Annotated in this window: 116 protein-coding genes, 6 tRNA genes, 1 pseudogene and 1 riboswitch (2 of these 124 cut by a window edge); of the genes and pseudogenes, 40 read left to right on the top strand and 83 right to left on the bottom strand. The window is 41.2% G+C overall.

The features are described 5' to 3' along the window. On the top strand, positions 1-569 hold the 3' portion of the coding sequence (locus BW961_RS06860; RefSeq protein ID WP_068582592.1) for a M24 family metallopeptidase. The gene continues 520 nt to the left of window position 1, outside the view; the window shows 569 of its 1089 coding nt (coding positions 521-1089); the start codon falls outside the window, past its left edge; it ends in the stop codon at positions 567-569. Between the two features lie 99 nt (positions 570-668). On the opposite strand, the gene BW961_RS06855 is transcribed toward BW961_RS06860, so the two are convergent. The 14 genes from BW961_RS06855 to BW961_RS06795 all read right to left on the bottom strand — a co-directional run bounded on the left by BW961_RS06855 (position 669) and on the right by BW961_RS06795 (position 13927). After that, on the bottom strand, positions 669-1355 hold the full coding sequence (locus tag BW961_RS06855) for a queuosine precursor transporter (protein ID WP_068582588.1): 687 nt from the start codon (positions 1353-1355) through the stop codon (positions 669-671). A gap of 181 nt (positions 1356-1536) precedes the next feature. Then, the gene (locus BW961_RS06850; protein WP_068582586.1) at positions 1537-2931 is read right to left on the bottom strand and encodes an L-cystine transporter; all 1395 of its coding nucleotides are present in this window, start codon (positions 2929-2931) and stop codon (positions 1537-1539) included. 114 nt (positions 2932-3045) lie between these two features. Continuing rightward, a complete protein-coding gene (locus tag BW961_RS06845; protein ID WP_068582582.1) occupies positions 3046-4623 on the bottom strand; it encodes a cobyric acid synthase in 1578 nt (525 codons plus the stop codon). Between the two features lie 16 nt (positions 4624-4639). Beyond that, positions 4640-5452: an adenosylcobinamide-GDP ribazoletransferase gene (cobS, locus tag BW961_RS06840; protein ID WP_068582578.1), complete on the bottom strand. Its 813-nt coding sequence runs from the start codon at positions 5450-5452 to the stop codon at positions 4640-4642. Then, complete coding sequence (cobU, locus tag BW961_RS06835) at positions 5449-6021, bottom strand: bifunctional adenosylcobinamide kinase/adenosylcobinamide-phosphate guanylyltransferase (RefSeq protein WP_068582574.1); 573 nt, start codon at positions 6019-6021, stop codon at positions 5449-5451. The genes cobS and cobU overlap by 4 nt, the downstream gene beginning before the upstream one ends. Further along, a complete protein-coding gene (cobT, locus tag BW961_RS06830) occupies positions 6018-7088 on the bottom strand; it encodes a nicotinate-nucleotide--dimethylbenzimidazole phosphoribosyltransferase (protein WP_068582571.1) in 1071 nt (356 codons plus the stop codon). Before cobT ends, cobU begins: the two co-directional genes overlap by 4 nt. 41 nt (positions 7089-7129) lie before the next feature. Further along, positions 7130-7906, bottom strand: coding sequence for an ABC transporter ATP-binding protein (locus tag BW961_RS06825; protein WP_068582568.1), 777 nt, complete (start codon positions 7904-7906; stop codon positions 7130-7132). Continuing rightward, positions 7903-8949, bottom strand: coding sequence for a FecCD family ABC transporter permease (locus BW961_RS06820; protein WP_068582565.1), 1047 nt, complete (start codon positions 8947-8949; stop codon positions 7903-7905). Before BW961_RS06820 ends, BW961_RS06825 begins: the two co-directional genes overlap by 4 nt. Beyond that, positions 8946-9950, bottom strand: coding sequence for an ABC transporter substrate-binding protein (locus BW961_RS06815; RefSeq protein WP_068582562.1), 1005 nt, complete (start codon positions 9948-9950; stop codon positions 8946-8948). The genes BW961_RS06820 and BW961_RS06815 overlap by 4 nt, the downstream gene beginning before the upstream one ends. An 11-nt stretch (positions 9951-9961) precedes the next feature. Next, positions 9962-10216: a hypothetical protein gene (locus BW961_RS30345; protein ID WP_156510105.1), complete on the bottom strand. Its 255-nt coding sequence runs from the start codon at positions 10214-10216 to the stop codon at positions 9962-9964. Further along, positions 10202-10414, bottom strand: a riboswitch (cobalamin riboswitch). It overlaps the preceding gene by 15 nt. A 92-nt stretch (positions 10415-10506) precedes the next feature. Beyond that, positions 10507-11106: a histidine phosphatase family protein gene (locus BW961_RS06810; RefSeq protein WP_068582559.1), complete on the bottom strand. Its 600-nt coding sequence runs from the start codon at positions 11104-11106 to the stop codon at positions 10507-10509. Further along, positions 11097-12071: an adenosylcobinamide-phosphate synthase CbiB gene (gene cbiB / locus BW961_RS06805; RefSeq protein ID WP_394327605.1), complete on the bottom strand. Its 975-nt coding sequence runs from the start codon at positions 12069-12071 to the stop codon at positions 11097-11099. Before cbiB ends, BW961_RS06810 begins: the two co-directional genes overlap by 10 nt. Beyond that, complete coding sequence (locus BW961_RS06800; RefSeq protein ID WP_326112141.1) at positions 12068-12793, bottom strand: adenosylcobinamide amidohydrolase; 726 nt, start codon at positions 12791-12793, stop codon at positions 12068-12070. Before BW961_RS06800 ends, cbiB begins: the two co-directional genes overlap by 4 nt. A 42-nt stretch (positions 12794-12835) precedes the next feature. Further along, entirely contained in the window at positions 12836-13927 is a 1092-nt protein-coding gene (locus BW961_RS06795) for a threonine-phosphate decarboxylase (protein WP_068582553.1), read from the bottom strand. 168 nt (positions 13928-14095) lie between these two features. Here BW961_RS06795 and lplA point away from each other — a divergent pair, with 168 nt between their 5' ends. After that, complete coding sequence (lplA, locus tag BW961_RS06790; protein ID WP_068582550.1) at positions 14096-15097, top strand: lipoate--protein ligase; 1002 nt, start codon at positions 14096-14098, stop codon at positions 15095-15097. 74 nt (positions 15098-15171) lie between these two features. On the opposite strand, the gene BW961_RS06785 is transcribed toward lplA, so the two are convergent. The 4 genes from BW961_RS06785 to BW961_RS06770 form a co-directional block, all read right to left on the bottom strand. Then, positions 15172-15915 (bottom strand): hypothetical protein, encoded by a 744-nt coding sequence (locus BW961_RS06785; RefSeq protein ID WP_068582547.1) that lies wholly within the window; start codon positions 15913-15915, stop codon positions 15172-15174. Continuing rightward, positions 15905-16633, bottom strand: a complete 729-nt coding sequence (locus tag BW961_RS06780) for a hypothetical protein (RefSeq protein WP_068582544.1) — start codon at positions 16631-16633, stop codon at positions 15905-15907. The genes BW961_RS06785 and BW961_RS06780 overlap by 11 nt, the downstream gene beginning before the upstream one ends. A 37-nt stretch (positions 16634-16670) precedes the next feature. After that, on the bottom strand, positions 16671-17879 hold the full coding sequence (locus tag BW961_RS06775) for a hypothetical protein (protein ID WP_068582541.1): 1209 nt from the start codon (positions 17877-17879) through the stop codon (positions 16671-16673). Positions 17880-18061: 182 nt separating this feature from the next. Further along, positions 18062-18325 (bottom strand): YqkE family protein, encoded by a 264-nt coding sequence (locus tag BW961_RS06770; RefSeq protein WP_068582539.1) that lies wholly within the window; start codon positions 18323-18325, stop codon positions 18062-18064. A gap of 157 nt (positions 18326-18482) precedes the next feature. Here BW961_RS06770 and BW961_RS06765 point away from each other — a divergent pair, with 157 nt between their 5' ends. From BW961_RS06765 to BW961_RS06740, 6 genes are all read left to right on the top strand, one after another. Continuing rightward, the gene (locus BW961_RS06765) at positions 18483-20093 is read left to right on the top strand and encodes a spore germination protein (RefSeq protein ID WP_068582535.1); all 1611 of its coding nucleotides are present in this window, start codon (positions 18483-18485) and stop codon (positions 20091-20093) included. A 3-nt stretch (positions 20094-20096) separates the two neighbouring features. Next, positions 20097-21305, top strand: coding sequence for a Ger(x)C family spore germination protein (locus BW961_RS06760; RefSeq protein WP_068582532.1), 1209 nt, complete (start codon positions 20097-20099; stop codon positions 21303-21305). 9 nt (positions 21306-21314) lie between these two features. After that, positions 21315-22421 (top strand): GerAB/ArcD/ProY family transporter, encoded by a 1107-nt coding sequence (locus BW961_RS06755; RefSeq protein WP_068582527.1) that lies wholly within the window; start codon positions 21315-21317, stop codon positions 22419-22421. Positions 22422-22440: 19 nt separating this feature from the next. Next, a complete protein-coding gene (locus tag BW961_RS06750) occupies positions 22441-22674 on the top strand; it encodes a hypothetical protein (RefSeq protein ID WP_068582524.1) in 234 nt (77 codons plus the stop codon). 120 nt (positions 22675-22794) lie between these two features. Continuing rightward, a complete protein-coding gene (locus BW961_RS06745) occupies positions 22795-23703 on the top strand; it encodes a DMT family transporter (protein WP_068582521.1) in 909 nt (302 codons plus the stop codon). Between the two features lie 93 nt (positions 23704-23796). Then, positions 23797-24597, top strand: coding sequence for a Cof-type HAD-IIB family hydrolase (locus BW961_RS06740; protein ID WP_068582518.1), 801 nt, complete (start codon positions 23797-23799; stop codon positions 24595-24597). A 100-nt stretch (positions 24598-24697) separates the two neighbouring features. Here the strand turns inward: BW961_RS06740 and BW961_RS06735 are convergent, their stop codons facing one another. After that, positions 24698-25771 carry a site-2 protease family protein gene (locus BW961_RS06735; RefSeq protein WP_394327604.1) on the bottom strand — a complete coding sequence of 358 codons (1074 nt, stop codon included), beginning with the start codon at positions 25769-25771 and terminating at the stop codon, positions 24698-24700. A gap of 281 nt (positions 25772-26052) precedes the next feature. Here BW961_RS06735 and BW961_RS06730 point away from each other — a divergent pair, with 281 nt between their 5' ends. Continuing rightward, positions 26053-27147, top strand: coding sequence for a peptidylprolyl isomerase (locus BW961_RS06730; RefSeq protein ID WP_068582515.1), 1095 nt, complete (start codon positions 26053-26055; stop codon positions 27145-27147). Between the two features lie 121 nt (positions 27148-27268). On the opposite strand, the gene BW961_RS06725 is transcribed toward BW961_RS06730, so the two are convergent. The 8 genes from BW961_RS06725 to BW961_RS06690 all read right to left on the bottom strand — a co-directional run bounded on the left by BW961_RS06725 (position 27269) and on the right by BW961_RS06690 (position 35003). Beyond that, a complete protein-coding gene (locus BW961_RS06725) occupies positions 27269-28039 on the bottom strand; it encodes an MBL fold metallo-hydrolase (protein WP_068582512.1) in 771 nt (256 codons plus the stop codon). Between the two features lie 122 nt (positions 28040-28161). After that, positions 28162-29223 (bottom strand): sulfate ABC transporter substrate-binding protein, encoded by a 1062-nt coding sequence (locus BW961_RS06720; RefSeq protein WP_082867391.1) that lies wholly within the window; start codon positions 29221-29223, stop codon positions 28162-28164. Between the two features lie 38 nt (positions 29224-29261). Continuing rightward, positions 29262-30326 (bottom strand): sulfate/molybdate ABC transporter ATP-binding protein, encoded by a 1065-nt coding sequence (locus tag BW961_RS06715; protein WP_068582508.1) that lies wholly within the window; start codon positions 30324-30326, stop codon positions 29262-29264. A gap of 1 nt (position 30327) precedes the next feature. Next, positions 30328-31125, bottom strand: coding sequence for a sulfate ABC transporter permease subunit (locus BW961_RS06710; RefSeq protein WP_068582504.1), 798 nt, complete (start codon positions 31123-31125; stop codon positions 30328-30330). Continuing rightward, positions 31122-31937, bottom strand: coding sequence for a sulfate ABC transporter permease subunit CysT (gene cysT / locus BW961_RS06705; protein ID WP_068582501.1), 816 nt, complete (start codon positions 31935-31937; stop codon positions 31122-31124). The genes BW961_RS06710 and cysT overlap by 4 nt, the downstream gene beginning before the upstream one ends. 352 nt (positions 31938-32289) lie before the next feature. Beyond that, entirely contained in the window at positions 32290-32874 is a 585-nt protein-coding gene (locus BW961_RS06700; protein ID WP_068582498.1) for a TetR/AcrR family transcriptional regulator, read from the bottom strand. Positions 32875-32879: 5 nt separating this feature from the next. Continuing rightward, positions 32880-33512 carry a YigZ family protein gene (locus tag BW961_RS06695; RefSeq protein ID WP_068582495.1) on the bottom strand — a complete coding sequence of 211 codons (633 nt, stop codon included), beginning with the start codon at positions 33510-33512 and terminating at the stop codon, positions 32880-32882. Between the two features lie 135 nt (positions 33513-33647). Next, on the bottom strand, positions 33648-35003 hold the full coding sequence (locus BW961_RS06690; protein WP_068582492.1) for a glucose-6-phosphate isomerase: 1356 nt from the start codon (positions 35001-35003) through the stop codon (positions 33648-33650). Positions 35004-35202: 199 nt separating this feature from the next. Between BW961_RS06690 and BW961_RS06685 the strand changes: the two genes are divergently transcribed. Continuing rightward, positions 35203-36102 carry an NAD(P)-dependent oxidoreductase gene (locus BW961_RS06685; RefSeq protein ID WP_068582490.1) on the top strand — a complete coding sequence of 300 codons (900 nt, stop codon included), beginning with the start codon at positions 35203-35205 and terminating at the stop codon, positions 36100-36102. Between the two features lie 126 nt (positions 36103-36228). On the opposite strand, the gene ppnP is transcribed toward BW961_RS06685, so the two are convergent. Both ppnP and tkt read right to left on the bottom strand, forming a co-directional pair. Continuing rightward, a complete protein-coding gene (gene ppnP / locus BW961_RS06680) occupies positions 36229-36540 on the bottom strand; it encodes a pyrimidine/purine nucleoside phosphorylase (RefSeq protein WP_068582487.1) in 312 nt (103 codons plus the stop codon). Positions 36541-36588: 48 nt separating this feature from the next. After that, entirely contained in the window at positions 36589-38631 is a 2043-nt protein-coding gene (gene tkt, locus BW961_RS06675) for a transketolase (protein ID WP_068582484.1), read from the bottom strand. A gap of 424 nt (positions 38632-39055) precedes the next feature. Here tkt and BW961_RS06670 point away from each other — a divergent pair, with 424 nt between their 5' ends. Then, a complete protein-coding gene (locus tag BW961_RS06670; protein ID WP_068582480.1) occupies positions 39056-39619 on the top strand; it encodes a C40 family peptidase in 564 nt (187 codons plus the stop codon). A 287-nt stretch (positions 39620-39906) separates the two neighbouring features. Beyond that, a complete protein-coding gene (locus tag BW961_RS06665) occupies positions 39907-41238 on the top strand; it encodes a radical SAM/SPASM domain-containing protein (RefSeq protein ID WP_068582477.1) in 1332 nt (443 codons plus the stop codon). Between the two features lie 232 nt (positions 41239-41470). Here the strand turns inward: BW961_RS06665 and BW961_RS06660 are convergent, their stop codons facing one another. From BW961_RS06660 to BW961_RS06645, 4 genes are all read right to left on the bottom strand, one after another. Next, the gene (locus BW961_RS06660) at positions 41471-42118 is read right to left on the bottom strand and encodes an HAD family hydrolase (protein ID WP_068582476.1); all 648 of its coding nucleotides are present in this window, start codon (positions 42116-42118) and stop codon (positions 41471-41473) included. Positions 42119-42267: 149 nt separating this feature from the next. After that, complete coding sequence (locus BW961_RS06655; RefSeq protein WP_068582473.1) at positions 42268-42591, bottom strand: 2Fe-2S iron-sulfur cluster-binding protein; 324 nt, start codon at positions 42589-42591, stop codon at positions 42268-42270. A 119-nt stretch (positions 42592-42710) separates the two neighbouring features. Then, on the bottom strand, positions 42711-43607 hold the full coding sequence (purU, locus tag BW961_RS06650) for a formyltetrahydrofolate deformylase (RefSeq protein WP_068582469.1): 897 nt from the start codon (positions 43605-43607) through the stop codon (positions 42711-42713). A 42-nt stretch (positions 43608-43649) separates the two neighbouring features. Then, a complete protein-coding gene (locus BW961_RS06645; protein WP_068582467.1) occupies positions 43650-44777 on the bottom strand; it encodes a deoxyribonuclease IV in 1128 nt (375 codons plus the stop codon). A gap of 271 nt (positions 44778-45048) precedes the next feature. On the opposite strand from BW961_RS06645, the gene BW961_RS06640 reads away from it, so the two are divergent. Together BW961_RS06640 and BW961_RS06635 are read left to right on the top strand one after the other, a co-directional pair. Continuing rightward, positions 45049-45519: a DUF2621 domain-containing protein gene (locus BW961_RS06640; protein ID WP_068582464.1), complete on the top strand. Its 471-nt coding sequence runs from the start codon at positions 45049-45051 to the stop codon at positions 45517-45519. Positions 45520-45674: 155 nt separating this feature from the next. Further along, positions 45675-46568 carry a TIGR01777 family oxidoreductase gene (locus BW961_RS06635; protein WP_068582462.1) on the top strand — a complete coding sequence of 298 codons (894 nt, stop codon included), beginning with the start codon at positions 45675-45677 and terminating at the stop codon, positions 46566-46568. Here BW961_RS06635 and BW961_RS06630 read toward each other — a convergent pair. From BW961_RS06630 to BW961_RS06570, 13 genes are all read right to left on the bottom strand, one after another. Further along, on the bottom strand, positions 46553-48376 hold the full coding sequence (locus BW961_RS06630; RefSeq protein WP_068582460.1) for a DUF6382 domain-containing protein: 1824 nt from the start codon (positions 48374-48376) through the stop codon (positions 46553-46555). The genes BW961_RS06635 and BW961_RS06630 overlap by 16 nt on opposite strands. A gap of 15 nt (positions 48377-48391) precedes the next feature. Further along, entirely contained in the window at positions 48392-48907 is a 516-nt protein-coding gene (locus tag BW961_RS06625; protein WP_068582457.1) for an A24 family peptidase, read from the bottom strand. A gap of 27 nt (positions 48908-48934) precedes the next feature. Next, positions 48935-49903 (bottom strand): pilus assembly protein, encoded by a 969-nt coding sequence (locus tag BW961_RS06620; RefSeq protein WP_068582454.1) that lies wholly within the window; start codon positions 49901-49903, stop codon positions 48935-48937. After that, complete coding sequence (locus BW961_RS06615; RefSeq protein ID WP_068582451.1) at positions 49872-52169, bottom strand: hypothetical protein; 2298 nt, start codon at positions 52167-52169, stop codon at positions 49872-49874. The genes BW961_RS06620 and BW961_RS06615 overlap by 32 nt, the downstream gene beginning before the upstream one ends. A 57-nt stretch (positions 52170-52226) precedes the next feature. Next, a complete protein-coding gene (locus BW961_RS06610; protein WP_068582449.1) occupies positions 52227-52892 on the bottom strand; it encodes a TadE/TadG family type IV pilus assembly protein in 666 nt (221 codons plus the stop codon). Then, positions 52885-53076, bottom strand: coding sequence for a Flp1 family type IVb pilin (locus BW961_RS06605; protein WP_068582447.1), 192 nt, complete (start codon positions 53074-53076; stop codon positions 52885-52887). Before BW961_RS06605 ends, BW961_RS06610 begins: the two co-directional genes overlap by 8 nt. 13 nt (positions 53077-53089) lie before the next feature. Next, complete coding sequence (locus BW961_RS06600; protein WP_394327603.1) at positions 53090-53962, bottom strand: type II secretion system F family protein; 873 nt, start codon at positions 53960-53962, stop codon at positions 53090-53092. 13 nt (positions 53963-53975) lie between these two features. Continuing rightward, positions 53976-54818 (bottom strand): type II secretion system F family protein, encoded by an 843-nt coding sequence (locus BW961_RS06595; protein ID WP_068583416.1) that lies wholly within the window; start codon positions 54816-54818, stop codon positions 53976-53978. A 5-nt stretch (positions 54819-54823) separates the two neighbouring features. Beyond that, positions 54824-56077, bottom strand: a complete 1254-nt coding sequence (locus BW961_RS06590; RefSeq protein ID WP_068582442.1) for a TadA family conjugal transfer-associated ATPase — start codon at positions 56075-56077, stop codon at positions 54824-54826. After that, on the bottom strand, positions 56070-57221 hold the full coding sequence (locus BW961_RS06585) for a nucleotide-binding protein (RefSeq protein ID WP_068582440.1): 1152 nt from the start codon (positions 57219-57221) through the stop codon (positions 56070-56072). Before BW961_RS06585 ends, BW961_RS06590 begins: the two co-directional genes overlap by 8 nt. A gap of 224 nt (positions 57222-57445) precedes the next feature. Further along, the gene (locus tag BW961_RS06580) at positions 57446-57709 is read right to left on the bottom strand and encodes a hypothetical protein (protein WP_068582436.1); all 264 of its coding nucleotides are present in this window, start codon (positions 57707-57709) and stop codon (positions 57446-57448) included. 19 nt (positions 57710-57728) lie between these two features. Next, positions 57729-58175, bottom strand: coding sequence for a thiol-disulfide oxidoreductase DCC family protein (locus BW961_RS06575; protein WP_068583413.1), 447 nt, complete (start codon positions 58173-58175; stop codon positions 57729-57731). A gap of 126 nt (positions 58176-58301) precedes the next feature. Continuing rightward, positions 58302-58580, bottom strand: coding sequence for a hypothetical protein (locus tag BW961_RS06570; protein WP_068582432.1), 279 nt, complete (start codon positions 58578-58580; stop codon positions 58302-58304). Positions 58581-58874: 294 nt separating this feature from the next. Between BW961_RS06570 and BW961_RS06565 the strand changes: the two genes are divergently transcribed. After that, the gene (locus tag BW961_RS06565; RefSeq protein ID WP_068582430.1) at positions 58875-59354 is read left to right on the top strand and encodes a glutathione peroxidase; all 480 of its coding nucleotides are present in this window, start codon (positions 58875-58877) and stop codon (positions 59352-59354) included. Positions 59355-59455: 101 nt separating this feature from the next. Here the strand turns inward: BW961_RS06565 and BW961_RS06560 are convergent. Both BW961_RS06560 and BW961_RS06555 read right to left on the bottom strand, forming a co-directional pair. Beyond that, positions 59456-59537: transfer RNA gene (locus BW961_RS06560), tRNA-Leu, on the bottom strand. Positions 59538-59665: 128 nt separating this feature from the next. Beyond that, positions 59666-60007, bottom strand: coding sequence for a helix-turn-helix domain-containing protein (locus BW961_RS06555; RefSeq protein WP_068582426.1), 342 nt, complete (start codon positions 60005-60007; stop codon positions 59666-59668). A 177-nt stretch (positions 60008-60184) separates the two neighbouring features. On the opposite strand from BW961_RS06555, the gene BW961_RS06550 reads away from it, so the two are divergent. From BW961_RS06550 to BW961_RS06540, 3 genes are all read left to right on the top strand, one after another. Next, positions 60185-60817, top strand: coding sequence for a nitrogen regulation protein NR(II) (locus BW961_RS06550; protein WP_068582423.1), 633 nt, complete (start codon positions 60185-60187; stop codon positions 60815-60817). 89 nt (positions 60818-60906) lie between these two features. Then, complete coding sequence (locus BW961_RS06545) at positions 60907-61392, top strand: MarR family winged helix-turn-helix transcriptional regulator (RefSeq protein WP_068582420.1); 486 nt, start codon at positions 60907-60909, stop codon at positions 61390-61392. Then, positions 61389-62588 carry an MFS transporter gene (locus BW961_RS06540; RefSeq protein WP_068582418.1) on the top strand — a complete coding sequence of 400 codons (1200 nt, stop codon included), beginning with the start codon at positions 61389-61391 and terminating at the stop codon, positions 62586-62588. Before BW961_RS06545 ends, BW961_RS06540 begins: the two co-directional genes overlap by 4 nt. A 68-nt stretch (positions 62589-62656) precedes the next feature. Here the strand turns inward: BW961_RS06540 and BW961_RS06535 are convergent, their stop codons facing one another. The 7 genes from BW961_RS06535 to BW961_RS06505 form a co-directional block, all read right to left on the bottom strand. Continuing rightward, positions 62657-63535: an SDR family oxidoreductase gene (locus BW961_RS06535; RefSeq protein WP_068582415.1), complete on the bottom strand. Its 879-nt coding sequence runs from the start codon at positions 63533-63535 to the stop codon at positions 62657-62659. Between the two features lie 132 nt (positions 63536-63667). Continuing rightward, positions 63668-63750: transfer RNA gene (locus BW961_RS06530), tRNA-Leu, on the bottom strand. A 7-nt stretch (positions 63751-63757) separates the two neighbouring features. Further along, positions 63758-63833: transfer RNA gene (locus BW961_RS06525), tRNA-Lys, on the bottom strand. 54 nt (positions 63834-63887) lie between these two features. Further along, positions 63888-63962, bottom strand: a tRNA-Glu gene (locus BW961_RS06520). A gap of 132 nt (positions 63963-64094) precedes the next feature. After that, positions 64095-64186, bottom strand: a tRNA-Ser gene (locus BW961_RS06515). 9 nt (positions 64187-64195) lie between these two features. Further along, positions 64196-64271, bottom strand: a tRNA-Asn gene (locus BW961_RS06510). A gap of 30 nt (positions 64272-64301) precedes the next feature. Beyond that, complete coding sequence (locus BW961_RS06505; protein WP_139331564.1) at positions 64302-64781, bottom strand: SprT family protein; 480 nt, start codon at positions 64779-64781, stop codon at positions 64302-64304. 195 nt (positions 64782-64976) lie between these two features. On the opposite strand from BW961_RS06505, the gene BW961_RS06500 reads away from it, so the two are divergent. Then, a complete protein-coding gene (locus BW961_RS06500; protein ID WP_068582409.1) occupies positions 64977-65327 on the top strand; it encodes a hydrolase/acyltransferase in 351 nt (116 codons plus the stop codon). A gap of 80 nt (positions 65328-65407) precedes the next feature. Next, positions 65408-65539 carry a cortex morphogenetic protein CmpA gene (cmpA, locus tag BW961_RS29800; protein ID WP_139331551.1) on the top strand — a complete coding sequence of 44 codons (132 nt, stop codon included), beginning with the start codon at positions 65408-65410 and terminating at the stop codon, positions 65537-65539. 87 nt (positions 65540-65626) lie between these two features. Here cmpA and BW961_RS06495 read toward each other — a convergent pair whose 3' ends face one another. From BW961_RS06495 to BW961_RS06470, 6 genes are all read right to left on the bottom strand, one after another. Beyond that, positions 65627-67801 carry a Tex family protein gene (locus BW961_RS06495; protein ID WP_139331563.1) on the bottom strand — a complete coding sequence of 725 codons (2175 nt, stop codon included), beginning with the start codon at positions 67799-67801 and terminating at the stop codon, positions 65627-65629. A 250-nt stretch (positions 67802-68051) separates the two neighbouring features. Further along, on the bottom strand, positions 68052-68402 hold the full coding sequence (locus tag BW961_RS06490) for a type II toxin-antitoxin system PemK/MazF family toxin (protein ID WP_068527880.1): 351 nt from the start codon (positions 68400-68402) through the stop codon (positions 68052-68054). Between the two features lie 3 nt (positions 68403-68405). Further along, positions 68406-68687 (bottom strand): CopG family ribbon-helix-helix protein, encoded by a 282-nt coding sequence (locus tag BW961_RS06485; protein WP_068528371.1) that lies wholly within the window; start codon positions 68685-68687, stop codon positions 68406-68408. 228 nt (positions 68688-68915) lie between these two features. Further along, the gene (alr, locus tag BW961_RS06480) at positions 68916-70100 is read right to left on the bottom strand and encodes an alanine racemase (RefSeq protein ID WP_068582399.1); all 1185 of its coding nucleotides are present in this window, start codon (positions 70098-70100) and stop codon (positions 68916-68918) included. Between the two features lie 208 nt (positions 70101-70308). Then, positions 70309-71397 carry a LolA family protein gene (locus BW961_RS06475; protein ID WP_068582396.1) on the bottom strand — a complete coding sequence of 363 codons (1089 nt, stop codon included), beginning with the start codon at positions 71395-71397 and terminating at the stop codon, positions 70309-70311. A 242-nt stretch (positions 71398-71639) separates the two neighbouring features. Further along, complete coding sequence (locus BW961_RS06470; protein WP_068582393.1) at positions 71640-73043, bottom strand: NAD-dependent malic enzyme; 1404 nt, start codon at positions 73041-73043, stop codon at positions 71640-71642. Between the two features lie 233 nt (positions 73044-73276). Between BW961_RS06470 and BW961_RS06465 the strand changes: the two genes are divergently transcribed. Then, complete coding sequence (locus BW961_RS06465; RefSeq protein WP_068582389.1) at positions 73277-75514, top strand: alpha/beta hydrolase family protein; 2238 nt, start codon at positions 73277-73279, stop codon at positions 75512-75514. A gap of 34 nt (positions 75515-75548) precedes the next feature. Continuing rightward, a complete protein-coding gene (locus tag BW961_RS06460) occupies positions 75549-75779 on the top strand; it encodes a hypothetical protein (RefSeq protein WP_082867390.1) in 231 nt (76 codons plus the stop codon). A 195-nt stretch (positions 75780-75974) separates the two neighbouring features. Here the strand turns inward: BW961_RS06460 and BW961_RS06455 are convergent, their stop codons facing one another. From BW961_RS06455 to BW961_RS06440, 4 genes are all read right to left on the bottom strand, one after another. Beyond that, a complete protein-coding gene (locus BW961_RS06455; RefSeq protein ID WP_068582387.1) occupies positions 75975-76667 on the bottom strand; it encodes an ABC transporter permease in 693 nt (230 codons plus the stop codon). Further along, on the bottom strand, positions 76660-77583 hold the full coding sequence (locus BW961_RS06450) for an ABC transporter ATP-binding protein (RefSeq protein ID WP_068582383.1): 924 nt from the start codon (positions 77581-77583) through the stop codon (positions 76660-76662). Before BW961_RS06450 ends, BW961_RS06455 begins: the two co-directional genes overlap by 8 nt. A 100-nt stretch (positions 77584-77683) precedes the next feature. Next, positions 77684-78619, bottom strand: coding sequence for a sensor histidine kinase (locus tag BW961_RS06445; RefSeq protein ID WP_068582380.1), 936 nt, complete (start codon positions 78617-78619; stop codon positions 77684-77686). Position 78620: 1 nt separating this feature from the next. Then, positions 78621-79319 (bottom strand): response regulator transcription factor, encoded by a 699-nt coding sequence (locus BW961_RS06440; RefSeq protein ID WP_068582377.1) that lies wholly within the window; start codon positions 79317-79319, stop codon positions 78621-78623. Between the two features lie 286 nt (positions 79320-79605). Between BW961_RS06440 and BW961_RS06435 the strand changes: the two genes are divergently transcribed. Next, positions 79606-81024 (top strand): DNA-binding protein, encoded by a 1419-nt coding sequence (locus tag BW961_RS06435; protein WP_068582374.1) that lies wholly within the window; start codon positions 79606-79608, stop codon positions 81022-81024. A 146-nt stretch (positions 81025-81170) separates the two neighbouring features. Here the strand turns inward: BW961_RS06435 and BW961_RS06430 are convergent, their stop codons facing one another. The 5 genes from BW961_RS06430 to BW961_RS06415 all read right to left on the bottom strand — a co-directional run bounded on the left by BW961_RS06430 (position 81171) and on the right by BW961_RS06415 (position 84582). After that, the gene (locus BW961_RS06430; RefSeq protein ID WP_068582369.1) at positions 81171-81935 is read right to left on the bottom strand and encodes a DUF6081 family protein; all 765 of its coding nucleotides are present in this window, start codon (positions 81933-81935) and stop codon (positions 81171-81173) included. Positions 81936-81978: 43 nt separating this feature from the next. Continuing rightward, positions 81979-82896, bottom strand: a complete 918-nt coding sequence (locus BW961_RS06425) for a prenyltransferase (RefSeq protein WP_068582366.1) — start codon at positions 82894-82896, stop codon at positions 81979-81981. 165 nt (positions 82897-83061) lie between these two features. Further along, positions 83062-83595 (bottom strand): GNAT family N-acetyltransferase, encoded by a 534-nt coding sequence (locus BW961_RS06420; protein WP_068582362.1) that lies wholly within the window; start codon positions 83593-83595, stop codon positions 83062-83064. A gap of 112 nt (positions 83596-83707) precedes the next feature. Continuing rightward, entirely contained in the window at positions 83708-83815 is a 108-nt protein-coding gene (locus BW961_RS29480; RefSeq protein WP_082867389.1) for a sporulation protein YjcZ, read from the bottom strand. 92 nt (positions 83816-83907) lie between these two features. Next, on the bottom strand, positions 83908-84582 hold the full coding sequence (locus BW961_RS06415) for a hypothetical protein (RefSeq protein WP_068582358.1): 675 nt from the start codon (positions 84580-84582) through the stop codon (positions 83908-83910). Between the two features lie 245 nt (positions 84583-84827). On the opposite strand from BW961_RS06415, the gene BW961_RS06410 reads away from it, so the two are divergent. The 7 genes from BW961_RS06410 to BW961_RS06380 all read left to right on the top strand — a co-directional run bounded on the left by BW961_RS06410 (position 84828) and on the right by BW961_RS06380 (position 92156). Next, the gene (locus BW961_RS06410) at positions 84828-86429 is read left to right on the top strand and encodes an ABC transporter substrate-binding protein (RefSeq protein WP_068582355.1); all 1602 of its coding nucleotides are present in this window, start codon (positions 84828-84830) and stop codon (positions 86427-86429) included. 63 nt (positions 86430-86492) lie between these two features. After that, the gene (locus BW961_RS06405) at positions 86493-87443 is read left to right on the top strand and encodes an ABC transporter permease (protein ID WP_068582351.1); all 951 of its coding nucleotides are present in this window, start codon (positions 86493-86495) and stop codon (positions 87441-87443) included. 8 nt (positions 87444-87451) lie between these two features. Further along, on the top strand, positions 87452-88297 hold the full coding sequence (locus tag BW961_RS06400) for an ABC transporter permease (protein ID WP_068582348.1): 846 nt from the start codon (positions 87452-87454) through the stop codon (positions 88295-88297). Positions 88298-88338: 41 nt separating this feature from the next. Continuing rightward, complete coding sequence (locus BW961_RS06395) at positions 88339-89346, top strand: ABC transporter ATP-binding protein (RefSeq protein ID WP_068582345.1); 1008 nt, start codon at positions 88339-88341, stop codon at positions 89344-89346. Continuing rightward, the gene (locus BW961_RS06390; protein ID WP_068582342.1) at positions 89343-90329 is read left to right on the top strand and encodes an ABC transporter ATP-binding protein; all 987 of its coding nucleotides are present in this window, start codon (positions 89343-89345) and stop codon (positions 90327-90329) included. Before BW961_RS06395 ends, BW961_RS06390 begins: the two co-directional genes overlap by 4 nt. A 220-nt stretch (positions 90330-90549) precedes the next feature. After that, complete coding sequence (locus BW961_RS06385; RefSeq protein WP_068582337.1) at positions 90550-90996, top strand: hypothetical protein; 447 nt, start codon at positions 90550-90552, stop codon at positions 90994-90996. A gap of 128 nt (positions 90997-91124) precedes the next feature. Further along, complete coding sequence (locus BW961_RS06380; protein ID WP_068582335.1) at positions 91125-92156, top strand: PHP domain-containing protein; 1032 nt, start codon at positions 91125-91127, stop codon at positions 92154-92156. Positions 92157-92273: 117 nt separating this feature from the next. On the opposite strand, the pseudogene BW961_RS06375 reads toward BW961_RS06380, so the two are convergent. Further along, positions 92274-92878 (bottom strand): annotated as a pseudogene (locus BW961_RS06375) (NAD(P)H-dependent oxidoreductase). Between the two features lie 229 nt (positions 92879-93107). Between BW961_RS06375 and blaI the strand changes: the two are divergent. The 6 genes from blaI (at position 93108) to BW961_RS06345 (ending at position 98711) form a co-directional block, all read left to right on the top strand. Further along, positions 93108-93482 carry a penicillinase repressor BlaI gene (gene blaI / locus BW961_RS06370; protein WP_068582332.1) on the top strand — a complete coding sequence of 125 codons (375 nt, stop codon included), beginning with the start codon at positions 93108-93110 and terminating at the stop codon, positions 93480-93482. Between the two features lie 32 nt (positions 93483-93514). Further along, entirely contained in the window at positions 93515-95029 is a 1515-nt protein-coding gene (locus BW961_RS06365) for a M56 family metallopeptidase (RefSeq protein WP_076576709.1), read from the top strand. Positions 95030-95259: 230 nt separating this feature from the next. Further along, positions 95260-95952, top strand: coding sequence for a hypothetical protein (locus tag BW961_RS06360; protein ID WP_068582279.1), 693 nt, complete (start codon positions 95260-95262; stop codon positions 95950-95952). A 392-nt stretch (positions 95953-96344) separates the two neighbouring features. Further along, complete coding sequence (locus tag BW961_RS06355; RefSeq protein ID WP_068582276.1) at positions 96345-96599, top strand: FeoA family protein; 255 nt, start codon at positions 96345-96347, stop codon at positions 96597-96599. Beyond that, complete coding sequence (locus BW961_RS06350; RefSeq protein ID WP_068582272.1) at positions 96596-97321, top strand: FeoB small GTPase domain-containing protein; 726 nt, start codon at positions 96596-96598, stop codon at positions 97319-97321. The genes BW961_RS06355 and BW961_RS06350 overlap by 4 nt, the downstream gene beginning before the upstream one ends. Beyond that, on the top strand, positions 97305-98711 hold the full coding sequence (locus BW961_RS06345) for a nucleoside recognition domain-containing protein (RefSeq protein WP_068582271.1): 1407 nt from the start codon (positions 97305-97307) through the stop codon (positions 98709-98711). The genes BW961_RS06350 and BW961_RS06345 overlap by 17 nt, the downstream gene beginning before the upstream one ends. A 76-nt stretch (positions 98712-98787) precedes the next feature. Here the strand turns inward: BW961_RS06345 and BW961_RS06340 are convergent, their stop codons facing one another. Continuing rightward, positions 98788-99621 carry an alpha/beta fold hydrolase gene (locus tag BW961_RS06340; protein WP_068582268.1) on the bottom strand — a complete coding sequence of 278 codons (834 nt, stop codon included), beginning with the start codon at positions 99619-99621 and terminating at the stop codon, positions 98788-98790. Between the two features lie 79 nt (positions 99622-99700). Continuing rightward, complete coding sequence (locus tag BW961_RS06335) at positions 99701-101113, bottom strand: aminotransferase-like domain-containing protein (RefSeq protein WP_068582265.1); 1413 nt, start codon at positions 101111-101113, stop codon at positions 99701-99703. A 152-nt stretch (positions 101114-101265) separates the two neighbouring features. Here BW961_RS06335 and BW961_RS06330 point away from each other — a divergent pair, with 152 nt between their 5' ends. Then, a complete protein-coding gene (locus BW961_RS06330; protein ID WP_068582262.1) occupies positions 101266-102177 on the top strand; it encodes a DMT family transporter in 912 nt (303 codons plus the stop codon). 125 nt (positions 102178-102302) lie between these two features. On the opposite strand, the gene BW961_RS06325 is transcribed toward BW961_RS06330, so the two are convergent. Together BW961_RS06325 and BW961_RS06320 are read right to left on the bottom strand one after the other, a co-directional pair. After that, complete coding sequence (locus BW961_RS06325; RefSeq protein WP_068582259.1) at positions 102303-102671, bottom strand: hypothetical protein; 369 nt, start codon at positions 102669-102671, stop codon at positions 102303-102305. Positions 102672-102854: 183 nt separating this feature from the next. Next, positions 102855-103901 carry a 2,3-butanediol dehydrogenase gene (locus tag BW961_RS06320; protein WP_068582256.1) on the bottom strand — a complete coding sequence of 349 codons (1047 nt, stop codon included), beginning with the start codon at positions 103899-103901 and terminating at the stop codon, positions 102855-102857. A gap of 237 nt (positions 103902-104138) precedes the next feature. On the opposite strand from BW961_RS06320, the gene BW961_RS06315 reads away from it, so the two are divergent. Then, complete coding sequence (locus BW961_RS06315) at positions 104139-105167, top strand: LacI family DNA-binding transcriptional regulator (RefSeq protein ID WP_068582253.1); 1029 nt, start codon at positions 104139-104141, stop codon at positions 105165-105167. 102 nt (positions 105168-105269) lie between these two features. Here the strand turns inward: BW961_RS06315 and BW961_RS06310 are convergent, their stop codons facing one another. From BW961_RS06310 to BW961_RS06290, 5 genes are all read right to left on the bottom strand, one after another. Further along, on the bottom strand, positions 105270-105527 hold the full coding sequence (locus BW961_RS06310; protein WP_068582250.1) for a hypothetical protein: 258 nt from the start codon (positions 105525-105527) through the stop codon (positions 105270-105272). Between the two features lie 367 nt (positions 105528-105894). After that, positions 105895-108090: an alpha-galactosidase gene (locus BW961_RS06305; protein WP_068582247.1), complete on the bottom strand. Its 2196-nt coding sequence runs from the start codon at positions 108088-108090 to the stop codon at positions 105895-105897. Between the two features lie 9 nt (positions 108091-108099). Continuing rightward, the gene (locus BW961_RS06300) at positions 108100-108906 is read right to left on the bottom strand and encodes a carbohydrate ABC transporter permease (protein WP_068582245.1); all 807 of its coding nucleotides are present in this window, start codon (positions 108904-108906) and stop codon (positions 108100-108102) included. A gap of 1 nt (position 108907) precedes the next feature. Next, positions 108908-109777, bottom strand: coding sequence for a carbohydrate ABC transporter permease (locus BW961_RS06295; protein ID WP_068582328.1), 870 nt, complete (start codon positions 109775-109777; stop codon positions 108908-108910). A 104-nt stretch (positions 109778-109881) separates the two neighbouring features. Then, a complete protein-coding gene (locus BW961_RS06290; protein WP_068582243.1) occupies positions 109882-111168 on the bottom strand; it encodes an ABC transporter substrate-binding protein in 1287 nt (428 codons plus the stop codon). 193 nt (positions 111169-111361) lie between these two features. On the opposite strand from BW961_RS06290, the gene BW961_RS06285 reads away from it, so the two are divergent. Beyond that, positions 111362-111886, top strand: coding sequence for a cache domain-containing protein (locus BW961_RS06285; RefSeq protein ID WP_076576707.1), 525 nt, complete (start codon positions 111362-111364; stop codon positions 111884-111886). A gap of 23 nt (positions 111887-111909) precedes the next feature. Then, positions 111910-112299 (top strand): sensor histidine kinase, encoded by a 390-nt coding sequence (locus BW961_RS29790; protein ID WP_139331550.1) that lies wholly within the window; start codon positions 111910-111912, stop codon positions 112297-112299. On the opposite strand, the gene BW961_RS06280 is transcribed toward BW961_RS29790, so the two are convergent. The 3 genes from BW961_RS06280 to BW961_RS06265 all read right to left on the bottom strand — a co-directional run. Then, positions 112223-113740 (bottom strand): response regulator transcription factor, encoded by a 1518-nt coding sequence (locus BW961_RS06280; protein WP_068582235.1) that lies wholly within the window; start codon positions 113738-113740, stop codon positions 112223-112225. The two genes, BW961_RS29790 and BW961_RS06280, sit on opposite strands and share 77 nt — an antisense overlap. Positions 113741-114321: 581 nt before the next feature. Continuing rightward, complete coding sequence (locus BW961_RS06270; RefSeq protein ID WP_068582230.1) at positions 114322-115143, bottom strand: carbohydrate ABC transporter permease; 822 nt, start codon at positions 115141-115143, stop codon at positions 114322-114324. Beyond that, a protein-coding gene (locus BW961_RS06265; RefSeq protein ID WP_068582228.1) for a carbohydrate ABC transporter permease crosses the window boundary here: on the bottom strand, positions 115143-115343 show its end. It continues 666 nt past the right edge of the window; 201 of the gene's 867 nt are visible here — the last part of the coding sequence; its start codon lies off the right edge, out of view; it ends in the stop codon at positions 115143-115145. The genes BW961_RS06270 and BW961_RS06265 overlap by 1 nt, the downstream gene beginning before the upstream one ends.

Here is a 115343-nt window from a genome sequence, read left to right as displayed (position 1 = left end):
AACTGGAGTATCTTATGAAGAAACTCGGTGCGGACGGTCCTTCTTTTGAAACGATGGTGCTCTCTGGGCCTAATACTGCCCTCCCTCATGGTGTTGCCGGACAACGGAAAATTCAAAACGGTGATTTATTGATGTTCGATATGGGTGTATTTGCAAATGGCTACGCCTCTGACATTACACGTACCTTTGCTGTAGGAGAACTAAACAGGGAACTCTCTACCCTTTACAATACGGTTCTTGAGGCTAATCTGCAAGGTATCCAATCCATCAGACCAGGCGTAACATTGGCTTCTGTTGATCAAGCTGCTCGTAGCGTTATTGAACGTGCAGGTTATGGTCCTCAATTCATGCATCGTCTAGGACACGGATTGGGTATGGATGTTCATGAGTATCCATCGATACATGGTAATAACACAGACCTTGTTCAAGCCGGTATGGTATTTACAGTGGAGCCAGGAATCTACGTTCCTGGATTAGGTGGCGTTCGAATAGAGGATGATATTGTCGTAACTCACGATGGTGTTGAAGTATTAACCTCTTTCCCTAAAGAGCTGACTATTCTGGGATAAACGAATAATAACTGAAGCAATAGAAAAAAGGATGTCCCTCTGCCATATTCTTGGCATATAGGACATCCTTTTTTTGTTACATCTAACTGATTCACTTCATTAATCTTCATCCGTAAATTTAAAAGTTCTAGCCTTATATAGAAATGGTGTCCCTACAGCTGTTAATACAAACTTAATTAAATAAGTAGTAAGTAATATTTCCAACCAGACATCCCATCCATAAACAGGTATCGAAAAGGCAATTAAACAAAAGATTAAGGTATCTACAAAAGAGCTAATCATCGTACTTCCGTTATTACGAATCCAGAAATGCTCCGGTTTCGGATAGAATTTACGAATCCAGCTGTATAACCTCACATCGAGGAACTGACTTACAAAGTATGCAGTAAGACTACCTAAAGCTAACCTTGGCATAAGTCCAAAGATCGTCTCCAGTGGTTCTTGAGCAAAATCACCCTCTGCGGGCGTAAAGAAAAGTGCCATCTGCATAATGACTGTTGTCATCAACAAGGTAAAGAAGCCAAACCATACCGCTTTACGAGCTTCTTCCTTACCATACCTCTCATTAAGCAGGTCGCTAGTCATATATAGACTCACATACATCGTGTTGCCTAAAGTCATAACGATGCCAAACATATCAATCGTTTTGGTAACCTGAATATTAGCAATTACCGTCGCCACCCCAATCCATGCGTAGAGACCCTTTTTACCAAAGAGACGATAGCATAGAAGAAACAGCGAAAAATTCACGAGCACATACACAATGCCCCATCCAAAATTAAACATGATTAATCCTCCTAGTTTTGATACGCGGGATGGTTACGAACCGCGGTTCTAAACGTCTATGACGTTCAAAACATGTTCAACTGTAACACAAAAGATGATTATTGCCTAGACTCAACAGAAAAACCAAAGCAACATTCTGCTTTGGTTTTTCATTTATTGGATATTTTGAAATTCTACGTGCTTAAGCTTGTGCTGCATCTAAATCTATTTTGTCGTTATTATATACTTTTGGATCGTTCTCTTTTAATATCTTGCTAGAAATAAGACCTGAAGTCATGGAATCATTTACATTTAATGCTGTACGTCCCATATCGATTAGAGGTTCAACAGAGATTAGTAGACCTGCTAATGCAACAGGTAGACCCATCGTAGAAAGTACGATCAAAGATGCAAAGGTAGCTCCACCGCCGACGCCTGCTACACCAAAGGAACTAATGACAACAACTAGAATCAATTTCAGAATAAAACTCCAGCTTGTTGGGTCAATACCTACTGTTGGAGCAATCATTACTGCGAGCATAGCCGGATAAATTCCGGCACAACCGTTCTGACCAATGGTAGCTCCAAACGTAGCTGACAGATTCGCAATCCCTTGCGATACGCCAAGTTTTCTCGTCTGAGTCTCTACGTTAAGTGGAATGGTAGCTGCGCTTGAGCGTGATGTGAATGCAAATGTTAACGTAGGCAGTACCTTTTTCAAATATACGAGTGGGTTGAACCCGAACAATGTTATCAATATTAGATGAATAATAAACATAACAATCAAAGCTACATAAGAAGCAATTACGAAGTTAATCAACTTTAATATTTCATCTACGTGGGTCGTAGCAATTGTCTTGGTGATCAACGCCAATATACCGTACGGCGTCAGCCTCAATACCAATGTAACCATGCGCATCACAACGGCATACACTGCATCGATCAAATCACGAAAGACTTGAGCTTGTTTGGGTTTCTTACGATCTATCCCAAGAACAGCTACACCAATAAAGGCTGCGAAGATAACGACAGCAAGTGTGGAGGAACTACGTGCACCTGTCATATCTTCAAATGGATTTTTTGGAATAAACTCAAGCATTTGCTGCGGAATCGATTTATCTTCCACCGTGCCAAGTCTCTCTTCTAATTTCACGCCTTGTGCCTGTTCTCTGTCACCGCTCTGAATATCAATAGCCTTTAAATCAAAGCTTAGCGTAGTGACAATACTAACAGATGCCGCAATTGCAGTGGTAAGAAGGAGAACTGCAATAATTGAAAAACTCATCTTCCCAAGATTCTTAACACCGTTCAAATTCATGATGGCAGAAATAATCGACACCATGATTAGAGGAATTACGATCATTTGAAGAAGTCCTACGTAACCATAACCTACCAAGTTAAACCATTCAACGGACTTACCGATAACTTCGGAATCAGGTTTGAAGATGAATTGTAGAATCACTCCAAATACGATCCCCAATCCTAATCCTGTAAATACACGCTTCGTGAAAGAAATATTTTTCTTTTGCATCCAAACCAGTAATCCAATCAGTCCTAGCATAACCACGATGTTAATGATAATCCATAAAGTTTCCATTATGTAGCCCCCCAAAAAAAGTGATATATATTGCTAAATAATATGATTATATTGTCGACGTTTCATATCATAGCACATACCCTAGTATTTGGGTAGGTTTAATTTTAGAATCACTTATTTGATGCCCATAATAGCGTAAATCTGTTCCATATCAACATGATTTCGAACCACTTCAGCAATCCGATCAAATTCCTGTTCCTTTAGCATGTTAGAACTATATGTCTGACGAAATGGTTTTAATCCTTTTTTTACACGAATGCCATCAAGCCAAGACCTGCGCAAGGTATCATTATGAAATACACCATGAAGATACGTCCCCCACGTGGCCCCATCTAACGTTCCCCAACCTTCGTGTACATGTTCCCCTGTTATTCGCTCTATTTGAAATAGTGGTGTCACATTGTTCTTATTCGAGCAATCGGTTTCCCCCATATGAATCTCATAACCTTCAATCGAGGTAACTTCCTGTTTCGCTTCAAGCCTAAGCGAATGCCCTAACGCAAGAGTTCCATGCACACGCACCGTTGTTTTTTCTTTCAAAAAGGTCGTAGTCACTGGAAGATAAGCAAGTCCTTCAGCACTACGAGATTCACTAGCCTCCACAGAAAAAGGATCAATCAACATCTCGCCTAACATTTGGTACCCTCCACATATGCCAACGAGCTGCTGTGTCTCCGACTCTATAGCTCCTGCTATGCCATCATCTAATCCCTGCATACGAAGATATTCTAAATCCCCGATCGTATCCTTTGTTCCCGGCAGAATAATCACATCAGGCGATCCCAACTCTGAAGCAGATTTCACGTATCTGACGGATACGTCCTTCTCCTCACGTAAGGGATCAAAATCCGTAAAGTTAGATATTCTCGGATATTGAATGACCGCGATATCAATGTCACGATGATTCGCAACCTTGTGACGTAATGTATCTAACACAACGGAATCCTCAGCTTCAATCTTGAGTTCTTCAATAAAAGGCAACACACCGAGTACTGGAATTCCTGTACGTTCGGTAAGCCAGGTAAGCCCTGGCTCAAGTAGCTTAATATCCCCACGGAATTTGTTAATGATGAATCCCTTCACTCTTTGCCGCTCATGAGATTCTAATAGTTCTAACGTTCCGACGATAAAGGCAAATACACCGCCCCGATCAATATCGGCGATTAACAATACTGGCGCATCCGCCCAACCTGCTAAATTCATATTGACGATGTCGTTGTTCTTTAGATTAATCTCTGCTGGGCTCCCTGCACCTTCCATTACGACGATATCGTACTGATCTCGTAATCGATTCAAAGCATCCATCACGGTATCTTTCGCTCTTGGTAAGAAGTGTTCACGATAATCGGACGCACTCATCTGTTGATAAGGTTCACCGTGAACAACGATCTGGGAGAACATGTCTTTCACTGGCTTAATGAGTATTGGATTCATATCTGTCGTAGCCTTGATTCCGCAAGCTTCGGCCTGTACGCCTTGTGCACGGCCAATCTCTTTTCCATCCTCTGTTACATATGAATTTAGAGCCATATTTTGCGATTTATAAGGAGCTGTACCATATCCATCTTGCGTAAAAATACGGCATAATGCCGTGGTCACGATACTCTTGCCTACATCTGAGGCAGTCCCTTGCAACATTAATACGGCTCCAATGAAATCTTTCTTACTAACGTGTGATTTGGATTTCTCCATATGATGTGATCCCCTTTTACATATGATTGAGTAGCAGAACTAGCGTAAGTAATGCTACAACTTCAACAAATTCGTTGAGAGCGCCATAGGTATCCCCTGTTAACCCACCTAATGTAGTGTTTAGCTTCCGTGCCATCCAGGTTCCAGCAGCCCATGATGCCAGAGGAAGCGTAATGAAGCCAAGAAGTGCGGTAGTCCATACCACGCTGTCCGTGCGCAATAAAGGTAATATGGCTACTGCAACTCCTGATAACAAGGTCGCTAATAGAAAAGTTCCCCATACTTGTCCTCTACTTAACCCATGAAAGTTCCCACCAGCCAACCCATCTTTTCCACGTGCCATAGGCCATGAAGACATCGCATGAACCATGAACCAACGACTCCAAATCAATGGAAGGAGTAGAAGTCCTGAGTAGTTAAAACCGTCTATTAACAACGAATAGATTAAAGAGAGCTTCAGTATGAGGAGCAACACACACGCAAGCACACCCATAGCTCCAACACGGCTATCTTTCATAATGTCTAGCATCTGCTCACGAGAACGATAACTTAAGACGCCATCCGCTGTGTCCATCCAGCCATCTAAATGAAGTCCACCTGTGAGCCCAACCCAGAGAATAAGGGTTAGCACCGCTGCAGGTAGAGCTGGTAGTAAATAAGCAAATCCAGCAGCTCCTGCCCACACCACGAGGCCAATAGCTGCACCAACGAGCGGATAGAATTTCACACTTTGCCGAAAAAGCGTAGGTGAATAATCAAGACTTACATTCACAGGAAAACGTGATAGAAATTGAAAAGCGGCCGCAGCCGCTTGTCCCCACTTCATCATAATCTATACTCCCTACTCTTCAATTCAATAGGAATGCCCACCGTTACTAGGAAAACTTCAGCACTACTTCTCGCTATAGCCTGATTCATGAACCCTGCTAAGTCGCGAAATATTCTTCCTAGCGCATATTCTGGTACAATGCCATCTCCAACTTCATTCGTTACCATGATCAAATGCCCTGGGTACTGTTGCACCTGTTCTACAAAACGAAGAATCTCAGCCTTGACTTTCTCCTGCATATCATTCTGTCCCTCATACGATAGAAGGATATTTGATAACCATAACGTAAGGCAGTCCACCAGAATCGTAGGAGCATTATCTCCCTCGATTACACTGGTCTCACGCCACTCGTTCAGAAGTTTCACGAGTTGGAAAGGTTCTTCCACATTACGCCATGGATAGTTGGCTTGAATTCTTTGAAGCTGATGAAGAGCAATACGCTCCCTCATCTCATCATCGAAAGCTTGAGCCGTAGCAACATATACAGCTTCTTGTGACTTCGACATACATAGCTTCTCAGCAAAGCTACTCTTCCCGCTTCGTGCTCCACCTGTGACAAGTGTGATCATTTCGTCTGTTCCTTTGTTTCACCTGACACGCCTGCACTCTCGAAGGTTGCCATTTCGTTGACAATACGGCAAGCTGCATCCACAAGATGTAAACACAATACGCCGCCTGTACCTTCACCTATACGCAGGTCTAATTCCAATACAGGACGAAGACCCAACTCTTGTAACAACAGTCGATGTCCTTGTTCATGCGAAGCATGTGACACAATCATGTAATCAGCGGCTGTTGGACAGATCGCTTTGGCAATTAATGCGGCTGCACTTGAAATAAATCCATCTATAATAACGGGGCAACCGTTTATTGCGGATCCAAGAATGACACCAACTAACCCACCAATCTCAAGACCACCTACCTTAGCTAGCACATCCATTGGATTAAGCGGATCAGGAGCATTAACTTTTAATGCCTGTTCAACAACACTGATCTTATGCAGTAAGCGTGAATCATCTATTCCGGTCCCTCTTCCAACTGCATCCCGAACACTTATCGATGAAAGTGCACAAATCACAGCAGAACTTGCCGTTGTATTCCCGATACCCATTTCGCCCGTTATAAATAATTGTACGCCACGTTGTACAGCATCTTCGACTACCTTGACACCAACAAGAATGGACTCCATTGCTTCCTCATAAGTCATGGCAGGTCCTTGCGCCATATTCGCCGTACCATACCGGATTTTCCGCGATATAAGATCAGGATGGGACAACTCACTATTCACGCCGATATCCACACATACAACTTCCGCACCTGCCTGTCGGGAAAGAACGTTAACCGCTGCACCGCCAGCAAGGAAATTATGAATCATTTGAGGCGTAACTTCTTGTGGAAATGCACTAATGCCCTCTTCACACACACCATGATCTCCTGCCATAATAATGACTTCTCTGCGGTCAAAAGAAGGCTTTACGACTCCTGTAATACCAGCAAGCTGTATCGCCATAGCCTCCAATTTACCGAGACTGCCCGGAGGAACAGTAAGATTACTTATATGTAATTTCGCTGCCTGAATCGCAGCTTGATCAAGACCACGAATCTCCCCAATACGTTCCATAATTTCATGATTCATATATCATTGCTCCTTTTATAACGTTCTTTTCTATATACATTTTAATTTCGGGATAAAAGTACTTGTGGAACCCCGCTAACTGGATGTTGTACAACGGCAGGATCGACTTTGTATACTCGTCGGATATTGTCCTCCGTTAAGATCTCATCTGGTGTCCCTATTCCAACAACTTCCCCTTCTTGCAGTACTAAGAGTTTATCACAGAATTGAGCTGCCAAATTCAAATCATGAAGGACCGCAATAACCGTGATTCCAGTCTCTTTGCGCCAGCTAGCAACCAATTCCATGAACTGAAGTTGATAATAGATATCTAGAAACGTCGTTGGTTCATCCAACAATAAAATTTGAGGTTCTTGTGCCATCACTTTGCCCAATGCAACGCGTTGCCGTTGTCCACCACTAAGTTCATCTAAAGGACGGTCTCCCAGTTCCTGTAACTGTAACTTATCCATGATGTCCTCAATAATGGTATCCGCATTCTCACCACGGTCTCTTCCGATCCAGTCTTGAAATGGGAATCTCCCCATTTCTATAATATCTCTCACGGGATAATTAATCGCAGGAAGGCCATCCTGCTGAAGGACAGCTAACATCTGAGATAGTTCTCGACGGCTGTACTTCGAGACATGATGGCCTCGAATCTGAAGTTCACCTGTTGTTATCTTGTCCACACCAGAGATTAATTGGAGAAGCGTTGATTTACCACTGCCATTAGGACCAATAATGCCCCACCATTCACCTTCTTGGATGGAACAGGACACATCACGAAGTGCGGAAAGTTCTCCGTACCTTTTAGATACCTTGTTCACCTCGATCATACCTTACCACCAATCCTTTGTTTCTTATTACGATACAACAAATACGCAAAGAAAGGTGCACCTAGAAATGCTGTAACCACGCCAAGAGGAATCTCAATAGGAGCTAGGAGGGAACGGGCAATCGTGTCACACCACAAGGTAAAGATTGCTCCTCCAATTGCCGATAATGGAACGATGAGTCGATAGTCAGGTCCAGCAATCAATCGAACAATATGTGGCGTAACGAGGCCTACAAATCCAATTACACCCGAGACAGATACGGCTGCTGCGGTTAGCAAGGTAGACACGATTAATGTGATTAGCTTAAGTCTCTCCACATTAAGCCCCATATGTGCTGCCTGACGTTCTCCGAGAGCTAATAAATTCAAGGAACGTGCGCAACTCCATATCACCATGAACCCAATCAGGACATAAGGCAATAACATTAACGTATATGACCAACCGCGGAAGCTGAGTCCTCCCATCGTCCAGAACAAAATCTCATTAATGGTCTGCTTCGACATCGCCGTTAAGAAGGATACAATTGCACCTAGGAATGATTGCATAACCACACCCGACAAGATCAGACTGTTGGTTGGGATCTTCCCTCCGTCACGTGCCAAAGACAATACGCCCCAGAGCGTCAATATCCCTGTAAAAAAAGCAACCAACGGAAGTGTCCACGCACCCACCAATGAATACTGAATTCCAAAGAATATAAGAACCGCAGCTCCAACGGATGCACCTGAAGATACGCCTAAAGTATATGGATCAGCTAAAGGATTACGAAGCACCCCTTGAAATCCAGAACCAGCAACCGCAAGAGCTGCTCCGACCAGCATACCTAGTACAATTCGAGGCAACCTTACTTTCATCAATATTTGTTCAAATGCAGGATTCCATGTTGGCGTAATAGCATCCCCAGCCCATGGTATCTGATGCAATAGAATCCTTACGATATCCATCACCGGGAGCTCCACGGCACCTATTCCCAGACAGAGTAGGAAGCTTGCGATAAGCAAGATTATCCCAAGTCCTCCATACCCAGCTAGCTTCTTACTCATGGCTTCACAAGTTCAGGATAGATCGCACTTGCAATTTCTTTAAGACCTTCTGTCACACGTGGTCCCGGGCGACTAACTAGGTTATCCTCTAATCCATAAATAGCATTATTCTTAACAGCATTTATTTGATCCCATCCACTACGTGCTTTAATAAGCTCGTCTAACTTCTTCTTTGACTTGTCATCAATTACATTCTTTGAGAACAGAATCACATCAGGATTATCATTTATGATTTTTTCTTCGCTGATTTCATACCACCCTGCCGTACCTGCCGCTACGTTAACGCCACCAGCGAGATTAATTAACTCATCCATAAACTCACCACTACCTACCGTCCAGCCCAGAGAAAATTCAATATATACTTTCTTTTTCTGTTCAGGTGTAAGTGATTTAACGGCTTCTGTCACTTCATCTCGTTCTTGTTTCATTTTGTCCACAACCGTCTTCGCTTCGGCTTGATGATCTGTAATCTGACCGAATACTTCAATATTTGAAATGACCTCATCCACCGATTTCGGATCTGTCTTGTAGATCGTAATTCCTAGATCACGCAGATGTTTCGCAGCCTCTACACTCATTGAGATACCTGTTAGTACGAGATCAGGTTGTGCCGCAATAATGGCTTCCTCGTTAGGGTTATACAAACCACCCATTTTCGGTTTGGTTGTCGCTGCTACTGGATAATCATCGTAATCAGATACGCCAACAACCTGTTCATCCAATCCTAATGCAAACAAGCTTTCTGTCTCTGCTGGAGAGATAGATACGATCTTCTTCGGTGCTTCTTTAAAAGTAATTGATTCACCTGTCGCATCCTTCACAGTTAGAGGATACACCGTTGCTACACTTGCCTCTTCAACAGGTGGCGTCACCTGTTCCGTTGGTGCTGGCTCTGCTCCTTGCTTCGGTTCATTATTAACGCCACAAGCTGCGAGCGAAAGTACTAACATGATCGCTAATGCACCCGTAGTCCAATTCTTCCATATTTGTTTCATTGTCATTTCTCTCTCCTCTATCTTCTAATTTCTTCATTACATGCGAGATGCTTCCCTTGTTCATCCATTGAATTGTCTATACGAAGTCTATGCTTACACAACAAAAAAAGCCTGATCCTCTTGTTCAGACAAGAATCAGGGATTACGTCAATGCAGAATTCATGGTAATTACCCAGAAGTGTCTGCAGGCTATGTACCACAATGAATTGAATCACAGGCACTTCCACAAGCCAAACGTAATCCTTTCCTCGAAGGACCGTCGTACTTCTCATAAGGCAGGTCTCCTGACTGACAGGTTAGCTAACATTCTCACCTTCCCATCCTGCTTGACGCAGAACAGTGGTACATTGAGAATATCCCTGTTTCACAGTGGCGGGACCGTACCGGAATTACACCGGATTCCCTTTTAACTAGGCATAGAAGTAACGATTTGCACTTCTAATTTCTAGACCTCACAAGTTTATGATATTCATTTAAGGACAAGTTTTGCTTCTCTATTCAAAATTATAGGTTAAAAGGAGTCAGCTTACAATCCAATTAATAGCATTCCGCATATGGTCGTTCACAAACATCCTTTCCATTTCCCGTCATGAAATGTAAGCTTCAAAGTTAATATACTTCCTGGATCAACAGCGTAATCCCAGAACTTCGAGCTTCGAATCATCATCGATGCAAGTTGTCTAATGACCCCACCATGCGTAACAAGCAGCACGGAAGACACAACATTATCATGATTATCTTCCTCATTGACACGAACTAGACTGTCCATAAAGTAATTAAGTCTCTGCTGAAAATCCCCCCATGACTCTCCTCTTGGTGGCACCACGGATTCGGGGTTGTCCAACCAATCTCGATAAATGCTAATATCCTTTAGCTGATCGTAAGTCTGCCCCTCCCAGTCACCGAAATCCATTTCTCGCAAACGCCGGTCAAAGACCACCCTATCTGGCGAAATAGGATAGATGTACGCTAACGTCTCCTTACATCTTTTCAAATCACTACAGAACACCTGATGAAACTTTCTTCCTTCAAGTTCTTCTTTCACGGGCATGAGCTCTGTTAAGGACTCTGGAAGGATACCCATGTCTGTATGTCCTAGATAACGTTTATCCTTATTCCACTGTGTTCTGCCATGACGAATACACACGAGTTCTAACTCCATAAAGTTCCGCCCATCATCCAAAGGGCAAGCGTACACACCATTAAGAATAATAACGATGCCATTAGCATTAATCTTACGGTTGACTGAATATCTCCCTTTGTCATTGGACGAGAGAACTCTCCCATATAAGCACGAAAGGATACCACACCATGGTACACATTCTCCCCCCCGAGGCGAATGCCTAAAGCGCCAGCTACTGCCGACTCAGGAAATCCGCTATTTGGACTCGGATGAAGCCGAGCATCATGTCTTATGGTACGATAAGATTTCTTGTAATCCAGACGCATAATCCAACTACTAACGACCAGTAAAAGGGCTGTTATTCGAGCTGGAATAAAGTTAGCTATGTCATCAAGTCGAGCGGAAGCCCATCCTAGGTTTATGTACTTGTCATTCTTATAACCAACCATGGAATCTAGCGTATTTACAGCACGGTAAGCCATAGCGAGTGGAGCTCCTCCAATAAGTGCAAAGAACAAGGGAGATACAATGGCATCTACAATATTTTCTGCGACGGTCTCAACCGTTCCACGAACAATTTCAGGCTCGTCTAAGTGTGCTGTATCTCTACCAACAATCATACCAAGAGATAGTCTGGCAGCAGGTAAATCGCCACGGTTAAGATGACTATACACTTCCATGCCTGCATCCTTAAGCCCTTTCGTAGCAATGGTCGTAGCAATCAGGAAGATCTCCACTCCCGTTGCAAGCCACGGATGAATCAGATACAACCCTCGCAACACTGCCCATGTTATAAGGTACGCCCCTCCAACGATAAGAACTGGGAATAGAATTCCGGCTTGTTTCAATTTTGCAGGACGAGAGACATACTTACGAATTATCTTCTCTAACCGCTTAATACCATTACCCATGCCTATCACAGGGTGGGGAAGCCAACGTGGATCGCCAATGATAAGATCTAATAAGTAGGCAGCCCATAGGATGAATATTGCCCATCCCATCATAACTTACTCACTCCTGCCGCCCCCAAGCTCTCTATCACCGTTCCATATACTACGCGTCCGATAGCAGCTCCAAGATCCGTCGCCGTACCACAATATCGATGTTGAATAGGATACGTTGCGGATTGACTGACACCTAACACAATAGCATCCGTCGTAGTTCCTGTAGCCACCAACCCATTCTCTGCATCACGAATGCCCAGATCAGCTAACGCAGCCGTCTTTGCTTCCACCGCAGTAATAACAGCATTCACCATAGCCGCTTGCGTCATTCTAGCGTCAATCATGAGCATGATATTAATCGTGCCGGGTTGATAGACTGGGAACGTGGTTCGCTCAGATCCAGCACGTGCACCATTCGAGACCCCTGCCGTTGTACAACAGAACACAGAAGCATCCTCCCCGTCCTCTTCAGACACGGAAGTATACGCCAACCGAACCGCCGTCAACAATCCAGCAGTCGATTCCAGAGGATAACCCCACTCCTGGAATAACTTTTCCACATCCTTTTCCGGATGACTGCATTCATAGAACCGATCCACATAAATATTCGCAATTCGATCTATCTTGCTCATACCTCCACCATGTATAGAACTGCTGAGGCTATCTATTGGTGAAGGGGATTGAAGTAGTAAATGGCGTTCTTGTCGGGTTAGTGTCAGACCCGGCCACACTAAAGAGTTATATGGGTTATTATCCCCATTCAAAAATGGTGTTGTCATCATTGATCTCCTATTCTTATAGAGGTTCAAAAACTCATTCTTATACTAAAGTCTCTTCTCTAATACTTGCTGTATCTCTTTCAGAAACACCTGATTCGCGTCCGTTCCTTTGACCGCAATTCGAATATGGCCCTCCCCCAAACCAGGGTACATTGCACAACTACGAATTAATATCCCCCGCAGTCCAAGTTCTCGCTGCATATCAATCGATCGCCATGAAGCCGGTAACTCTACGAGCAAGAAATTAGCTTCTCCAGGACTTACTTTACATCCTAAGTTGGTAAGCACTTGAACGAGCACTACTCGCTCATTAGATATCAACTCTAATGTACTGCGCTCGAATTCTTCACCACTATGAAGTGCTGCCTCGCCCGCCAACAAAGCCAGTCCATTCACACTCCACGTCACTTGCTTACCTGTCATCGATCTAATGACATCTGGATGTGCCAATGTGTACCCTAATCGCAGACCTGGTATCGCATAGAACTTGGTCATAGACCTCACCAGTATAGTACGAGGATATTTATCAAGTTCTGACAACAAAGAAGCTTGCTGTTGTTGCGGAATGAAGTCAATAAAAGCTTCATCTACAACCAGATACGTTTGCCATTGCTCAGCCATCTCAGCTAGTATATCTAGCTCTCGAAGCGAGTACTGAACCCCATTCGGATTGTTAGGCTGTCCAATAAATAACAGATCCACCTGTTGTAGCAATTCTCCTATTTCCTCAACTGCTGCTTTCCAATCCCTATCCTCTCTACCACGTATCGAGCGTACTTCCACATTGAATTGTTCCGACAACTGCCGATATTCAGAGAAACAAGGTTCAATAATACCCACCTTCTGTAGATCAAGTCCAAGTAAAATAAGCGACATACACTCTGCTGCACCATTTCCTACACAAATGTTGTCTTCGTCGATACCCAACTTTTGTCCAAGGATATATTTAAATTGTCGATGGCCTGGATCAGGATAACGGATAATAGACGATAGGGCACCCTCTAATTGCTTTAGCACATGTTCAGGTGGACCCAGTGGATTGATGTTGGCACTGAAATCAAGGAATGATCTCTCTTCTCTTCCATATGCCTTGGCCGCACTTTCCAAATCTCCTCCGTGTCCGTAACGTTCTAACATTCTAATGACCCCTCTGTCTTAAAGTTCTCCATTACAATACTTTCATTATTACGTGGGTTCTTCCTTTGGGTCAATTCAAAAGTCTTTTTGTTTCTAAGCAATAATTAGTTTACAATTACGTGTAGATGTCATGTCACCATAAGTATTATAGTAACGGAGGAGTATACCATGCTTTTCATTGATAACCAAGGGATCCATGATCCTGCTATAAACCTCGCAATAGAGGAATTTGCGCTAAAGCACCTTCCTATGGACGATAGTTATTTGCTTTTCTATATTAATCATCCATCCATTATCATTGGTAAACATCAGAATACCATTGAAGAGATCAACCAAGAGTATTGTAAAGAAAATGATGTACAAATCGTACGCCGTTTGTCTGGTGGAGGTGCCGTCTATCATGATCTAGGTAACCTTAATTTCAGCTTTATTACCAAAGATGATGGACAATCATTCCATAATTTCTTGAAATTTACCCAACCTGTCATAGATGCTCTTCAAAAAATGGGCGTAAACGCTGAACTCAGTGGTCGCAATGACTTACAAGTTGGAGAGAAGAAAATTTCTGGTAATGCCCAATTCTCAACTCGTGGACGGATGTTTAGCCATGGTACACTCATGTTCAACCTCAACTTAGATAATGTCCAATCGTCTCTTAACGTCAATCCAGAGAAGTTCAAGTCAAAGAGCACCAAGTCCGTTCGGAGTCGCGTCGCTAACATCAGCGAACTTATGGAAGGCTCGATGACAATTGAAGAGTTCCGTGCTGAGCTCCTTCGTTCTATATTTGGAATGGATGTGCAAGATGTTCCACAATACCGCTTAACAGAAGCGGACTGGGAACAAATCAATCAGATATCCAAGGAACACTATCAGAACTGGGATTGGAATTATGGGATTTCTCCTGAATCTAATGTTAAACATTCCAAGAAGTTCCCAGTCGGCATTATTGATCTTCGTATGAACATTAACGAAGGTAGAATCCATGACATAAAGATTTATGGTGATTTCTTCGGCGTTGGTGATGTTATAGATATCGAAAATGCACTACATGATAAGCGTTATGAAGAAGCTGAAGTGCGTGAGGCCTTGTCTAATCTCGATATGAAACACTACTTCGGTAATCTTACTTTGGATGAATTTGTGGGACTAGTATTTCTAGAAGATTAAGATATTTATCACTATGACAACAATGGATAGCACCCTCAGAGAATATCTGAGGATGCTATCCATTTATTTATTTATCATTTAGGGAGTTCCAGTTCGGACTCATTTAGAATTCGCACAAAATCTAAGTTGATACCACCACTGTCGAAGCTACTTCCATTTACGGTGTTATCGGGGAAGCTTACCTTTCCTTGATGATCATAAGGTATCCAGCCAATATACAACGATGAAGATGGCCGATTCATTTGAAAGAGCGACGCTGGTTGATTAGCTTCACTTAAGCGAAGATTGCTATTAATGAGCTCTACCCAATCCTTAGGGAAAGGAAGTACGCCATATTTCTTATCCTGTGTGGTTATCGTCAAATCCATTTGAATGCGCGAGCTATACGTCTCGACATCTTCACTACTATGAAAATCTCTCTCTCCAATAAGATAATACTTAATTTCACTTACTTCATCTTGTGGGTCCATATTCCATACGATGTAATGCGTAGAAGCATCCCGCTCGTTTATTTTCCAGATATATGACTCTCCCCTTGTATCGATCCTTCCCGGCTTCCATTGAAATCGATCCCATACCCAGAAGCTCATCCCATAATGATTATCTTCAGAAATAAAAGGAACAAATACATGTCTGCTATCTAGAGGAATAACATCTGTGATTATTCTGACATTCGCCTCTGCGTATAACCTATTCATAGCTTTAATCGCCTGAGTGTTGTCTGGGAAAGGTTGTGGCTTCCCGTAAAAGAACAAATAAATAAGGAAAGCTATTATAACGAGCAGAATTGGGACCATCACCAGTTTCTTATTCATCATTACGGACCCCCATATTTATAAGCGGTTCCTTAGAACGATAGTAATAGCTCTGAGTAGATGTTGTAATTAACAACCCTCTACCATCATCTTGAATATAAATAGTAGAATCTAGACCGCTTCCCCATCTTGGGAGTGTCCCTAATAAAGCATATGGGAAATGCTCCTTCTGATAATACGACTCAGATTCCATAATGGACTCCCGGGACCACTCCATCCCCATAACATCAGCAGATTGAACATTCCTTAGCTGGTCTTGGAATCGCTCCTTATTGAGAGCCACTTGAAGCGCAGACGGATGAATAGCTACAATATAGGCATTCTCAAGGTCTGCAATATACGTCGATGCATCCTCCTTGGGATAAACCCAGTTATCCATGAACCCAGACATTAACGCTGTACCTAAGAAAATAAAGTTAGCCCAAAACCCTATCCAAGCAAATGTTCGATACGTTTGCCATGACTTTTTAGACAAAACCCCTACTAATATCCACACACCAAGAGGAAGTATGGATAATTTCGTAGGAACATCCATTAGGTTCAGATTTATTGTGAATGAGAACATTCCGACCAAGACAACGAGAATGACTCTCCAATATGCAGGTTTCTCCTGCTGCTTCAAGTACTGTCGTGATACGAGAATAAGAACAATTAGCCAGCCTAATACCCCACCCACAATGAAGACGATGTTATTTGGTAACTCCACCAGTTGAAATGACATAATCCTCCTCCATCCAAATAAATCGACTCACCCATCCCTACTTGATCACTGGTGGAATAAGTGGTTTAACTGTAACCTCTTGTAATCCCACTTTCTCTAGCACTTCAGGTGTCACAAATAAGCGGAATTGAAACACACGACTGTTGTTATGGTCTAGTGTTATAACCTGGCCTGTTGGACCTGTTAATTTATATCTATAGTCGTACATATCTCCTTCTCGTTGACCTACACTTAATTTGAATTTAGATAGAATAGAGAAGAGTGGGATAAATGTCTTCCCTTCTTTTTCAAAAGCGTAAGGAACTAACTCTGAACCTTGTGTAGTCATTACTTCATGTTCATACAAGTTACGGATCGGAAGATCAATAACAGGCAATGTCTTGATATCTAAATTGTTCGGTGCTTTTGTTGTCGGGCGAGTATCGTCCCATTCATATATCTTTTCTTCCTCTATCTTAGTGAGTAGTCTTGATTTCCCTGTCAGCAAATCATATTTCCACGGAAGTCTTTTAGGCTCATTTTTAACAAATACAAAGTTCTGATCTTTCTCTGAATAACGATATAATTTACCTAGTACAAGTTCTTTCTTCTTCCCCGTTGCCGGATCATATGTTGAAATCGCCTTTTGTTTCGCAACTGGACTATATTGATTTACAAGCAATGTACTGTCAGCAAGCCAATTTAGACCCACATATTGCGAGCTTGAAATCCATTCTTGAAGTTCACCTGTTGTCATGTTTTTGAGGAAATAGCTGTGTAATTGATTGTATTGAGCCGTTTTCCCATCTGATGACTTCCCAGCACCGAAATCAGTAGTCTCGTATTTTCCCCATTTACCATCGGGTGAAATATCATAGAGATTGCCTTTCACCGCTACCTTTTGTGTTGTATCCAAATATAGAGGTAAAAAGTAAAATAAATCTCCCTCCGAAATATTTGCAAGTCGATTACTGAGTGTTGGATTAGTAGTCTCTTTCGAGTAACCATTAATACTCGTGAATTTATCGTCTAACTGAGCCCATTTGCCATCATTCGTTGACACGATCACTTTACTTAAATATTGATCATTTTCTACGGAACTCCAGTTGTAATATGTACTACCTGAATTTGTGTCTGTCCATTCAGCTCTAATCGTTGTCGTATTATCTTCCGCTTGCGCTACAGGTGCAACATACGCTCCCAACACAGAGACCATAAGCAGCGTCGCCAAACCAACTTGTAATCTTGTTTTTTTCAATAAATGCATGATCATATTCCTCCTTGTTATTCTTCTTTCACTTTACTTAAGACGATTTATATGTAATAAAGTTACAATTTTTCATAAATTACATCACACTACATTTCATTTCATTTCTCAACAGCATCAGCATATAAAAAAACACCGGTATGGCTAGACTCGCTGCCTAATCCCGGTGTTCTCACTTAAGCTTATTTATATTTTTTCCAATCCATATTACTATTCTCAAGCAGATGTTCAAAATTGTTATCCAATTTCTTTTGCTCTTGCTTACGAGCTTCTGCCTTCATCAATTCTTGTTCTTCCTTCTTCTTCTTTTCCTCCGCCTTCATCTCATCTGCCTGAGACTTTAACTTTTCTAGAATATCGCTGCTTAATAAATCTTTCAGTGTAGCTGGCTTATATTCAGAATCAGCCTTTTTGGGAGCCGGAATAGATCGGTTTTTCTTAGCCATAAAATCATCTCCATTTCAGAATCACATTATATCAGTTTTTGATGAGACGTTCTATGTCTTTACTTGATAGCGAGTAATGAACCTTCTTAGCACGGTATATGTGCTCGTTATTATGGTAATAACGTTAATAGCAGCCACAGAGAGGGATAAAACAACCATGGACTTTATAAACAGAGTAATAACTAAAATATTTAGTAATCCTTCCGTTGGGAACACCGACTCAAGTAAAGAACCCGAAGAAGCAAAAGCCCTTTTAACAACAAACCTTCAAGAAAATATACAACATATAAACAATTCGCTTGGTAATAGTTCCGATATCGTTATCAGAGAAATTCAGATTGGATCACAACGACAGATCAAAGCAGCCATTATCTTTACCGACGGATTGGCGGATTCCAAATCCATTCAGAACTTCATTATGGAATCGCTTATGTTAAATGTTGCAAATACGGATCCCGATAAATTGGTAACGTCTCAAGAAGACATCTTTCAGGTATTAAAAGATCATTTTCTTACCGCTGGAAGTGTTAAAGATGTTTCGGAATGGGGGCCTATATTAACTTCCCTGTTGTCAGGAGATGCCATCCTCTTATTGGAGGGATACGCAAAGGGTTTCAGCATCGGTATGCGAGGATGGAAAGACCGTGCTGTATCGGAGACGACTACTGAAACCGTTATTCGGGGACCTAAAGAAGGGTTCACAGAGAACTTACGTACGAATACTGCATTAATACGCCGGAAGATCAAGGACCCGAATCTTTGGTTAGAAACTAAGGAAATCGGAAGAGTGACCAAAACTGATGTAGCGATTATGTATATCAAAGGGATTGTGAGCGACGACATTTTGGAAGAGGTGCATAAACGCTTAGACAGGATCGATATCGATGGGATTCTGGAAAGTGGTTATATTGAAGAATTGATCGAAGATGAAACATACACTCCTTTTCCGACAATCTATCATTCCGAACGACCTGATGTGATTGCCGCCGATCTATTAGAAGGGAAAGTTGCCATATTAGTAGATGGAACTCCGATTGTTCTAGTCGTCCCTACCATGTTGGCCTCTTTCGTACAGGCTGCGGAAGACTATTATCAACGTGCGGATATTAGTACTCTCATTCGTGTGCTCCGATACGTCTGTATTTTCATTTCTCTGTTAGGCCCCTCTCTATACATAGCCATCACCACTTTTCATCAGGAGATGTTGCCAACTCAATTGTTGATCAGTTTAGCTTCTCAACGAGAAGGAGTTCCCTTTCCTGCGTTTATTGAGGCACTCATGATGGAATTATCGTTTGAGATTCTGAGAGAAGCCAGTTTAAGGTTACCTAAGGCGATTGCACAATCGATATCCATCGTAGGAACATTAGTCATTGGATCAGCCGCAGTAGCCGCAGGAATCATATCTGCTGCCATGGTCATCGTCGTTGCGATCACAGCCATTTCTAGCTTTGTTCTGCCTGCTTATGACATGGCAATGACCATCCGAATGTTACGATTTCTCATGATGGGGCTTGCTGCTTCCTTCGGTTTATTTGGAATTATCATAGGGATTATTGCGATTGTCCTTCACTTGTGTAGCTTGCGTTCTTTCGGGATTCCCTATATGAGTCCGTTTGCTCCGTATCTCCGTGACGATATGAAGGATACGATATTCCGAATGCCCCGTTGGGCCATGTTTACCCGTCCTCGTTTGAGCAATCAGAAGAATATCATTAGAGAACAAAGTACGCCTCCAGAAAAACCACGAAACAATACAGGAGGTTGACCTATGAAGAGGATGGGACTCTTACTTTGTATTTGTATTCTTTTGGCTGTATCTGTCACCGGTTGTTGGAGCCGTCGAGAATTGAATGATTTAGCTATTGCTGTTGGACTCGGGATCGATAAAGTCGGAGATAAATACAAAGTTTCTGTTCAAGTAGTCGAGCCAAGTGAAGTAGCCGGAAATAAAAGTAGCGGGGTGGCACCCGTAACCATGTATCAAGCCACTGCAAATTCCCTATTAGAAGCTCTTCGTAAAATGACAACCATAAGTCCACGAAAAATTTATATAGCACATCTAAGAATTGTCGTCATCAGCGAAGCACTGGCCAGAGAAGGAATAGGGGACGCTCTAGACTTCATGTCGAGAGATCCTGAAGCACGCAATGACTTTTACGTTGTAATTGCCAAAGATGCTAAAGCTATCGATACACTAAAAATATTAACCAATCTAGAAAGAGTGCCTGCTGTTCGATTATTTTCTTCTTTGGACACGTCCGAGAAACAGTGGGCACCTACAATGGCTGTTAAATTGGATAAATTAATAGCTGATTTGGTGAGTGAAGGAAGACATCCTGTATTAACAGGACTTAAAGTCATCGGGGATCCTAAAATAGGAGAAACCAAAAAAAATGTAGAAACTATCCTTTCTCCCGCTGATTTACAGTACTCAGGATTAGCTGTATTTAGAAAAGATAAGCTGATTGGTTGGTTGAGCGACGAAGAGGGAAAAGCATACAACTTTATTAACAATAATATTACAAGTACTGCTAGATCTGTTAATTGCCCCAAAGGAGGAAAGGTCACATTTAGAGTCATTCGATCAGATTCGAAGGTTAAAGGTAGCATCAGGGATGAGCGTCCACGAATCGATATCGAAGTAACTACCGAAGCACATGTGGCCGAGGTTCAGTGCTCGCTAGACCTGACAAAACCAGAAACGATTAAAGAATTAGAGAAATTGGCGGAACGAAAATTGATAGACCTGATTGATACCACAGTCGCTAGAGTACAACAAGATTACAAAGTCGATATTTTTGGATTTGGTGAAGCCATTCGACGTTCTAATCCAAAAGCCTGGAAAACGTTGAAGAAAAATTGGGATCATACTTTTGCAAATATCCCAGTGAATGTGAAGGTCCATTATAAAATTCAACAATTAGGGAAGGTATCCAATTCTTTTCTAGAAGAAATGAAAGAACAAAAAACGGAGTGAGATGAAGTCATGCCTGAGAACGGTAAAATAAGTATTCGTCAATTCACCATCCTCGTGATGCTCGTCACCATTGGGGATTCAATTCTGATATTACCTAGTATATCTAGTTCGTTTGCCAAACAAGATACATGGATATCAGGAATCATCGGATTATTAGTAGGTTTGATAGCCGTTTATATATTCAGCGCACTCGGAAATCTCTACCCCAAATTAACCTTGATTCAAGCGATTCAAAAGATTCTAGGAAAATGGTTCGGAACACTCGTAGCCGCTTTATTTCTACTGTTTCCTTTGATTACCATTGTGACATTTACAAGGGAGATGGGTGATTTCATCACCACAGAGATGATGGCTGAAACCCCAACTCTAGCGATTCAAATCTTATTTACATGTATTGTTATCTTCGCAGTCCGTTTAGGACTTGAGGTTTTTGCACGTACAGGGGAGATATTCTTACCCTGCATTATCCTTCTGTTTCTCCTGCTGGTCATTTTTCTTATTCCACAAGCTGAATTCGAGAAATTACTACCTATTCTAGAAAACGGAATAAAACCCGTAATACACGGTTCTTTCTCTTTCATAGCTTACCCCTTTTTGGAACTCGTTGTTTTTCTAATGATCTTTCCTTATATCAATCAAGTTAGACTTATAAGGAAAGGTTTCTTACAAGGTGCACTATTAGGTGGCCTCGTACTCATCATCCTTGTCGTAATCTCAATTCTAGTGCTAGGTGCCGACGAGACTGCGAGAACCATTTATCCGAGTTATTCCTTGGCCAGAAGGATAAGTATCGGTCTATTTTTTGAGAGAGTGGAAGCCATGGTTGCTCTTCTATGGATGTTAACGATCTTTATGAAAAGTACTTTTTATTTCTATGTTTTTAACTTAGGGTTAGCACAATTATTGAAATTAAAAGGATATCGGATGTTAACCTTACCTACAGGGTTTCTCATTATTGTACTGTCGCCTATCATTTCCCCTAATATCACTTATTACAATAACCTGCTTGCTGAGTACTTGCCATATTATGACGTGACTTGCTACTTACTATTTCCTGTGTTTTTGTTAGTGATCCATTTCATTAAAAATAGGTTTAAGAGCTCACCTGATACTTGAAGAGAAAGGGGCCATTGACATGTTATCTATCATGGGGATCCTCGTCATTGTCACTGTAATCATTGCCATTGACGTCCCCCCTCTTTGGAGAAAGAAATTAAAAAAGGAGCTTTGGGCATTCTCCATTCTCTTATTGTTCGGGACTGTATTAGGTCTTGCTCAAGCGCTAAAATTGAAGATTCCTAATCCATTGGATTGGGTCATAGCTGTATACAAACCCCTTTCTGATATGGTGGATATATGGTTAAAGTGAACTTGAGCCTCTGTCCCTACAAGGGATGGAAGCTCTTTTTTTTCTTGCTATTTCCTTGTCCAACCTTTATTTTTAAGATACAATTTGTTCACTTGCTTATGAAAGGATGTCTTGTCTCAAGTGAACCGTTCTCACCTCGCTAATTTCAGTCTACTTGTTGTTGCCATCATGTGGGGGTCTACCTTTCTCATCGTTCAAAAAGCCGTTCGCGTGCTTCCACCCCTCGCTTTTAACGGATTACGATTTCTTGGTGCAGCCGCACTATTAGCTCTTATTATTTCGATATTTTATCGAAAAGAGTGGAAGGAATTATCTTGGAAAATGCTTAAGCATGCAAGTCTATTAGGAATTTTTCTATTCATGGGCTATGGATTCCAGACCGTAGGACTCCTTTATACAACAACCTCAAATACAGGCTTTATCACCGGACTTTCTGTTATTATTGTTCCTTTCCTGTCTTTGATTCTGTTGAAACACCCGATCTCTCGCTACACCTGGTTGAGTGCTCTGTTAGCTGCAATTGGACTATATTTACTCACATTCACAGGCTCATCCTTCAGTTTGAATAAAGGCGACCTACTTATCTTCTTATGTGCTATTGCCTTTGCCTTACATATAGCCTACACAGCCATGTTCTCACCAAGATACCCAGCATTACTACTTTGCACACTTCAAATGTTCATTGTGGGGTTACTTAGCACGTTCTCTTCCCTATTGTTTGAGGATCTTGGTCCGATCCATCAGGTCGTAGATCAATTAGTGCAACCAGAGGTGCTTCTTGCATTACTCATATCCATTGGACCTACGAGTGCATTAGCCTTTTGGATTCAGACAGTATGCCAGAAATTCACTTCTCCCTCTCGTGTAGCTATTATCTTTGCCACAGAGCCAGTCTTTGCAGCAATAACGGGAGTCTTATTCGGTGGAGAAGTGCTTGGAACACTTGCTGGAATCGGATGTATTTGTATTCTCTCCGGTATGATTATTGCTGAATTGAAATCTACACCGAGCACATTAGTCCCGAAATAGATTACAATAAGGACAGACATGAATCAATTTCATAAAGGATCAAATATATGAAATTGATTCACATATAAATAGATTAATTAAGGAGAGAAATCCATGTACAAACTGATTGCTATCGATATCGATGACACATTGATTAATGACAATAAGGAAGTATTGCCTTCCACACAAAAAGCACTCGAACAAGCTGTAGCTAAAGATGTAGTTGTTACCCTTGCTACGGGTCGTGCTTACGCATCTGCGCAACACCTTGCACGCCAGACAGGACTAAACGTGCCTATCATTACGTATCAAGGTGCTTTAATTAAGAATCTATTGGATGAACAAGTTCTCTACGAACGTTTCGTACCCAAAGATGCTGCACATAAACTATTTGATTTCTGTATCGAGCATAATCTGCATGTGCAGTTCTATATTGATGATAAGCTATATGCAAGAGAAGAGAACCAAAAGCTGATCGATTATTGTGAATTGAACGGAACGCCCTACTTTATCGAGCCAGATTTCATCAAAATAGTAGACCAACCTACACCCAAAATACTGATAGTGGATGATCCAGCTTATTTGGATGAAATAGCACCGATCCTTCGCGGATTGCTGGGAGATCAAGTTCATATCACCAAATCTAAACCACAATTCTTAGAAATCATGCACCATGAAGGTACGAAAGGACATGCTCTTACTTTCTTGGCTGATCACTTCAACGTTGAACTCTCCGAAACAATCGCTATTGGCGACTCTTGGAATGATCACGAAATGTTAGAAGTTGCCGGTCTAGGCGTTGCTATGGGGAACGCTATTGACGCCCTTAAGGAAATCGCCGACTATGTAACACTAAGCAACAACGAAGATGGCATCAAGCAAGTCATTGAGAAGTTTGTTTTGAACCCGGAGTAAATGAAGTAATGATAGAAAGAGGCTATCCACAGTCATACAAATGACCAGGGATAGCCTCTTTTTTAATATTTCAAAACACACTTAGGGACAAGCTTAGTCATTACACATTAATATTACCTACGCTATGAACCAAGTACATCATACCGATTAGCACTGCTGCAAGTAGTCCATAACTTATTCCGAATTTCCAACGAGATGACAAAGGTACATCATAATACTTATCGTTCTCGTAACGCGTATACTCCACTTGGCAGTTAATCTTAATATGATAATCCTCAGGTGTTCGCTGATGTTCTAGTCCATTCACAAGTACTCTCTTAATGATTCCTTGCTGTGGCATGGAAATGATTCCGTTGAAATCCATACTCACCCACTGTACCTTAACATATTGTCGCTGTTCCTCGAGCTTACAATAAGTACTGAAAGGAAGTTCTCGCTTATGCTCAGGTCCAGGAAGGATAGCGCCTTGTGCATATAGATGCTCCACGGGTACTATAAAGCTTGCCATTACAGACTCCACTACATTCCTATTACGATCTCTGATAAACTTCTTATACAAATCGTAAGCAAACAATGCCCATATGATAAAAAATAACCACGAACGCAAGTAAATAATGACTCCTAATCCTCCTACCAATCCTACGAGCCACAACCAACGTGAAACCGCGGTAGCAATCCGGCCCCCATCTAGTGGATGAATCGGCAATAGATTGATCAAGTTTAGGAAAAATCCTACATACGCCAGTGAGTAGAGTACGGGGCTATCCAGCCAATAAGCAGCAAGGAACACTCCCGCTGCACCTATGGAGCCTAACACGGGACCACCGAATGCTATGTAGGCTTCCGTCTTGGCATCTAGTGGAGTCTTTTTCATGGTAATCATTGCACCAAGAAAAGGAATGAACAATGGTGCCGAGACCGGAAGTCCCTTCTGTTTCGCTGCGAACACATGTCCCATCTCATGAATTAATAATAACAAGACAATGCCCAATGCGAATTGCCATGGATAGATCAGAGCATATGCACCTATCGAAATCGCCATAGAGAATATCACTCCACCAAGCTTACCGAATTTCAGGAGAGCAAGTAGAGACTTACCTTTTAACAATAAAAGCACAATTGTACTTCCTATATACATCAACCGAGAATCCTTTTTCTTTTCCTTATTCTGCAATATATCCTCCCCCACGATTCTCTCGGATAATAATATGATCCTATTATAGTAATATCCAGATAATATCATATGCACTAAGATGAGTAAACAAAGCTAAATCACGAAGTTGCTTCAAGTTTGTGCTATCTACAAATATACACTTATTACTAAATTATGGTAGTATTATGTTGCTCCGCTAGATTACTGTCTATTGCTATAGCTATCTATACATACAAATAGACAACTTTAATTAAACGTAATCCTGCGTGAAACAATTATACTAATGAGGAGTCTTGTAAACAATGAAATTCAATAAAAAAAGAAGTATGGTCATTCTAGCTTCCGCTCTAATTCTATCTACAACAGTGATGGTCAACAGTACTTATGCCCAACAAGCTACGAAGACATTGAAGGCCATCTATAACAACATCAAAATAGTGTACAACGGTACAACAATTACCGCTAACACCAATGCTGAAGCTTTTACTATTGACGGAACTACATACGTCCCCCTACGTATGGCTGGAGAAGCACTTGGCAAGACCGTCCAATGGGATTCAGCCAATACACAAATTACGTTCACGGATAAAGAAGTTGCCACTGAGAACACAGCTGTAGCTACCGTAAATGGTGTCGTTATCACAAAGGACAAGCTGTACAACGAATTGGTTACCGTTGGTGGTGCACAAACTTTAGATAAACTCATTACAGAAGTACTTGTTGATCAAGCGGCTACAAAGGGAAATATCACTGTTACAGATGGGGATCTAACTAAGGAAATCAATAAGCTCAAGAAGAACTTCTCAACTGAGGCTGAATTTAATGCAGCTCTTACCCAATCAGGTATGACATTGCAGAACCTAAAAAATGAAATGAACATGCAGGTGAAAATCAGTAAATTAGTAGAACCAAAAGTAAAGGTAACCACTGCTGACATCAAGAAATATTTCGTTGAACATCCGGGTGAATATGACACAGAAGAAGAAGTACGTGCTTCGCATATTCTCGTGGCAACGAAAGAAGAAGCGAAAAGTATTCTGAAGGAACTCCAAGGTGGAGCTGACTTCGCTACCCTTGCTACAACGAAGTCCTTGGATCCTGGTTCTAAAATCAAAGGTGGCGACTTGGATTTCTTCGCTCGTGGTACTATGGTGGATACATTCGAAACAGCTGCATTCGCTCTAGATAAGGGTAAATTAAGTGGCATTGTTGAATCAAGTTTCGGATTCCACATCATTAAAGTTACCGATCACAAAGCTGCACATAAAGCTACACTAGAAGAGACATCAGCAGCAATTAAAGAAGCATTAATAAGTCAACAGATTGCAACTTTATCTTCAACTTGGTTGGCTGAGCTTAAAGAAAAGTCCAATATCACGAATACACTGATTAGATAACATACAGATTCAACAGAAATTTCTCAGCAGCAATCGACATCAAACAGGTATCTTGTACGCAATTATTGGTGCGAAAGATACCTGTTTTTGTATTTTGCATCCATTTATTCATGATCATCTTTCAAATTAGATCAACACGAAGACCTGTACGCGCTAAAGTCACCTCCATTGGTAGTGGGTATTGTTGATTTAGATCAACATCATGAGACATATGGGTATAGATCACCTTGTTCGGTGTAATCTCTTTCAGTAACAATTCCGCCTCCTTCATATCGTAGACAGATCGTGTTGAGAATTCAGCAGTTTCGTGATAGAAACTTGTACCCAATACCAACAGGTTCAATCCAAACATGGGTTGTTTCTCCGTATGATTAAGGTTAATCGCATCTGAGCAATATACCCAGCTATAGTCATCCTTTTCAAGTCGATATGCGTAAGAATAGCCATTTTTTCCGTGGCACACCTTCCATCCTGAAATACGCCACCCAGCTAACTCTATTCCATAATCTATCGCTATCAATTCAAGATTGTTCTTCAACCAAGGGAACTGGGCTACGATATTAGTTATGACTTCGATGGGTGCGTAAAGCTGACCCTTTCTTCCCGTCCAACGACAAGCATCGGCCCACTCTGGCAATCCACCAATATGATCAAAATGAGCATGCGTAACCAAAACCTTGTCCGTCATTCGTATAGCAAGTGTCTCCATCTGGCTACGCCAATCAGGGCCGCAATCAATAAGGAAAGAGCCACTGGCTCCTTCAATCATAACGGATGATCTCAATCTACGATTTACACCGATCTGCCTTGCTTCCATACATACGCTACAATCACAATAAACCCGTGGAACACCCATAGCGTCACCTGTTCCCAGAAACAATATTCTATCCATGTTAATTAATTTCCCCTTATATTCCTATGTATACCTCCATTATAATCCATAAACATCCTAACGGAATAGGAGGACACACCCTACAATAAGGGGCATCCTCCATTATTATCTTTCAGTAAACTTTAAAGCCCTGCTAATACCTGATACCATACACCACGCTTAGCGTATATAGTATCTCGTACTTGTCCCCATCCTCCGAGGTACTCAATATCAAACAATCCCATTGGAGTCGGATATTTGCTGCGATTCTCATTATATACCTCATCATTCACCGAACGAAATCCATGCTTCGCGAATATCCTTTGCGCTTCTTCACTCCACAAATATTGTACAAAAGCTTCCGCTAATTCACGAGTACCATGTTTATCCGCATATGCACTAACGACCGCAGCTGGATTCTCAATCAGTATCGTGTTGCGTGGTACGACAATATCGTATTTCTTCCCCTTTTGAATACGAGCAAATAGTTCGTTCTCATAGGTTACAATGACATCACCAACACCGTATTCGAATGCTGCCATGGATGATCTACCACTTTTATCTAGTGACTCCACGTTCTCATGTACCTGTTCAAGAAACTGTTTGGCAACCTCAGGATCTCTCGATCCCTGTTCCTCAGACATTTTCAGTCCAGCTCCATAAATCGCGTTGATATCCCACTGCGCTCCACCTGATGTTTTAGGGTTCGGATACAATACCTTCACACCCGGCTTCGTTAGATCCTTGAAGTCTTGTATTCCGAGAGGATTCCCCTCACGAGTACCCAACACAACAATCGACCGAGTTACCATTCCCTTCTCAGGCTTGTTCTTCCAATCGGTGTCCACTAGCTTAGCCTTAATCAGTTTATCGATATCCCCTTCCATCGCAAGAAGGGTCACATCTGCTTCGAAACCTCCAACAATGGCACGTGCTTGAGTACCTGAAGCTTCATAAGATTCTTGGAATTTGACGGTCTGTCCTGTCTTCAATTTCCATTCCTGCTGAAACAAGGGTAAAATATCGGCTAAAGCATCCTTAGCTACACTATATGCACCGATCACAAGGGTCTGCTGTGTATCTTGTACAGGTTCCTTACTATAAGCGGGTAGATCGTCATTGCTACAGCCTATGACCCATAGACTCACTACTATTATCATGATGCTGAAGCATACGTAACGACTAGAGATTCTTCTTCTCATCATCTTCTCCCCCTCCCATTCCCATCTATGCAAAAGCTCTATTAAATCATCATTGAGACTGGGACATCTTTCAGTCTGTTTTCCATAATCCAGCTTCGTTCCTCATTGAACAAATAAGCACGATGAACCAATACACGAACTTCCTGACCTATGCTCAATGTCTCTTTCTCTAATGAACGATACGTGATCAGCTTATGACCTGCGACCTCAACTTCAACTAGCCATTCGCTTCCCCGAAAATGTAAATGTCGTATAATGCCCGCTTCCGTTGCTGAAGCAAGAATGAACTCATGTTCATGGCCCACTTCGATATATTCTGGTCGTATCAAAGCTCGAGTCCCCGAATCTTTCTTTATCTCTTCAAACCCCTTCAAATCAGATACATGATCAATCAACGTAGACTCACCAATAAATGTCGCCACAAATGGTGTCTTCGGTTCTTTATAGATATCCCAAGGTGTTCCCTTCTGCTCGACACGCCCTTGGTTAATAATCATAATTTCATCTGCTACTTCAATGGCCTCATCTTGATCATGAGTTACAAAAATGGAGGTGATCCCTACACGTTCAATCAAGTCTTTAAGCCATGTTCGAAGCTCCTGACGAATCTTGGCATCAATCGCAGCAAATGGCTCATCTAAGAGTAACAGTTGCGGTTCAGGGGCTAGCGCGCGTGCAAAAGCAACACGTTGTCGTTGCCCACCTGATAACTGGTGCGGATAACGTTTCTCAAATCCTTTGAGCCCAGTCAATTCTACCAGTTCCATAACACGAGACTTCACCTTAGCACTAGGTATCTTCTTCACTTTCAAACCAAAAGCGATATTATCAAATACCGTCATATGCTTAAATAACGCATAATTCTGAAATACGAACCCAATGCCTCGTTCCTGCGGTGGTAACGCATTGACCAGTTTCCCATGAAAACGAATCTCACCTGAATCGAGTCCTTCTAGTCCTGCTAACATCCGCAATATAGATGTTTTACCACCACCACTTGGTCCCAACAATCCGATCAGATGACCTTTTTCGATATCAAAACTAACGTCTTTTACGGCATGAAAATCTCCAAAATGTTTGTTCAGATTGCGGACTTCTATATGCATATCAGGACACACCCTTTCTTCTTTTCGTCCATTCCATCATCAGTAACAATCCAATAGAAATAGCTGCAAGGACTAGCGCTACACTGTTGGCGGCTATCACATTGAAATTCTCTACATCCTGATACACGAGTGTAGTCGCCGTCTGAGTCTTGTTCATAATGTTACCTGATACGACAAGAACTGCTCCGAATTCTCCCAGTGACCGAGCTACCGTTAATACGACGCCATATAGAACTGCCCATTGGATCGAAGGCCATGTAACCTTCCAGAATGTTGTCCATCCATAGGCACCCAGCGTTGATGCTGCTTCCTCTTGTTGCGCTCCTATCTCTTGAAGTACAGGCATAACCTCACGCACCATCAAAGGAAACGTAACGAATAATGTGGCAATGACCATACCAGGAAATGCGTACACTACCCGAAATCCAATGTTTTCAAAAAAACCACCCATAATACTTTCTGGTCCTAACAACAATACGATCATTAATCCACCGATAACTGGCGATACCGCATACGGAAGATCCACGAGACTATTCAAAAAGCTCTTTATCTTACGACTGAGCCAATGACTTCTAACCAAATAGATCGCCATCATGACTCCAAAGAGCGTATTTATACATGTAACGACAACTACAACGAGCCCAGTTACTAACAGGGCATGAATCGCTTCAGGTCTGATTAAGGAATCCTTCCAACCGCTAAACCCCTCACTGAAAGCACCTGATCCTATTTTTAATAAAGGAATAATAATCAATACGATAAAAACAATATACGTCAGTGTAATCCAGTACTTCTTCATGATCTTCTCCCTCTCATCTGCACCAAGTTAATGCACCAAAGGATAGAGAAAGATAACGTTAGAAGAATGATAGACACCGCCGCTGCTCCTGCAGCATTATCGCTTTCAACTTCACCATATATAAAAACAGAAGCAATTAATGTCCGACCTGGAATATTTCCAGCTACAAGAACAACAGCCCCGAATTCCGCTAATGCTCTAGAGAAGGCAAGCATCCCTCCGCTGATCATACCTGGTGCCATCGAGGGTAGAAATACTTTACGAAACACACGCGATCCTGATGCACCCATCGTATATGCAGCTTCTTCTTCTGATGGATCTATTTCTTCTAGTAACGGTTGTACCGCTCGAATCACAAAGGGAAAAGTAACAAATACCATGGCGATTACAATCGCGGGCTGATGAAATACAATTTCAAACCCTAATGATTCCGCTATAGATCCAATAAAACTTCCCGGACCTAACAACAATAGAATCATAAGACCTCCAACCGCAGTTGGTAGCGCAAACGGCAAATCCACCAAGCTATTCAGAATCGATCTTCCAAAGAAAGAATAACGGTTTAGTACCCATGCAATCATCGTCCCTATAACCACATTGATTAGGGTTGCAATAACAGCTAATTTCAGTGTTAAAAGAACCGATTTCCATGCGATAGGATCACTCACACTCTCTACGAACATGGACCATCCTAGGGAAAATGAATTGAAATATACGCCTAGTAAAGGTAATACGATGAGCATAATAAAATACAATAAAACAGTACTTCGAAATCCCCAGATCCATCCCTTATGCCGTAATATCGTGTTCATAACTCATGCCCCCTGCCTCCAAAGTTCAATTTGGACGGCTCATCCATTAAGAATATTTTAATAATACCCATTAATCCACTTGGTTTTGTACATATCAGTACTTTACCAAAATTTAACTCATAACGTCAATAGTTTTATTGAATATCTCTCCAGTTAATGTTTCACGTCTTTAGTCATACAGGAATAAACAAATTTAGACATGCAAAACAGGCGAAAAATGGGCAGGTCCTTGCCTGCTCTTCTTCGCCTTACTATTCTAACGTTATTTCACTATCTACATTGATCATAATAATACTATGATCTTGCAACGCGGTATCAATTTAAAGCATGAAGGTCAATAGACATAAGATAACTACCCTAAATTGCGACAAATCAATGATACATGCGTAAGGGCTAATGGCTTAATCTCTTCAAAGGGAATACGGTCTTGAATATAATATGATATGAATCCATGTAGCGACAAAAACAATGTCCGCGATAACTGATCGGGATCCCCTCCAACATGTCCACCATCTTGTAAATAGCCGAAAACAATGGAAGTGAACAATTCAAAGCAACGGCCTTGTTCAAAACGACAGTAGGCAAGTAGTTCCTCATCACGAATCATGAACATAATCTCATATTGATGTGGGTTGTTCATACCATATGATACAAATTCCATCATAAAGTACTCTAGCTTAGACAACCCTTCTGTTTCTTCCACATCGGATGCTTGAACCAATCGATGCGCGAGATGGGCGAAGTCCTCTACTACAATTGCATAGAATAACTCTGCTTTCTCTTTAAAATGATAATATAAAGAGCCGTGACTATAACCAAGGTGCTGACCTATACTACGCATTGAAATGGCGCGATATCCTTTTGTAATAAATAGATTTCTAGCTGCTTCCAAAATCCGTTCCCTCGATAATTCCTGTTCCACCGCTCTTCTTGCCATAGACGTTATTCCCCTTCAATATAATAAAGCTGTACTCCCTCCGAGATCAGGGATTGACCTTGCGTTAAGTCAATCATCCATGCCTTAAATACTTCCGCCTCACTATTTCTTGGAAGACATGTTAGCATCACCTTATCAGTAAAGAAAGTTTCTCCCATTCTAACCTCTTTGTTTCGCAGTTCATTCTCTACCTTACCCAACCAAGTATAATCTACTTCCACAAAAATTTGTTGATGTAGATTACGAGTAATGACCTCTCCTGATTCAATCGCAACAACAGCTCCGTCCGTATATGCCCGAATCAAACCTCCCGCACCTAACATAATCCCACCGAAATAACGAGTGACTACAATCGCAACATTATGTAAGCCTTGATTACGGATCACTTCTAGAATAGGTTTACCTGCTGTACCGCTGGGTTCACCATCGTCTGATTGTTTCTGAATCTCATTCCTTTCACCCAGCATGTACGCTGAACAGTTATGAGTTGCATTCCAGTGTTGTTTCTTGATGTCTTCGATGAATGCAACAGCCTCAGCTTCAGTCTCTACAGGCATAATATGCCCGATGAATTTTGACTTCTTGATGACTATTTCGTTAGATCCCGATCCTCTTACAGTCTTATAACTTTCAATCATATATAACCCTTCCCTATAAACACGCCATACTTGACTTTATTTTAAGAAAAGCAGTTCTCCGAATATGGTGCGACCGGTGAACTGCCTTTTTATCTGTGTAAGTATTATTCTATATTCCAATCTAACAAGAAAAGCCTATTCTGTAAGTCTAGCTTCCAGTTCAGCTTTTTCTTTCTCGTAACCAGGTTTGCCAAGTAGTGCGAACATATTTCTCTTGTACGCTTCAACACCTGGTTGGTCAAATGGGTTAACACCTTGTAGATATCCACTGATTCCGACTGCCTTTTCAAAGAAATATACGAGATATCCGAAGGAATAAGGTGTCATATTCGGAACAGTTACGATCAGGTTAGGAACTTGTCCGTCCGTATGAGCAAGCATCGTACCTTGGAATGCCTTTTTGTTCACGAAATCCATCGTTTTACCTGCCAAGAAGTTCAATCCATCCAAATCGTCAGGATCGCTCTCGATCGTAATATGTTCAGCTACTTCTTCTACCTGAATAATGGTCTCAAAAATATTACGGCTACCTTCTTGGATAAATTGTCCCATCGAATGCAAGTCCGTTGAGAAATCAACAGCTGCAGGGAAGATTCCTTTATAATCCTTACCTTCACTTTCACCGAACAATTGCTTCCACCATTCGGATACATAGTGTAGAGCTGGCTCGTAGTTCACAAGGATTTCAATGGCTTTACCTTTACGGTATAAAGCGTTACGAACTGCTGCATATTGGTAACTCATGTTCTCAGCCACATTCGGGTTGCTGAATTCCACGGAAGCATCAGCAGCACCTTGCATCATTTCTTCAATGTTAATGCCAGCTGTAGCAATTGGTAAAAGACCTACAGGTGTTAGAACAGAAAAACGTCCACCCACATCATCTGGAATAATGAACGATTCATATCCTTCTTCGTTAGCCAGTTTCTTCAGAGCGCCTTTTTCTTTATCTGTTGTAGCATAAATCCGTTTGCGAGCTTCCTCTTTACCGTATTTCTTCTCTAGATCAGCACGGAATACACGGAATGCTACTGCTGGTTCCGTTGTTGTACCCGATTTGGAGATCACATTAACGGAATAATCCTTACCCTCAACAAGATCCAATAGATGAGTGATGTACGTTGAACTAATATTGTTACCTGCGAAATAAATCTCAGGAGTTTTACGTTTGTCTTTAGGTAGCATGTTGTAGAAAGAGTGAGAAAGTGCTTCGATAGCTGCTCTAGCGCCTAGATATGAACCGCCAATCCCGATAACGATCAGTACCTCAGAGTCGCTTTGAATTTTCTTAGCAGCTTTCTGAATACGAGCAAATTCTTCTTTATCATATTGTGTTGGTAGGTCAATCCACCCAAGTGCGTCTGATCCAACTCCTGTTCCATTGTGCAACTGCTCATGAGCAAGTTTGATCGGTTCAGCTAAATAGTCAATTTCATGTTGGTTAATGAAAGATAACGCTTTGCTGTAATCAAAATTAATTTTTTTAGACATAAGTAATGGTAACCTCCTGAATTTTTATATATCAATCTCATTAATCCGTAAACCTTCTTTAAACTAGAATACTTCAAAATCATAGCACTGACAAGGTTTGGCAGGATCATTTGAACTCATTTGAGCCCCCAATGGCATGAACCAGACACTCGTGTTAATATAAATGAAGTTTATAACCTAAATAGAGAAGGTGAATCTTATGAAAAAAATCGGTTTTATAGGACTTGGAACGATGGGTTTACCCATGGCAACAAATCTCATTAACAAAGGATTCGAAGTAACAGTATACAATCGTACTACTTCCAAATGCCAACCTCTGATTAATCAGGGAGCTACTATAGCGTCGACACCACGAGAAGCTACCCATTATACAGATGTTGTGATCACGATGGTGAGTAATGACGATTCAATTCGTAGCATTTATTATGGTGAAGACGGCATTCTAGACGCTGTTTCCAGCGGAATGACCGTTATTGATTGCAGCACGATTTCTCCAGAACTTGTTAAGCAATTGGCTGCTGAAGTTAATAAACGAGGGGCACATTTTGTTGATGCTCCTGTTACAGGTAGCAGTCCAGCTGCTATTGATGGAACGCTTGTCTTTATGGTCGGAGGCAATGCAGATATCATTACCAACCAATCGGACATATTCGATACACTAGGCAAACGCGTCCTTCATATGGGACCTAATGGTAGTGGTGCCGTCGCTAAGTTAGCTCATAACACGATGGTAGGAATCAACAATCTCGCCTTAGTAGAAGGTTTCTCCATAGCCTCGAAGTCAGGTATTCCTGCTGACACATTCCTAGAACTCGTTCAGCTTGGTTCTGCCGGAAGTAAGGCAGCTGATCTCAAAGGTCGCAAGATTATAGATCATGATTTCACTAACCAATTCTCATTGCAACTCATGTTGAAAGATCTTAAACTTGCTTCTTCACTTACCGATTCCATCGGTGTTCCAACACCCATGTTGAACCTAGCAAAAAGCTTATTCCAAACAGGACAAAGCGAAGGATTCGGTGAAGAAGATCTCTCTGCTGTTGTGAAATGTTATGAAGCATGGATCGGTCACACCATTGCTGGCAAGCCACTTCAGTAGTTGTTTGTTAGCTTGAAGTTATCATGGATACTTTATGCGTGTTCATCATTGTAATAAAAAGGGTATGCCGGGGATCTTCCCAGGCTTACCCTTTTTATTATGGTTTTCTTTGAAATATCCGTTTAACTAAACATAAGAGCAGCAGTAATCCGTCACACTACGGACTTCAAGCTTGAATTTAGACTCACCAGGCACATGAAATGTACTTGGTCCTTGAATCGTTTGCCATTCAGTCGATCCTGGCAACAAAACATCCAGATCCCCAGAAAGGATCTCCATGATCTCTGGAACATCCGTGCCAAATTCATAAGTACCAGGTAGCATAATCCCCAGCGTCACCTTAGAACCGCCATCTAATATGACAGTACGACTAGTCACCTTACCGTCATAATACACATTGGCAGCCTTAACAATTGTAGCGTTACTGAACTCAGACATGTTGATCCCCACTCCCAATTTCAATAAGATATAATATCGGTTAGGCGATTAAAGAAGTGCTTTAACGCGGCTAACGACATTCTCAACCGTAAATCCGTATTCCTTCATGACACGGTCTCCTGGGGCAGATGCTCCGAATGTAGAGATACCTAGAATGTCACCTTGGTCTCCAACGTATTTCTCCCAGCCTAGTGGATAAGCCATTTCAACTGCAAGACGAGCTTTCACTTCTGGCAAGATAACAGACTCTTTATAAGCTTTATCTTGTTTCTCGAATAGATCCCAGCTTGGCATACTGATGACACGTACTTCAATGCCTTCTTTAGCTAGTTCTTCTTGAGCTCTAACGGCAAGTTGTACTTCAGAACCCGTAGCAAGAATTTGAGCAACTGGTTTGCCGTTCTTCGCATCAGCTACAACATAAGCACCACGTTTGATTCCTTCACGAGCACCTTCTACGGATGCAGTAAGAATTGGAAGATTTTGACGAGTCAATACAAGAGCTACCGGATTAGAAGTATTCTCAACCGTATATGCCCATGCAGCAGAAGTCTCATTAGCATCAGCCGGACGGATAACCGTAAGACCTGGGATAATACGTAGGGAAGCTAATTGCTCGATAGGCTCATGTGTTGGACCATCTTCACCTACAGCGATACTATCATGCGTCAACACGTATGTTACTGGAAGACCCATAATAGCTGCTAAACGAACAGCTGGACGCAAGTAATCGGTAAATACGAAGAACGTTCCGCCGAAAATTTTAAGTCCTTTGTGTAGTGCAATCCCATTCATCGCAGCAGCCATAGCAAACTCACGTACGCCATAATAGACATTGCGGCCATCATAACTTTCCGAAGTGAATGATGCTAGACCATTTAAGTGAGTCATCGTTGAACTTTCCAAATCAGCAGATCCACCTAGAAGCTGCGGTACATTACCAACTAGACCATTCAATGCACTACCAGAAGCTACACGAGTGGAGACTGCTTTGTCTTCAGTAGTATATTTAGGAAGGTCTTTGTCCCAACCTTCAGGAAGTTTTTCTGAAATAGCATTCTCGAATTGAGCTGCAAGCTCAGGGTAAGCATTCTTATATTTTGCAAATTGCTCTTCCCATGCTTGGTAAGTAGCAATACCATGTTCTTTTACTTTAGCGAAATGTTCACGAACTTCTTGTGGTACATAGAAGTCTTCTTCATATACCCATTTGTAAGCTTCTTTAGTTAACTTAGCTTCTTCAGAACCTAGTGGAGAGCCGTGCGTACCACCATGTCCACCTTTACCTTGTTTATTCGGGCTACCGTAACCAATAACGGTTTTCACTTCGATCAACGTTGGACGGTTCGTGTCCGCTTGTGCTTCTTTGATTGCTTTCTCAATTGCAGGAAGATCATTACCGTCTTCTACGCGCAATACTTGCCAACCATAAGCTTCAAAACGTTTTTGAACATTCTCAGAGAATGACAAGTTCAATTTACCATCCAAAGAAATATCATTGGAATCATAAAGAGTAATCAATTTACCTAGTTTAAGATGCGCTGCAAGTGAAGCTGATTCACTGGAGATACCTTCCATCAAGTCGCCATCACCACAGATAGCATACGTGAAGTGGTCAACTACGTTGTAGTTATCTTTATTATAAGTTGCAGCAAGTTGAGCTTCAGCCATAGCCATACCCACAGCCATACCAATACCTTGTCCAAGAGGACCTGTCGTCGCATCTACGCCAGCTGTGTGGCCGTATTCTGGATGTCCAGGTGTCAAGCTTCCCCATTGACGGAAATTCTTCAATTCTTCCATTGGAAGATCATATCCACTTAGGTGTAGCAAGCTGTACAATAACATCGAACCATGTCCTGCAGACAATACGAAACGATCCCGATTGATCCATGTTGGTTGATCAGGATTATGGTTCATCGTCTTCGCGAATAGTTGATATCCCATTGGAGCGGAACCCATTGGCATACCTGGGTGTCCAGAATTCGCCTTTTCAATGGCATCAATAGCCAAAGTACGTATCGTTGTAATGGATAAATTATCGATCGTGTTGTTCTCTTCTTTGTTAATCACTTGATTGTTGATAGTCATGTATATCCTCCTCATACTTCTGTTAAATCTTACGTCACAAAGCTCTTCATAACGTATTCCACTGCGCTATTATGAAATAAATACGCTTTGAATGTTTCAATATGACTTATTGTAACACTTGGCTCACTTCTTTTCCATATCCTTGTTCAGTTTTTACCTTCGCGAACTGACTTATCCCTTATATAATATAATAAAATCAGATCTGTGCATGTCATAATGAACTATTCAAATCAAACCCATCGGTTGTAAGTACCTCTGGGAATCCTATAATCAGAAAAACGGTTACTGCATCATTAGGAATTATAAGTAAATAAGTGATATAACTGTGGTAGACTACTACTATCATCAAAGAAGAGCCAATCGTAGCTCTGACTCATAATATTAAACTTTCTATAGTTATATAATGGAGTAGAGGATGATAACAATGATGAAGGACCACGAGATTTATGTCCTGCTTACGGATACGGGAACAGTTCTTAATAGAACCATTAAGTGGTTTACGAAGGATCCTCTAAATCATGCATCTATCGCCTTTGACAGAAAATTAACAGACGTCTATAGCTTCGGTCGAAAGACACCAAATAATCCATTCTTCGCTGGTTTTGTTAAGGAAGATATGAACTGGGAATTATTTAAGCATGCTACGTGTGAGGTATACTGCTGTAAAGTTAGCACGCAGGTCTATAACAATATTCGCAATCAAATTCTCGAAATGCAACGCAACCATGAACTATATAAATATAATCTAATTGGTATGCTTGCCCTTCTTCTTAATGTCGAAATCAAAAGGGACTATGCTTATTTCTGCTCTCAATTTGTAGCTTCTGTATTTGAAAACAATGGCATTCATTTAATTAATAAATCCTCATTGCTTGCTACACCTGGTGACTTAGTCAATGCCCCAGACCTACAACTAATCTACAAAGGAAAACTCCGCCACTATATCAAACCAACTCGAATAGCTTTCAAACGGACAAGAACTGCGTAACGTTTCAAAATAGGCATACGCTTTGATAAAGAGATCAACCCCCTATATTTTGCAAATCATATAAATATTATGAGGTAATAAGCTGCTCCGGTAATCACAACTGGTGCCAGCTTCTTTAATTTGGGTTGAAATCCCTCGTAATCTTGTTGTACCCTATCTGGGCAACTTTTCCTTGCAATGCCAACTATGACATTTGCAACTGTAAAAAAGGTGGAACTATTAGATGATATTAACGATGTGTGATAATGCGCATTTTAATTAACGTTAATGTTCAGGGGGATTAATAAATGAAACAACATAACTGGGTTCGATCCCGGTTTAATGCCATCTCTTCCACAAAGGAAGGTGAGCTCCTTCTATACAACAGCTATACAGGAGCTATTTCCGCATTTCCTGATGAGGAACGTGAGGAAGTCATGGCATCTCTCAAAGGTCATGGCATAATCAACACAGAACTGACAGAACTTCAACAACAGATGTTAGAGATGGGGTTCATCATTCCATCCGATGTGGACGAAGAAAGACGAGCACAGTTTCTATTTCAAGCTGTTAACCGTACGGATGTGTTACACCTTTCGATTCTAACGACAGAAGCTTGTAATTTCCGTTGCGTGTACTGTTATGGAGATTTCGTTAAGGGGAAAATGCCGCAAGACATTATCGAGGGTTTGAAAACCTTTGTTCAGAATCAAGCGAGAACTTTACGTCACTTATCGATTAGTTGGTTTGGTGGAGAGCCTTTAGCTGCCTCCGATGTGATTGGTGAGTTATCAGAAGCCTTTATCGAAGTTTGTGCCCAGTGGGGAATTGAATACAGTGCTGAAATTTTGACGAATGGTTATTTTTTAAAGCCGAAGTTGTTTGCGAAGTTAGATCAATGGCAGATTAAACGTTATATGATCACACTCGATGGTCCTGAAGAGATACATAATGCGAGAAGAAACCTCATTGGCGAGGGTGGAAGCTTCCAAGTCATCTTAAACAATCTAATTCAGATGAAAAAGACAGATAAAGACTTTGAAGTCGCACTTCGTGTAAATTTTGATAACGATAATTTACCGTATATGGATGAGCTTATCGATATTTTTGCAGAACATTTCGCTCATGATCGTAGATTTCAAACGTATTTTCGTCCTGTAGGACGTATGGGTGGAAAGAATGATGCTCATTTACCGATTTGTGATGATGCTACAAAAGATAAGATGATCTGGGAATTGACTCAGACTGCTCTTGATCGAGGCGTAGCAATGAGTTCAATCGTTGAGAATGCACTCATGCCTCTAGGATCAACCTGTTATTGTGTGAAGCCTAACGCCTTCGTTGTCGGGTCTGATGGGAGTTTATATAAATGCTCGGTAGCTTTTGATGAGCCTATTAATCAATTAGGGAAGGTACTTCCAGATGGGACATTTGACTTGGATTATGACAAATATGCTTACTGGGTCACCCCTGGTCCTGAACGAGATAAAGCTTGCGATGCATGCTTCTTCCGCCCTTCTTGCAATGGAAACCATTGCAAACTCTATCGAATGAGAAATGACGAGCGACCTTGCTCTTTTGAGAAAAAGGAAATCAAAAAAGTCCTCGAAACGATATATCAAGACCATACTCTAGCGTAGGAGGTGAATGTCATGCGTGTCATCAAAGCCGGAATCAAACCTGCCGAAGCAGCAGCTTCAGGAAGAGTTAGCAAGAACAATCCAGGTGGATTGAATAAAAAGTAACAGGACTGTTCGATGTGTATAGAAATAAAAGGGAGTTGCCCTTAAGACCATTAAATGGGCTTGGGCAATTCCCTTTTGTATAGAGGACAAGGAAAATTAAAAGTCATAGTCAGTGTCTATTAAATCCTTAGAGTTCCTTAATGAATGATTTCAGTTCTTCCGTTCGCGTAAAGATATGGTCTGGTTCTATTGAGAACTCCGTATTCTGTACTGTTCCAAACCAATGAGCACCTATCGTTAAGATATTTGCAGACTTCCCCGCCGTGATATCTGCATTACTATCACCAACAAAGACCACTTCATCTGACCGGAGATTCATCATATGTATTGATCTGTAGATCCCTTCCGGATCTGGTTTAGGCAGTGTAACTTCATCTCCAGCTATTGTAGTTATAAAAAAATCTGTAATTCCAAGATTTTTCAAACATATGTCTAAGCACTTTCTACTTTTGTTAGTAATAATCGACATCTTAATATGTAGTAAAGTTAACTCTTTTAAAAGATCTAGGATCTCTTGCGGCATCGTTACCATTTCATGAAAGTGCTTTTCAAAAATGACATAATAATATTCAATCGCTTCGTTCACTAAATCTTTGTTGAATATATTATTTTCAATAATTTCTTCTTCTGTAGGTCCAAACGTTTCTATAATCTCTTCATCGGTCAACAACTTATTCTCATACTTTAAAAATACCTCTCTAAAAGCCTTGAATGATAGTGGTAATGTATCTGCTAATGTACCATCAAAATCGAATAATACCGATTTAATTGTCAATTGGGTTCTCATCCTTTCAAATAAAAATAAAAATGCATCCTCTAGAAGAATTTCATCAGTTAAACCCAGTGGTTAATCCAATGTCTATTCTGTAGGATGCATTTCAGTTTAAAGTAAGTAATTTCGCAATAGTGGGATTCTTATGTTCCTTATTCTTGCGGACGTCCGCCCGGTTCCAAACCTGATTCGGAAGCTGTCATCAACGGCTTAACAGTTAGATCTGAGTGTACGCGAATCTGACAAGAAAGGCGGATATTAGGATCCGTAATCTCTTTTTTCGCAAGAAGTTCTGCTTCTACCTGCTGGATCGCTCCAGCGTCTCCCTCTAGAATCTCAACTCGGCAAGTTGTACATCTAGCGTTCCCACCACAACGGTGTAATATATCTACCCCATTGTCTTCAAGAACTAGTACAAGTTTTCTTCCTTCTTCGGCTTGAAATGAGCCTTTTCCTTCTACTTGAATCGTTGACATGTGAATTGCTCCCTTCGTTACATCTAAACTTCTATTTTACCTGATCTTGGAATCAAATGCTGAGAAACATGAAGAACCCCGCTCCGCTTGAGCGAGATTCTTTATGTTTAGTTCCTAGTTTAATTAAAAACAACCGTTTTATTCTCATGTACCAAGATTCGATCTTCAATATGCCATTTCACAGCTCTAGCTAGCACTACGCGTTCAATGGTCCGTCCAATTCTCTTCAGCTCTCTCACATCATCACGATGACTCACACGTTGTACGTCCTGCTCAATGATCGGTCCACCATCAAGCTCTTCTGTGACATAATGCGCAGTTGCTCCAATGATTTTGACACCACGGTGATACGCTTGATTATAAGGTTTGCCTCCCACAAATGCAGGAAGGAAAGAGTGGTGTATATTAATAATTCGATTACGATAGTGTTCAATAAACGTAGGTGAGATGATCTGCATATAGCGCGCAAGGATAATGACATCTATATCATCGCCAATCACTTCTAACTGCCGCATTTCCGCTTCTTTCTTTGTATCTGGGGTTACTGGAATGAGGTGGTACGGAATACCGAAGGATTCAACATATTCCTTCATGTCAGGATGATTACTAACGACCATCGCAATTTCCCCATCGAGATCTCCAGCTTGCCACTGCCAAATTAGTTCAACTAGACAATGATCTTCCTTGGAAACAAAGATAGCCATCTTCTTCTTGCGATTTACATTGTGAATTCTCCAATTCATCTTAAACATAGATGCTACCTCTTTGAACTGCTCTTCCAGTCCAGGCAACTTCTGCTCCAGTTCAACAAGATCGAATTCGACACGCATGAAGAACATGCCTCCAGCAGGATCCATAGTGTACTGATCTGATTGAACAATATTAGCTCCATGTTGATGTAAGAAATGAGATACAGCAGCTACAATCCCTGGTCCATCTGGACAAGAAATAAGCATTCGCGCACGTTCTTTGTATGGGTTTTCCGTTAAGGGAACACTCTTTGTGTGTACTTCCATTTTAATAATATACCTCACTCTCAACACTTGTGTTTGTTGGCTTTATAAACTTGTAATGTTATCCCTACCTGCTAAACATGCGATGATCCGTTGGTTAATTCCTTCTTCACTTAGATCAGAGAACAGATTAGCCTCTACAACCATGTCATACAAACGTTCTAATGGTTCCCGTGGATCGGCTTTTTTGGCCTTAGCATCATTCTTCAGCAAATTCCAAATATCCAATACAAAAGCTCTTGGGTCTATCTCTTGGGTTGCGAAATACGAATGAAGTTGTTCTACTTGACTCAGGAATTCAATTCCGAATCGTTCAGCCACATTTCCACGAAGCAAAGCAATCTCTACTTCATACATAGGCCGTTGCGTCTTGACATCTTTACCGATCCAAGGTGTTTCCAGAATAAACGGTAAGCCTTGTAGCTTCTCATGGTGGACAACGCGATTAATCGTATCAAATCCAATAAATCCACTACCGATAGGCGTATGACGATCCTTACCAGCACCACGCGGATTCTTGCTATCATTTAAATGGATAACACCAATACGCGAAAGTCCAATAATGCGATCAAATTCTTCAAGAACGCCATCTAAGTCACCGACGATATCGTATCCTGCATCATGAATATGACAGGTATCTACACATATGGTTAGACGTTCATTATGTTTTACTTTATCAATAATTCGAGCAAGCTCCTCGAAACTACGTCCAATTTCCGTTCCTTTACCAGCCATTGTTTCTAAGGCGATGTTAACATCTGTCTCATTTGTACCTTCTAACACATCATTTAACCCATCAGCAATACGCTGGATTCCGTAATCAGCATCCATATCTGTATACGCACCAGGATGTAATACAATATTCTTAACACCAATAGCATGTGTACGACGAATCTCTTCCTGTAAGAAGCTAATAGCAAGTTCATACGTATTGGACTTGTACGACCCTAAATTAACAATGTACGGTGCATGAACAACAATCTCCTCGACGCCATTTTTCTGCATCAGTTCATTGCCTTCTACAAGATACATGGAATCGATCGGCTTACGGCGCGTATTCTGTGGTGCACCGGTATATATCATAAACGAATTAGATCCATAGGTATTTGCTTCTTTAGCTGCACTCAATAAACCCTTGTCCGAAAAAGACACATGGGAACCAATTTTCAACATGTTGCATCCCCCTTTATCACGAATATCCTTTATATTAACTTGAATATCGAAAAAAATCTAGAAATGCGTTATAATCAAAAAGAAACAGCAGTTCCTTCCTGATTAAACCAGTTTTCTCTTCTGATATTAACGCTACTTCACAATACTTTCAGATAGCTATTTCTATAATAAATATAAAGATTTTATATGGAGTCAGACATAATCTTTCTTAGTATTTCCATATGAACAGGAATAAATGAAGTCAAGATAAATATCATTGAGGTGAATATATATGTATTCCACAATAGTGGCCAATTTGTTATTAAGCACCACGCCTAGTAGATGGTTCATGAACTCCATTGCCTTTTGGACAATCGTTATGATGGGAGCCATGTGTATCGGGGGCTTCTTCATGTTCCGTAAGTTTCTGAAGGTGCTACCCAAAGCAGATGGGAAATCCAAGTTAGATTGGCAGAATTATTGGGTAGAACGAAGTCGTCCGATGTGGAACGACGAATCGAAAGCACTTTTGGATTTGTTAGTTAGTCCCGTTCCCACGGCATTTCGAGATATAGCCAAACATTCCATTGCAGCTGAAATTGGTAAGATAGCTATTGAGAATAAGGCAACTGAAGTTACAAGGGACCACTGTATTCAAGGATACATTGTCGCTACTCCTAAGCGAGACAATAAGTTCTTGATGAAGTTTCTGAAAAAGAATGAGATTGATTACAAACCGTATGAACATTTACTAAACAGATAATATAATACGATTGAATAAGACTGCCTATCCTATACATATAAGACCACACCATTGAAATGAATCATTTCGACTGTGTGGTCTTTTTGTACAGAAAGAACGTGCCCCGCATGAGCGGATCAAACATATTAGTTAATAAGGAAAAGGAGCTTGTGATTATGAAAATCGCCATATGTGGAGGAACAGGTTTTATCGGACAATCCTTAATTAAGCATTGGACTACACAAGGACATCACATCGTCATCATTACTCGAAAGATCCCCTCGAATCCAACTTTCCACGAACATTTGGAGTACCTCACATGGGACCAAATAAATCATCATCCTGAGTCATTAGAGAATTTGGACGCACTTGTGAATCTTGCGGGAGCATCACTAAGTCAGCGGTGGACGAAACAAGCCAAGAAGCGGATCATGGAGTCACGACTCACAACCGTCTCATCTGTCAGGAAACTAATCTCCCAATTAAAGAAAAAACCTGCTGTTGTCATTCAGGCTTCAGCCATAGCCATTTACGGCACCTCTTTAGACGAAACATTCGATGAGCATTCGCAAACACGTGTTATGGATTTCCCGTCAGGCGTTGTCCAACAATGGGAAGATGCAGCGGATAGCATTCCAGATGTTCGATTAGTTAAATTACGAATCAGTGTAGTACTTGGAAATGACGGTGGGGCGTATCCGATGATGCGACTTCCCTTTAGGCTTGGCGTAGGTGGAAGAATTGGCAGTGGTCAGCAGTGGATGTCATGGATTCATATTTCGGATATGGTGAGGTTAATTGATTTCTGCATCCTTAACCCTAATATCGAAGGGCCTGTCAATGCTTCTGCATCACAGCCCGTCACGAACGACCAATTTGGTAAAGCTGTCGCGGCTATACATAATAAACCCTATTGGTTTCCCCTTCCGAGCTTTCTCTTAAAAGGGATCGTAGGCGAGCTATCACTTATCTTACTAAAGGGGCAACGTGTCATCCCAAGTAAAGCTCTTGAGCACGGATTCGTATTCACTTATCCGGAAATAAAAGGAGCTCTTCAAGATCTTAAGTGATACTTGTACTCTCCCTTAATGATTGTAAATGTATCCCCATCATGAAGTGGATACTCTTTGTAAGAGACCATAGGTTCCTTGTTCAATAAGGTACCATTCTTTGAACCCAAATCTTTAATGACATACCCTTCACTGCCTTTAGAAAGCTCTACATGGGCTCTTGAAGTTCCAGGTGTTTCTTCAACGAACTGGGCAACATCAGCCGATCTTCCAATAATGAAGTGAGGAACATTCAGTACAATTGGAGTCAACGCTTGCTCACCCTGGGGAGAGTCCCCTCTCAGCCCTTCTTGAACTCCTTGTCCTACTTCTCTTCGTTCAAGATAGGGATATGACTTATACGATGTGGAATATACATCTTGGGATGAGTTATTCTCCGGTTTCAATAGAACTGTTGCATTAACTCTAGGAGAGGATAACATCTCCGTTTTGTGACCCAATTGAGCATAATAATCACCTTGATCCTCTTCCTCATACATTGAAGTTACAGCTGATTCTCTATTCGTGATACCCCTGTCCGCTTGAGTACGTTCTGATGTAGGGTTATCTGGAAACACCCATCGCTTATCTGATGGCTCAAGTTCTTTCTCCTTTGATGAACTTCCGAAGAATCCTGTTAATTTCTCTACTTGAAATGACGATCCTCGTTTGCGATTTGAATCTTCCAATTTACCTGAATCAAATAAGGGTATTGATTCCGTTAAAGATTCTACACGCTTCACGGGTATACGTAGCATCTCCTTCCATCCTAACCATGCGATAACTCCAAGGACAGCTGTAACAAGGCTACAAACAATTAACATCAGTATGCTTGGATGGGCCATATAGAGGAATCTCCATGCAACAGCACAAGTAACTAAGCAACCTAAAGCTATATAGGTCGTCATTGAAGATGACTTATGTTCATCATCTCCATCCGTCATATCAACCTCATTATAATCTTCCTTCCATGAATGTTTATTCTCCGTTAAAGTATTCATTAGAGTCTTTCCTATTAGTTCTGGCTTTCTTGAAACAGTTGGGAGAGGATCTGACATTTCTGCCGAATCTACAGGGAATCTCACTTTTCGTTCAAGTTCTGTTGCGCGTGGGATGGTATTGGAGATGGAACTAGGAACGGAATGAGATTGAAGGGTCTGAGGTTGTTCTGTATGATGTCGATGTATATTAGATCGTTGTAAGTCTGATTGAAGTACATTATTGTGAACTTGCTGAGATGATAAGCTTTGTCCCGCTCCGGCGAGTAGATTCTGAAGCAGACTTTTCAAGCCTGACAATGTGAATTCCTCAACACTCACATAATGAAGTAACGTTTGTATACCATTGCCTTGCAATTCAGACACAGAAGCCATCAGCCTTGTTATCAAATGGTGGAGTGAAGATTGGATGGTTGTCGAATTCTTCATAGATTGAATAGGTATATAGGTCAGATATAGTGTACCCATATGGAGAGGCCCATCGATAAACATATAGTCTTCCTGAAGTATGTATTGATCTGGATCTAACATATATAATTTACTATCGTAGAGCGTACCTACAATTTGCAACAATAGACCGTAGTATTCATCTAGGCTTAATTTATCACTTTTGATCAAGTGAGTAAGCATTTTCTTATTAGAAATATCATATAGGATGCTCACTTTGAAATCTAATTCTTTCAAATGAAGAGGCAATAGATGAGGAACTTTCGCTGCTGAGATCATGCTAGTCTGGACTCTGCTTAAATCAGAGGAAGGAATTCCCGCAGGACTACTCAAAACCATATAATTTCCGCCATTATGAATGAAATCTCGCGTTAATCCAAACAATATATTCACCTCTCTCTAATAGGGTACCGCATATAAATAAGCACAGATCATACCCGGGACGACTGCAATCATAAATGGAAACCGAACCTGCTCCTTACTCACCATCCTCAGTGCTACAGTATCTTTTAGAACAAATAATCCTACAATGCCGTGAATCACCTTCCGAAGACGAATGAGAGTCTCCCTACGCCATAACAGTATGACAATTCCAATAATTCCTGCAAATAATACCGAATACAATAACGACTGAATTGTGAATAACGTTCCTGTCCAAGCCCCTATGCCACCGAACAGTTTAACATCACCTGCTCCGACAGCTCCCATCCAATACATAACTAGAAGTATGCCAAATCCAACTAACAATCCTTTTCCAGTGAACAACACTCCACTCCAGCCAGAGTCCATTAAATGATACAAGATTCCGCATATCATCGCTGGAATGGTAAGCATGTTCGGAATCTTCATTGATTTAATATCTGTAACGAAGGCCGTAACAACGAGAATGGCACATCCTGCAAAAGCAATTTCCATGCTTCTTCCTCCTATCTTTGTGAATACTCATCTTAGATCAACTACTGTAAACATGACTTCAACTCGTTGTCCGTCCTCTGTTGTAATCACAAATGGCCATGTCCCCGGCGTTGTATTCGTCCCAACAAACCACTCCCACTCGATATAACCTTCGGAATCCGCCTGACTCCATCCAAGATACTTTGCAGTACTCGCACCACTTTTATAAAATACAGCAAGTTGTGCTGTAGAGTTAGGCGCTACCTTTACCCTCACTATTGTTTTCTTTCCAACAACCGCAGGATCAGGCTTCTCTAAGACCTGAATAGATGTTGAGGGCTCTTCTTCACCCGTACCCCCTTCTGTGGATTCTGATGTATCACCGATCCATAGACGTTCTTGAGCTTTCGCTTGTATCACAATTTTTTTATTAATAAAGGGTACTTTTATCGGCAGTTCATAACTGAGTTCAATACCGAAATACGGATTACTTCTAGTCTTCATATCAGGAAGATAAATATTGGATACATGGATCCGATTCACATTTAAGAATTCACTCTGAATGAAGGGCTTCAATAAAGGCTTAACTACAGGATCGAGTACAGCTTCAGCCGTTGCGTTTTTTATTTTCTGTAACGGTTCATCTCCCTTAGCTGCAGCATCCATCATCCATTGACTAAATGGGGCTGGAAGAGAACTGCTATACTGGGATGCCCAATCTGTCACAGATACCTTAGGGATGATCCAATTCCCTGTTAACTTATTGTCCTTATTCTCCTCTGACGGTATTTCTGGCTCCACTACTAATGCAATAGGATACATATGAGAAGAAACCATCTTAACTGTATCGGATACGGTGCTTTGAAGTGAGGTTGAGATCAGTGTCATTTGAATCATATAGATTAGAAACACAATGAAAAAAATAAAAAACGGAAACACCAATGCAGCTTCAAGAACCATACTACCGTGTTCTTTCTTCGTTCTTCTAATAGGAATAATCGGCTTGTTTGATAGCATAATAACGGTTTCCTTCCACTTCATCTTCGCCACTCGTTGCTGAGCCGAACATTTTCATGATGCCAGGGAGAAACCATAACTTCATACCGATCCGAACTTCCCCAGAGGAATAAGTCGCCCGCTCAGCGGGGTTAATACCCGTATTGAAACGAATCAGTGAGAGCATACGCGACATTTTTCTATCATTATTACTATGAATAAAAAGAAATACCCTCAAATAATCACGGTAAGTCATTTCCACTTTTAAGTACGTAGACAATTCTATCGATCCTTTTTGACACAGTTGAATCATATCTAACATCGCCATTTCAATACCATATAACAATGAAGCAGCTAGAATTAATAAAGGATTGCCCAGTTTACTATTCTTTACCAATCCTTCCATCGTCCGAATCGCTAGTCGCACTCCAAAAATCTCCGCATAAGCCGCTGATACGTTACCTACTGGATTATGAAATCCGTATAAAATATACTCTAGTTCCTGCTTATTGATACTTAGTTGTTCCACTAAATCGTTCCCTATGGAGCTATCAGGGTTACTAACGATACTCCCCAACTGTGTAATATCAAAATGATGGAAATAGAGAGATGCATACTCATTTTGGTAAAATTCATCCTGTAAGCCAGTCAACATACCACCCATCGACCCAAATAAACCATCCATATTATCCATAGCTGAAGTACTAGCGTCATAAGGATTATTATCCAGTTGAGCTCCTTGATAGGAGGAATCACCCACGGATTGTTTATTAAAGGTAACGCTATCATCATAATATTGTTGAAGCGTACGATACTCCTCCATGTAGCCTCCGGCCTTATCGCTCAATTCATTTATCTTATTTAGGATATTGGCAGCATCCTTTAGCTTGGCTTTAGCCTTCTTCTCCGTTTCCTTCCGCTCCTTATCCGAAGAACGATTCTCCTCTAATTTCCTTAGTTCTGCTTCAAGAATGTTTTCTGAACCAGAAATAAAATATTTACGCAAATAATCGTCCACCTGGACTCTTGTCTCAATAACGGCAGATTTCATCTGACTACTACTGGACATCGTACCAAAGGCTCCACTCATCGTAGAACTAAAAGATGATACTTGGGTATCTAACGCTTGAGAGTGATTGATCTGAACCTCAATCTCTTTCTTTAAATCTTGTAATAACGCTTCAGGTAGCAGTAATTTCTCCGTCTGCCCTCTAATCTTACGAATGGCTTCTGAGTCTTCCTTACTTAATTCTTCGGTGCTTCCCGGACTGTCCTCACGAGTTACCTTATCGTACCCTTCACTTTGGGAGCGGTTCTCTGACTCCGTAATCACTTGTTTCATTTGTTCATTCATCTTATATGCTTCTTCCCATTGCTCTAACGCTTCGGGTAACATCTTTAAGTGATCCGCACGTGATGCGTTCTGATTATTAGAAATAGATGATAATACGCTGGAAGAACCTTGCTGATAACCACTAATCAAACTTCTATATGAATCCATTAAGGCTATCTCAGCATCCTCATTATCATCTTCACTCTTGTCTGCTGAACTCCTCTCCTGTCTCTGGGCAATTAGACGCTCCAACTCATTTGACTTAAGCACAAAATCATCATATTGAGCGGCTATATCCTTACCAGAATGGATGCCTCCACCCAATGACTCATTGGAAATGTGAGTACTAGCCTGATCCATGATCAGGTTAGCTATATTGTCTACGCTCTGCGCTGCCTTTTTCTGTTTCGTAAGCATCTCGTCTAATGCATCTTCGCGTTTGTCATATAACTTTTGAAGCTTCTTTAGTACATCCACTGTGTTAGAAGCTTCCTTCATAGACTCAGAAATCGGCTTGAATTTATTAACAATTTCTAACGTGAAGTCTATGGGTGCTTTATATTTCATTTCTTCACCGATTTGGCGATTGAATATTTCATATTCCCCGAGCATCCGCTCCATTTGTAACGAGGATGTATCTAGTTCAAGAGGTAGTATTGAAAAGGCGTCTCCTCGATCTCCATGATCCATGCTGTCATTTAGCACCCCAGACATGATCTGATCTCCGCTACTCTCACCATAAGCGAACAATCCATATTCCTGCTGTAATTCTGGTTCATAGGCAGACATCACAGAACGAACTGCGGAGTGTACTAAGCGCTCACTCTGAACCTTCATTGCAGCAATTCGTGCGTAGTCTATGAATAAAGCTACGAAAGTAAACACAATAGCTAGGATCAGGATAAGAAAAATTGACACTGAGCCCCTCTGGTCTGTATGCCATTTACTGAACATGTTCTCCCCCCTTCCCTCCAGCATTCGACATTTGCGCTATCCTTGTCTCGCTAGAGTTTATTTACTTTTTGAACCATACTTCTTCAACACTTCTCCTGCATTACCTTGATTAGTCGAACTACCCCCTGATCCTTTGAATTTAGCGGCATAATATCTCATCAAATCAACCGTTCTAATAAATTCAACAGGCTCAACAACGACAGATTGAGCATTCGCATCTATCTTAGATCCTCCCGAAAGGATCTGGTCTAAAGGAGGTAAATTAATAAGTTGATCTAATTCAGTACTCACTTTACGTAGTAGCAGATTATTCTGATACGTTATCTCACCTTGCATATTCCCAGTTACAAGCGTGCTTACTTTGGACAATTTCGTAGTAGGAAGTGATCCTGAGTTCTCGCCTCCAGGTAGAGAAATCGATTGTTTATTCTCAGCCCCCGCCCATCCAAACATGGCACCTACCATCTGATCATCCTTAATCCGCCAATACAATGAATCATACTGCCCTTTAGGAAAGGCTCCCTTATACACTTCTTTATGACTGTTATCCCAGCTATAAGCCGATCTCTCCGCCGCCGCAGAAGCAACTTGTTGTAATATAGACTGTTGGTAAATGTACATGCAGAAGAACATGAGGATTATCGTCACCATCAGCACGATAGGCATAGCGAGAGAAGCCTCAAGCGTGAAGCTTCCCTCGTTACCTTTGAGTTTATTACTCACTAATGAAATCCTCGCTTTTTTTACCTACCTTTTCCAATAGATTTGCAACAATGAGACTTAGTTGTTTTCTAAAGATAATAGCTATAACAACAATTGCTGCAATAATCAAGATCATCTCCAACATTCCTAACCCTTCTTCTTCCTTCCAGAATCCCTTCACTTTTCCCCAAGCAATCGTTAACATATCAACATTCCTCCTACATATTCATCATCATCATTGCGGGTGTACCTACCAGCACAACTACTACCATAAAAATAACGACCATCGGAAATACCAGCTTGGAAGATGCCTGCTCACCTCGAGTACGCGTGATCATTTTGCGACTCTCCCATAATGTTCGTGATAAATCACGTAGTGCCAATACAAAATCATTGCCTCCACGTCTGAAATTCAACAGAACCGTAGTTGTAAAAATGGATACTTCTTGTAATGCGCTTCGCTTACTAAAGCTTTCAAAAGCCTGTTGGAAAGAGTAGCCACTATCCCAATCCTGAATCATACGATTCAACTCTTTATACAAGGGATGATCGTATTGTTCTTTCTTACGTTCAACACAATGCGCTATCGCCTTTTGTACCGTTTCACCTGCACCTACGAGTAACACAATTTTGTTCAGCAATTCGGGAAGCTCCATCAATATATCTTGATCACGAACTTGAACCTTGCTATACAAATCCTTCACCATCGCTACAGGTAAGAGGACTGCTAAAGCACCACCTAATATGAATCCTGTCTTCTCGCCCAACCCTATGGAAAGAACACATCCAGCGCATAGTAGCATCCAGCTGTAACACATCATTTCTCCTAAATAGAGCAATGTCATCTCGCTACTGTATCTCATGCCGTGAATTTTCTGAATCGAACGCTGAACTTTATAGAAGAAAAACGGAAACCTTGTCGTTATCTTTGACTTGTCCAAAATAACCAACATGGGCACTACCACCTTACTAAGACGTAGCCCTTCCATAGGTAGCCTGCTAAGCCTTCGATACTTCTCATCTCTATGCCAGTTCAGTACCACCCAACATCCCACTAACAGAAGTAGCAACACGACGTATAGGATAATCATTGCCATCCCTCTTCTACAATTTGATGTTCATAATCTTGCTAATCCAGATAGCACAAGCTCCTAATACACCCAGAGATAGCGTGGAAATAATGAATCCAATACCGCTGTACATCGGTAGCATGTAATCAGGCGATGATAAGTTCATGAACAATATCATCAAGACCGGCGCTGCAAGAATAGCCTTAGATTCGAACCTTTTCTGAGCAATCATAACCGAAATTTCCTGTTGAATATCGAGCTTCTCACCAATGATAGTAGATGTTCGGCGTACGACTTCTACTAGATCTCCGCCTGTTCTTTTGCATGTCGTGAATACATCGGCGAAATTCGTGATATCTTCCATTATCGCTCGTCGGCTGAAATCCTGTAACGCTTCCTCAATAGGCTCACCATACTCTAGACGGGCGCAGATAATGTTCAATTCCATAATGAGATCATTCTCTGCCTCTGGGTCTAACATACGTAAATCCTGAACAGCCTCCCTAAACCCATTCTCTACTGAACGACCTGCTGAAAGTGAGGATGATAACGAGAAGAGCGCCTGTTTGAAATGAAGATTCATCGCAGCGCGACGGCGATTCAACCTATACTTTCTCCAGTATCCGGGAACAAACCAAGCACTACAGGCTATCAGAAGAGAAGCAATCCATTGGTGATAGAACAAATATCCTATTCCATACAAAAGGAACCCTCCAATAATGATGCACATGACTCTCTCAACCGTACTTAGCTCATAAATGCTATAGTCAGGAAGAGAGGAGCGCAATGGCTCTATTCCATCTACTCTTTCACCAGATTTCTTGTTGGTTCTGGCCGTCTTCTCTTTAGACCTTGCCTTTGACTTTACTTTCGTCATCACTGTCACTCACGCTTCACCTCCTCACCCCCCATCACAAGTACATCATCAAGACCTGCCATCTGTAGCTTCTCAACGTGTTGCATGGAATGGCCACAGGGCTCCAATTCTCCAATGATTCGTCCATCCTTCTCTCCACTCTCCCGAAATCGAAAGAGTGGACTTACTTGTACCTCTCCGCTCTCCATACCCAGTACCTCACTAATTTCTGTAACTCGCCTTGAGCGATCACGCAACCTAGATAGATGAACTAGAATATCAATAGCAGAACTAATCTGCTGACGAACGACAAGTATGGGAAGATTAGCCCCGCTAAGTACCATCGTTTCGAGGCGACTAATCATATCCTTTGTGCTGTTGGCATGCCCAGTTGAGAGGGAGCCATCATGTCCCGTATTCATGGCCTGTAGCATATCTAAAGCCTCACTCCCACGGACCTCACCGACCACAATTCGATTCGGACGCATACGTAAAGACGATCGAATCAGGTCACGAATCGTAACTTCTCCCCTTCCCTCTGTATTAGCATTTCGTGTCTCCAAAGAGACTAGATTAGGGACGGTTACAATCTGGAGTTCTGCTGAGTCCTCTATCGTAATCACACGTTCATCTACCGGTATGAACTGAGATAAGGCGTTAAGAAACGTTGTCTTTCCTGATCCTGTACCTCCACTGATGAATATGTTATATTTCCCTACTACCAATTTTTGAAGAAAGTGCGCCGCCTCCTCGCTTAATGCACCACGCCTCACTAAATCACTCATCGTCATAGGTGACTCTGGGAATTTACGAATCGTCATGGTAGGCCCTTTCAACGCTATAGGAGGCAGAACAATATTGACACGTGATCCGTCTTTTAACCTCGCATCTACAATTGGAGATGACTCATTAACTACCCGGTTTACGCCTGCCACAATGCTCTGAATAATATCCTCTAAGCGGTTCTGTGACTCGAACTGTTGCGTAATACGTTTTACCTCTCCTTCTTGTTCTATGAATATATCTTGATGGCTGTTGATCATAATTTCCGTGATGGACGGATTGTCCACTAAGGGCTGTAGAACATCCAATCCACGGAAAGAGTCATAAATACGACGAATCAGTGTACGTTTCTCCATTGCAGTTAAATCCTGTAATTCCCCTCGCTCAAGTACAGTTCTTTCGATATATTTCATTAACTCAGCATCATCCACTGCAGATGTCACATCTAGACCCGATCGAATACTGCTTCGAATAATCTTGAACATTTCCTCATCCATGAGAGGCTCCTCCAACACCAGCAGGTAAGAGATCTCCCACTAAGTCTCCACACAGATTCAGAATATCTCTTTGAAAGATCGGTGAACTCAATAGTATCTCCTCATGACATACCTGCTTCCATGAAGGAATATACGGCAAGACACCATCAATACGCTCGATCTGGACCGGCAGTGTATTCGCAAGACTCCCAACATAACGATTTAAGATAAACCGACTCTTTCGCATCATGTCACTGAATAAGGAAGGATTACTTCTCTCTATAAAAGAAAGCCATTGTCCGCTCTTGTACATACTGATCACATCATCAAGCAGCAACCATACTAGACTCTCACACACTTCCATAACCGCTTCGCACCGTTCTCCCGCGCCTGTATCTGTATCCGCGATCAGGACATCATATTGTCCACTCTTTGCTATTAACTGCATGAGTTGACTTACATCATTCTTACTCATCTGAAGCCATTCCTTAAGGTTAGTCAATGGTTCGAATATATCCGCCTTCATTCCTTCATGTGAAATCACATAAGATGAAATGGAAATAGATGAATAATCCTTCAATTCTTGTGCAGATTTCAACTCGTATAGCAGACGAGAAAGCCCTTGACCACTTTCTCTATTTCTAATCTGCCTTGGAAAGACAGCACTGCTATTCATCGTCTCCAAGTTAAGATAGAATACCGACAATCCACTAGCCCCTAATTGCTTAGCCATATTTAATGCCGTTGTCGTCTTTCCACTTCCTCCAACGGCAGATAACAATCCAATCATCACTGTCTCACCTAAGGTTCGTACGGAAGCTCGCTTCACCTGACTTACAGACAAATCCAGAATAGCATCAAGCAATTGAGAGAGAGGTTGATATTTCGTAAGAACAGGACCTTTCAAAGAACTCTGTCCCATGTCGTCTAGGACAATCCATGTTATTGTCTGATCTCCTTGATTCAACCAAGGCGCTAGAAATACACTTTCCGCTACCACGACTTCCGGTCTTTCATTTCCGTTCATATATTGTAGAAATTTGTCTACCTCAGTAAACGCGATGACTCTCATTTTCTCACCATACTTACTACCATGGACGTATTGAAGTAAAGGCTCTATATATTCACTTTCCTCTACAGCAAGGACTACTCTCACAGGAATCACAAATCCCCCTCCTTCCAAATAAAACAAAAAAAGCACCGTTCAACAGCCGCAATGACGCGGTTGTTAAACGGTGCTTCCGTTTACGATCTATTAATTTACTGATAGAATATCACAGTTTATTCCAGTCAGCAAGAACAATTTAATATCTTAAATACTTCACCCATAATCCATTCTATCATCGGTGCTCCATGAATAGACACACCTCTTCACAACATTTCATCACGTTATATGGGTAACATATCTTCGGAAATCACTTTGGATTTACATGCTTTACATACACCCACCACAGTCCCATTGTCACTTGCATAGAAAGTGATTTTATTGATTTTTTTACAATAGGTACATTTCTGCATCGTTTGTCTATTATTCTTCTCCTTCTCAAACTTAATGATATTATGACTAGATCTCCGACTCCTTAAAGTCCTTACCAACACAATAAGTCCAACGATAACCATGAGCGCCACGATAACTAACCCGATATATTCCACTGAACAGACTCTCCCCACGTTATTCTAGAAATCTTTCCTTAAGTTCCGGCGACGGTAACATGCATTGATCCGATTTTCCGAACCATCGATAGCGGTGTCTAGCTACGTACTCATAAATCGCATCCCTTATACCCCTCGGAACGATAATGAGACCATATACAAGCGGCCATGGAAATTTCAAGTGTCTAGAAATACGTAAAGCTGCTGTTGATTTCGTGTAGTAATTTCCATTTTGAATTAAGACTATGGTATTTATAACATCTGTAGGAAATCCACCTCTAGCTAATAACTTCTGTCCCGTATGCGACTGCAAGGAGGCAAAGTGAAATCTCCCTCCATGATCATGTCGGACAATAAATTTCGTGGCACCTTGGCACAAATTACAAATACCATCAATGAGTACAATGGAAGAAGGGCTCATTTTTGAAGAACCATTCTTAAGTGCATCATGATTGCTTTCTTCCATACCCATCCCTGCCTCTCATCATTTCTCACTAGACATTATTATCATACCACGACATCAACCCAGCTTTCTTATAACAAAGAAAAAAAGCGCAGGATAAATTCCCACGCTTTCTTACTAGCAAACACTTTACTTAGCAATAGCCTTTTCAAGCCATTCATTATCAATGATCTGCTGCTGTAGAACGCCACCAAAGTTCTCCATACATTTGCAAATGAAGTCTTTGCGACATATAGGACAAGGTGTTTTTAGCAGTCTGCTGATGTTGGTCATTTTCCATTCTGGATAACGGTTATAAAACGTGCGGCACTGTGTTCCGTCTGCCAAATAGATGATGAATTCATACAATCCATCTTTCTCATTGTTACTGGCTTCTTCCACGTTCGAAATTATTGGTCTGTAAGACATCAGTATCACCCATTTTATATTAAATTTGCTAACAAAATCTAAAGAATGCTCATCCAACAAGTACTTAGACATTTTAATGAATTTTCAACTTGATGTCAATTTATTATACCACTACTATGATCCGGATGAGTAGTGAAGTAGTAAACACATTGCAATAACACAATATAATTATATATAAATATTTCTTTATGATAAAATAAATGGGATCCATTTCGCTTATATTTGATTTCCCGTACATTTACAGAAATAAGGTATTAAGAATTAATACTTAAATAGTGTTAGGAGATGAATATCATGAGTATATACGATTATCAAGTGAATACCATTCGTGGGGAACAGGTCTCTTTATCGAATTATCAAGGAAAAGTACTTCTTATTGTCAATACGGCAAGCAAATGTGGGTTCACACCTCAATACACAGGACTACAAGAACTCTACGAGAAGTATAAAGACCATAATTTCGAAATTTTAGGTTTCCCAAGCAATCAATTTAAAGAACAAGAGCCAGGTTCTAACGATGATATTGAACAATTTTGTCAACTAAATCATGGTGTAACCTTTCCCTTATTCGAAAAAATAGATGTGAAGGGCAATACCGCCCATCCTTTATTCCAATACTTATCTAAACAAGCTCCAGGTGTTCTTGGGTCTACAGCCGTGAAGTGGAACTTCACTAAATTTCTGGTCGACAGTGACGGGAAAGTCATCAAACGTTTTGCTCCGGCGACTACACCTGATAAAATCGAACATATCATTGAAGATCTTTTGAAATAAAAAGGAAACAGTAACTCTCCCTCCGATATTTCTCACAACAAAAAGACCCACTTCAAATTGAAGTGGGTCTCAGTGATCCTACACGTATACTACTTACTCGATGCGGTCGGCGGGATTTGAACCCGCACACCCAATGGGCACTACCCCCTCAAGGTAGCGTGTCTGCCGTTCCACCACGACCGCTTACAATAAAAAGGATTACCTTTTAGCAATACAATAATATATTCTACATGGATGACCATGAAAAGTAAAGAAATACACTATAGAGTTAAAAATAGGTACTCTTCATGTACATACATAAATTATTCCGATTAACGATTTCGTCTATAATCTGTAAATTCGATGTATTCTTTTATAAAATCAATTTCTTGTTTGCTTAATTTAGATGTTCCAGGTTGTATCATACCAAGTATATATTGTTCGCGCTCTTCCTTTAACAATTCATTATTCGGTTCTCTACCCACGATGAGCCAATCCAAGCTAATATTGAAATAAGCACCAATCTCAACTAATTTATTCGTACTTGGTGTGGACTTCCCTCTCTTCCAATCACCCAAATTCCCTGTACTGATTCCTAACTCTTCGCAAAACAACTTCTTAGTCATCCTTTTGTTCTTAATCAGGTATTCAATTCTCTCGTAAATAGTCTTCATCTTATGACCGCCTTCCGCTGTTGCGAAAATAAAATTAAAAATGACGTATATAAGTAAAACCTCTTGAACTCTGACGTAACAAACGTATATAATAATCGGTAGTTTATGGTTGAATTATATCACATAATTTCCACCAATTTGTAATATTCCATTCATTTTGCGGGGAGAGAGTAACTCATGCCTAATTTGACCGCCACACTTCATAACGAAGTCATTCATTCATTGCAGCAAAGTATTGCAGTCCTAGATTGTGATGGTTATGTCATTGCTGTAAATCCAGCTTGGGGTGTAATGTCTACGTCAAATAACGTCCCTTCAAATTTTCAATGGATCGGTATTAACTTTTTTCAAATTTGTGAATCGCCTTTTCGCACGGAAAACATCGAGATGAACACCTTATTAATGAACTCCTTCCAATCCATTCTGCATGGACATTTACATTCATTTTCTCAGGACTTTAGTTTAATGATAGATAATAAGCTGAAATGGTTCATGTTAGATGTATCTCCACTTTTAGCTTATGGCATGAATTCTATTAAAGGAGCTATCCTATCCCTCACGAACATTAGCTCAAGAAAACAATTAGAACATGATTTACAGGAATCTCTTTCACAGATTCGAACCCTTCGAGGACTGATACCCATCTGTGCTGTCTGCAAACGGATCAAGGATGAAGAGCTATGGAATGCCATTGAAAACTTTTTGGAGAAACATACTTATGCTGAGTTCACTCATGATATTTGCCCAGATTGTATACGTAGTCTATACCCTAAATATTCTTCTGTATTGGATCGCCCATCCGAATCATAATACAAGACTAAGTAAACGTTATGTTGGAACGACTTTGTATCCTGATTGACAATTTTAGTTGTCATACATATACTTGTTATGACAACTAAATGGCAAAGGAAGTGGTTATTCTGTTTAGATTTTCTTCCCCCGAGCAGGCTATCGGATATAAATATACCCCTGTATTTCGCAAAATAAGCGCCTTATTTGCATATCAACTTAGACCGTATGACATTACGCCTGAGCAACGATCCGTACTCTATCAGTTATACCTTGAAGAAGGCATTAACCAGAAAGAGATCGCATTACGTACCGATAAAGATCAACCTACGGTAACGCGAATCTTAGATGTTCTTGATAAGAAACAACTCATTATTAGACACACAGACCCTGCCGATCGCAGGGCATTTTTGATCTGTGCAACAGATTCTGCTAAGAAACTTATTCTAGATACGATTCCCCTGGAGTTAGCATTGAATGACCTCTTAGTATCTGGAGTCACAGATGAGCAGCTCGAGTTATTTGAGCACATCATGCAACAAATTAAGCATAACATCGATAAAATCGATCAAAATAAGGAGTCATCGAAAGAATGAAAAACAACCTAGAGAAACTCTGGACTCGAGATTTCATCATGCTCACCCTCTGTAACCTATTATTATTTTTAAATTTACAAATGTTATTATCTCCAATGTCTGCTTATGTTAAGGATCACTTCCATGCAAATGACCTAACCGTTAGTCTTTTCACAACCGTATTCGCACTTTCTGCCATCGCATCGCGACTGTTCTCCGCCAAAGCATTAGAAAAAGGAAAAAGAAACACAATCCTTTTCACAGGACTCATTCTCATCGTACTCGCTACCTTCGGATATTTATGGAGTGGAACATTAGCGTTATTACTGACCATGCGTGTTTTATTTGGGATCGGCTTCGGGATGGGAAGTACAACCTTACCCACGATGGCATCCGGTGTGATACCAACTAGACGATTAGGAGAAGGTTTGGGCTATTTCGGGTTATCCACTAGTATTGCTTTATCCCTCGGTCCTGTCATCGGAACCTTTCTGTTAGATCAACATGGTTTTACCACATTAGTATATGCAACCTTAGGTTTATCCTTGTTGATACTGCCATTAATCTATCCCCTTAGCAAAAAAGTAAAGGCGCCAACCATAGCACCTCAAGATCTATCAGAAACAACGAAACAACCAGGTTTCAATAAAAGTCTACTTTTGCCAAGCCTACTTAACATGTTGATGTCCATCACATATGGCGGTTTATTAAGCTTTTTGATCCTTTTTGGAAAAGAAGCTCATCTCGCGAATGTATCGTTGTTCTTCTTATTTAATGTTATTTCCGTCATTATCATCCGGCCGATATCAGGTAAACTTTATGATCGTAAAGGCCATGTCGTTCTTCTCATACCAGCAGCTCTATTTCTAATTGCAGGATTAATTTTACTTTCTTATTCAACAACTACCGGCTTCTTGGCAGTTGCAGCATTATGTTATGGTGTGGGCTTTGGAACCGCACAACCTACACTTCAATCTTGGATGATTCAATCTGTCTCACCACCACAACAAGGTATGGCAAATAGTATGTATTTCAATTCACTTGATCTCGGAGTGGCCATTGGCGCTCTCCTTCTAGGTCAAATCGCTTCCCACTCCAATTATGCTATGATGTACCGCTATTCATCTATATTCCTTGTATTATTCATTGTAATCTATGCTATCTATATGATGAACCAATCCAAGACTAATGCCGCACGAAAACATATGTTAGGTTAATTTCAGAACTAACGCCCTTGAAACCATCAATATACGGTTTCAAGGGCGTTTTCCACTTCCAGCTAACACTATCCTTCTTTCGACAGCACTTCAGCATAGTAATCACCCCAGTGCAGCTGCGTTTCATCCTTATCCTGATATCCATACTCTTCTACAAGTCCCCAAGTACTGAATGCCTTTCCAGATTTCCGCATGATTTCAGGATCAGCAGCCAGTGATGCTACCGCTCGACCAATGTACCATGGCGTTTCTGAAGCTATAAAATGAGGATCTTTACGTGCACCCTCTTGCCAGTTCTCCTCCGTCACACCAAAGTATTCAAGCATAGCTTCCGAACGTAGAAATCCAGGTGAAAGAGCAAGTGCACTGACATTCGAATCAGACAAGTCTGCAGCCATTGCAGTAGCCAGATGAATCACTGAGGTTTTCGCAAGGCTGTAATAAAGATTGCCCCGGTAATCGTAGTTAACACCGTCTGTTATCTCTATAATCAGTCCGCTTTTTCTCTTCTTCATCAGTGGTGCCCCATAGTAACTCGTAATCATATGCGAAAAAACGGCTCGTTGCTGCATTAACAGTCCATTCGCTAATGAACTTTCCCAAAAAGGGGTTCCCCATTCCGTAAGAGAATCCCCTCCCCATACGTCATTAACTAGTAAATCTAATCGTCCATTCTGCTCTTCGGCGACCCGTTCGAATAACAATTTCACTTCACTCTCAATCGTGTGATCTACGCGCACAGGAATACCTAAGCCACCCATAGCAGTAACAATCTCTGCTGTCTCATCAATGGTTTCTGTCCGCCCCATATCCGATAGTTGACCGCGAACACTCCGTCCTGTTACATAGACGGTCGCTCCCGCCTCTCCAAGCATTGCTGCAATTCCTCTGCCTGCTCCTCGAGTAGCTCCAGCCACCACCGCAATCTTGCCTTGTAAATCCGGCATTTCATGATCCCTCCACTTCAATTATTCTGTTGGATAACAGTATAGTTTAAATCTGCATATTGAAGCAATAATGTGTGCGGACAACAAAAAATAACCCTTACTAAGGTAAGGATTACTTGGATGAAACTATAATGCGGGCGAGAGGATTTGAACCTCCACGGGGTTGCCCCCACTACCCCCTCAAGGTAGCGTGTCTGCCGTTCCACCACGTCCGCGTAATAATGGTGAGCCATGAAGGATTCGAACCTTCGACACCCTGATTAAAAGTCAGGTGCTCTACCAACTGAGCTAATGGCTCTCGGTGACTTCACAATGATGTGTGCCATAAGTGAGGAAAAAATTAAGATTACAATGGTGACCCGTAGGGGAATCGAACCCCTGTTACCTCCGTGAAAGGGAGGTGTCTTAACCGCTTGACCAACGGGCCATAATGATTGACTTCTTGTGACGACAAAAACGATTATAGCAAAAATATAATGCCATGACAAGCATTTTTTTCACAAAAAAAAGAACCTATTAGGTTCATTGGTTAATCACTAATCAAATCATCTAATAAAAATGGCGGAGAGAGTGGGATTCGAACCCACGCACCGCTTACGCAGTCTAACCCCTTAGCAGAGGGTCCCCTTATAGCCACTTGGGTATCTCTCCAAATAATAATGGCTCCCCGAACAGGGCTCGAACCTGTGACAACTCGATTAACAGTCGAGTGCTCTACCAACTGAGCTATCAGGGAACAATAAACATGAATACAATCATTAATATATCATCCTGATGAATTCGAGTCAAGTTCATATATTCGCAGTTTGCCGCTACATTTTCCACAACGGTAGCGCTTTGGGTCCACCTTCCGCTTACGAAGATACTCCATTCCACATTGACTACAAGTCAGCTTATATCGGTACGGCTGAGGTTTTCTAGCTTTAGTTCCAGGCAACGATTGACAGAATCTACTACCACCCACTTGCTTCAAGAGCTGTTTGAATTCTGGATCACGATGTCGGTATCCTCTACCTCTCAGATGGAGGTGATAGTGACATAATTCATGTTTAATAATCTTTTCCACTTCATCATTGCCGAAGTTATCCAGTTGATGCGGATTAATCTCGATGTTGTGCCCTTTCAAGAAATATCGCCCTCCTGTAGAAGACAATCGACCATTAAACATGGCACGATGTTGAAAGGGGACTCCGAAACTATCCATAGAAATCTTCTCTACCCATGCCTGCAGTTCCTCATTCGTCATATTTTCTTTCATAGATTCGGTACGTTTCCTTTCGAAAAGGTCATATAGAAACAACAATTTGAGGGCTAGTATTCCTGTAGTTCAATCCATATACTTGAATTTTAACTTCATCATACGCTACACTGTCAAGTATAGCGATTGAGAGAAAAGATAGTATAGCATTTATTCATTTAATAAGGAGGTTTCCTACAAGATATGGAAAAGATGAGATACGTTATTCTACAGCAACAACAGGAACTTCAGTTTGTAGAAATGCCTGCAGACTACGCTTACCAGCTAAGTGCCCTTAATTTACGCCTCAATAAAGAGATCAGCAAACTGACAGCCCTTGAAATCCCCACCTTGCCACTAGCTATCGCTGAATGCGATACTTTAGATCTTTTGCAAGAGCAATATTCGATACAAAATGGACTACATTACATCAATGAATTAGAACAATCCTTTTCATCCATTGATGAGAAAAGTTATCCAATCATATCACTGCTCACGGAAATCCGTGCTCTTCAAGCTCAGCTAGAGCAATGGTACGAAGAAGAATTCGAATAGATAACATGTAGACCTGCACAAATTGGGCTTCTCCTCCATATGTTAAACATACAGATGGAATGCAAGAGGAGGAGATACCCTTGCCGCAATGGCTAAGTAATCAATTAATGCGTGCTTTCATTAAGAGAGATCGTCGCCAAATTAAACTGCTTAATGAGTGCTGGTTTTTCTACCACAATACTCCTGAAGATAACAGTAGTAGGTCTTCATAAGTGGCATCATACTTATAAGTACATGAAAAAAGCTTCGCCATCCTTATAGGGAAGCGAAGCTTTTTCTTGTGCCTATTAATCAGATGATTAAACCTGATCCTTCCGAGGATTCCTCATCGTAAGTCCAACACGGCCCTTTTTCTCATCGATATTGAGTACCCATACCGTCACATTATCTCCAACAGAAACGATATCCATAGGGTGCTTAACATAACCGTTACTTAATTGTGAGATGTGTACTAATCCATCATTTTTGATTCCGATATCCACGAAAGCTCCGAAGTCAATAACATTACGAACAGTACCTTGCATCTCCATACCCGGTGCTAAATCTTCCATCTTCAACACATCAGTACGGAAGATCGGCAGAGGAAGCTCCTCACGAGGATCGCGTCCAGGACGCTGTAAGCTTTCCAATATATCACGTAACGTTGGTACACCAACCTCTAGTTTGGTTGCTAGAATCTCAACATCTTGTTGTTCTAGGATGTGACTGAGTTCTTGGCTTCCCAATTTCTCTAACCCCACATTTATTTCACGGAATATACGATCTACAACAGAATAGGACTCTGGATGGATTGGTGTGCTATCAAGCAGATCTTTCCCTTCTGAAATTCTCATGAATCCAATACATTGCTCGTACGTTTTTGCCCCTAAGCGTGGAACCTTTTGCAATTGTTTACGGGTAAGGAACTTACCATTCTCTTCGCGATACTTCACGATATTCTTAGCAGTTGTCGCATTCACTCCTGCTACATAAGACAATAGCGATGGCGAAGCCGTATTTACATCAACGCCAACATGGTTAACGGCTGATTCAACGACTGCCTTGAGGCTCTCTTCCAAATGTTTCGGACTCACATCATGCTGATACTGACCAACACCAATGGCTTTAGGATCAATCTTTACTAACTCAGCCAATGGATCCTGAATACGACGAGCAATGGAAACAGCACTGCGCTCAGCAACATCCAGATCAGGGAATTCTGCTGCCGCTAACTTAGAAGCAGAATACACACTTGCACCTGCTTCATTGACGATAAGATATGCAAGTTCTTTGTCGTTAAGATCGCTAATAATTTCAGCAACGAATTGTTCTGTCTCTCTAGAAGCCGTTCCGTTCCCAATAACAATCAATTGAATCTTATACTTGGAGATCAATTCTTGGAATTTCTCGGTTGCTTCCCGCTTTTTATTATGTGGTGGCGTAGGATAGGTAACTGCTACTTCCAGTAGTTTACCTGTATCATCCACTACCGCAAGCTTACAACCTGTACGGAAGGCAGGGTCTACACCCAATACACAACGACCTTTCACTGGCGGTTGTAAGAGCAAGCTACGCAGGTTACCTGAGAAGATAGAAATTGCTTGATTCTCACCCTTCTCCGTCAATTCTGCACGAATCTCCCGCTCAATAGACGGCGCTATTAGACGTTTGTAAGCATCTTCAACAACGGATTGCAGTACATTTTTGACAATAGAATCACCCTTGATTACTTGAGTACCCATATAGGAATGAATAGATTCCGCTGGTACGTCAAGGCCCACTTTAAGAATGTTCTCTCTTTCACCACGATTAATAGCAAGAATACGGTGAGGAGGCATTTTCTTAGCCAGTTCTTTGTAACTATAGTAGTTCTCGTATACTGACTCTTGTTCCTTATCCTTAGCTTCGGAATCCAACAATCCATGATCCATCGTATATCGGCGTACCCAAGCACGGATCACTGCTTCATCTGCAATGTTCTCTGCAAGGATATCCATTGCGCCTTGGATCGCATCCTCAGGTGAATCTACACCTTGTTCAGCATCCACATATGACGCTGCCTCAATGGTTAAATCTCCTTGCTTAGGCTGATCCCATATCCAACTCGCCAAAGGCTCCAAACCTTTTTCCTTCGCCATACTCGCGCGAGTTTTGCGCTTTTGCCGATATGGACGATACAGATCTTCCACTTCTTGCAATTTGACTGCTTGTACAATAGATGCCTTTAGTTCTACTGTAAGTTTTCCTTGCTCATTTATTATTCGAATGACTTCCCGCTTACGTTCTTCTAAATTCCGCAAGTAGCCTACGCGTTCTTCGATATCTCTTAGTTGATTCTCATCGAGTTCTCCCGTCATTTCTTTACGATAACGAGCAATGAATGGAATGGTATTCCCTTCATCCAATAACCCTACTGTTGTACGAACTTGCTTCAAAGAGATGTTCAATTCTTTAGCGGTCTGTTTAACAATACGTTCTTGTTCTTCCGCTTTCATCTCGACTTCATCTATCTCTACAACTACATCTTGTTCTGACAATGATATCCCTCTTTCCACCTTGGCTATAGAACCTTATTATCACAAACTTTCGAGTAGATTTCCACTCTACCCACTTAATCGCCTTGAACTGAAGCAGATGTCATCCTCTTCTTATGTCTAGTATAATTCATCGCTGGACAAACATCAGGAAAGGCGCACCCTTAGGTCCGCCTTAATTCCCGCTATAATATAAACCGAAGATAATCCTTTAAAAATCAATTAAACTTAAAGAGATTAGCAGAGCTTCATCTACCTTCTTCATGGTTTCCTCATCAAGATGTGTAATCTTATCTGTTAGTCTTTGTTTGTCAATCGTCCGAACTTGCTCCAACAAAATGACGGAATCCCTGTCAAATCCATGAGAGATTGCATCAATCTCTACATGGGTAGGAAGCTTCGCCTTTTGAATTTGCGCGGTAATCGCCGCTACGATTACCGTAGGACTGAAACGATTACCAATGTCATTCTGAATGATCAAAACAGGCCTTACCCCTCCCTGTTCAGAACCTACAACAGGTGAAAGGTCCGCGAAAAATACATCACCGCGTTTTACAATCAATGTTCACACCCCGCTTACTGAGCGGCCTAAAGTGCTGTCCGCATCTTCCTCTGCGTGGAAAGCCTCAGACGCCATGGTCAAGTTAATCTTTGCCATTTCCATGTAGCCACGTTGCATGGACTCACGGATGTATCTCTTCTTCCGTTCCGTCAAATACAGCTTCATGGCTTGCCTTATGAGTTCACTACGATTGGAATTCTCCAGCGCGACGATCCCGTCCACTTCCTGCAAAAGATGATCTGGTAAACTGATCATTATTCTCTTCGTGTTCTGCAAATTAGCCACCTTCTCTTCCACCCCCACAACACCTTATCACCTGAGCACCAGTATAGCTTAATTCAAGGAAATTTATACAAAGGAATATATATGCTAATCGTATATCATGTATGCTACATTCCATTATAAACTACAATCAGCATTTACGTAAGACAAACTCTCACTTCCAAAAGACAACAATTGAGATCTTTTCTTACAATCCTTTATCCTCATTAAAAAGCCACTTGGTGATCATATCTAAAGCATTAAAGGGTTGACTACGTGTTGAAGGATTCCACCTTGAATATAGTGGCGCGGAATCCTTGCAGCTAACATACAGATCACTTCGTAATGGATGGTACCTAGCTTGGATGCCAACTCATCTGCAGTAATACAATCGCCAGACTGTTGGCCGATGAGAACAACCTCTTCACCCACTTGAATTTCTTTTGCCTCTTCAGCAAAAGTTTGCAATGATACCATACACTGGTCCATGCAGATTGTTCCGACGACAGGAATGCGGCGTCCGCGTATTAGTACTTCTGCCTTGCCACTCAGCATACGGGAATATCCATCAGCATAACCGATCGGAAGTGTTGCAATAACTTCATTATCTTCCGTCACATATTTGCTACCGTAGCTAATTCCCGCATGAGGAGGAAGCGTCTTAACATATACTGTTTGCGTCTTCAGCGTCAATACCGGGGTCAATGCAATCTTCTGAGCATTCACTTCATCTGATGGATAGAGTCCGTACAAGCTGATGCCTATACGTACCATATTATGCGATATAAGTGGCATGTCGATTGCAGTCGCACTGTTTCCCGTATGTATAATGGGGATATGATACCCCTTCTCTTCTAATGCATCAGCAACGCATAGAAACCGTCGGTACTGCTCCAGTGTATAACTTTTATCTTCTTCATCTGCCTTGGCGTAATGTGTATACAACCCTTCAACTTCAATACCTGGGATCGAGAAAGCCTTTTCTATAAAAGATTGAGCTTCATCACCAGGGAAAAGTCCAAGTCGCCCCATTCCACTGTCGATCTTGATGTGTACTTTTAAAGGTTTATCCGTGCTTTGAACCGGTAATTGGCTCATGGCATCAAGCACTTCCTGCGTAAACAATGTTACCGTAATATCATTTTCCCAAGCAACTTGGATAGCTTCAGGAGGCGTATACCCCAGAATCAAAATTGGGAGCTGTATACCTGCTCGACGAAGCTCTAACGCTTCATCCAAGAAAGCAACACTAAGATAATTAGCACCCACTTTCTCCATTTCTTGAGCCACCTTCACCGCGCCATGTCCATAAGCATTGGCCTTTACACAAGCTAATATCATCATATCTTGTGGTAATGCCGAGCGGAAAACATGATAATTTGCAATGAGATGGTCCAAATTAATCTCCGCTATTGTTGGTCGATAGTTTACTAGCAATTCCAGTCACCTTCTCTGAAGTTTGAGCAATCATCATTAGATGTTTGTATTAAACTAATGGTAATGTTCTGGAAGGCGTCTGTCAATTGCCCTTAGACTATCTGGTACAGCCATTTATACACATTCGCCACAACCTATAAAGAAAAGACGGATGTCCTTTATTGTAGAGGGAGAGTACCCCAACAATACGGACATCCGTCTACAACTATTATTTACCCGTTTGTTCGGATAAAGACTCTGCAACTTTCCTCATTTCAATGTCTGGAAGATTAGCACTCGTAATTCGGAATTCAATTCCATCATCCATCCACGTTAAAGTCTTCTGCTCATCACCAGTCAATAGTCCCACCGTAAACCCTAGATCAATCACTTCACCTGGTGCAAGGGATACCGCACGATCAAGGGGCCGTGCTTCCATTACTGTGTATTGATACGTTCCGTCATAACGTAATACGACTGCATGATCTTTACTATTAGCTATTTGAGTTATATCGTTCTTCACAACACCCTCAGGAATATAGTCTGGTTCGATAACACCGAAGCTACCTAATTCCTTCTTAACCGGCTCAGGTTGCGTTCCCTCGGACAAGACTGGTTCGATTGCATTACCAGACTCATCTACTTCTGTAATCGTTCCGAGCGAATCACCCATCGCTGTCATGTTCCGTTGCATATCGAATGAATCTTTATCGAACTTGGCATTGAATTCAAATTCATTAAATTTCACTTCAACAACAACATTAGCTTCGGAATCTGATACCTGCACCTGCTTCGGTGCATAACTATCTTTATTCAGCCAAATCTTTTGCCGAACAAGGGATTGACTGTGATAATTCGCTGCAACATCAAAGACATAACTTTCCTTGTCATCTACGAATTGGCGAGTGTTGTCCGTGAGGATACCTCTAGCCAGTGTCTGAAATAAATACACTTGCCCTTGATTCTCCGGCCAATCACTTTGGAATCTAAAGCTTTTGTTCAGACTTGGTGTAAGAACAAATACCCCATCATCATTGCGTAGAACGATTTGCGTAATATCTTTCTGGGCATTCTTCAAGCTAATCCGATAAAATGAAGGATTCTGATACCATACTTCCACATCATACTGCTGTGGCTTCTCACCTGTGTACAACGTCATGTTACCTTTGCCTTTGTAAGAACCGTCCTTGCTTTGTAACTTGTCGACCACGTTGTTCAGGTCTTTAACTACGGAAGCAGCATCCTTCTTACCACCGCAACCTGCCAACACGACGGTAACGCATAACACCATAGCAAGCACCCATGATATCCGGCGCATGACATCATCCCCTTTATCCACATGTATTGAATTGATTAGTACATGTCTATGAGGGACTTGGTCACAATATGCAGACTAGCATGACAAGCTTTGAAGATGTTTACGTAAGATGGGTGGATTCTTAACGCTGCAATGCTGATAGAACCTTACTAGCTACCGGATTATTGCGAAACCAATTCATTATACCAACTTACGTTATGCACATTCTCTCGATCTTGCGAATAACCGAAGCTAACACGCTATTATCTAAAATCAGGCGGAATACGCCGTGCCACGCCCGTTAGTATAGCTGCTTCAATAATGGCTTTACGCACCGCCGGAACGACCTTGTCATTGAATATACTTGGGATGATATATTGTTCGTTAAGTTCATTATTCGATACAACGGAGGCAATTGCGCGCGCTGCTGCTAATTTCATTGGCTCATTGATTCGTGTGGCACGGCAATCAAGCGCCCCTCGGAATAAGCCAGGAAATACGAGCACATTGTTAATTTGATTCGGATAATCACTTCGTCCAGTTGCCAATACAGCTACATGCGCAAGCGCTTCTTCAGGATTTATTTCAGGCTCTGGATTAGCCAAGGCAAATACAATGGATTGCTCGTTCATTGACTGAATATCATCTCCGTTCAATAAACCTCCACGTGACACGCCGATAAATACATCTGCTCCGCGAATGAGTTCTTTTAATGACCCAGACTCCTTCTCAACTTGTGGTTGCTCTGCAAGCCACTGCCACATGGGATGTTCATACTTTCCACCATGGATAATGGCACCTTCCTTGTCCACAGGCACAAGACGTGTAACACCTGCATCCAGTAGCATTTTGCATATAGATACCCCTGCCGCTCCAATACCGTTAACAACGATGCGAACATGGTTAATCCGTTTATTTACAATCTTCAGCGCATTTAGGAGTCCCGCGATCACAACTACTGCGGTCCCATGTTGATCATCGTGGAAGATCGGTATATCGAGCTCTTCGGTCAACCTTTGCTCGATTTCAAAACAACGAGGCGAACTAATATCCTCAAGGTTAATGCCACCAAATATAGGACTGACCGCTTTAATAGTACGGATAATTTCTTCAGTATCTCTCGTATCTAGACACAGTGGAAATGCATCTACACCCGCTAGTTGTTTAAATAACATGGCCTTTCCTTCCATGACAGGTGCTGCTGCATAGGGGCCTATATCGCCAAGTCCAAGTACAGCTGTTCCATCTGAAATCACGGCGACTGTATTACGTTTGATGGTTAACGAATAAGCTTTACTCGGATTCTCATGAATAGCCTTACACACTTTAGCTACACCTGGTGTGTATACCTGCGACAGATCCTCACGGTTCCTGATCGGAAGTGTTGGTTGAATAACGATTTTTCCACCCAGATGAACGAGAAAGGTACGGTCGGATACGTTAATCACTTTAATACCACTCAGATTTTTTAACGACTCAACAATTAAAGATTCACTATGATCCCCTCCATCTACCGTTATGTCACGGATCGATGATTCCTTACCCGGACGGATGACGTCAATTGACGTAATATCCCCACCTGCTTTACTCACTGCAGCGGCTACATCTCCAAAGCTAACTTTGGCATGATCTAATTCCAACCTTACAATAATACTTGTTTGGGCCATCTGGAAATCCACCTCCGCTATATTTGTAAGCGCATTCATAAACTATGAAATATTCTTTTGTTGTATAGATAATATACAATATTTGAATGCATTGAACAATGTAGACTACATATTCCCCACTCTATCACATCCTATTATGTGACATACTAATCAAGAAGTAACAACACAACTCAACCATCAGCGTGTTACAATAGTTGTATATACTTTCTACTTAATATGACTAGGGAGACCTCATGGAACTCGAAACTACGATATACGCACCATTGAAACCTTCATTCCGCTCACGAATAAGATTTCGGCTCAAATCAACATTTGCTTTAGATACACGTTTTTGGAGGATCGCTCAAAGTGGTGTTTGGGCTGCATTCTGTTTTATATTTGCGTTAACCTCGCTAAGCATGCCAACTGGATTAGGGACTAGCCTTGATATATTCTTATCTATCACAGTTGGGACTCTTGGCCTCGCAATTTCAGCGACCCTACTTGCATTACTACTCGCCTTGATTGGACTTCCTATTCCACGTTTGTTTACTGGTGGAGTTTTATTTAATTTGATCGCTATTTATTTGTTGTTTTGGATTCCAGGAAGCGGCATTGCCGTATCCATCGCTTCATCCGTGACCATCACCTTACTAGGCGTGCTCCTGGGTTGTTGGATGGCGCTTATAGCTAGTCAGCATATCAAGACACGGACCAAATGGGTATTCTCTATTACGCTTTGTATCCTGTCATCCATCGTCATAAGTCTCCTCTCTAGTGAAAAGTCAGATATCAATCAGGAGTTCAGGATCTCCAATAGTGAAGTCTCTACCATTCCACTTCCAAGTCCAGCGGACCCAGGCTTATTCGACACGACGTATTTCACTTACGGAAGCGGTTATGATCTGCACCGAGAGGAATACGGACTTAAGGCCGAGCTCAAATCATCGACCGTTGATACCTCTTCCTATATTAACAAATGGCCTAGGCTACGTTCCCTTTTTTGGGGATTTAATCAAAAGTCACTTCCTTTAAACGGTAGAGTCTGGATGCCTGCGGGTGAAGGGCCATTTCCGCTTGTAATGATGGTTCATGGCAATCATTTAATGGAGGATTATTCCGATGAAGGATATGGTTATCTCGGTGAATTACTAGCTAGTAGAGGGTTTATTGCCATTTCGGTTGACGAGAACTTCCTGAACTATTCCGTATGGTCGAATATACCAGAGAACGACATCAAAGCACGTACTTGGCTTCTTCTCAAGCATTTACAACAAATCGAAACATTCTCGGACCAGTCTGAGACTCCGTTCTATCATAATGTCAACTTCGAGCAAATTGCTCTCATTGGTCATTCTCGAGGTGGGCAAGCAGTTGCTATGGCGGCAGACGCAGAGCGTTGGTTCCGATCCGACCCAGATCTAAAAAAAGACCTCAATAACTTTTCTATTAAAGCAGTGATCGCTCTGGCACCAACGGATACAAAGGTCGATGGGATACAAGCGAAACTCCGTAATGTCAGCTATATGGTGCTTCAAGGGTCACGAGATGGAGATTTGAATGAGTATTTCGGTGAACGTCAATATGATCGTGCTAGCTTCACCCCGGATGATGAAGGATTTAAAACCTATCTCCATATTCCTAATGCCAACCACTCCCAGTTCAATACCACCTGGGGAGGGCTCGATATAAGTATGCCGAAAGGGCTCTTTCTCAACCGAAGCGAAATGATGCCGGCATCTGATCAAAGACAAATCGCTAAGGTGTATATTTCTGCCTTTCTAGAAACTACGCTACACGAGTCTCACGGCTATAATCCATTATTTCGTGATTACCGAACAGGACGTGATTGGCTACCAGATTCCATCTATTACAATAGATTTGAGGATGGAAATTTCTTGGCACTTGCAAGATACGATGAAGACACAGACAGAACAACCCTCTTAAATAAAGGTACAGCTAAAGCAAGTAATGGACTGCGTTGGACTGAACGATCTAGCACGCCACAGAATAAGAGTGTTCTTTTGGAAAAAAGAGAAAGTAAATCGCAACCATTATCCTACTCCCTGAGTTGGGATGATGATAAAACATTAAATCAATTTACAGAAGCCGATGGATTGTCATTATCGATCGCAGACCAAAGTACGGAAGTAGGGCTTGAACAGGACAACATTCTCCCACTTTCCGAAATGACGATTACCTTAGACACGAGTGATGGAGTGTCCGTTACCCTCCCACTGTCTCAATTCATGACTCTACAGCCCATGATTATCCCTCAGTTCACAAAAAGTAAGTGGCTTGAGAAGCATTTCGATGATGGGAACTATAATCTGCCAGAGAAAGCGATACTACAAACGATTGAATTACCTTTTGAAGCTTTTGAGCGAGCTAATACTAACTTCAAATCAGCTCATATCCATAGAATTACTTTAAATTTCAATCATGGTCCTATTAAAATCATATTGGATGATGTGGGACTATATCGAAATTAAAGAAAAGTGTACAATAGTAGGGGAGGTGAATGACGTGGACAACGAAATACTTCGTTATACATTTGCATATAAGGTCATATCTACAGGTAATGAGGAACAAATTAGCGTATTTGCCGATAGCAAAGAGAAAGCTTTCGAGCTTGCTTTAGAAACGGCTTATGATTATGAGTTTACTTCTAAGGAAGATATTGAAATGGGGCAACTCTTGAGCATTTCTAAAGCTGTTGGTGACAATTACGTTGAATGTGCAGGTTGCGCATCCTAATCACAACAAGAGGCATCCCAAAGTCATAGAAAAATGGCTGGGATGCCTTTTTTTCTCTTATCAATCCGGACGACTCTCCACCCATTCGCATATCATTCTAACCTCTGCATTATCACATATAGACAGTCCCATATTCAAACAAAAAAAGTTCTGCTATTATGCAGAACTTTTTTTGTTTAGACTTTATTTCGTAGATTACACAATATCCACTCTATCAATATTTCTAAAAGTGAAATAGGCTATACCCACACCTATCACTGCAAGTGTAAGTGGAATCGCGATAATATTACTTACTGAGAAATTACCACTGTTAGAGTTAACTAAACTAATAATCAAAAGGGTTGATAGAATCGTAGTAGGGACTGATTTCTTCCGCATTCCAAAATATAAGCAGATGAGACTCATCCCCGTTGCCGCTATAGACTGAACGACCATATTCACTAACGCTTGTGATAACCAATTGTTAGATAGATCATTCGGAACAAGGTTAAGATAATGATTGATCATGATAAATGCCCCTGATACAAACACATTTGAAACCACGATCACGATGAATGTCATCCCTGTAATCAGTAGGATTTTAGCAAGGATAATTTTTTTGCGTTGGATCGGGTAAGTAAACAGAACTGATATCGTATTATTCTTATATTCCTCTATGATTAATTTGGCAAAGAGTACGGATGCGAAAATAACAAACGTCACTCTAACGAAAGTTCCTACGATTGATAGTGCTTCAGTTACGCCTGAGAACATCGGACCTTCCTCTATACTATCTGCATAAGGCATAAAGCACATGAATAGAAGAATACATAGATTAGCTATCACAACCCCTTTGAAGTACCTTCCCATTTTATTCTTCTTAATCTCAAGCTTCATCAAGTTAAGCATAGTTCTCAACCTCCTCTATTTGTGTTAAGAAGTATTCTTCTAACGACGCTGTCTTTTTATTAATCGATTCGATAGCAACGTCATTCATGATCAATATTTTGGAAATGTCCGATTGAGCTATGCCAGTCTCGTAAATACGAATAACCGAGTTATCCATGACCTTGAAATTCGTGATATGAAGCTTATTCTCCAGAATAAATGTTGCCTTCTTGTAATCAGGTGTCTTGAGCTCCACATAGTCGGTATTCTGTCCTTTGATCGTATCCATGGGTATTTCTTGAATCAGCCTTCCACTCTTAATGATGCCGATCGTATCCGCTATCATCTCAACTTCTCCCAATAGGTGACTTGAGATTAATAATGTCATCCCATATTCTTTACTCAGCATACTGAATACATTTCTCATATCTTTCATACCAACAGGATCTAGCCCATTGATAGGTTCATCTAGAATTAATAGCTCTGGCTTCGTGATGATAGATCTAGCGATACCAAGCCGTTGTTTCATACCAAGAGAGAAATCTCGGACAGCTTTGCGATCGACGTTCGTTAAATGTACTAATTCCAGCGCTTCTTTGATCGCCTTCTTATTATAAAAACCCATATAGGCGCAGTGTAATTCTAGATTCTCAAGTGCTGTCAATTTGTCATAAAAAACAGGATACTCAATAATGCTACCTATACGCTTAAGATATTCAATGGACGTCTGTGTTAGAGGTTCTCCGAATATTTCAATGTCTCCACTGGTCGGCTTGACCAGATTCAGTAACATCTTCATCACAGTCGTCTTACCCGCTCCATTAGGACCTAAGAATCCATATATCTGTCCTTGGCTAACGCTCATACTCACATCTGTTACGACATCTTTACCATGAAATGATTTGGTTAAATGATTCGTGCTTAGGATAATGCTCATTTTTTTTGGCTCCTTCAAATGTTCTTATCTTTAGAATAGAGCAGAACCTTTTCTTTTTTATTTCATAATTCTTAAGAAATTCTTACGAATACAGATTATGCTAATATGTAGCTCGTTGAAGTTGTACGGTAAAGGTCGTCTTTTTAAAAGGTATACTGCGAAGATGGATTTGCCCACCCAATTGTTCAACCAACCTTTTCGTTATCGTGAGCCCCAGTCCGCTTCCTTGGAATGATCTATTTCTTGAGTCTTCGAGTGTGTACATTCTTTCAAATACAAGATCATGGTGTTGCTCGTGAATGCCTTTCCCTTGATCCCACACATCAATATATACATAGGCTTCGTCACTTCTTAACTTTATACCTATGACTTTACCATCAGCTCCGTATCGAATCGCGTTATCCATGAGGTTATTTAATATTCGTTCCAAGGCTTCTTCGTTCGCGTAGGCATATATCGGAGTTTCTGAAATTTCAATCGTAGGTTGAAGATGATGACTTTGAATCACATCATAGAACGAAAGAATACTATTCTTGCACACACCATTCATGTTCACACGTGTGATAACAAAATCCTGATCATCTGACTCTAACTTAGCCAAATCAAAAAAGTTATGAATCATCTTCACGATCTCTTGCGCCTTTTGATGAAGCATCTTTAATAAGCGTTCTTGTTCTTCCTTATCTAAATTAGGTTCATGAAGGATCATTTCGATTGTTCCGAGAACAACGGTTAAGGGCGTCTTTAAATCGTGGGACATATTAGCAAGCATCCGTCTCATAACCATTTCTGTTCGCGTAAATTGTGCTGTTAACTCTTGGTTAGCGTCTAGTAACAAATTCATCGCCGTTAATAGGGATTGGAGGTTTACATCATCGGTCACTCTCAGGAGTTTCTCTGAAGACTTATTCTCTACAATAGAAATTAATTTGTTGTAACAATATTTCAAATCATCTGTTCTTCTCTTTGAAGATATGTATTGAATCATTATGATGATACTTAATATTAGAATGATACTAATGAATAGAATTGTCATACTAGAACTCTCCTAGTCTATAACCAATTCCCCATAGGGTCTTAATATACTGAGGCTCCGAAGGGATGTCTTCAATCTTCTCTCTTAATCTTCTCATATGTACATTAATGATATTCTCATCTCCATAATAGGGTTCATCCCACACCGATTGATAGATATGTTCCTTAGTGAATACCTTTTTAGGATTGGTCATTAATAACTTTAGAATTTGTAATTCCTTAGAAGTTAACTTAAGTTCTTGTCCATTCTTGCTAACGGTTAGATTGTCCATATCCAACACGATCTCATGAATCTCGACGATGTTCGTTCTAGGAACAACAGGGACATTCATATGATAATTCGCTCGCCTTAGCGCCGCTTTGACTCTAGCCGAAAGTTCTATCATTGAGAATGGCTTAGGAATATAATCATCTGCTCCAAAACCCAGTCCTAATGCCTTATCTACCTCACCATCTTTAGCAGATACTATCAGAATCGGAATCAGACTTTTCTCTCTAATTATTCTCAAGAAATCCATCCCACTTAATTTTGGAATCATTAAATCTAGAAGAATCAAATCGAATGCACCTTCGGTAAACTTCCGTAAAGCCTCTTCTCCATCATGCGCATGAACGACCGAAAACCCCTCTCTTTCTAAGTAGTTCACTACCATTTCACCAATGGAAGGTTCGTCTTCTACGAGTAATATTGTTCCTGACATTGTTTCTCCCCCTACTACCTATCACTTGTTATATCTATGATTGTATCTTACTTCCAACACATTATCATCCCACTAAATGGAAAATAAATGCTAGTAAAATCCATTATTTCAAACGAATGATCTACCACGTCTGAACTCCTTGACCTCCAACTACTTTCTACCTAAAGATTGGATATATTTCATTGACCGGTATACTATTAGTATATATAATTCATATATACTCAATATGTGCCTAAAATGCGTTTATTATATACTTAATATTGCAGTCATGGAGGTGTTTTAGTTGATGAAACAAAACACTACGATCCGATCACAAATAGAAGAATACATAAGACAATCAGGAATGGACCTACACTCATTCTCCAACTCAATCGGCATGGACCCACCGATGTTAAGTACGTTGTTACATAGTAATCCCCTAGATATGTCTATAGAACAACTAGATCTTATTACTGCTGGTATGGAACTCTCAGAAGGAAAGTTATTCGAATTATATATAGTGGAGTGCTTAGGAACTACTACTCCGGACTGGGAGAGAATACGACCCTTTCTATTTCGATGTGCGGAACTAAATCGTCATGAGTGCATTCGTACAGTAATAACATATCTAGTTGAACCAACAAATCAGTCAGTCTCAATATTTGAAACAGCAGAATTCCTATTAGAACAAGGTTGGAAGGAAGCTGCAGCAATTATGTACGAAAGCGTTATAGAGACTGAAGAATCAAGTCATTCAGAACGCTTAGCAATTAGTTATTATAGACTCTTTCAGATTTATAGAACAGATGGGCATAAGAGCTTCATGATCGCTATGCAGTTCATCCCCTATCGCCATCGATTGCCCGATGCATATGCTCTTGATGGACTATTAATGCTGACTCAGCTATTTGCAGTTAAACAAAAGTGGGATGAAGTCGAGAATTATTCTGATGAACTGAGTCAATTAGCTGAAACAATCTATCTAAAACAGCAGCAGTGGGAAGATCCTGAATTCAATCCTGCTCGTCCTCTAGTGTATTATTATGGACAAGGGTATTTGTTTAAAGCAGGTTCTTATGAGCATCGTGGGATGTTTGCAGAGTCAAAGAAATGGATTGCAAAATATGCAGATATGAGTTGGCTTGAAGGGCTCGATGAAACTGGACTCAAGGAAGTACAACAATTCAACATGTTTGCTAATGCTAACTTATTGTCTATTGAAATAAAAGAAGGAGATCTAACACGGGTTGCAGAATATTTAGTTTTTCTCAAACAATATCCTGATGAACTTGTAGATGGATTAACTACGTTATTAGATACTTCCAATCGGAACAACGTTTTTATTGACGAATATCTCGATATTTTTGCTGATCAAATTGCACAATATCGAATTAATCACAAAGAAGGTTGGAGTAATCAAACCGTTACATATTACTATAAGGAACCTTATTACACCTATCGTTTTCACTTGTTTTTCCGGAAATATGCTTTATATTGTTTCAGAAAAAACCTTCTAAGAGAAGGTCTAGAGAATGTTTTAAAAAGCTTTAGACTTTCATTCAATATAAATAGCAAAGATGGTATGGTCAATAGTATGGCGTTATTTGAAATGCATCGTCATCATTCAACCCAAGAACAGCAATCTGTTTATTCTGAAATATGTAAGGAGGTGTGGGAACATGAAGAAAATCTCCGTCCGTTTGGTGACGCAGTTTATGATGATTAGTATTATAGGATCTGGAATTCTAGGATCTGGTGTTGTACTTTTCACTCATGGTATGTTTTCGTAAATAAAACAAGAGCTGTCCGCAAGAAGTCTTTAAAGACTTCTTGGCAGACAGCTCTCTTTTATTCATCAAAATGATTGTCTATCTATTCACCCAAATCCACATTCTTCGAAGATTTCGCTCCGTCCGTTGTCATAACGGTGATAGGCGACCATTCTGCAATCACGGTCTGTCCATGAACAGATACACTTCCTTCAGGCGATAAGTCCTTCTCTGTCATCATTCCTAGTGCAATCGTGAACTGATTCAACTTGATTGGGATATTCTTATCTCGTCTGATCTCAACACCATTCAAATAGAAAACAGCTTCGTCCGTAACACGGTTATACGTGATTTTATAATTGTTAAATTCTCTTGCTTTGAAGTTCGTGTCTTCTTTAAATATGCAGAAGAAGCGTGTCTTATCCGATGGTGGCACTACAACTCCTGGAAAAGGGAGAATGCCGAATACGCTCGCATACTTATCATTTCCAGCAAAGAAATCAAGCGCTGCACCCGTTGTGAAGTCGAGTAAATTCAAAGATACATATCCGTCGTACAGGTCATTTGGAGCTGTATTCTGTGTACGTGCACGGATATCAAGTTCGAAGCTTATTTCACCCTCTTCTGGTACAATGACAGGCTCTACAGAGTAATACATATGTTTCGCATTGTCTAGAATTTGAATATGGTCATTCTGCCGACTTAAAGTTGCCCGAGCATACAGAATTCCATTACGAACAATGACTACCGCATCAGGTTCGCGATATTCCCAGAATGATCCGTCTGGAAGTGGGAATCCTCCCATTTTCCATACTTGTCCTTCATCTAAAATAGTATGAAAATCACCAATCACACGTGTATGTTCCATCTACAATCCCTCGTCTCTTCTATTATGATTGTTTCTATTATCGTTAAATTAACCCTTGAATAATCATGATTATGATAAGTATGAACCCAAACCGATATGTTCCTTTTACGGAACCTCCCATTAATGGTAAATACGCTCGTGAAGGGTTATGATCCTTCAATTTACCATACACTCGGTACAGCGGAATCAGCACTAACCATGCAATCAACGCATAATACGGTAGCGATCCCACGAGAACAGCTACTAACAGCGCTATTACTGCAAGGAGAAGTAACACTTTTGAGAATCGAAGTGCTTTTGCCTCACCCCATACTACAATCAAGGTTTTCTTACCCGCTTGAAGATCTAGCTTCCAATGTAAGAAATGATGATTAAACAGAATAAGAGTCGTAAGTAGTCCAATAGGTAAAGATAACACAAAAGCTCGAACATCCATATGAGATGTCTGAACATAATAAGCACCCATTACAGGCAATACACCAAAGGAAAGTAAAATAGCAATTTCACTGAAACCTTTTCCTCGGTAACCTAATCTCAATGGCGGTGCTACGTAGAAATAAGCGATCATTCCTCCAAGAAGCCCCAGAACAAATGCCCACCAACCACTAAAGATACTTAGAATAACACCAGATAGAATAGCTATTCCAAATAAAGACCACGTTACGATCGTATAGCCTTTAACACTCCATGTCCCGTTTGTCAGATACCCAGAGTGACTGGTTATTGCATCCACCTCTTCACTCGCACCCGTATCCGCACCATTCTTATAATCCCATAAATCATTAATCATATTGGAAAATAGATGGGCAAGCCCTGTTCCAAGTAGTGTTAGCAAGAATAGCCACACATTAAATACGCCATCCCATACCCATGCGCCTAGTGCTCCTAGAGCAACTGGAATAAGCATAACCATAACAATTGAAGCTCGTGATGCCTTTAAAAACTGTCTGAACTTGTCCAAGTCCATGCCCTCCTTCTCTATAAGATGTGAACCCATCATGCAACTTGAAAATACCGCCTACACATATCATCGTAGACGGATTACTTGTAACATTCCTAAAATACAGAATATCATATTTTGTTGGATTTTGTCATGATTATGAGACTGGATTAATCTTCTGTATCCTTACAGTAACTTCTCATATTTACTAAATCCATTAACTCCACCCATATATTCGTAGCCACACTGGCTATAGAAACGATTTAGCGTTATATTGTCGCCGATACAATCCAGTCGAATTCGATCTTTATCGTTATAACAAACACCACTTTCAATCCAACGTAAAATATCTGCTCCAAGACCTTTCCCAGCATGATCACGATGAATAGCAAGCCTATGTACAAACACAGATGTGTTCAATTCGCCTTCGTTCTCGCCCCACAAATCTTTATCCCATTCGCTCACCATTTGCTTCAGAATAACAGTTCCCACGCAAACGCCATTTTCTTTAAAAGCAAAAACTTCACCACGCGAAATAGAGCCGACCATATCATGACTATCTTCTCCCCGCAACAAACCACTCCATTGCGTTGAACCTTTACTTTGTAGCCATCTTGCAGTCCCAATTAGTATATCCATAATTTCATCTGTATCCCTCACGTTAGCTTGAGTTGCTGTAACTCGCTCATTCACATAGCCATTACTGATGATTGAATTCATTCATATCCTCCGTTGTATATATTATTAATCATAGAGACAGGCAAAAACGTAAGGCCGGTAGTATCTACCCGGCTTTTCTTTTTTTGCCTGCATAACTATTTCAATCGTCTAATTATAGAATAAATGCTTTAGAAATAATAACTAACAAGATGAAAAGAACTAAAATTGCACCTGTAGATCCACCTAAACCAATTCCTCCGTAACCTCCAACTCCACTCATGATTCATTCCTCCTTTTGACTAGAATACATCATAGCTTATTCAGGATGCGGATTATGGAGCGGGCTAATAGGAATGAATTTGAAAACTTCAATTATTTATTATACCTGACAGGTTCTAATGTCTTAAACATGGCCTCAACTAATGGATCTAATGGATTCCTAATTGTTCGAGTATCTTTATATTTCACTTGTTCAGCTGCTTCCACCATAGATAATTGGGCAACAGAAATGACTTTGTTCTCATTAACAATTAATGTACTCAAGAACTTAGATACTGCCAAATTGTATTCTTCTTGTCTTCCTTGCATGATTAACTCAAACGTATTTTGAATGATCATAACCTCTACCTCAGGGGATTTCCCTTGAGTTGTAGCATAATCGTAAAGACGACACATCGTACCTTCCACCGTGGCAGGATTCGTAAATACAATAATCTGTGGTTGCTGGATATTGCAAATATATTCAAAGAAAGGTTCATCAATTTTTATTATTGGCGTAGATTGGGTTAGTTCCTCTTCCTTTAACAAAGCAATATAATTTGTACACGTAATGAGAATAGCATCCACCTTGTTCTGGGCAATCCATTCTATTTGCTCCTTCACTTTATTGGCAGCATCTGAACGTTTGAAACTTTCATCAAATGTTACTCGGTACATTAAGGCAGGATCCACAAAGTGTACTAATTCAATGTCATATTCAGATAATGCCTTTTCTATATATTGAATGTTCGAATAATGCGCATGTAAGCATGCTAATCTCTTCCTCAATTTACTCCCCCTTTTCATAAAACCTTGTCACTATTATACATCTATCTATCATGAATACGAGCGTTCGTCTTTAGTACATTTAATCTAACTTAATCCTTAACATGTTCTGTTTCTACGTGCGAAAACACCTCAAAAATATCACATTATTTAATTCTTATAAGAAAACTTGGTTTAATGTCTTGTTTTGTCGATAAAGACAGTTATAATAGAGTATAAATCACAAAAACATCTTAGGGGGATTTTACATGAAACACAGAAAACTATGGTTAACCGCTGTCCTTGCGCTTGTATTGGTACTGAGTGCATGCGGCGGTAACAACACAGCTCAAACAGATACTAAGGTTCCACAAGATGCAGCTTCAACCGATAGCGGCCAACCGAAAGATGGCGGTTCGATCATCGTCGCAGTTCAAGATGACCCTAAGGTTATGAATCCAATCTATGCAGGAGATCGAGTAACACTTACAATTGACCAATCCTTGTACGCTCCGTTGTTTAACATTAATGACGGTAAGAAAACTTATGTACTTGCTGAAGATGTAAAAGTATCAGACGACAACCTTACTTATACGATTAAGCTACGTGACGGATTGAAATGGCATGATGGTGAAGCTCTTAATGCAGATGATATCGTATTTACAGCGAATAGCATTCTAGATGAGAACCAACATAGCTTTCTACGTAGTCAATTCGTGTTGAATAATAAGCCAATCAAAGTTAACAAAGTGGATGACTTAACTGTAGAATTTATACTTCCGGAAGTAACCGCCGCTTTTGACGGGGCTCTTGTACAATTCTTCCCGATTCCAGAACATATATTTGCAGGTGTTGCAGATATTGAGAAGAGTGACAAGAACAATGCTCCTATAGGTTCAGGTCCCTTCAAATTCAAAGAATATCGCGCAGGTGAATATGTAACGTTAGAAAGATTTGATGATTATTTTGCTGGTAAGGCTCATTTAGATACGGTAACTTACCGTGTCGCTAAAGATACGAATGCAGCAAATCTAGCGCTTCAAAATGGCGAAATCCAAATGCGTATGGTCGACACTCAAGATTATAAAAAACTCAATGATACAGGAAAATTCAATCTGCTAACGTATTCTGAAGGTCGTCTTCAGTATATGGTCTTCAACCTAAATACCGATGTCATGCAGAAGAAAGAAGTTCGTCAAGCGATTGCTTATGCACTAGATAAGAATGAGATCATTACAGCTTCCTATACTTCCAATGAATTTGCTGAGCCTGCGTCCTCCATTCTAACACCTGATACATTGTACCAAACGAGCGATCTTGAAAAGTATGACTATAACCTAGAGAAGGCTAAACAACTGCTTGCCGATGCAGGCGTTAGCAACTTGAAGATTCGCTTAGCCTATACAAATACTAACAAACCGCAAGAAAGTCAGGCCCTATACATCCAACAAAAGCTCAAAGATGTAGGCATTGAGTTGGAATTGTTACCAATGGATGGTACAGCATACGGGAATAGAACGTTAGATTTGAACAACAAAGATTTCGAACTATCCTTTGGCGGCTACATTATGGGATACGAACCGGACGCTTATAAGACACTCTTCCAGAGTGAAGCTGCATATAACTATTCACATTATAAGAATGCAGAGTTCGACAAGCTATGGGATACTGCAGCTGTAGAAGTTGATACTACGAAACGTGCAGAATTGTATAAACAAATTCAACAAACTGTAGCTAATGAAATGACCGTTTACCCGATTGCTTACACCAAGGCTATCGTTGCGGTGGACAATACTTATAGCGGTATAGAGAAAGCTACTCCAAAACCAGTCGTGATGCTAGAAGACTTTTCCCAAGTATACAAAAAATAAATGTAGCAATTCTTACTACAAACGCCGGTCGGTAACGTCCGGCGTTGGTCCGGAGGGGTATTCTTGAGAAGATATATCTTGCGAAGGGTTGGACAAGCTGTCCCCCTTCTTTTATTTATTTCAATAATATCGTTCGCGCTTATCAAGCTTGCACCGGGTGATCCAGTTCTATCTTTTGTTACACCCAATATGGGAGCTGAGGACGTCGAACGTATTCGCCAAAACTTAGGCCTTGATAAACCTGTGTATGTTCAGTATTTATTGTGGCTCAAAAATGTACTTTCAGGTGATCTTGGCTACTCAATAGTTAATCATCGTCCCGTGATGGAACAAATATTAGGTCGTCTTCCCGCTACAGTAGGACTTATGGGTGCAGGGTTACTTCTTTCTCTACTTATCTCTATTCCATTAAGTATGTATGCTGGATCACGTAAGAATCGCCCGATTGACCGCATTCTTAGCTTATTCTCTTATATCGGGATATCAATTCCGAGTTTCTGGTTCGGTATTATGCTCATCTATTTATTTGCAGTTAAACTACATTGGCTTCCTAGTATGGGCATGCGCACTGTAGGCTCCGACTCCATACTAGATATTATTAAACATGGTATTCTACCTGTGACCGTACTACTCTATATGAACGTTTCTGTCTATATGAGATATATCCGTTCTAATACCATCAGCCAATTGGAAGAGGATTATGTACAAATCCAATATGCCTATGGGTCGACTACGGGAACCGTATTATGGAAGCATGTATTCAAGAATGTACTCCTACCCGTCATTACAATTCTAGGGATGTCTCTTCCAGAGCTCATTGCTGGAGCTTTCATTACGGAATCTGTGTTTTCATGGCCTGGCATGGGTTCTCTAGGCATAACAGCAGTATATGGGCTCGATTATCCAATTATTATGGGTATTACGATGCTCTCCTCCATCATGCTTGTTGTGGGCAATCTGGTGGCGGACATCTTATACGGCGTGGTTGATCCACGTATCAAGACGATGGGGTGAGTAGCAAGATGAATTCAATTAGATGGCGTAACATAACTACACAATTACGTGAACAAAAGATAGGGATAGCAGCGATAGCCGTTCTGGTGTTATTTGTGATTGCCGCCGCATTGGCTTTTCTATCTAAATATGACCCCAACCAAATCGTTGTGCTTGATCGATTAAAGCCACCTGATTCTAACCATTGGTTCGGAACAGATGATTACGGACGAGATTATCTTGCCAGAGCTTTATATGGGGGCCGAATATCTCTTAGCGTCGGTTTTCTCTCTATGGTTATTTCTGTCACACTAGGAATGACTGTAGGAACGATCAGTGGATATTTCGGGGGTTGGGTAGATAATCTGCTTATGCGTTCGGTTGACGTACTGATGGCCATCCCTTCTTTCTTTCTCATGCTTATATTAAACGCATATATGAAACCAGGGATTGGAACAATCATTGTCATAATAGGTGCGCTCAGTTGGATGGGCATTGCCAGAATTGTAAGAGCTGAGACACTCTCCGTTAAAGAACGAGAATATGTACTGTATGCCCGAGTGTCGGGTCAGAGCAAAATTCGTATAATTATTAAACATATTATTCCGAATATTATGCCTACCATTATTGTATCAGCCACGATCAATATCGCTTCAGCCATTCTTATGGAATCTTCACTTAGCTTCTTGGGACTCGGTGTGAAGCAGCCTAATTCCTCATGGGGAAGTATGCTAAATGATGCACAGAGCTTCATTAGTGAAGCCCCTTATCTAGCTATTATTCCTGGGGTATTTATATTACTGACTGTGCTATCGTTCAATTTCCTTGGTGATATATTTCGAGTAGCCTTTGAACCGAAAGCAAATAAACGTTAATGAACCTAATCATTCATTTAGATATATTGGAGTGAGGTATTATGAGCGACTTACTATCTGTGCGAAATTTAAAGACTTCGTTTATGACTCGTGCCGGTGAAGTTCAGTCTGTCAGAGGGGTTAGCTTCAATGTACAAGCTGGAGATGTTATTGGCATTGTTGGAGAATCAGGAAGTGGCAAGAGCGTCACTGCGAAATCAATTATTGGATTAATTCAACCTCCAGGTAAAATTTTAGACGGACAAGTCATGTTTAACGATAAGAATCTAGTATCTATGTCGGATAAGGAATTACGTAAAATCCGTGGCAACGAAATTTCAATGATCTTTCAGGATCCTATGACTTCCCTTAATCCCGTTATTCGTGTTGGTAAGCAATTAATTGAGGTCATCAGACGTCACCGCAAATTAGACAAACATGAAGCAAGACAGCGGGCTATTGAATTACTTCGTGAAGTTGGGATCCCTTCACCTGAGCAACGGATTGATCAGTATCCTCATGAGTTTAGCGGTGGTATGCGGCAACGCGTGATGATAGCTATGGCTCTCTCATGTAACCCTCAACTACTCATTGCAGATGAACCAACCACAGCGCTGGATGTCACTATACAAGCCCAAATTCTAGGACTCATGAAGCAACTCAAGGAACGTACGAATACAGCTATTTTATTAATTACACATGATCTCGGCGTTGTCGCCCAGGTATGTACGCGGGTCATCGTCATGTATGGGGGTCTGATCATGGAAGAAGGAACCGTGGAAGAAATCTTCGAACATCCACGTCATCCTTATACCCAAGGTTTGTTGAGATCGATCCCTAGGGTTACCTCTGGTGGACGGCAACGATTAGCCACTATAGAAGGTACACCACCAGACCTTCTTGACCCTCCTTCGGGTTGTCCTTTCATGGAAAGATGTCCACATGCAGGGGACATCTGCAAGACGATGCCTCGCTATACCGAATTCAATGAAGAGCACCGCGCTCTTTGCTGGCTATATGAATCTGCTGAAGGCAATGATGCGAAGTGGAGAGAGGGAGATACACCATGAATCCAAATCCAGAAATTCTACTAGACGTCAAAGGATTGAAGAAATATTTCCCTGCTCGTGGAGCTGGAAGTAGTGGCCGCAATATGTTAAAAGCTGTAGATGACCTCACCTTTCACATCAACCGAGGAGAGACTTTCGGCTTAGTGGGGGAATCAGGTTGTGGTAAATCCACGACAGGCCGAAGTATTGTCCGCTTATACGATGTGACAGATGGCGAGATTCATTTCGATGGACATAATATTGCCAATAAGAATGAACGGCAATTAAAACCATTCCGTAAAAGGATGCAAACGATATTCCAAGATCCCTATTCCTCATTGAATCCAGGTATGAATGTCGCGCAGCTCATTAGCGAACCCATGGAGATTCATGGTATCGGAAGCAAACAAGATCGCCGTGATACTGTATTAGAATTACTTGAGAAGGTTGGTCTGAAAGCTGAACATGCCCAGCGTTATCCACATGAATTCAGCGGAGGTCAACGCCAACGGATCAGTATTGCAAGAGCCCTATCCGTTCGGCCTGAATTTATATTGTGTGACGAACCTATCTCAGCGCTCGACGTGTCTGTTCAAGCTCAAGTCGTTAATATGCTTGAAGATCTCCAAGCAGAATTCGGTCTAACTTATCTGTTCATTGCACATGATCTATCTATGGTACGCCATATCTCAGATCGTATCGGAGTGATGTATCTTGGTAAGCTTGTCGAGCTTGCTCCAAGCGATGAATTATATGATCACCCAGCTCATCCTTATACTCAAGCTCTGCTTGAAGCCATTCCGCAACCCGATCCGAAGATAGCTCAACAACTATCTTCACCTTCGATTACAGGTGAATTACCAAGCCTGATGCAGAATTTCCAAGGCTGTAATTTCGCCTCAAGATGCCCCTTCGCTACGGAGCGGTGTCGCCAAGAAGAACCTCAATGGCTTGAAATATCACCAGGTCATTATACAGCATGCCATTTACATGGAATGAACTAAAGACGTTTAGTCAACTTTAGTTCATTACATGTACATGGAATGAATTAACGACACTATTTAACGTTAGTTCAATCCATTTACATGGAATGAATTAAAGACGCTTAGTCAGCTTTATTTCATTCCATCTATTGGAATGAACTAAAGACACTAGTCAACTTTATTTCATGCCATATAGATGAGAACTAAAAAATATGAGAATACCGAAAGGCGGAGTTATCACATGAGTCTTGAAATCACTATTTCACAACATACTGCGATTTTGCTAGAACATGCCAGAAAATCGTTGAACGATGAGGCACTGATTAGAGAAGCTGTTCGCTTAAAAGATGCTACACTTCTTAAAAATGCAGAAGAAGAGCATTATCAATATGAAGATTTCTTTACGTATGCTGAGGAGCATAACGAGAAGCTCGAACAGGCGCTTGAAGGATATCGAATGACCTTTAATACACGAAATGGTCTGAAAATTTGGACTGAGGAAAAATTCAATCTTCAAGCCCATGTAGACTTCAGCTTTGGTGAGGATAGAATGGATGACATTAAACTTACTAAACACCAAGTTTCACAATTAAAGGAATCTCTCGCACTTAACTGGGTAGTATTAGAGAAGCCACATCACGAAGGGATTCAAGAAGTCTCTCTAGTTCTACGTGGAAATATCAAATAGAACACCATATACAATGTTATAAGAATCACTCCACGTATTTAACATATTGTTTACACATGTATGCGCTACAGCTAACGGTTGATCGATACAATACATTAAAGTACACATGAAACAAAGGAGGCTATGTATTGAAAATCGACTTTCACTTTCACCTAGAAGAGGGAACTTATTCCTTAGCATGGCTTAAACGTACAGCATTAGCACTGGAGCAAACCTCGCGTAATCATACCAGTCATACGGAATATGAATCCCGTGCTTGGATTGAACATATCACCAGAAGTCTAGCGCGTAGAATGAAAGAAGGCTGTTACTCCGAAGACTGGATTACAAGATATCTAGAACAAGGTCGCAAGAAAGGTATCACAAAGTTCGGAGTTGTGGATCATTTATATCGTTTCCACGAGTTTAAGAGCTATTATGAAGAATTCATGCTGTTAGATGACAGCCCCATTGGTAAGATGCAACGTGAGTGGTTAGATCTTGTATGCACTTACTCCATAGAGGATTATTTATCGGGTATGCGTAATGCAGCAAGGTTCTATGAAGATCTATCGATAGGTGTTGAAGCCGATTATTTCCCTGGTTCTCAGGATAAACTTAAAGCTCTTCTTGAACCTTATCAAGTCGATTATGTCATCGGTTCTGTTCATTTCCACGAGGGATGGAAGTTCGATAATCCGGATACCCAGCGTCATTTTGAAGATCATGATCTCTCTTTGCTCTACGATCAATATTATCAGACTGTGATTGAAGCCGTACACAGTGGTCTTTTTCAATTCATGGCTCATTTGGATCATATTAAGGTGTTCTGCCCTCTTCCTCCACAAGATGAATTAGAAGTTCATTATAACAATGTAGCTGCTGCCCTTAGCATTGCTGATGTCGCTACAGAAATAAATACGGGGTTAGCTTATCGTTATTCAACAAATGAAATATGCCCGAGCACGTCATTTCTATCTATTTTGAAGGATTATGATGTACCAATCACACTTTCTTCCAACGCTCATTTTCCAGATGAATTAGGAAATATGCTCGATGATGCCCGCAAACTTGCTAAAGACATCGGCTATGAAGAAATCGTATATTTCAAAAATAAACAACGACTCATTATCCCTTTATATACGCCTGTGAACATGCCCCTTGTTAGCCTATCACTCTAAATAAAATCCCGAATTCCCACTCGTCCTCCCACCTCTATTCTAATTACACATAAAAAGATCCCCTATGCACGATGGCAGGGGATCTTTTATTTATCTTTCGATTAGTTTTTATTATTATTAACTCCCCTCTTTGAGCAATCCCGCAATCGTTGTCGTGCGTTTAGCTTGATGCTTCACTGCTACCTGAACATCCTCTATCATTTTCCCATCTTGACCTACAGTAACACTTGTCCCATATGGATTCCACCGGCCCCAAAGGCTACAGGATCCGTAAACCCAGGTGCAACGACAATGGCTCACCAATACATCGTTGTATATAAGGATAAAATAGTAGCTTCTTGGCCTCCGTATGGATTCTGGGCAGAAGACATCGCACTAACAGCCTTATTCGCAAGTTTACCTTGAAACCATAGACCACCTGTCGTGTCAAAGAACTGCTTCATTTGAGCTAGCATGATACCAAATCGTGTAGGAACACTAAAAATAATAGCATCTCCCCATTCAAGGTCAGCTAATGTTACTTCGGGTACATATTGCGTTTCTTCTAAATGTGCCTTCCAACCAGGGCTCGAGTCAATGACAGCTTGTGGAGCCGTTTCTGTAACGCGTAACACGTTCACTTCAGCTCCTGCTTCTTTAGCACCTTCTGCTGCCCACTCAGCCAATTGATGATTGGTTCCCCCAGAGCTATAGTAGATGATGGCTGTGTTTACATTTGACATATTATAGTCTCCTTTCCAAATTAATTAACTGAACTCAGTATTTTGAATTCTCGCCACACAAATTATTAGCCTAAAGCCTCAAATTCATGCAAGATCTCGCATAGATTCCTCCTATTCATATTTCTCTTACTCCCGTCCGACTTTTCATATATTTGACAATCGAAGATTACACATGTAATATAACAACCGTATTACATATGTAATCCAAAAAAGTCTGGAGGTCATCCTAATGAAAAATGTTCCCAATATATCTGATGCCGAATGGGAGGTAATGAAAGTTCTCTGGACCAAGGCACCATGTACGGCAAACGAAGTAATTGAGGTTTTAGAAGATCAGACAGATTGGAAACCGAAAACAGTAAGAACACTTTTAAATAGATTAACTCAAAAAAAAGCTATTTCGTATTCACAAGAAAATAGGGTTTATGCTTATTATCCACTAGTATCTGAACACGAATGTGTGAAGTCCGAAACTGATTCCTTCCTGAAAAGAATTTACGGCGGCGCATTTAAGCCGTTGCTTGTTAACTTTTTGAAAGAAGAACAGTTCTCTGCGGAAGATATTAAAGAATTGAAAAACATCCTTGATGAGAAGACAAAATAGATTAACTCGATTAAAGAAAGGAAAGGGTGAATATGAATCGAATAACAGAACACCTTATTAATCTCTTTGATTGCGTATGGTCTGTCTCGATCATGGCAAGTATTTTGGTCTTGTTGATTATGATGATGCAGCATGTGCTAAAACATCGATTGAAACCAAGATGGCATTACTTGATGTGGCTGTTGGTTATTGTAAGATTAATTGTGCCATGGGGCCCAGAGAGCGAGTTCAGTATTTATAATTGGATCGGTTATACGGATTCAGTTCACTCGGTTGTACAAGTTACTCAGGAAGAAATACTTGCGAAGACTGTTATACCGGCGGAAGCTGCTACCCATTCTATATATCGAATTTTAATGGTTATATGGATGATTGGCATGTGTTTATTGGGGATATACACCATCTGGATCAATAGAAATTTTGCCAAAAAGATGAGACAAGAGTCGGTTACGATAACTGATGTAAGAGTATTGGAGCTTTTCTATCAATGCAAAAAATTGATGTCAATAAATAAACCCATCGCTCTTATTAAATCTAGCAATTTGGCAACGCCGACCCTATTCGGTTTTATGAAACCCCAACTGATCATGCCTCATACTATTTTAAACAGCTTGAATGACGATGAATTGCAGCACGTGTTTCTACATGAACTGGCTCACAACAAGCGAAATGACATTGCCTTCAATTGGTTCATGCATGTCTTACTCATTATTCATTGGTTTAATCCAGTTCTTTGGTATGGTTATCATCGCATGCGGGAAGACCAGGAAATCGCAAGTGATGCTCTCGCACTAAGTTACCTTACTCCTGACAGAAGCCAGCACTATGGATATACACTTATTAAATTGTTGGAAAATTTCTCACAGCCTGTTCGAGTTGCAGGAAACGTAAATCTCACAGGAAGCAAAACACAACTACAAAGGAGAATTAAAATGATAAAACAATATAAAGCAAATTCGTATCGTATGTCGTTCCTTGGATTGGTAACCTTAATCTTCATAAGTGGATGCGCGTTAACGAATCCCAAAGTCAGTCAGACACCTATACAATTACCGAGTACGGTAACCTCCGAAGAGAATTTCACCGTAGCCTCTCTTGATGTGCAACAACCAACAGTCTCTAATGAAAAATCAAACGTAGACTCTTCTGTTGATCCGCAACCAACAGTCGCCAAAGAGAAACCGAGTGCCTCTTCTGACGGGGCGCAAGTCGTATCCCCCTCCAACCAGAAGACTGGAGTTGTCTCTTCTGAAGGGCCGCAAGTCGTATCCCCCTCCAACCAGAAGACTGGAGTTGTCTCTTCTGAAGGGCCGCAAGTCGTATCTCCCTCCAACCAGAAGACTGGAGTTATCTCTTCTGAAGGGCCGCAAGTCGTATCTCCCTCCAACCAGAAGACTGGAGTTGTCTCTTCTGAAGGGCCGCAAGTCGTATCTCCCTCCAACCAGAAGACTGGAGTTGTCTCTTCTGAAGGGCCGCAAGTCGTATCTCCCTCCAACCAGAAGACTGGAGTTGTCTCTTCTGAAGGGCCACAAGTAACCGCTCCTTAGGCTAAAGCCAATGGAAGCACTGGCAACTAAACTCTGCTAAAAACTAGATTTATTTCCTTAACTTTACGAAGACAACCCTCTCTCAAGTGTGAACTTGGAGAGGGTTTTAAAATACTTGTTCAGAATCGCCAACGCGAGCCTTGTAAAAATATAAAGACTATTCAATCATCAGCACTATTCCTAGCAATACCTAGCATAAATCAAAAATTCACAAAGAGAAGGGACTGCTTATGAACAAAAAAAACATCAAATGGCTTAGCATCAGCTTACTTACATTCATTTTTTTACTTGCTCTACCTTTGGCCACTTTCGCAGCAAGTACAGCCACTGAATCCGATCTAGTCATCAAGTATGATTGTTCATCGACAGCTACCCAACAAATCTGGAAAATCAAAAACCCCACTTCCTCCGACTATAACAGCAGTTGGCCCAATGGTGGATACTGGATTGCCAAAAATGCTAAAGGGAATGTAGTAAAGGATCAGTGGTTACCTAACATTGCTGCTGGTGGCGAAACCACCCTTGTGTTCGATATCACGGAATGGGGAACGTATTCCGGTCAGAACATCCCTACTAGCTTAACCATAGCCGATAAAGACTATAAGTCACTTCAATCTAAACCTGCCGTGTGTGAGGTTGAGAAGAAGATAACTATTCAATTCGATAAGATAGACGGTAGCAAACGGTATTTTACCGTAACGAATACGACAGATAATGATTATAATGGCCAGTGGTATGCTTTTGTTAAAAATGGATCTTATGCTAATGATGGATCTATCGTAATTCCTAATGATGGCCAGCCTCATCAATTAATTGTAAATTATTGGGATGCTCCTGATTCACTTACCAAGCTGATCCTTTCCGCCCCGGATTCCGGATGGTTGGGCGCAAATAAACCTCCTCTTGCAGTGTGGATCCCTTAGACATCTATTCGATATAAATCCCTAAAATAAAAAGAAGCTGGCATCGATATTCCATCGATGTCAGCTTTTTCATTTATTAGGATATCGTCACACCCGATCGACTTCTCCCACCAGAAGAAATAATTCCCCTTTCCAATCGAGGTTCACCATCAAATCAATTCATACTCTTCTGCATGTATGTTTTCTGAACACTTCTGGAGAACAATTAATAAGATATCGATGTAATCGCCTAAGCGGTTGGATAACTTTTAATATAATAAATTTTGCCTTTGTGCAACATTATTGTTGCAGGGACAAATTCATTCGCATATACTAATATTGTGGTGTAGAACAAAATATTATCCCTCACGCAAGATATAACGCATCAACCATAGATGAAAGAAGGAGAACTTATGACTGAAACGATTATTCCATTATCTGAAGCCAAGAACGGCAGCATACTGTGCATCAGCGCCATCGAAGTACAGGGTGTTCTAAGAAGAAGATTACTTGACCTTGGATTTGTCGTCGGAAATATCGTAGAAGTATTACGGCGTAGTCCACTGGGAGACCCTACTGCATTTCGAGTAAGTAACACGACCATTGCCCTACGGAGAGAAGAAAGCTCAATGATTTATGGAGAATTAATCGGAGGTGTAGAAGCATGAGTCATTATACTGTCGCCTTTGCAGGCAATCCTAATACGGGAAAAAGCACACTGTTTAACCTATTAACCGGGATGCGTCAGCATACAGGCAACTGGGCAGGCAAGACAGTCATTACCGCCGAAGGCGAGTTCACTCACAACAACCATATGTACCGTGCAGTTGATCTCCCAGGTACATACTCGTTATATTCCAACTCCGCCGATGAAGAGGCTGCTAGAGATTACATTATATTTGAACAACCGGATGTGACACTTGTCGTTCTTGATGCGACTTCCCTAGAACGCAATCTCAACCTCGCACTACAGGTTCTAGAGATTACTGGGAGAGCGGTTGTCTGCATCAACTTGATTGATGAAGCTCGTAGACTCGGTATTGATATCAACCTGAAGGCCATTTCGAAACGGTTAGGGGTCCCTGTTGTAGCGATTTCTGCCCGTAATAAAATAGGAATTGAAGCGTTATTAGATCAAGTAGAACGTGTGGCTACTGGTGCTTTCATAACAGATCCGATGCGAATCATTTACAACGATGAGATCGAACGAGGTATTGCAGAGCTCACCCCAATGGTTGAGCAAATGATCGGTTCTAAGTATCCGGCGCGATGGATTGCACTACGCCTGTTGGACGGTGACGATAGTCTACTTGCCTCTCTCAAAGAGAACATCAAGAGTAAAGAAGTACCTGAAGCAAAGGAGGTTATCGGCTATGGAGTCACATGTTAGTAAAGGATCCGATTCTCTAGACTCCCTGCTGTCAGTAGCGAAGAAGCTTGCGGATGGCGGCGCAATAAGAGATGAAATTGTCAGCGGCATTTACGGTGTATCTGCAAGTATCTGCAGTGATGCTGTAACTTACCGTGATAAGAAGAAACTTAACAGTACCTACAAGTTGGATAATATCGTTACTTCTAAAATATGGGGATTCCCTATTATGCTCTTGATCCTCGGCATCGTATTCTGGATTACAATTGCCGGAGCTAATTATCCTTCGAGCTGGCTTGCTTCCCTCTTCGGAGTACTTGAAGGCTATCTAACAGCCGGATTTCAAGCAGTCCACGCACCGGATTGGTTGCATGGCGTACTAGTACTAGGGCTATATCGGGGGACTTCATGGGTCATTAGTGTCATGCTTCCACCGATGATGATATTCTTCCCTGTATTCGCACTGCTGGAGAATTTCGGCTATCTTCCTCGCGTTGCCTTTAATATGGACCGATTATTCAAGAAATCTGGGGGTCATGGCAAACAGGCTTTGACCATGTCGATGGGCTTCGGCTGTAATGCCGCAGCTATCCTCTCCACACGCATTATTGAATCACCTCGTGAACGGATGTTGGCAATTCTAACTAATAATTTCGTACCTTGTAACGGGCGCTGGCCTACTTTGATTCTGTTGTCCTCCTTATTCATGACAGGAGCAGCTTCTACGGGAGCGTTCAAGACACTTACGACAGCCTCCGTGCTGATGGGCATGGTACTGATTGGCATTGTCGTTACACTCAGTGTTTCATGGGTGATGTCTAAAACTGCACTACGTGGCGTTCCTACACATTACACACTGGAGCTTCCACCCTATCGCCGTCCGCAGATTTGGAGAACGATCCTTATTTCCTCTAAGGATAAATCCCTAAATGTTCTTACTCGGGCTATCGTCGTAGCTGCTCCGGCAGGGATTATCACATGGGTGTTAGGCAATACATTCATTGGGGGCGAAAGTGTCCTGAATCACATGGCTGCTTTCTTCGATCCATTCGCTCATATGCTCGGCATGGATGGTTATATTATTATGGCCTTTATCCTGGGATTACCAGCGAATGAAATCGTACTACCGATTCTACTCATGGGCTATATGTCCTCTGGAGCCATGGTCGATATTGACAGCCTTGGCAGTATCAAAGATGTATTCCTGAATCACGGTTGGACCTGGCTGACCGCGCTTAATATGATGTTGTTCTCACTACTACATTATCCTTGCGGTACGACGCTTGTAAATATCTATAAAGAAACGAAAAGCATGAAATGGGCTGTATTGTCAGCCGTGATTCCACTTGCTATCGCCCTCGGCGTAACCTATACTGTTGCGCAGCTTGCTAGAATCTTTGGCTGGGTATAAATATATCGACATTATACAATGCAAGAAAGGATGGCAGAATTGCCATCCTTTCTTGTTGAATCCTATTTTCTTTCTATTAAATAATGTGCTTGAAATAATTCATAAGTGCTTCTTTGACTTGTTGTCTCGGTTCAAAAACGTCATGACCAGCTTGTTGTACTCGTACTACTTCATGGTTATATTGTTGGTATACTTTTATTTGTTCATCGCTCAAAAGGGAACCTTCTTCATTTCCTTTTAGAATCAATATTTTGCCTTTTATATTGTTCAATGCGGATGAAAGGTCATAATCATTAGATTCAAGTTGAAGCCTAAGAGGAAATTCCTTCAAATATCTATTTTGTACTATTCCTGCTTTTTCAACATAAAAGTCTTCTATTCTGGCATCGAAATCTTCTCTACTTAAATTCTCGGTTAATATCATTGCCTTATATAGGCTATCCCAAGAATCATACAATTCATAGGAATTCACCATTCTTGCTGCCCAGTCTTCATTTAACATCGTGTAATATGCTGGATAATCACCAATTATCATCCCTTGAACATGATCAGGATTTCGTAAAGCGTATTGTAGAGCATAGGCTACACCTCTTGAATATGCGATAAAATGAGCTTTGCTGATTCCTAAATGCATCATTACAGCCTCAATATCCATAGCCATATGTTGCAATGAAAATCCTTTTTCGGGCATACCACTTTCGCCACAGCCTCTAATGTCTATTGCAACAACGTGCCTCGGATTCTCATTTCGCTCAGAAGATAGTTCGTCACCGATCCATTTATACATTCTTGCATTAGATAGGTTGCCATGTATACAGATTACAGGAAGCTCATCACACCGTTTCTTTGGTTTCCACTCCAGAAAGTGAATTTGAAAACCTTCATAACTTTCTAAGAAATTGCTCTGCATTAACACTAACCCTCCCTCGTTATACTTTTCCAAGAATTATATTACAAATCTTGGATTTTGCAATGAATAGTTACATCGATTACAAAGTCCGCGACAACGCCGTCAATCGCTGCATCCCTTCACGTAAGTCGATCTCATTTGCAAAGGAAAAGCTGAGACGAATCCATGATTTCAACTCTCCCAACGGATCACAGATCTCTCCCGGGACAAAGCTGATTGACTGCTCTATGCTTTTTCTAAAAAGTATCTCTGCCGACATATCTTCCGGCAACTTAACCCACAGATTGAGCCCGCCCTTCGGAGCCGTCCATTCCCATCCTGCTAAAGCGAGCTCTTCCTCCATAATCTCTTTATGTACCTGAAGTGCAATACGCAACTTGTCTAGATGCCGTTGTAGTCGTGGCGAAGTGTAATAATGGAGAAATATCTTCTGATTGAGTTGCGGAGTCCCGTTATCCGCCAACGACTTGGCCTTGATTAACTGCTCCATGAATGGATACCGGCAGGCTACAGCACAAATTCGCAAGCCCGGAGCAATGTACTTACTGAAGCTACTAATGTAGACTACCCAGCCCTCTGTGTCATAAGCGAATAGTGGTAGTGGTGGCTCCTCTTCGAAATACATATCCCGGAATGGATCATCCTCCACTAGCAGACAGTGATAGCGCTCCGCTAATTCCACCAGTAATTTACGCTGCCACGCCGGAACCGTATATCCCGTAGGATTGTGATGGGTCGGATTCATATAGAACATACGTGGCTTATGTTCACGCATTAGCGCTTCCACTTCCTCGAGGTCATATCCTTCAGGCGTGATCAGAATTGGAATAAGCCGCGCTCCTTGCCTACGAAATATATCCATCGCTATGCTGTATGTCGGACGTTCAATTAACACCGTATCCATAGGCCCGAGCATCATCTGAGCGATCAGATTAATGGCCTGCTGAGCACCCGAAGTAATCAACAATTCCTCTGATGATAATTGCAAGCGATGATGCTCCCTGAAATGTTGGCTGAGCGACTCCCTTAGCTCATCATCGCCCTGTATACTGGCATACGTTCCCATAACCTTAGGGTATAGATCGAACACTTTCTTAACATAATCCGATAAATATATATTTGGTAACAGATTGGGATCAATCAATGCCTGTGAGAACTGGTACTTCGCTTGGATTCGATGAATATCGGATAACGAATTGGATATTGTATAGGAAGAAACGAATGCACCCTCTTCCACCTCACCGGAAAGCGTGCCGTCCGCCGACACGTAATAACCCGATTTATCCTTAACATATACTTTACCTTCCTCAGTCAGCAGTCTATATGCTTTAAATACTGTCAATCTGTGGACTTTGAGTTCTTCAGCAAGCAGCCTTATCGACGGTAATTTGTCATCCGTCTTCCATTCGCCCCGCTCCATACGATTCAAGATGTTGTCATACACTTGTCGGAACAACGGGCTACTTTGCGGAACACCCTTCACCTTTTTCATTTGTCTACAACACCTCATTTTGAAATAACCTATTTACATTATTGTACACGCAAACCATCACAATCTGTTCTGTCATATACAATCTGTTCTGTCACATCCCCTATATGATTAACGAAATACATTCAATGAATGACATCAAAGGGGAAATGAACATGATTCTTGTAGCTTATGCACTTGTATGTCTAATATTTGGGACGACCTTTCTCGCAATCAAAATCGGAGTAGATGCCGGCGCACCTCCATTCTTCTCAGCAGGACTGAGATTTTTCCTAGCTGGTACTATTCTGTTCCTATGGATGGTATGGAAACGCAAGGCAAGCTTCTCCCTGCTGTTGCGTAAAGAGATGCTATTTACCGGAGCAACATTGACGTTTGGTACCTTTACTGCGCTATACTGGGCCGAGCAATATGTATCTTCCGGACTCGCTGCCGTGCTATCCGCTACAGGACCGATGATGATATTAATACTACAAACGACTTTTCTTCGTCAAAAAGCTCCCGTACACTCGCTATACGGTTGCATTATTGGCTTCATCGGTGTGTTGCTACTCGTCTTGCCCAATCTTTCGATGGACGTCTCTACATTGTGGCTTATCGGTTGTGTCGCCATACTGATCGGGGAATTCGCTTATGCAACAGGTGCACTCTATTCTAAAAAAGTAATCAATAGCATGTCCGAAGTCTCGCCGATCGCAATGAATGCAGCCCAAATGATGTATGGCGGAGCGATGATGTTCATTCTATCTTTGTTCACTGAAGATGTGCATCCTGCATTTCTTCTATCATTCCAGACCGCAGGTTCCCTACTCTACCTGATCGTGATCGGTTCTATGGTCGGACATACCCTGTTCTATTGGCTCGTAGCCAAGACGAATCCTGTCTTCCCTTCCACCTGGCTATATATTTCTCCTCCGATTGCGGTTGGGGTAGGTGTACTCTTTTATCATGAGACCGTCTCTTGGATCACGCTTCTTGGTGTAATTACGATCATTACTGGAACGGTCCTTGTGAACGCAGGCGCATTGAGGCAGTTGATATTAAAGCGTAGGTTCAGAGAGAGTTGATTCAATAGATATATAAAATGACGTATTCTATAGGGAAAAGGCATCCCCACGGTTTAGAGAACCATGAGATGCCTTCATAGAATATCGTTATCTATTATGCCTTTTATAAGTTGATCCTCTATCTACTAATGATTATTCTTCAAAAATAGTAATGCTTCTTCATAACTCTCCCAATGTGATTCGGTACTATGTAATGCTTCTTTTGCCGTACGTTTCAGCTGCATTTTTGCTATAGCCCCAGCTACAATAACCGCAGCCCGCTTCATTCCGTAATCCATCAATGCTTTTTGATGCTCCACAAGTTTCCCTTGAGATTCAGGCATAAATGCTTTTACTGTTCTCATATCAACGATGACGTCAAAACTCCCCCCAAGCTCTTGAGAGAACGTCTGCACTTCTTTCGTGACTCTATCGAAATCTTCTGGCTTCGCTCTCGGATCCCATACAATTTCAATTATTTTAGCTGTACGATCTAGTATTGTGGCTGTCGACATACATATCCTCCTAAAGTTATTATTTATTCTGTGAATTGCAGATATATATTAGTCGAGTATACCAGTAAGGCCTGTTAATGAATAGGACAAAATGCCTACAATAAAGAATTAAAAAAAGCGAAACCAGTTGTCTGGCTTCGCCTTTTCCTATTGGTTGCTTTAAACAGTTTTAGAAGCTGTTACTTAAGCTTTCACAAGGATTTTCACATGATTCTTCTCTTTCAGAAGCGCTTCAAATCCTTCTTCAATAACATCATCAAGCTTAATTCGTTTCGTTACAAGTTTCTCAGCGGAGAAGTAGCCTTGATCCATCAAGCTAATAACAGCAGGGAATACGTTGCGATAACCGATAATTCCTTTGATGGTGCGTTCCATCATCACGATGTTATTTGGTTTAATAGATGCTTCTTTCTCGAAAATGCTGACAATCATCAACTCGCCGCCAACTTTTGTCGAGTTAAGAGCCTGAGTAAGAACAGGAGGGACACCAGTAACTTCATAAGCGACGTCTGCACCGCCATTCGTGCGTTTGTGGATTTCTTCCACCACATCATATTCTTTAGGATCAATGACGATTGCGCCCAGTTCAGTCGCCTTTTTCTTGCGTTCTTCGGACAGCTCAACAGCATAAATCTCTGATGCGCCTGAAGCTTTCAACGCTTCAATAACGAGTAAGCCGATAGGACCTGCACCGAATACGACAGCTTTATCACCAACTTTGAGTTTACTTTGACGAACGGCATGGAGTGCAACGGCAGAAGGTTCTACAAGTGCACCTTGCTCATAAGAGACGCTCTCTGGAATCTTGTGGACCATATATTCTTCAGCAGCCACGTATTCGGAGAAACCACCGCCACCTCCTGCAAGACCTAGGAAGCCCATTGTCGAGCAAAGGTTATAATACCCTCCCTTACAAGCATCACATTTACCGCATGAATAGATAGGTTCTACAACGACACGATCGCCAACATTCACTTTGGTTACACCAACGCCCACCTCTACAACTTTTCCGGAGAATTCATGCCCCATAACGATAGGTGCTTTTTCTCCAGTGATTGGATGTGGGGCACCCTCTGGAATGAAGATTGGACCTGCTGTATATTCGTGCAAGTCGCTGCCGCAAATACCGCACCATTCGACCTTAATTTTCACTTTACCTGGTAGAGCGATTGGTTCTTCAATGTTCTCTAAACGCAAATCTTTCAAGCCATGCCATCTTAATGCTTTCATATGTGTCATCTCCCTAGTCATGTAGAATTACGAATAAGACGCTAATAATTACGGAAATAAAATAATTAATTCGGAAACGTTTCCACGACTATTATGTCACTATATCGACACATAGTCAATGTTAATGTCCTATAATAATGCCAATGTTCTTCCAATAAGCCGATTATGTTATAATTAATATGTAATTTATGTATACTATTGTGGAAACAATTTCATATCAGTTGGGAAGTGCCAAGATTGGGAACTTATAAAGTTACAATAGAAGATGTAGCTGCATTAGCAGGGGTTGGGATCGCCACCGTCTCTAGAGCTATTAATAATACGGACGGCATTAGTCCGAAGACAAAGGAAAAAGTGCTGGCTGCTGTCGAGGAGCTTGGATTTATTCCGAATTCATTTGCTCAGAACTTGAAGTTTCGTCAGACCAAGCAGATTGCATTGGCTGTTCCTGATATTCGTAATGCCTTCATTCCGGAAATTGCCTATTCAGTCGAACAAGTAGCGAAGCATTATGGCTATCGTGTCGTTCAGATTAATACGTTAGGGAATATAAGATCAGAGCTAGAACTACTGCGTGATATGAAGAAACTTCATGTGGATGGTCTTATTATTCTACCGCTTGCTTATCCCAAAACTCTCAAGGACCTCATTAATAAAGCCAGCCTTCCGATCTCCATCATCAATTACGGGAAAACGTTAGATACCGATGTTAAGGCGGATATTGTAAGTCTCTCCACACCAGAGGGGAAGCTAGTCATGGAACATCTGATTAGCATTGGAAGAACGAGAATTGGTTATGCTGGTGCGCCAAAAGAAATCATTGAAGAGCGATTCTTTGCTTATGAGGATGCGCTAGATCAGATTGATCGATCATTAGTCTATTTCGGAGATGATTTCTCACTGCAGACAGGAGCTAAAGCAGCAGATTACTTTGTGAATCTAACGCATATGCCCGATGCCATCTATGCCGGAAATGATATGGTTGCTGTAGGCTTACTAAATCGATTCAAAGAATTAGGTATTCGCGTACCAGAAGATATCGCTATCGTCGGAGTCGATAACAATTTATTGTGTACAATCACAACTCCAAAGATCAGCTCAGTATCCATTATGGGCGCGGAAGTAGCCAAGGTGGCTACGGAGCTTCTGCTCCAACGTATAGAAGAGCAGAAGAAAGGTCTTTTTGAGAGGGTTCAGTTCGAGCCAAGACTGATCGTTAGAGAATCTAGCTTAAGTCGAACGCGTAGCACTCATCACATTGAATAGAGTGAACTTTCTTAAAAGTTACAAAAAGAGGCGTCGTATAGGTTAAATAAACTTATACGGCGCCTCTAGCTTTTTCGCATGTTGTAGTAGAACAAATTCAGACTAACGATACATCATGGAATTGTCATACATCCTAGAATTATTGTGCGTCATTCTTGAAGATTGGATATTATCACTTTCCTGCCCATGACAACTATTGTACATTTGCTCTAACTCAGAATCATTGAGGTTTGGATGCATTTCTTGCATGAACGGAAGCATCTCTCTTAAGGTTCCTGTTCCAACCTCAGCATAGGCTACAGTTCCAATACCCACAGATAAAATAACGGCTCCGATCACAGCTACAAATTTCGTTTTCATGTACTGACCTCCCTTTTCACTAACAATAGAATACTATTACCCCGTACCCCTATTGTCAGTGATGTAAGGCACAAACCCATCTTGCAATTTCTTCAAATTCAAAGGAGTATGATCTAGAATGAATAGATATTTCAGCTCTCCAACTCATTCATTAAACGTCATTCGCATCGTTGCCAAATGCGATAAATCCCTTTGGCTGAAAGCCTAATGTTTGAAGTCCAGTCCATTTATCAACACCTTTTGACTTATATCAATAATATTCTCAGATCCATACATATAGGTAACAATCGGTAATTTCTGCAAAATAGGGCTATCTTCAGATCACATCGCATCGCCATGTAAGAAGATAGCCCTAATCTATGTCATTCTATGCCTTCGTTACACGCTTGAAGTGCCAGCTCACACTTTGGAAATCACCTAGCGTAACCGGAATCTGTACACCCGCATGCATCAATGTATCTCCATGTAATGTCATACCTGTTGCTTGTTCCACGTATACGGTTGCCAGGTCTAAGCCTCTAAGCTTCAGACGACGCAACGGCTCCGCTGGCTCTGCTAATACCTTAATCCAGAAGACTAACGCTTCGTCTTGATCTTCTGACACGAACATCCATGCTGTCTCATTACCTTCAAACGGGCTGCTTAAGCGATAGAAATCCCCGTTAAACGTCAAGTGTCGTACATCTTTGCATTGCTTAATCTGCTGTTGAACAAGCATCTTCTCTGCTTCTGTCATCTTCGTCAAATCTAGCTCATAACCGAAATTACCTGACAATGCTACATCTCCACGCGTACTGAGTGGCGTATGCCGATGTACCTGATGATTCGGTACAGCAGTGACATGTGCGCCCATTGAGCTCACAGGATAGACTAAGCTAGTACCATATTGGATCTTCAGACGCTCAATCGCATCCGAGTTATCACTCGTCCACGTCTGCGGCATGTAATGCAACATACCTGGATCAAATCGTCCCCCACCGCCTGAGCAGCTCTCGAATAGAATATGTGGAAACCGTTCTGTGATCGTCTCCAAGACGTGATACAACCCTAGCATATATCGATGTGCTGTCTCCCGCTGGCGTTCTGGTGGTAGACCTGCCGATCCAATCTCTGTCATATTGCGATTCATATCCCACTTCACATAGCTGATTGGTGCAGAAGATAACACACCGCTTAATTTTTCAATTAAGGCATCACATACTTCTTGACGGGATAGATCCAAAATAAGTTGGAATCTTCCTTCAGTTCGACGACGATTCGGAATATGCAGGCACCAATCCGGATGAGCTTGATACAATTCGCTCTCCACAGAGACCATTTCCGGCTCCAGCCAGAGCCCGAATTTCAAATCTCGATCATTAAGCTCCTTCGCTAATCCAGCAAGTCCGTTCGGTAATTTACTGCGATTCTCGAACCAGTCCCCTAGGGATGTACGATCATTATCTCGCTTTCCAAACCAACCATCATCCAACACGAACAATTCAATCCCCATATCCTTGGCTTCATCCGCAAGACTCACAATCTTCTCTTCATTGAAGTCAAAATAGGTCGCTTCCCAGTTGTTCACAAGAATTGGACGGACTTGATCACGATATTGTCCACGAGCCAGACGTGTACGATATAGCTTGTGATACTGTCGAGACATCCCGCCTAATCCCTCATTCGAATAGACCATCACGACTTCTGGCGTCTGAAATGACTCTCCCGGCTCAAGGAGCCACTTGAAATCAAATGGATTGATTCCCATACTTACTCGCGTCGTCTGATGCTGATCTACTTCAACAGAAGCAAGAAAGTTTCCACTGTAGACGAAGCTAAATCCATATGCGTCCCCACGATCTTCTGTCGTGCTTGACTCAACCAAGGCTATAAATGGATTATGCTGATGACTACTTGAGCCTCGACGACTTTCAACGGATTGGATACCAGGAGCAAGAGAGTTACGATGTAGCCAGCGTTCCTTCGCCCATGCTCCCGATAACTGAATCCATTCTAACGATTGATGATGGAAATCCACACTCGCACTCAATGTACGGAGCAATTGAACCTTCTGCTCCCCTCGATTCACATAACGAACGGATCTTATGATGGCTCCGAGACTTTCATAAACGGTATAACTTAAGCATACTTCCATCTGAGAAATCGGATCAAGAAGCGTAATCTCCAGTGTAGTTGCTTCATCATCAGACTCTACGTAAGTCGCTGGAAGCCCCTCTAACCTGGATTTACCCGCAAACGTACGATGAGATTGATACAGTAGTTCCGCTGCAGTCGATCCATCCTTGAAGGACATCTGGTAGGCTGGCTGACGATAATCCGATGTTCCGTATCCTGGATATTCTTGTGCAACTACATCAAGCGAGAAATACGGCTCATTCGCATCCGTCATTGGAGAGAAAGGTCGTTCTATAATCGGTAGAAACTGTGTTAGATCTCCATCCGATATAGGCCGTCCCCAATACAAGTGAATCAAGTAACCACGATGATCGGCCTGAAATATATAACTGGTCGTTCTAGATTTCAAATGAAAAATACGTTTATTATCGTCATATACAATTCCCATATGATTTACCTAACCTTTCACAGCACCATCCGCTAGACCGCGAATGAAGTATTTTTGTAAGAATAAATAGAGAATCGTAACCGGTAACATCCCGATAACACATCCCGCAGCCACCCAGCTAATTTGGTTCTGGAACTGTGAGATAAACTGAGATAGAGCTACTGGAATCGTCTGTACAGATACTTTTTGTAAAAGGAAAATCGAGAATTGATAGTCATTCCATACATTGAGTCCCGTAAGAATAATAACCGTTGCCGTTATTGGCTTCAACAGCGGTAGAATGATTCGGAAGAAAATCATGAACTTGTTGCAACCATCGATCGATCCCGCCTCATCCAATTCTCTTGGAACCGAACTAATAAATCCGGTGAATAAGAAAATCGTCAATGGAAGCTGGAACGTCACTTGGGTTAGAATAGCTGCCCAGTACGTATTAATCCCACCCATATCCACAATCATCGAATATAGGGGTACGAGAATAGTCAATGCAGGAACAATCATACAAGAGATACATAACAAATAAATAAACTGATTCCACTTCGTCTGAAAACGCGATAATGGATAGGATGCTAATGCACCGATCAATACGATCAATACAACCGAAGACCCCGTAATAATGACATTATTGATCAGTGCCTGACTCAAATGAGCTTGATTCCAAGCGTTCACAAAGTTATCCATTGTCATATTCGTTGGGAATATCCACTTCGAGCTCGTATCCTCTGTTGGCTTCAACGCCATACCTAGTAAGATGTAGAATGGAATTAAGTGAACGATTCCTATTAAAGTTAAAATGCTATATTTTAACGTTCTCATATTAAATCTTCACCTCTTTCCGCTTCAAGAGAATCAGTGAGGTAATGCTGACAATCGCAATAAATAAGAACATGAAATTACCTAACGCTGCCGCATAACCTGCATCTTGTCTTGCAAAGTATAAATTATACATCATCGTGGACAAGGAAGAAGAAGCATACCCTGGTCCGCCGTTTGTCATCGCAACGATTACATCGAACAACTTCAGACCGCCAATGATGTTCAACACGACGTTAATCGTGATCGCAGGCATTAAGAGTGGAAGTGTGATGTTTTTGAATTGTGACCACCAGTTCGCCCCGTCAATAGAAGCAGCCTCATAGTAGTCCTTTGGAATAGACTGTAACCCCGCAACATAGATAGTCATCGCTACACCCATGAATTGGAACGTGTTAACAAATGTAATGATCCCTACTGCCCGTGGACCATTAGCTAGCCAGTCTACCGGCTGTGCGCCGAATAATGCCATGATATCATTGATAGCTCCACCATCAAATTGGAAGAAGAAGTACCAAATGTACCCCATAATTAATGAACTGATAATAACCGGTAAATATACGATCGTTCTTACGAGACCTTTAGCACGTAATTGCTGATCCAGGAATAACGCATAAGCAAGACCCAACACATTCTGAAGTAACGTACTGCCAAATCCATAAATCACGGTATTGCTCATCGTTGTCCATGTATTCTTATCCGTTAACATATTGATGTATTTCTCAAATCCTACATAGCTGAACTGCTGTGAATATCCATCCCAATTCGTAAAGGAAATGCGAATCCCCTCAATAAAAGGATAAAAAATAAATACGGCAAAAAAAAGTAACGCTGGGACGTACATGACGTTCAAAATCGTCGAGGAACCCCACATTTTCTTCTTCACTTACACCAACCCTTTCTCCTCGAACTTCAAAAGGCACCCAGGAACCTTATTTCAGCTCTCCTAGGTGCCTACTTTGAAGTTATTACTTCACATTATTTGTTTGCACTAAGACGTTCGAATTCTTTCTTCATGTTCTCGGAGTATTGTCTTGCATCAATACCACCTGCAAGAATGTCTTGTCCATTCTTACACAACACATCCCACATGCCGTTTGGCAAATACACACGGTCAAAGAAAGGAAGTACTGGCGTATCTTTGTATTTCTCATAGTAAGTTGTTAATTCACCTGCGTCGATTTTCACACTGCTAAGTCCTGGTGGTAATTGGTTCGATTTCGCCACAGCCGAAGTATTCTCAGCTTGCGCATAGTAAGCAACGAATTTCTTTGCAGCTTCGATGTTCTTAGAATCTTTCCATACACCCCAAGTTGTTTTCTCTCCTCCAGCAAAAGTTGGCGTATCGTTAGCTTGGATCGAAGGAATTGGCATAAGCCCTGCATTCAAGTTCGGATTAATGTTCTTTGCTTCTTCAATGAAATAAGGTCCGTAGAATCCGAATACTGCTTTTCCTTCTGCAAAAGCTTTAGCAGAGTCGCTGTATTTCGAAGTTAAAATGTCTTTATTGAAATAACCTTTATCATAAAAGTCTTTGAACATTTGCGGTAGTTCATCGAACTTCGTCCAATCAAATGTGCCGTCTAGTAACGCTTGTGCCGAATTCTGTTCCGCACTAATCAACATCGGTGTTGCCATGAAATCAAACCACTGTCCGATAGGCCATGCATCAGCTCCACCGATATGAATGGCAACTACTTTTCCATCACTCTTCGTCTTAATTACTTCAGCTGCAGCTAAGAACTCATCATACGTCTTAGGTACTTCTAATCCGTATTCTTTCAATAGATCAATGTTATACACCGGACCTGATTTATCCTGATCCATAGGAAGCACATAGAGCTTACCTGATTCATCCGTTACACTTGACTTAATAGAAGGATCTAAATCCGCCGCCCAAGCTTCTCCTGATAGATCAGCTAGATATTCACCATAACGATTCTTCGACCAACCATGTGTTGCGAAGACATCAGGCATATCCTTAGAGGCCATCTTGACCTTCATCGTATTCTCATAATCTTTCCCCGGTGCGCTGAACTCCACTTTAATCGTAGGATTGTCTGTCATAAATTTGTTCGCAATATCTTGAAGCACTGTCGCTTGCTCACCCACGACATTTGTAGAAACCGTTAGAGTAACGTTCTTATCTGCTTTACCATCTGCCGTATTAGAAGATTTATCTCCTTCTCCATTAGATCCACATGCCGTAAGTGCTGTAACTACAGCTAGCGTAAGACATGATATAGATAGCCATTTTTTCCTCATTTTTTGTTCCCCCTATAAAAAAATTGAATTATTTATATATTTAATATATCATCGGTGAACGCGCTTACACATGCCCTAAAACAACGATCTATCCGACCAAATCTACACACCCTATTCGAAATAGATAAACTACGTTATGCTGTCATAGCAATATATTAATTCCACTACACAGTAAAAAGAGGGTGCTTTCGACTTGCAACGACATCTCTATACAATGCGGTTCAAATTAACGCTTCTCTTTATCATGACCATGATGATTCCCGTTCTACTAATCGGCTTCGTCATTCCGTATTACTATCAGACGATGATAACAGAGGAGAAGCAGGTCCTAACCGAAGGAACCCTAAAAGCCATGGCTCGTAACATCGAAACCTACTTGGATGACTTGGAACGTATTACGATTATGCCATTCTGGAATGAAGATGTTATGAATGCATTAAAGTTCAAAGCGACAAACCAATACGATAAGGCAAATGATTATACGAAGCTACTTACGGATCGTGCATTGAATGAAACCCTTCCTCTAATGCTACAAAATACTAGAAAAGATATATTAGGCACACTTCTCATCTCAAGTGATGGGACGGTATATGTCACAGATACGAACGAGATAACGGGACCCATTCGTGATTTTTCTTATCAACAACAATCCTGGTATAAACAAGCTGTTGCTGCAGATGGTAATATAGCATTCATTAGTGCACATAAGCGAGATTAATTTATCAGTCTTATGAACCTGATTTGGGAACATTTCGTCTTCCGAAGCTATTGCTTCAGCCATTGTTAGAGAACGCCATTATTCATGGGTGTGAGCCAGCGAATCATGCATGTAACGTCACAATTGGTGCCACAACAATCTATGACAACGGAATCATCTCCGTTCAGATCATCATCGCGGATAATGGGATTGGATTTAATACCGCTACGCACACAGCTTCTAGTTCCAACAGTGTAGGTCTACAGAATATCCGTGAACGCTTGCTCCTTGCCTATGGCAAAGACAATGCATCGTTTGATATCCAGAGCACAGTTAGCAAAGGTACAGTATCTACCATTACAATTGCTTTGTTGCCGACTTCTGATGAAGTTCCGACGGATAACAATCGAAATGATCCAGAAACAACTTTGTAAAATGACGTGTGCTATAGTAGCCGACTCGTTCGGCTACTTCCTGCACTTTAAGAGCAGGGTTAGTCAATAATAACTCCTTCGCTTTGACCATCCGAATGTGAGTAAGAAACTTCGTAAAGGTCTTGCCCATCTTCTTATGAAATAATGAGCTCAAATAATTCGGGGTCACATCCATATCACTAGCAATTTGTCCAATTCCTATATCGTTCATATAATTCATATTCACATAATTTTGTACCCTTTGAATAAGATCACCCTGCGACAATTCAGCCAGCGATTGTTCAGCCAACCGACTCTCTTGAACACTTTCGAGCGATTTCATCCATTGATCCATAGACTGATTACCTTCTAGTCTACATCCTAAAGAAACGTTCAGAGATTCTCGGAGATACTCCAATGCATTGGGGTCCTGATGAGCCAAAGTATTCATCATCGGCTCCAGTTGTTTCAATTCATTCGTATATTGAAAGAAATCCTGCATATAAGCAAGCCTACATAGATTATCCATTCGCTCAATAATATCTCTATAATGAGGCTTATCCATCATCAAGCGCACATCCTGCTCCATCCATAATCTCCTGGAAGGCAATATTCGGCGTAATGGTAGTAACTCCTGAAGCTGTAGTAGCTTCTTTTCTAAATTAACTAATTCCATAGCGTACTCAGACTGAAATCCAGATACTATACAAGTACTTCTCTCGTAATCTTTCATTTGCTGATTCAACATGTCATTCATCTCTGAGACATAGCCTTGAGTTCGCTCTTCCGCATCTTTATGCCATCCGATAATTTGGGCAATATCCCCATTGGGAAACGTTACGAAGGAGATTGCATGTTCTAATATAGAGAAAGGTACTTGTCTTGCATACGTCTCTTTCAGTCCATGAATCCATTGATAACGAAGCCTTGTCTTGTCTAGTTCAGGCATATGACTGTCTATTCCAAACAAAGTTATCGATAACCGAAAATCCTGCAATGGATACCTCGAATTAATCTCTTCCATAGATCTTGTACCATGTAGTAAGGAATTGACAGCGGTTTCAAAAAGGTTGTCTAGTTGCTTGGCTTTTGCCTCAAGCTCCGCAGCTACCTTCGATACACTAACCTCAAGCTCTTCTGGTCCGATAGGTTTCAATAAATAGTCAACCGCTCGAAGCCGCATCGCTTCCCGAACATATTCAAATTCCGAGAATCCTGTCAGGACAATCCACTGCGTATGGGGCGATAATTGACTTCCCTGATCCATCGCTTCTAATCCATTCATTTCAGGCATTCGAATATCCACGAAGACGAGCTCAGGATGATATTCGTCTACCAATTTCACTAATTCGCTACCATTCTTCGCTTCAGCTACAATCTGAATATTTAAAGACATCTCCTCTATCATACTGCGAAGCGCCAATCTAATTAACCGCTCATCATCGGCTATGATGACTCTCATCAGGGGTACCTCCTATGTAATTCTATGTAAGTTGTGTTAAACCATCATATGAATGATACCAAGAGATTAGCTAAACAACAACTCACTTCGAGTTCAAGTGTAAAACAATAACTAGATCACTTCAGGTAAAACCTCACCTAAATATGGGCTTATTTCCTTATGCCATAATTGTGTATGATTTCAGGCAACCCCTATACAATTAAGGCTCCCTGCCACCCAAGGTTTAGATCATTTGCTAAAGGAATACTAATCCCGGATGCCAACGATGCAAACAATCCCATTGAAGTTGAATATATACTTGTCATCAGACCGAATTTTTGTGGAAATTTATCTTTTACAACGACTGGCAACAGAACATTTCCAATAGCTATACCTACCCCAACTAATAGCGTTCCAGAGAAGAGAAACAACGTCATTGAAATGGGTCGAATGCATATGCCGATTAAAAGACGAAGAAGCCATGAACCCCAACTTTTAGTTGTGAATTCATGGCTTCAAAGACAATCGCTCCCTAGATAAGGGAACGGCAGTATTTTACTTAACAGATGCAAATAATACTCTTTCCTATTTATACGTAGGGTTCATGATTTAATCGCACCCTGAGTAATCCCGCCAATAATCCATTTTTGCGCGAACAGATACACAATGACCATCGGCGTTAAAGCAAGCAGGTAAGAAGCGAACGCCAGATTGAAGTCGGTACCGAACTGTCCTTGGAACACATATTGCACAAGCGGAAGCGTGTAGGAATTCTGATCTCCCAGCAAAATAAGTGGCAACATAAAGTCATTCCAAGTGGACAAGCAGGATAATATCCCAATCGTTGCGCTGATCGGTGCAAGGAGTGGGAAAATGATTTTCCAATACGTCCCCCATGTCGAAGCCCCATCCATCGTCGCCGCTTCTTCAAGCTCATACGGAATCGAACGGATATAACCAACATACACAAAAATATTAAAGGCAAGCCCATACACGACATAGAGAATAATTAACCCAACAATGTTATTCATATGAAGGTCCGTCGTTACCTTAACCACAGGCAGCATAATGATCTGGAAAGGAATGAACATCGCGCTAATGAAATAGAAGTACAATACTTTGAAGAACTTGTCCTTCATATTTCGCGCAATGGCATAAGCCACCATCGAGTTGGTTAGAAGAATGAATACTACCGAAATGACGGTAATAACAACGCTGTTCTTTAGAGCATTGAAAAAATTGGTCGCTTCGATTGCATTGCGAAAATTCTCAAAGTGAAGTCCCGTCGGTAGCGAGAAGATAGAAAGAGCCATTTCCTCTGGGTTTTTCAATGCGATGCTGATTGTCATATAGAGCGGGAACAAGATGAGCAGTGAGCCCAACGCAATAAGTATAGTACTGGTCCAATTCGTTGTTTTTCTCATCACATATCCATCTCCCGTTTCTGTAAAAATTTAAGCTGAAGCACCGAGATTACGATGATAACAATAAAGTAAATGACAGCGTTCGCCGATTGGTAGGCAAATTCTCCACCTTGGAATCCTCCTGTATAAATAAGCAGTGCAATGGATTGTGTCGAACGTCCCGGACCGCCTCCCGTCAGAGCAACGATCTGATCGAACAC

It is taken from the genome of Paenibacillus macquariensis (assembly GCF_900156375.1).
In the GTDB taxonomy this organism is placed as follows: Bacteria; Bacillota; Bacilli; order Paenibacillales; family Paenibacillaceae; genus Paenibacillus_AQ; species Paenibacillus_AQ macquariensis.
The sequence above is the reverse complement of the archived record's forward strand: the minus strand, read 5'-3'. Positions and strand labels throughout refer to the sequence as shown.

Coding starts and splice junctions, on each gene's coding strand:
- BW961_RS06770 (WP_068582539.1), bottom strand. CDS start 18,325: ATGGCTAAGAAAAACCGATCTATTCCGGCTCCCAAAAAGGCTGATTCT.
- BW961_RS06620 (WP_068582454.1), bottom strand. CDS start 49,903: ATGCTATCAAACAAGCCGATTATTCCTATTAGAAGAACGAAGAAAGAA.
- BW961_RS06500 (WP_068582409.1), top strand. CDS start 64,977: ATGGAAAAGATGAGATACGTTATTCTACAGCAACAACAGGAACTTCAG.
- BW961_RS06755 (WP_068582527.1), top strand. CDS start 21,315: ATGCCTGAGAACGGTAAAATAAGTATTCGTCAATTCACCATCCTCGTG.
- BW961_RS06540 (WP_068582418.1), top strand. CDS start 61,389: ATGAAAAACAACCTAGAGAAACTCTGGACTCGAGATTTCATCATGCTC.
- BW961_RS06710 (WP_068582504.1), bottom strand. CDS start 31,125: ATGAAGAAGTACTGGATTACACTGACGTATATTGTTTTTATCGTATTG.
- BW961_RS06785 (WP_068582547.1), bottom strand. CDS start 15,915: ATGATGAATAAGAAACTGGTGATGGTCCCAATTCTGCTCGTTATAATA.
- BW961_RS06340 (WP_068582268.1), bottom strand. CDS start 99,621: ATGCAGAGCAATTTCTTAGAAAGTTATGAAGGTTTTCAAATTCACTTT.
- BW961_RS06440 (WP_068582377.1), bottom strand. CDS start 79,319: ATGTCAGGAACAATATTACTCGTAGAAGACGAACCTTCCATTGGTGAA.
- BW961_RS06615 (WP_068582451.1), bottom strand. CDS start 52,169: ATGTTCAGTAAATGGCATACAGACCAGAGGGGCTCAGTGTCAATTTTT.
- BW961_RS06815 (WP_068582562.1), bottom strand. CDS start 9,950: ATGACAATGAAACAAATATGGAAGAATTGGACTACGGGTGCATTAGCG.
- BW961_RS06465 (WP_068582389.1), top strand. CDS start 73,277: ATGGAACTCGAAACTACGATATACGCACCATTGAAACCTTCATTCCGC.
- BW961_RS06410 (WP_068582355.1), top strand. CDS start 84,828: ATGAAACACAGAAAACTATGGTTAACCGCTGTCCTTGCGCTTGTATTG.
- BW961_RS06400 (WP_068582348.1), top strand. CDS start 87,452: ATGAATTCAATTAGATGGCGTAACATAACTACACAATTACGTGAACAA.
- BW961_RS29480 (WP_082867389.1), bottom strand. CDS start 83,815: ATGAGTGGAGTTGGAGGTTACGGAGGAATTGGTTTAGGTGGATCTACA.
- tkt (WP_068582484.1), bottom strand. CDS start 38,631: ATGACTATCAACAATCAAGTGATTAACAAAGAAGAGAACAACACGATC.
- BW961_RS06635 (WP_068582462.1), top strand. CDS start 45,675: ATGAAAATCGCCATATGTGGAGGAACAGGTTTTATCGGACAATCCTTA.
- BW961_RS06435 (WP_068582374.1), top strand. CDS start 79,606: ATGAAACAAAACACTACGATCCGATCACAAATAGAAGAATACATAAGA.
- BW961_RS06335 (WP_068582265.1), bottom strand. CDS start 101,113: ATGAAAAAGGTGAAGGGTGTTCCGCAAAGTAGCCCGTTGTTCCGACAA.
- BW961_RS06725 (WP_068582512.1), bottom strand. CDS start 28,039: ATGGATAGAATATTGTTTCTGGGAACAGGTGACGCTATGGGTGTTCCA.
- BW961_RS06330 (WP_068582262.1), top strand. CDS start 101,266: ATGATTCTTGTAGCTTATGCACTTGTATGTCTAATATTTGGGACGACC.
- BW961_RS06625 (WP_068582457.1), bottom strand. CDS start 48,907: ATGGAAATTGCTTTTGCAGGATGTGCCATTCTCGTTGTTACGGCCTTC.
- BW961_RS06445 (WP_068582380.1), bottom strand. CDS start 78,619: ATGACAATTCTATTCATTAGTATCATTCTAATATTAAGTATCATCATA.
- BW961_RS06780 (WP_068582544.1), bottom strand. CDS start 16,633: ATGTCATTTCAACTGGTGGAGTTACCAAATAACATCGTCTTCATTGTG.
- BW961_RS06420 (WP_068582362.1), bottom strand. CDS start 83,595: ATGAATTCAATCATCAGTAATGGCTATGTGAATGAGCGAGTTACAGCA.
- BW961_RS06590 (WP_068582442.1), bottom strand. CDS start 56,077: ATGGATGAGGAAATGTTCAAGATTATTCGAAGCAGTATTCGATCGGGT.
- BW961_RS06320 (WP_068582256.1), bottom strand. CDS start 103,901: ATGAAAGCATTAAGATGGCATGGCTTGAAAGATTTGCGTTTAGAGAAC.
- BW961_RS06345 (WP_068582271.1), top strand. CDS start 97,305: ATGGAGTCACATGTTAGTAAAGGATCCGATTCTCTAGACTCCCTGCTG.
- BW961_RS06600 (WP_394327603.1), bottom strand. CDS start 53,962: ATGATTATCCTATACGTCGTGTTGCTACTTCTGTTAGTGGGATGTTGG.
- BW961_RS06750 (WP_068582524.1), top strand. CDS start 22,441: ATGTTATCTATCATGGGGATCCTCGTCATTGTCACTGTAATCATTGCC.
- cobT (WP_068582571.1), bottom strand. CDS start 7,088: ATGAATCATGAAATTATGGAACGTATTGGGGAGATTCGTGGTCTTGAT.
- BW961_RS06280 (WP_068582235.1), bottom strand. CDS start 113,740: ATGAGAGTCATCATAGCCGATGATGAGCGGTTAATTAGATTGGCGCTT.
- cobS (WP_068582578.1), bottom strand. CDS start 5,452: ATGATGAAGTGGGGACAAGCGGCTGCGGCCGCTTTTCAATTTCTATCA.
- BW961_RS06645 (WP_068582467.1), bottom strand. CDS start 44,777: ATGTTGAAAATTGGTTCCCATGTGTCTTTTTCGGACAAGGGTTTATTG.
- BW961_RS06795 (WP_068582553.1), bottom strand. CDS start 13,927: ATGTTAGAACGTTACGGACACGGAGGAGATTTGGAAAGTGCGGCCAAG.
- BW961_RS06535 (WP_068582415.1), bottom strand. CDS start 63,535: ATGCCGGATTTACAAGGCAAGATTGCGGTGGTGGCTGGAGCTACTCGA.
- blaI (WP_068582332.1), top strand. CDS start 93,108: ATGAAAAATGTTCCCAATATATCTGATGCCGAATGGGAGGTAATGAAA.
- BW961_RS06730 (WP_068582515.1), top strand. CDS start 26,053: ATGAAATTCAATAAAAAAAGAAGTATGGTCATTCTAGCTTCCGCTCTA.
- BW961_RS06720 (WP_082867391.1), bottom strand. CDS start 29,223: ATGATGAGAAGAAGAATCTCTAGTCGTTACGTATGCTTCAGCATCATG.
- BW961_RS06455 (WP_068582387.1), bottom strand. CDS start 76,667: ATGCTTAACTTGATGAAGCTTGAGATTAAGAAGAATAAAATGGGAAGG.
- BW961_RS06760 (WP_068582532.1), top strand. CDS start 20,097: ATGAAGAGGATGGGACTCTTACTTTGTATTTGTATTCTTTTGGCTGTA.
- BW961_RS06640 (WP_068582464.1), top strand. CDS start 45,049: ATGTATTCCACAATAGTGGCCAATTTGTTATTAAGCACCACGCCTAGT.
- BW961_RS06825 (WP_068582568.1), bottom strand. CDS start 7,906: ATGATCGAGGTGAACAAGGTATCTAAAAGGTACGGAGAACTTTCCGCA.
- BW961_RS06325 (WP_068582259.1), bottom strand. CDS start 102,671: ATGTCGACAGCCACAATACTAGATCGTACAGCTAAAATAATTGAAATT.
- BW961_RS06450 (WP_068582383.1), bottom strand. CDS start 77,583: ATGAGCATTATCCTAAGCACGAATCATTTAACCAAATCATTTCATGGT.
- BW961_RS06715 (WP_068582508.1), bottom strand. CDS start 30,326: ATGCATATAGAAGTCCGCAATCTGAACAAACATTTTGGAGATTTTCAT.
- ppnP (WP_068582487.1), bottom strand. CDS start 36,540: ATGTCTGAGTTCAGTAACGCTACAATTGTTAAGGCTGCCAATGTGTAT.
- cobU (WP_068582574.1), bottom strand. CDS start 6,021: ATGATCACACTTGTCACAGGTGGAGCACGAAGCGGGAAGAGTAGCTTT.
- BW961_RS06495 (WP_139331563.1), bottom strand. CDS start 67,801: ATGAAAGCGGAAGAACAAGAACGTATTGTTAAACAGACCGCTAAAGAA.
- BW961_RS06310 (WP_068582250.1), bottom strand. CDS start 105,527: ATGAAAACGAAATTTGTAGCTGTGATCGGAGCCGTTATTTTATCTGTG.
- purU (WP_068582469.1), bottom strand. CDS start 43,607: ATGGAAGTACACACAAAGAGTGTTCCCTTAACGGAAAACCCATACAAA.
- BW961_RS06385 (WP_068582337.1), top strand. CDS start 90,550: ATGAGTCTTGAAATCACTATTTCACAACATACTGCGATTTTGCTAGAA.
- BW961_RS06775 (WP_068582541.1), bottom strand. CDS start 17,879: ATGCATTTATTGAAAAAAACAAGATTACAAGTTGGTTTGGCGACGCTG.
- cbiB (WP_394327605.1), bottom strand. CDS start 12,071: ATGATGGGATGGGCAATATTCATCCTATGGGCTGCCTACTTATTAGAT.
- BW961_RS06360 (WP_068582279.1), top strand. CDS start 95,260: ATGAACAAAAAAAACATCAAATGGCTTAGCATCAGCTTACTTACATTC.
- BW961_RS06685 (WP_068582490.1), top strand. CDS start 35,203: ATGAAAAAAATCGGTTTTATAGGACTTGGAACGATGGGTTTACCCATG.
- BW961_RS06850 (WP_068582586.1), bottom strand. CDS start 2,931: ATGGAAACTTTATGGATTATCATTAACATCGTGGTTATGCTAGGACTG.
- BW961_RS06475 (WP_068582396.1), bottom strand. CDS start 71,397: ATGCGCCGGATATCATGGGTGCTTGCTATGGTGTTATGCGTTACCGTC.
- BW961_RS06550 (WP_068582423.1), top strand. CDS start 60,185: ATGCCTAATTTGACCGCCACACTTCATAACGAAGTCATTCATTCATTG.
- BW961_RS06555 (WP_068582426.1), bottom strand. CDS start 60,007: ATGAAGACTATTTACGAGAGAATTGAATACCTGATTAAGAACAAAAGG.
- BW961_RS06665 (WP_068582477.1), top strand. CDS start 39,907: ATGAAACAACATAACTGGGTTCGATCCCGGTTTAATGCCATCTCTTCC.
- BW961_RS06855 (WP_068582588.1), bottom strand. CDS start 1,355: ATGTTTAATTTTGGATGGGGCATTGTGTATGTGCTCGTGAATTTTTCG.
- BW961_RS06570 (WP_068582432.1), bottom strand. CDS start 58,580: ATGTCTTACAGACCAATAATTTCGAACGTGGAAGAAGCCAGTAACAAT.
- BW961_RS06365 (WP_076576709.1), top strand. CDS start 93,515: ATGAATCGAATAACAGAACACCTTATTAATCTCTTTGATTGCGTATGG.
- BW961_RS06765 (WP_068582535.1), top strand. CDS start 18,483: ATGGACTTTATAAACAGAGTAATAACTAAAATATTTAGTAATCCTTCC.
- BW961_RS06300 (WP_068582245.1), bottom strand. CDS start 108,906: ATGAGAACGTTAAAATATAGCATTTTAACTTTAATAGGAATCGTTCAC.
- BW961_RS06430 (WP_068582369.1), bottom strand. CDS start 81,935: ATGGAACATACACGTGTGATTGGTGATTTTCATACTATTTTAGATGAA.
- BW961_RS06595 (WP_068583416.1), bottom strand. CDS start 54,818: ATGACGAAAGTAAAGTCAAAGGCAAGGTCTAAAGAGAAGACGGCCAGA.
- BW961_RS06810 (WP_068582559.1), bottom strand. CDS start 11,106: ATGGAGTTAGAACTCGTGTGTATTCGTCATGGCAGAACACAGTGGAAT.
- BW961_RS06505 (WP_139331564.1), bottom strand. CDS start 64,781: ATGACGAATGAGGAACTGCAGGCATGGGTAGAGAAGATTTCTATGGAT.
- BW961_RS06800 (WP_326112141.1), bottom strand. CDS start 12,793: ATGATGACAACACCATTTTTGAATGGGGATAATAACCCATATAACTCT.
- BW961_RS06655 (WP_068582473.1), bottom strand. CDS start 42,591: ATGTCAACGATTCAAGTAGAAGGAAAAGGCTCATTTCAAGCCGAAGAA.
- BW961_RS06270 (WP_068582230.1), bottom strand. CDS start 115,143: ATGAGAAAAACAACGAATTGGACCAGTACTATACTTATTGCGTTGGGC.
- BW961_RS06845 (WP_068582582.1), bottom strand. CDS start 4,623: ATGGAGAAATCCAAATCACACGTTAGTAAGAAAGATTTCATTGGAGCC.
- BW961_RS06740 (WP_068582518.1), top strand. CDS start 23,797: ATGTACAAACTGATTGCTATCGATATCGATGACACATTGATTAATGAC.
- BW961_RS06695 (WP_068582495.1), bottom strand. CDS start 33,512: ATGATTGAAAGTTATAAGACTGTAAGAGGATCGGGATCTAACGAAATA.
- BW961_RS06565 (WP_068582430.1), top strand. CDS start 58,875: ATGAGTATATACGATTATCAAGTGAATACCATTCGTGGGGAACAGGTC.
- BW961_RS06290 (WP_068582243.1), bottom strand. CDS start 111,168: ATGAGGAAAAAATGGCTATCTATATCATGTCTTACGCTAGCTGTAGTT.
- cysT (WP_068582501.1), bottom strand. CDS start 31,937: ATGAACACGATATTACGGCATAAGGGATGGATCTGGGGATTTCGAAGT.
- BW961_RS30345 (WP_156510105.1), bottom strand. CDS start 10,216: ATGAGAAGTACGACGGTCCTTCGAGGAAAGGATTACGTTTGGCTTGTG.
- BW961_RS06295 (WP_068582328.1), bottom strand. CDS start 109,777: ATGTGGGGTTCCTCGACGATTTTGAACGTCATGTACGTCCCAGCGTTA.
- BW961_RS06545 (WP_068582420.1), top strand. CDS start 60,907: ATGGCAAAGGAAGTGGTTATTCTGTTTAGATTTTCTTCCCCCGAGCAG.
- BW961_RS06305 (WP_068582247.1), bottom strand. CDS start 108,090: ATGGGAATTGTATATGACGATAATAAACGTATTTTTCATTTGAAATCT.
- BW961_RS06575 (WP_068583413.1), bottom strand. CDS start 58,175: ATGGAAGAAAGCAATCATGATGCACTTAAGAATGGTTCTTCAAAAATG.
- BW961_RS06605 (WP_068582447.1), bottom strand. CDS start 53,076: ATGTTAACGATTGCTTGGGGAAAAGTGAAGGGATTCTGGAAGGAAGAA.
- BW961_RS06395 (WP_068582345.1), top strand. CDS start 88,339: ATGAGCGACTTACTATCTGTGCGAAATTTAAAGACTTCGTTTATGACT.
- lplA (WP_068582550.1), top strand. CDS start 14,096: ATGCTTTTCATTGATAACCAAGGGATCCATGATCCTGCTATAAACCTC.
- BW961_RS06700 (WP_068582498.1), bottom strand. CDS start 32,874: ATGGCAAGAAGAGCGGTGGAACAGGAATTATCGAGGGAACGGATTTTG.
- BW961_RS06690 (WP_068582492.1), bottom strand. CDS start 35,003: ATGTCTAAAAAAATTAATTTTGATTACAGCAAAGCGTTATCTTTCATT.
- BW961_RS06470 (WP_068582393.1), bottom strand. CDS start 73,043: ATGGCCCAAACAAGTATTATTGTAAGGTTGGAATTAGATCATGCCAAA.
- BW961_RS06820 (WP_068582565.1), bottom strand. CDS start 8,949: ATGAGTAAGAAGCTAGCTGGGTATGGAGGACTTGGGATAATCTTGCTT.
- BW961_RS06670 (WP_068582480.1), top strand. CDS start 39,056: ATGATGAAGGACCACGAGATTTATGTCCTGCTTACGGATACGGGAACA.
- BW961_RS06390 (WP_068582342.1), top strand. CDS start 89,343: ATGAATCCAAATCCAGAAATTCTACTAGACGTCAAAGGATTGAAGAAA.
- BW961_RS06355 (WP_068582276.1), top strand. CDS start 96,345: ATGACTGAAACGATTATTCCATTATCTGAAGCCAAGAACGGCAGCATA.
- BW961_RS06350 (WP_068582272.1), top strand. CDS start 96,596: ATGAGTCATTATACTGTCGCCTTTGCAGGCAATCCTAATACGGGAAAA.